The following is a 113163-nucleotide window of genomic DNA, read 5'->3' on the forward strand; positions in this document are numbered from 1 at the left end:
GGCCAAGGCCGACGTACGCTTCCGCGATCCAGGGCTGGTGCGCGGCCTGATCGTCGGCGCAATCCGCCAAGCGCTCGCCGGCGCAGGCATCCGTCCAGCGACGACAGGCACGCAAGCGATGATGGGGGCATTCCGGCCGGGAGCTGCCAGCTACGGCCATCCTGGCCCTGCCAATGGCCACCGCGCCTATAATCCGGATTTTCGTGCGGCAGCGTCATCTGGCTTCGATGCGATGCGTTCGCCTTATCGGCCACTCGATCCAGGCTTTGGCGAGCAACAGCAGGCGAGTTTCGACGCTGGCCCGCTGCACAGCGCCGACACACGAGCAGGACAGACGGAAGTTGTGCAATCCCTGCTGCAGACCGAACTCGGCGCGGCTCGAGCCCAGGTGCATGAAAACTACATCGTCGCCCAGACCAGCGACTCGCTTGTTATCGTCGACCAGCACGCCGCCCATGAGCGGCTTGTCTACGAGGCGCTGAAGAACGCGCTGCATTCGCGCCCGATCCCCTCGCAGATGCTGTTGCTGCCCGAGATCGTCGATCTGCCTGAAGAAGATGCCGAGCGGCTGGCGCTGCATTCGGAGACGCTGTCCCGCTTTGGCCTCGGCATCGAACGTTTCGGCCCAGGAGCGGTGGCCGTGCGCGAAACCCCTGCCATGCTGGGCGAGACCGATGTCACGCAACTGGTCCGCGACCTTGCCGACGAGATCGCCGACAGCGACACGGCGGACACGCTGAAGGAAAGGCTGCATGCCATTGCCGCCACGATGGCCTGCCACGGCTCGGTCCGCTCCGGCAGAAGGCTGCGGCCGGAGGAGATGAACGCGCTGCTGCGCCAGATGGAAGCGACGCCTGGCTCGGGCACCTGCAACCACGGGCGCCCGACCTATATCGAGCTCAAGCTCGCCGACATCGAAAAGCTGTTCGGACGCAGGTAAGGCATTTTGCAGCACCGAAAAGCGGCAGCCCGGTGTCGGCGAGACCGCCGCTCTTTCTTTGACCTCAGCGCTTGAGATTGACCAGCACCACACCGGCGAGCGCCAGCGCGCCGCCAAGGATGCCGAACAGGCCAGGCGTCTCGCCAAGCCAGACGAAGCCGATCAGCACGGCCACCGGCGGCACGCAATACATGAAGTTCGAGGCGCGTGACGCCGGCAGGCGCGACAGGGCCACCGACCAGCTGGCGTAGGCGATCAGGCTCGGCACGATGCCGAGATAGATGACCGACCAGAATGGTTCGCTGCCGGCGGAAGCCATCTGGGCGAAGCCGTTCGGCAGGGCGGGGGCCAGGCAGAGCGCGCCGAGGATCATGTTCCAGGCTGCGACTGTCAGCGGCCGGTGGCGGCTGTACAGGCGCTTCTGGACGATGCTGCTCAGCGAGGTGCAGAGCGCCGACCCGAGGATCAGCAAGGCGCCGGTGTTGAAGGTAAGCCCCTGCCCTTCACCAAACGCAATGATGCCAATGCCGGCGAACGACAAGAAGGTGCCGATCCAGGCGAGGACAGGGAAGCGCTCTCCCAGCAGGATCATGGCCAGCACCGCCGTGATGATCGGATTGACGTTGATGATGAAGCTCGCAGCCCCCGCCGAGACTGATATCTCGCCATAGTTCAGCAGGACCGTGTAGAGCGCGATAAAGACGACGCCACCGAAGGCAAAGCGCCAGAGTTCGTTCAATGCCGGCAGAGCCGGACGCACGATCATCAAATAGATCGCCGACGGGACCGCCGCGATGAAAAAGCGCAGCGCGCCGAGTTCGATCGGATCGATGGCGCTCAGCCCGGCACGAATGGCCGGAAAGGACGAAGCCCAGCCGACAATGGTGACGATCACCGCAAGGATGGTTACCGCGGATGCCGCCGGCGCCGAATTCAACGTGCTTGTCTGGATGGTCATCACTCTGGCCTCAGGAAATCTGCGGAGACCCTACCAGACGCTTTCCCGAGCTGATTGACAAACGACCATTTCGAGGATCAGCTGTGAGTATGGATCACAGCTTGGAACCGATGCTGCCGCTTGAGACCCTGCGCGCCTTTCAGGCGGCGGCGCGCACCGGCAGCTTCTCGGCGGCGGCCGAAAAGCTCAACATGACGCATGGCGCCGTCAGCCGGCAGGTCGCCAAGCTGGAGAGCTGGCTTGGCCTGCGACTGTTCGAGCGCAAGGCACGCGGCGTTTCGCTGACACTGGAAGGCCAGCGCCTCCACCTCAGGACCAGCGAGGCCTTTTCGCTCATCGCCAACACGACCGACCGCTGGGTCGAGCCGCGCGGCGCTGCCGTGGTGCGGCTGAGCTCGATCCCCTCGGTCGCAGGCCTTTGGCTGATGCCGCGCCTTTCGGCACTCGAAGCCGGCGCCACGCCGTTGCGGGTGGTGCTCGACGTCGATATCCGCCAAGCCGATCTCGCCGACGAGGGCATCGATCTGTCGGTGCGCTGCGGACGAGGCAAGATTCCCGGCCGCGTGTCGGCACAGCTTTTCGAGGAATACTGCTTCCCTGTCGCCTCGCCTGATCTGGCTGCCCGGATCGGAGCCGGAAAAGCCGAACGGCTGCTGCAGTATCCACTCATCCACGATTCGGACGCGTCGAGTTGGCGCTCCTGGTTCAGCACGCATGGCCTCGACTATCGCCCTCGGCCGCAGGACCGGCGTTTCGAGGACTACAATCTGGTGCTCGACGCCGCCAGCCACGGCCTGGGCATTGCGCTGGCCCGGCCGCCGCTGACGGAAAGCCAGCTCAAGTCCGGCCGCATCGCCATTGTCGACGAACGCAGCGCGCTGAACCCGGTATCCTACTGGCTCGATCGCCCGGTGGGACGACCGCGGCCTGCGGCAGCCGAACTCGCCCGCCGCATCGGTGCGCAGGCAGGTCTTGCGCCCGAGCGGATAGAGCGGTTCCTGACAGACGACAGGTAACTTGACCTCAGCCATTTTGTGGCCCTAAAAGCCCCAATACAGCGCCGCGCGCCCTTTTGGATAAACAGCGGACGCGGTAACATTTGAACCTGTGCATGTTTCTTGCCGCAGATCGATCCCGACCTTCGGCCCTCGCACCAGGATGTTGAGCACAAGGCGATGATGAACCGTTTCGAAGGTCCCGGCGCGCGCGAAGCCCGCATCCGCTATCTCGATGGCGATTTCCAGGTGACCAGCCCCGGCTCGTTCGTGCGCTGCGCGGTAACCGCCGATTCGATCCCGCTCGACGAGCTCAAATACTGGAGCGTCGCCCGCCAGGAACCCTATCGCGATGCCGCCATTTCGCTGGCGCGCGAGATCGAAATGAATCCTGATTTGCGCAAGCGCGGCTGAACATCAGCCTGATATCTTCCGCCTCCGCCACGCGTCCAACGTCTCGTCGACTATGCGTTCGGCCGAATGCTCGATGTCGAACACCGCGTCGATCTCAAGCACATTGAGGCGTTCCAAAAACTCCGGAGACGCCGCGCCATGGCGTAGCCGCGCTGCATCCTTCGACGTCGTCACCAGTTCCAGCTCACCAGCTTGCGCCGCGGCTGCGAGATCTTCCAGCTCGTCGGGCAGGTAGAAATGATGGTCGGCGAAGGGATGCGCCAGCACCACGGTTCCACCAGCCTTGGCGACCGTATCGAAGAACTTTTCCGGATGGCCAATGCCGGCAAAGGCGAGGAAACGGCGACCGGCGAAAGCCTTCTTGCCGCGTGGGCGCGCTACCGCAGCGAACACCGGCTTGCCGGCGCGTGCCGCCTGGCGCACCACGTCATCGGCTTTCTCGCCCTCGCCCATCTTGAGGACGGCATCGGCGAATCTCAGCTGATCAATCAGCCGCGCCCGCATCGGCCCGCCCGGAATGACGTGGCCGTTGCCCAGGCCGAAACGTGAATCGACGACGATCAGCGCGTAGTCGATATGGATGCGCGCGCTCTGGAAGCCGTCGTCCATGATCAGGAAATTGCAGCCACGCTCGATCAGCAAGCGTGCGCCGGCGGCCCGATTGGCCGACACCGCAACCAAAGCGTGTTCGGCCAGCAAAAGCGGCTCGTCGCCAACATGCTTGGCGCTGTCGTGGTGTGGGTCGACGACATGCGGCTCGGCAAAGCTGCCACCATGGCCACGCGACAAGAAACCAGGCACCAGATGCATGCGCTTGGCCTGCTTGGCGAGCGCGATGGCAACAGGTGTCTTGCCGGTACCGCCAACGGTGAAGTTGCCGACGCAAAGCACCGGCGCGTTGATCTTTTCACGCCTGGCCGACTTCATGCGTCGGCCGGCGACAAAGGCATAAAGAGACGACACCGGATACAGCGCGTAGGCGCGCCAATCCGGTTTTTCCCACCAGAAAGGAGGCGCTTCGCTGGCCAGCCCTACCTCCCGCCCGCGCCCTTGAGGCGCGACTGTACGATCAGGGGATGAATGTAGGGTTCGAGCGCTTTCAGCGTCCGGGCAAGCGCACCGCGCATTTCCTCGACGGTCGCAGCACCGGCCGTCATCATGTCGTGACGAGCGACTTCGTTGCCAAGCAGGAAGTTGACCGCACCGGCCAGCATGTCGCGGTCACGCACGATCTTGGCGCCGCCGCGGTCGATGAGGCGCTGATAGGTGTCGCGGAAGTTCTGCACGTTGCGCCCGGCAAGCACGGCGGTGTCGAGCATCGCCGGTTCAAGCGGGTTCTGGCCGCCTTGCGCCGTCATCGAGCGGCCGACGAAAGCGATCTCGGTCAGGCGCAGGTAAAGCCCCATCTCGCCGATGGTGTCGCCGAGCAGGATGTCGGTATCGGCCGCGATGCGGTCGCCAGTGCTGCGGCGCGCGACATTGAGGCCCATGCCGGTCAGCTCCTCGACCAAGGCCGCGGCGCGATCGGGATGGCGCGGAACGATGATGGTCAGCAGATTGCGGTGGCGGCTACGCAGCATGGCATGCACTTCGGCCGCCATGACCTCCTCACCGTCGTGGGTCGACACGGCCGCCCAGGTCGGACGGTGGCCGATCTGGCGCTGGATGGCGTAAAGAGCGCTCTCGTCGGCCGGCGGTGGCGATGTATCTACCTTGAGATTGCCCGAGACGGTGACAGGGCGTGCGCCGAGCGCGCGAAAACGCTCGCCGTCGACCTCCGACTGCGCCACCACATGGGCCATGTTTTCGAACAGCGCCTCGGCAATGTAGGCGCGCTTCTTCCACGATTTGAACGAGCGGTCGGACAGCCGCCCATTGACCAGTATCTGCGGCACGCGGCGCGCACCGAGCTCAAGGATGGTCATCGGCCAGATTTCCGATTCGGCGATGATCGCCAGATCGGGTTGCCAGTGATCGAGGAAACGGCTGACCGCCGGCTTGAGGTCGAGCGGCACGTATTGATGAATGATGCGACCGCCCAGCCGTTCTTCCGCGACCTGCGCTGATGTGACCGTCCCTGTCGTCAGCACGACATGGATGCCGTAGCCGAGGATGGCTTCGATCAGCGGTACGACCGCGACAGTCTCGCCGACGCTCGCCGCATGGAACCAGATCAGCGGCCCGTCGGGCCGTTCGCGGCTCGGCACGCCATAACGCTCGCGGCGGCGGTTATGGTCCTCCTTGCCCTTCGAGGCTCGCCAGGCGACGTAGCCGCCGACCATCGGGTAGGCGGCGGCACCTGCGTAGCGATAGGCTCTGAGAAAGGCGCGCGCCCAGCGTTCGCTCATTTCCCACCATCCACCAGGCGATAAGCCTGCTCGGTAGCATGATCGATGGCGGCGGTGAGTTCCTGGCGCTTGCGCTCCATTTCCGCGTCGTCGGCGTCGGCTGGAACCTCGATCAGAGGGGCGACGAAGATCGCGCCGCGGCCGAACGGAAGATTGATGGTGGTCTTGTCCCAGCTGCTTTCCAGCACCTTGCGGCGGCTGGTGGCAATCGCCGCCGGCGCGATCGGGCGACCGGAAAGGCGCGCCAGAAGCACGATGCCCATGCCAGCGTCGCGCGGCTTGCCATGCGGAATGTCAGCGATCATGCAGACGTTCTTGCCGGCATCGAGCGCCTTTTTCAGGGCGATCAGCGCCGTTGCGCCACCTTTTTCGAGCTTGCTCTTGGTTTCGCGGCCGCCAGAGCCACGCACCGCCTCGATACCGAACTTGTTGATGACAAGCGCATTGAGCTCGGCATCGGCGCTGCGCGACACCATGGCGACCAGGCCACGCTCGCTCGGATAGAGCGCCGGCGCCAGCAGATGCTGGCCATGCCAAAGGCCCACGATCAGCGGTTCGCTGTCGGCGTAGCTGCCCCCGGCCAGTTCGTAGGAACCCTTGACCAATGGATTGGTCAGCTTGATGAAGCGCATCGCTCCGGCAAACAGGCTCGCCACCGCACCCTTGGCAAAGCGCGACTTGGCAAGCGGCTCGCGAATGCGGCGCCAGAACGTCTTCGACGCCGGCTGCTTGACGCGCTTCTTCTTCGCCGCGGGCCTCACGGCCGACGACGCCATGCGGGGTTGCTCCATCAGTTCTGACCGGCAGCCTTTGTGTCCGGCTCAAGCAACCGATGCAGGTGGACGACGAAATAGCGCATATGGGCGTTGTCCACGCTCGCTTGCGCCTTCGCCTTCCAGGCCAGCTCGGCCGACTTGTAGTCGGGATAGATGCCAACCATGTCGAGCGCGTCGAGATCGCGGAACTCGGTTCCGCCGAGCTTGGTCAGCTCGCCACCAAACACCAGATGCAGGAGCTGCTTTTTTCCGTTTTCTTCGGACATCTGTTTCCTTGATTCATCATCTCGGGGCTCGCCTGATCTAGACCAAAGCGAGCCGTTTTGGAACACTTGGTAAAATCATCAACCGTCGTGGCTGGCAATCACCCCGGCCATGACGTCGAGCACCGCGCCGCTGCCGGCCATCAGCGCACCATGAACGATGTTCCTGCCAGCAAAAGCGAGCAGCCCACCATCCCGGTCGAGCAGCTTGCCGCCCGCCTCGGTCAGTATAAGCTCGGCCGCGGCGATGTCCCAGTCATGCGCGTTCGGCTTGACGAAGGTTGCATCGAGCGAACCGTTGGCGATCATCGCCACGCGATAGGCAAGGGAGGGGATATAGGCCTCGCGATCGAGCCTGCCCTGCCATTCCACCGGCATCCTGTCGATCATCGGCTTGGGACCGGCAATGCGGATGCGTTGGCCAGCGTCGCGCACGCTGATCGGCTCACCGTTGAGAAAGGCGCCACCGCCAGCAACGGCCCAATAGGTCTCTTCGCGCGCCGGGCATTCGAGCACGCCGGCAAGCGAGCGGCCGTCTTCGACGACAGCGACGCTGACGCACCATGCCGTGCGCCCTTCGACAAAACCACGCGTGCCATCGATCGGATCGACGACGAAGGTGCGACGTGCGCTAAGCCGGTCGAGATTGTCGGCTGTTTCTTCCGACAGCCAGCCATAATCAGGCCGAGCCGCCATCAACGTTTCGCGCAGATAATGGTCGGCGGCGTAGTCGGCCTCGCTGACCGGCGAATTGCCACTCTTGAGCCAGACTTCCGGGTTTTGCCTGAAGTAGCCCATGGCGATGCGCCCGGCCTCGGCCGCCGCGGCGCGCAGCAGTTCGAGTTCGGCCTTGAGATCGGCTTTGTCGATGTTGTCAGTCGCCGGCAAGGGTCATGCCTTCGATCAGAAGCGTCGGTGCGGCGGTGCCAAAATTGCGGTCGAGGTCGCTCGCCGGCACCATGCGCAGGAACATGTCCTTGAGGTTGGAGGCAATCGTCACCTCCGACACCGCCCAGGCGATTTCGCCGTTCTCGATCCAGAAGCCCGATGCGCCGCGGCTGTATTCACCCGTCACCATGTCGACGCCCTGGCCGAACACCTCGGTGACATAGAAGCCGCGCTTCAGCGACCGGATGATGTCGTCAGGCGATCTGTCGCCCGGTTCGATGGCGAAATTGGTCGAGGACGGCGATACCGAAGAGCCGCCACGCGCGCCGCGGCCGTTGGTGACGAGGCCGAGCTCGCGCGCCGCCGACGTCGACAGGAACCAATGGTTGAGCACGCCCTTGTCGACCATCTTGAGCGTCGCACCCTCGATGCCCTCGCCATCGAAGGGGCGCGAGGCCTGGCCGCGCCGCTTCAACGGCTCGTCGATGGCGGTGATGGCGGCGGAGGCCACCTGCTTGCCCATCATGTCGCGCAGGAAGCTGGTCTTGCGGGCAACCGACGCACCATTGATGGCACCGGCGAGGTGGCCGGCAATGCCGCGCGCGACGCGCGGATCAAAAACCACGTCGACGGGTCCGGTTGCCGCCTTGCGCGCGTTGAGCCGCTTGACCGCACGTTCGCCGGCCTTGCGCCCGATTTCGTCAGCCGCATCGAGGTCGGCGAAGTGAATGCGCGAGGAAAAATCATAGTCGCGCTCCATCGACGTGCCCTCGCCGGCAATCACGCTGGCAGAACGCGAGAAGCGCGATCCGACATAATGGCCGACGAAGCCGTGCGACGTCGCAAGCACCAGACCGCCAAGACCGGCGGCAGCACCTGCGCCCGCGGAATTGGTCACGCCCTTGACGGCCAGTGCCGCCTCTTCGGCGGCGAGCGCGTCTTCCTTCAGCCGTTCGGCTGATACGACGGTGTTATCGAACAGATCGAGGTCGCGCGGCGTTTGCGTCAGCAGCGACGCATCGGCAAGACCCTGGTAGGGATCCTCGGGCGAAACCCTGGCCATTGCGACCGCACGCTCGGCCAACACCTTAGGATCTGAAGCGGCGGTCGCGGAGACGCTGGCGACCCGCTGGCCGACAAAAACCCTGAGCGACATGTCCTCGCTCTCGGAGGCCTCCGTTGCCTCAACCTTGCCGAGGCGCACCGAAACGCTTGTCGAGCGGCCGCGCACCGCAACCGCATCGGCGGCATCGGCGCCGGCCTTCTTTGCCGCCTCTACGAGGCTCGCCACCCTGTCGGCCAGTTTCGCGGCGTCGTTGGTATCGTTCATTGGCATGTTCCGATTGTTGACCGCCCGTTGGTCGCGGCCCGTACCACCCCATCTATTGTCCCCAACCCGCTTGTGCAATGGGCGGGTGCATGGTCAAACGACCCTGTTGAGGCGCTTCGCCGTCGAAATCTTTGGGAAATCGCATGTCCACACAGGCCCCGGCGGCGGCACCGGCAAAATTCACCACCGGTTCGACCATGCGCCATGTCGTGGTGATGACCGGCACCGGCTCGGTCGGCCTGATCGCCATCTTCATCGTCGACGCGCTCAACCTGTTCTACATTTCCCTGCTCGGCATCGAGGAACTGGCCGCGGCCATCGGCTTTGCCTCGACGCTGCTGTTCTTCACGCTTTCGATCTCGATCGGCTTCACCATCGCCTGCGGTGCGCTCGTGGCGCGCTGCCTCGGCCGTGGCCAGCGCGAGGAAGCCAGGCACATGGGCGGCGCATCGATGGTGTTCATGGGTGTCGCCACGCTTTTGATGACACTAGCCGCCTTGCCATTCCTGCGCCCGCTGCTGTCGCTGCTCGGCGCCACCGGCGCCACGCTCGACCTGTCGACGCGGTTCCTGCAGATCGTGCTGCCATCGTTTCCGATCATGGCGCTCGGCATGTGCACGACTGGCATCCTGCGCGGCGTCGGCGATGCTCGGCGTGCCATGTATGTGACACTCGGCAGCGGCATCGCTGCGGCTATTCTCGATCCGATCCTGATCTTCGGCTTCGACCTCGGGCTCGATGGCGCGGCGATCTCGACCGTGCTGACGCGCTTCGTCATGCTGGCCATCGGGCTGCACGGTGCCCATGTCGTGCACAGACTGATCAAGATCCCTGACCTCAGCGGAATGCGCGAGGCTGTCCGTCCATTCTTCGCGATCGGCGTGCCGGCGATGCTGACCCAGGTCGCTACCCCGGTTGGCAATGCCTATGTCACCATCGAAATGGCCGCCTTTGGCGACCAGGCAGTAGCCGGCTGGGCGATCATCGGCCGTCTGGTACCGGTCGCCTTCGGTGTCATCTTCGCGCTGTCAGGCGCGGTCGGGCCGATCCTCGGGCAGAACTACGGCGCCCGCAAATTCGAGCGCCTGACAACGACGATGCGCGACAGCCTGCTGTTCACCATCGTCTATGTGCTGGCTGTCTGGGTGCTGCTGGCGATCTTCGCCAACCCGATCGCCAGTGCCTTCGGGGCCGAGGGCATCGCGCGCGAGCTGATCGTGTTCTTCTGCCACTTCGCCGCCGGCAGCTTCTTGTTCAATGGCGCGATCTTCGTCTCAAGTGCCGCCTTCAACAATCTTGGCTACCCGACCTATTCGACCGTGTTCAACTGGGGCCGTTCAACGCTCGGCGTCATCCCCTTCGTCTGGATTGGCGCGCATTATTTTGGCGCCATCGGCGTCATCGCCGGCTGGGGCCTGGGGGCGGTCGTGTTCGGTGTCGTCTCGATGTTTGTCTGTTTCCGCGTCGTCAACGCGATTGCGCGCGAACCGCAGCATCAGGACGAGCCGGTGCTCGCGCCCCCTCCGGCAGCGCAGTCGCCCTTCTCCACCGGCAAGGCATCGACCCTGCAATAGGCGGGAAACGTCGACCCGCCTGGGTTACTGAAGGATCTCGTCCACGGCGCGCTTGAGCTCGTCCTTGATCGCAACCGTCTCGGCCATCACCTGGTCGATCTTGAGGAAATCAAGCGCTCTGAAGCGCGACACTGGCGGCCTGAGGAAGATGTCGGGCGGATTCTGACCAAGCTTGTTGGCGATGATCGACTGCATCATCAGCTGGCTGGCACCGAACATCAGATCTATGGAGTTCGGCTGCTTGCGCCCGTTTTCGAACGGCGCGCCGACGACGTCGATGGCGATGGTGTAGTCGGCCAGGCCCTCGAGCAGGTCGAACGGCACCGGATTATAGATGCCGCCGTCGATGTAGAGTGTATTGCCACGCGTCACAGGTTTGAACACCGCCGGGATAGCCGCCGACGCGGCAAGGGCTGAAAACAGCTCGCCCTCCTCGAACACCTTCAGGCAATGGCCATAATAGTCGGTTGCCGTCACCTTCAGCGGTAGCTTCAGTTCCTCGAACGTCGCCGGCACGCCCTCGGGCAAAAACGCCTTGAGGATACGCTCGACATTGAACTGGGTGACCCTGATGCCGCTTTCGACCATCTCCGCAAGCGTGCCCGGCCGGGCACGCCACATGCGGCTTGCCACTTCACCCGGCCGGCCGAGAACGGCACGGGAATGCTCGTGGATTTCCTTGCCGGTCAGGCCGGCGGCCATGCCAGCGCCCATGACCGCGCCAATGGAGGAGCCAGCGACCGCCACCGGCTTGATGCCAAGCTCGTCCAGCGCCTCGATGACATGGATATGGGCAAGGCCGCGTGCGCCGCCGCCGCCAAGTGCCAGTGCGAAGGTGGCGCTGATCCCTTGCTCGCTTCGACAAATTTCGGACCCAGGATCATGATCGCCGGTTCGACCGACAAAAGCTTGCGCGCCGCTGCCTTGACGTCGTCGAGCTTGACCGCGTTGATCAGGTCGATGCGCCTCTGCATGTAATCGATGCCGAGCTTGTCGGTCTGCAAATCGACCAGTGTGCCGGCGATCGCGCCAGAAGAATCGAGATTGTTGATGGCATAAGCGCCCAGCATGTATTTCTTGGCCGCGTCGAGTTCGGCTTCGGAAGGGCCCTCCTTCGCCATCTTGCGGATCACATCGCGGATGACGCCAAGTGTTTCTGCTGCCCGGTCCGAACGCGTCGCCGTGCCGATGATCAGCGACGACGAATGCTCCTGGTTGATCAGTGCCGAACTGACGCTGTAGGCGAGCCCGCGTTTTTCGCGAACCTCATCGAACAGCCGCGACGAGAAGGTGCCGCCGCCGAGGATGTGTTCCATCAGAGCAGCAGCGAGAAAGTCCGGCGCCTCGCGCGGCACGCCGGGATAGACAAGCTGCAGCGAGGTCTGCGGCAGCGGGTACTCGATGTGCATCGTCTGGCCGAGCTTCGGCTCGACACGTTCGACCGGACGCAATTCAGCCTTTTCAGGCAACTCGCCAAAAACCTGGTCCAACCGCGTCTTCAGAGCTTCGGCATCGATCGCGCCGACGACGGCGACATGGATGTTTTCGCGGGTAAAATTCGCCTTGTGGAAGGCGCGCAGGTCATCCGCCGTGATCGTGGCCAGCGATTTCTCCGTGCCCATGTCAGGTCGGGCATAAGGATGCGTGCTGTAGATCGCCTCGGCCCATTTGCGAGCCGCCTGGGTTTCGGGATCACGCGCATTGGCAACGATGCCGTTGACGATCTGCGAGCGGATGCGGTCGATCGGTGCCTGATCAAAGCGCGGCCTCTCGACGGCGAGCTTCAGCAGTTCGAACGCATCGTCCTGCCGCTCGGCCAGCATACGCATGCCACCACCGACGGCGTCATTGCCTTCGTTGAAGCCCATCTCGGCGCCGGCCTCATCGAGCTTGATCTGGAAGGCATCGCTGTCGAGATCGCCGGCACCTTCGTCGAAAAGCCCGGTCATCAGATTGGCTAGCCCTTCCTTGCCTGCAGGGTCCTGCGTGCTGCCCCCATCGAACAGGAACTTGATCGCGATGATCGGCACCGAATAGTCCTCGACCAGCCAGGCGGTGATGCCCTTGTCGGACCTGACCTCCTGGATTCGGACTTCGGCGCGGGCGGCAACAACCGCCGGCAGCACCAGAAACATCAGCGCCAGCATCAGCGTCGTCGCTGAAACGAGCACCTTGAAACGCATTGCCATGAGCATGGTCATCAAATCATTTCTCGACAGATTTCGCCGGCAGCAGATAGCCGGCAACCGAATGGTCGGGATTGAGGTATTTGGCGGCGACCGCCTTGATCTGTTCGGTCGTCACCGCGCGTATCCTGTCCGGCCATTGTTCGATGTCGGCGACGGTGCCGCCCGTCGCCAGCGTGGCGCCATAGATGTTGGCCATGCTCGCCTGGTTGTCGCGTGCGAAGATCATCGAGCGGACAAAGCGATCCTTGGCTTTTTCAAGCTCGTCGGATGTCACGCCGTTGTTGATGATGCGGCGGATTTCGACATCGACCGCCGCCTCGACCTGCTGCAACCCGGCTTCGCCACGCGGCGCGCCGTAGACGGTGAAGCTGGTGTCGTCGACCATCGTGCCCTCGAAGAAGGCGCCGGCGGAAGAAGCAATGCCGTCCTTGACCACGAGGCCCTGATAGAGCCGGCTTCGGTTGCCGCCGCCGAGGATTTCCGAAAGCAGATCGAGCGCCTCGGCTTCGCCTGGCCCAGCCGTCTGGTAGGACGGCACCACCCAGGCCTTGGAGAAGCTCGGCACGCTGACACGCTCGTCGGTCAGTTCGACGGTGCGCTTGGTGTTCTGCTCCGGCTCGGTCGGGCGGATGCGTGGCGGCAGGTCGGGACCGCGCGCGACCTTGCCATAGGTCTTTTCGGCCAGCGCCTTGACCGTCCCCGGCTCGACATCGCCGGCAACGATCAGGATCGCGTTGTTGGGCGCGTAATACTGGTTGTAGAAGGCGGTCGCGTCGACCCGGTTGAGCTTTTCGATCTCATGCATCCAGCCGATGACCGGCGTGCGATAGGGCTGGTTCTGGAACAGCGTCGCGTCGACTTCCTCGTTGAGCAAAGCGCCGGGATTGTTTTCGATGCGCGAGCGGCGCTCTTCGAGGATGACATCGCGCTCGGGTCCGATCACCGCATCGGTCAGCACCAGATTGCGCATCCGGTCGGCTTCGAAACTCATCATCGTTTCAAGCGCTGCCGGCGTAACCGTCTGGTGGTAGGCGGTGTAGTCGTATGTGGTGAAGGCGTTTTCGCTGCCGCCGATTTCGGCGACCTTCTGGCCGAACTCGCCCGCCTTGTGGTTGGTCGTGCCCTTGAACATCAGGTGCTCGAAGAAGTGGGCGATGCCTGACTTGCCGGGCATCTCGTCGGCGCTGCCGACCTTGTACCAGACCATGTGGGTTGCGATCGGCGCGCGATGATCGGGAATGACCACGACCTGCATGCCATTGTCGAGCGTAAAGCTGGTGACCGTCCAGTCGCTGCGCGGCGTCTCGGCCAGGGCCGGTGCCGCCCAGGCCAGGCCCATAGCGAATACGGCCGGCAGCGAAGCTTTCGCCCGCAAGAATCCCAAAATCATCAACAGCCTCTGTGTGTGGACGTGCCTGCCTTATAGGCTTTGGCTCAAAGTGGCGGGAAGTGAATTGTTCGTAACCTTCCGGCCCGAAAGAGGCCGAAGTCAGGCGCCGACAGCTATTCGGCTTCGATGAAGCGGATCACCGTCTCGCCATAGGAACGTTCGTCGACGATGGAAAAGCCGGGGCCCGGCTCAAAGGCCGCGGCGGCAGCCTCTTCGACGACAAACAGCGCACCCGGCGCAAGCCAACCGCCGGCACGGGCCGAGCGCAGAGCCTTCTCGCCTAGTCCCTTGCCGTAAGGCGGGTCGGCGAAGACCAGCCCAAATGGCCCAAGCGTGCCGGCATCGCCGAGACCAGTTGCGTCGCGGCGGAAGATCTTGGTCCGGCCTGTCAGGCCGAAGCTTTCGACATTGGTGCGAATGAGCCCGCGGCCTTCCGCTGATTCCTCAATGAAGACGCAATACGAGGCGCCACGCGACAGCGCCTCGATGCCGAGTGCGCCCGTGCCGGCGAAAAAGATCGAGCACGCGCGCGCCTTCGAGCCTGTCGCCGAAGCGATGGGCAAGCATGTTGAACACCGCCTCGCGGGTGCGGTCGGTGGTCGGACGGATGGCGTTGTCACGCGGCGTGGCCAAAGGCCGGCCGCGCAATTCGCCACCAACAACCCGCATCAGCCGCGATCCCGGCGCGGACCGCCCGGCCGTCCACCACGCGGGCCATCACCCTTGGGCTTGTCAAAGCGTGGCTTGTCAGAACGGGGCTTGTCAAAGCGTGGCTTGTCGCGCGGCGGCCTCGCTGCTGCTTCGGCCTTGGCCTTTTCGCTCTGCGGACGCGCGCCCGGCGCCATCCAGACATTGGCCTTGCGGGCGCCGGGGGTTTCGAAAGGCTTCTTTTCGCGATCGTCGCCCTTCTTGCCACCGAATTTCGGACGGTCGCCAAACTTTGGCTTGTCACCGAACTTAGGCTTGTCACCAAATTTTGGCTTGTCGCCGAAGCTGGGCTTGTCGCCAAACTTGGGCCGCTCGGTCGACAGGCGGCCAAGCACGTCCTCGCGGTGGCGCTCGTTGGAGCGCTTGCGGTTCTTGATCAGGCCGCCCTCGCCGATACGGCCGCGTTCGCCATCGCGCTGGAATTTCGGACGCGCCGGCTCCTCTTCACGCGGCTTTTCATGGCGGAAGGTAGGCTTGTTGGAGAAAGGCTTGACGATATCGGCGTCGAAATTGGCACCCGACTCCTCGATCAGCCGCTCGCCAAGCTGGTCGCGCAGCATCTTGCCCTTGATCTCCTGGACATGGCCTTCCGGCAGCTCGCCGAGCTGGAACGGGCCATAGGAGATACGGATCAGGCGGTTCACTTCGAGGCCGAGCGCGCCGAGGATGTTCTTGACCTCGCGGTTCTTGCCTTCACGCAGGCCGATGGTGATCCAGGCATTGCTGCCCTGCTCGCGGTCGAGCGTCGCTTCGATCGAGCCGTAGAACACGCCCTCGACGGCGATACCGTCCTTGAGGCCGTCAAGCGTCTTCTGCTCGACCTTGCCATGGACACGGACGCGGTAGCGGCGCAGCCAGCCGGTCGCCGGCAGTTCGAGCACGCGCGACAGCCCGCCATCATTGGTGAGCAGCAGCAAGCCTTCGGTGTTGATGTCGAGCCGGCCGATGGTCATCAGGCGCGGCAGCTCCTGCGGCAGCACGTCGAAGACAGTCTTGCGACCCTCGGGATCGCGGTTGGTGGTGACCACGCCCGCCGGCTTGTGGAACAGGAACAGCCGGGTGCGCTCGATCGGCGGGATTTCCATGCCGTCGAGATGAATGATGTCGTCCGGCATGACGTTGACGGCGGGCGAGGCCAGTATCTTGTTGTTGACCTTGACGCGGCCAGCAGCGATCAGTTCCTCGGCATCGCGACGCGAAGCCAAGCCTGCGCGCGCCAGGCGCTTGGCGATGCGTTCGCCCGGCTCGGGCGCATCCTCGGGCCCACGCGAACGTGGCTTGAAGCCCTCGGTCGACGGGCGGCGGTCGCCATCCGGCCTCGGACGGAACGCCCTCGCCTCGCCGCCTTCGCGCTTCTCGTAAGGCCTGCCGCCCTCAGGGCGCGGTCCCGAACGGATCGGGCGGTCACCACTTGCAGGACGTGCCTCGCCGTCGCGCGGTCGGAATTCACGCTGCGGGCGCTCGCCACCTTCGGCAGGGCGCGCACGATAAGGCTTGTCGCCGCCAAACGAACGGCCGCCTTCACGCTTTTCGTAGGGCTTGCCTTCGGGGCGCGGACCCTTGCTGAACGGGCGCTCGCCGCTTGCGGGACGCGCTTCGCCGTCGCGCGGACGGAATTCACGATGCGGGCGCTCGCCACCTTCGGCGGGACGCGGACGATAAGGCTTGTCGCCGCCAAACGAACGGCCGCCTTCGCGCTTCTCGTAGGGCTTGCCCTCGGGGCGCGGGCCCTTGTTGAAGGTACGCTCGCCGCTTGCAGGACGCGCTTCGCCGTCGCGCGGACGGAACTCGCGCTTGGGACGTTCGCCCCCCTCGGCACTTGCGGCGGGACGCGCACGATGGGGCTTGTCGCTACCAAAGGAGCGGCCGCCTTCGCGTTTTTCGTAAGGCTTGCCCTCGGGACGCGGTCCCTTGTGGACCGGGCGCTCGCCACTTGCCGGACGGGCGTCGTCGCGCGGGCCGAAGTCGCGCTTGGGACGATCAGGACGATCGCCACCGCCTGCACCAGCAGGACGCGGTGCGTACGGCTTCTTGGCAAATGGCTTGCCAGCACCTTCGGTGCGCGGCTTGCCGAATTTCTTCGCGCCGCCATCGCGGCCGCCTGCGCCAGCCGGCTTGGAGCCGCCCTTGCGGGGGAATTTCTTACGATCGTCGTCCATAGTGGCCTTTGCCCTTTTCGGCGGCTAGATAACAGGAAGCTCGGGGGTTAGCGAGGGGTAACAGGATGGTTGAGGCGTGAAACGGCCCGATTACATGGCATTGGCCTTTGCGGAGGCGGAAGCTGCGGCCGAACGCGGCGAAGTGCCGATCGGCGCGATCATCGTCCGCGGCAGCGAAATCGTCGCGCGCGCCGGTAATCGTACCCGCGAATTGAACGACGTCACAGCCCACGCCGAAGTGCTGGCGATCCGCGAGGCGTCGGAGAAATTCGGCTCCGAACGGCTCACCGGCCACGATCTCTATGTCACGCTGGAACCTTGCACCATGTGCGCCGCCGCCATTTCGTTCGCACGGCTGAGGCGGCTTTACTTCGGCGCTGTCGACGACAAGGGCGGCGCGGTGGTCAGCGGCGTGCGTTTCTTCGCCGCGCCAACCTGCCATCACACGCCGGACGTCTACCCGGGGATAGGCGAAACGCGCGCGGCCGAAATACTGAAAGGCTTCTTCAAGGACCGTCGCGACCTCTAACGGGCTTTGCGCCCTGACGGACGCAAAGCGTTGGTCGCGCCGTATTCAACGCTGGATCAGAACGGCCACCAGTTGCTGCCCTTCTTGGCAAGCTTCTTCTTGCGGCGTTCTTTCTTGATCTCGTCTTCACCGAGTTCGTCCTGCGCTGCGGACGCAGCCGCCTCGCGATACACCAGCGGCGGCTCGCTCAGATATTTGCGGCTCGTGGCATTGCCCTGCTTGCTCTCGCGCAAGCGGCGCTCGATCTCGATCTTGCGCTGGGCCGGTGTCCACTTGCTCATGTCAGGGCCGTTCAGCGACGACATGTCGTTGACGACCTGGGGTTCGAAATTGGGATTGTCGCGGTTCTTGGTGGCATCGTCGCGGATACGGGCGCGGCGCGCCTCGGGCGATTCGGGCCAGTCGGCACTTGCGGTGGTGACAATGTTGTCCTGCGGTGCAGGCAGCGCTGCCACTTGGCCGGTCTTCGGCTTCACCAGCTCGGGACGCGGCTTGTAGTCGATGCTGTTGGTCTTCGGCTTCAACGACAGGATGTTGGTGATGTCGCCAGCGAGCTGGGTCGTCGCCGTCTTGTCGGTGCCGTAGGTAGGCGCGCTCATGCAGCCCGTAAGCGCCAGGCCGGAAACGGCGAGCGACGCAAGCAAAGCCCCGCGCGCGCTGATGCGGTCCGTCATGCCAGTAATTTTCACTCGAACGCCTCTCGCTAGATGCCGGCCTTGAGCCGGGTCCCGGTCCGTATGCTCATCCGACGGAATTCCGGCGACAATTTGTCTGCCGAAGTTTCGCGCTTTTACATTAATGGCCCGTCAAGGGCAACGACCGGCCGGAGATGTCCGCCGGTCGTTGCATTTCAGCACCTGTTAGAACCGGCCTAGCGCCTTCAATTCGTGCAGTGCCGCAGCATCGCGCGCCGACACGTCGGCAAAGGCCGCGTCCGAGCCGACGTCGCTTGTGTAGCGCCAGGAGCGCGCGCACTTGACCAGCCCACGGCCTTCCGCCTTCTCGACGACCACGGCCACGCCCGGAACTTCGCGCAATGCGAAAGAATCGACCGGGATGTCTTCGTGCGAGATGACAAGGTCGCTGGTGATGCTGATCTCGGCCAGGTCGATGCCCGACAGGGCTTCTTCGAGCACCGCATCGGTCATGTAGACCACGGGAACCGCTTCAAGCGACGAGCCGATTGTCTTCTTGGCCCGCTCCAGCTCCAGGGCACCAGTGACAACGCTGCGGACCTGGCGGATCTTGCGCCACTTCTCGGCCAGCGCTTCGTCGCGCCAGGCCGCTGGCACGTCGGGGAACTGCTCGAGATGCACCGACTCAGCCTGCGGATTACGTTCCAGCCACGCCTCTTCGGTAGTGAAGGGCAGCATCGGCGCCAGCCACTTGACCAGACAGTTGAACAGCTCGCGCACGACATGAACAGCCGCCTTGCGGCGGATGCTCGACGGCGCGTCGCAGTAGAGCACGTCCTTGCGGATGTCGAAGTAGAAGGCCGAAAGCTCGACAACCATGAAGTCGATCAGCGCGCGGGTGATGCGCTTGAACTCGAACTCGTCATAACCCTTGCGCACCAGCGCATCGAGTTCGGCAAGCCGGTGCAGCATCAGCCGCTCCAGCTCCGGCATCTCCGCCAGCGCAACTTCCTCGCCATCGTCATGAGCGAGCGTGCCAAGCATCCAGCGGATGGTGTTGCGCAGCTTGCGGTAGGCGTCGATGTTGGTCTGCAGCACGTTCTTGCCGAGGCGCTGGTCTTCCCAATAGTCTGTTGTCATCACCCACAGGCGCAGGATATCAGCGCCCGACTGCTTCATGACGTCTTGCGGCACGACCGTGTTGCCGAGCGACTTCGACATCTTGCGGCCTTCCTCGTCCATGGTGAAACCATGGGTGACAACCGCCTTGTAGGGCGCACGGCCGCGCGTGCCGCAGCTTTCGAGCAGCGACGAATGGAACCAGCCGCGATGCTGGTCGGAGCCTTCGAGATAGACGTCGGCCGGCCATTTCAGGTCGGGGCGATCTTCGAGCGTAAAGGCGTGCGTGGAACCCGAGTCGAACCAGACGTCGAGAATGTCCATCACCTGCGTCCACGCCTCGTTGGCGCGCGAACCGAGGAAGCGCTCACGCGCGCCTTGGGCGAACCAGGCGTCGGCACCCTCCTTTTCGAAAGCCTCGACGATACGGGCATTGACCGCCTCGTCTTTCAGCACGTTGCCGTCGGCATCGGCGAAGATGGCGATCGGCACGCCCCAGGCGCGCTGGCGCGACAGCACCCAGTCAGGGCGCTCCTCGATCATCGAGCGCAGGCGCGTCTGGCCGGCAGCAGGAACGAAGCGAGTGTCGTCGATGGCCTGCAGCGCGCGGCTGCGCAGCGTCGTGCCGTCGCCAAGCTGCTTGTCCATGTAGACGAACCACTGTGGTGTGTTGCGGAAGATCACCGGCTTCTTCGAGCGCCAGCTATGCGGATAGCTGTGCTTGAGACGGCCGCGCGCAAACAGCGCGTTGCACTTGATCAGTTCCTCGATGACGGCCTTATTGGCGTCGCCCTTCTTGCCGTGGTCATCGATGACGCGTGCAGCGCCGCCCTCTCGATCAGGACCGAAACCTGGCGCGTCCTTGGTGAAGAAGCCAGCGTCGTCGACGGTGAATGGCAGGCGTGTTTCGATGCCGCGCTTTTCAAGATCTGCCGCCGCGTCCATCCAGGCATCGAAGTCCTCGCGGCCGTGGCCAGGCGCGGTATGCACGAAGCCAGTGCCGGCATCGTCGGTGACATGATCGCCGGCAAGCATCGGCACGGGGAATTCGTAGCCACCGCCAACACCTTCGAGCGGATGCGAAAGCACAAGCTTTCCAAGCTCTTCGCCAGCGATGCTACGGATCCGATTCAGCGTCACCTTGGCCTTGACAGCCGCCTCTTCAGCCAGCGCATCGGCGAAGATCAGCTTCTCGCCGGGCTGCGGTCCGAAGTCGTTCTCCGCAGCTGTAACCTCGTAGAGGCCATAGGCAACGCGCGTCGAATAGGCGACGGCGCGGTTACCGGGTATTGTCCACGGTGTAGTCGTCCAGATGACGACATGGGCGCTCCAGAGATCCTCCGGCGTCCGATCGGGGTGAAATTCGATCTTGCCGCCGTCTCTAACCACATGCTGAGGATCCACCGGGAACTTCACCCAGATCGTGTCGCTCTCGTAGTCCTGGTATTCGACCTCGGCCTCGGCGAGCGCCGTGCGTTCGACAACCGACCACATCACCGGCTTGGAACCGCGGTAGAGCTGGCCCGAATTGGCGAACTTCAGCAGCTCGCCGGCGATACGCGCCTCGGCGTGGAAGTTCATCGTCGTATAGGGATTGTCGAAGTCGCCGACGACGCCGAGCCGCTGGAACTCCTCGCCCTGGACCTTGATCCAGCCGGCAGCGAACTCACGACATTCCTTGCGGAACTCGTTGATCTCGACCTCGTCCTTGTTCTTGCCGGCGGCGCGGTACTTTTCCTCGATCTTCCATTCGATCGGCAGGCCGTGGCAGTCCCAGCCGGGCACATAGTTGGAGTCATAGCCGCGCATCTGGAACGAGCGGGTGATGACGTCCTTGAGGATCTTGTTCAGCGCGTGGCCGATGTGGATGTTGCCGTTTGCATAGGGCGGGCCGTCATGCAGCACATACTTCTCGCGGCCGGCGGCCGTTTCGCGGAGACGCTTGTAGAGGTCCATCTTCTGCCAGCGGGCAACCGTCACCGGCTCCTTCTCGGGCAGGCCGGCGCGCATCGGAAACTCCGTCTGCGGCAGGTAGAGGGTCTTGGAATAGTCGATCTTTTCGGACGTATCTGTCATTTGTCTTGCCATCTTGCCCGGCAAAGCTGCCACGGGCGTTCAACTGTCATGATCTGGAAAAGGCGCCGTGCAGCGCGCAGGCAAATAGTCCCGGACTTGCGGACAGCCTCAGGCCACCCGGAAGGCCGGGCCCGTAATTCGTATCGCAGTCGCGAAGACGGGCGCGAAAAATCTCATGGCCGCGCTTTTAGCGGAGCCGGAGCGCGGAATAAAGCGCCTAATTCGCTAGATATCAAAGGTTGAAGTCGAAGCGGTAGCTGGTCGACACGCCGACCGTCAGCTGGTCGCGCGAGCCGCGCTCCTTGACGATCGTCGAATCCGCCGCCGACCCCATCAGCCTGGAGTACTCGGTGAACAGGCTCGCCGTGACGTTGTCGGTCGCCTTCCAGGTGACCGCGCCGCCGACGCCGGCCGAGCGCATGCCGCCGCTTGGATTGTACTGGCTGATGCCGGAGGCCGCGGCTTCCTGCGCGCTGACGCCGTAATAGGTGTCGAAATAGTCGTCGGAAGCGAAGGAGACGCGCGGGCCGCCTGAAACCCTGATCTCGGGCGTGACGTCGTGGAAGGCATCGACGGCGATATCGGCGACGATGCCGCTATGGGCGCGAATGCCGTGCCGGACCTCGGCGCGGGCGCGCATCCAGTCGGTCGGATAGAATTCGAAGAAGCCGCCGATTTCGCCGCCCCAGCGGATGTCGTGCAGGCCCTGCAGCTCGTGTTCAGCGTCGCGGCCGAAGATGATCTTGCCGTTCAAGCCGGCGCGCACGCCGCCATCGTCGATCAGCGCCAGCGAGATATTGTCGTTGCGCGAGGAAAAGCGAACGTCATTGCCGGCCTTGCCGAGAGAAATGATCGGCTGGGCGCTGAACAGGTATTTCTTGGAACCCTCGAAGCGGGGCGCGACCATGCCGGTGGCGCCGAGCGTCAGATACCAGTCGCCGGAGAGAAAGCCGAATGCGCCTTCGCCGGCCATCGCCGGTCCGCTGACCAAAGCAAGCGTGGAAACCGCTGCCGAAATACGACCGAAAGACTTCATCACAACCCCGCGTACGCTACGAACCCAATCGCCAGGACCATTGGGTTTGACGCAAACAACGTAAAATTTGAATTAAATTCGCCATTTGCAACAAACGTTTATTTCTCCCCTAGCGTACCCGCCACTGGACCGACTCACCTGCCAAGGCTAGCCTCCAGACTGGGCACAATGCCACCTTTTGATGAGAACTGATCATTTTGAGGAGTCCGGCTTGATGACTATTTCCGACCAGATGCCGCAGGGCACGCTTGCAGAAATGCGCTCCAAATGGGGCTGGTTCGTCGCGCTCGGCGTGCTTGTGCTCGCTCTCGGCATCATCGCCGCCGGCAATCTCATGATTGGTGCGGCAGCATCAGTGCTCATTGTCGGCACGATGATGATCGTTGCCGGCGTGATCGAGATCTTTCATGCCTTCGGCGTCAAGAGCTGGGGTAGCTTCTTCTGGTGGCTGCTCAGCGGCATCCTATATGTCGTCGCCGGATATCTGGCCTTCGCAAACCCGTTGCTGACCACTGCGGTCCTGACGCTTTTGCTGGCGGTCAGCCTGATCGCGTCAGGCCTGCTACGCGTCTGGATCGGCTTCACCAGCAAGGGGCTGCAAGGCTGGGGCTGGGTCGTGGCGGCCGGCATCATCACCGTGCTGGCAGGCCTCGTCATCGCGATGGGCTGGCCAACAAACAGCCTGAAGATCCTCGGCATTTTCCTTGCCGTGGACCTGATCTTCCAGGGCATCACCTACATCGCGTTCGGCTTCGGCCTGCGCAAGGCCGCCTAAAAGGCGATCGCCTGATCAAGTTCGGAGAGAGGGCGCACGCCTTGGAGCAGCGCCCTCGCCTCGGCTTCGTCCTGCTTCATCTGCACCACAAGCGCATCGAGGCCTTCGAACTTCACTTCACCCCTGAGGTAGCCGAACAACGACACCGAAGCGACTTCGCCATAGAGGTCGCCGGAAAAATCGAAGACGAAGGTTTCGAGCAGCGGCGCACCATTGTCGTTGACTGTCGGGCGCCGGCCAAAACTTGCCACCCCGTCATGCAACGAACCGTCGGCGCGGCGGAAGCGGACGGCATAAATGCCCTCCTTCAGACCGGTCTCGGACGAGAGGCACATATTGGCGGTCGGAAATCCCAGCGTGCGGCCAAGCTGCGCGCCACCGACCACTTCAGCTTCGACGGTGTAGCGATAGCCAAGCAATCCAGCCGCTTCTGCTGCCTCGCCCTTGGACAGCAGTTCGCGGATACGGCTCGACGAAATGATCTCTGCGCCTTCGTCGCGGAAGGCATCGACCGGCGTCACGCCGAAGCCATGACGTTTGCCTGCTTCCATCAGGAAAGCCGGGCCGCCCTGCCGGTTCTTGCCGAAATGGAAGTCGAAGCCGGTCACCACGTGGCTGATGCCCAGCCGCTCCTCCAGAATGGACGTGACAAAATCCTCGGCCGAAAGGCTGGCGAACTCGCGCGTGAACGGCCTTTCGACAACGCCGGCAAAACCGAGCGCCTCGATCAGCCGCGCCTTGACCGGCGGCGGTGTCAGCACAAACAGCGGAACGTCAGGCCGAAACACCTTTCGCGGATGCGGCTCGAAGGTCAGCACAAGTGCTGCCACGCCCCGTCGACGCGCCTCTTCCAGCGCGCGCTCGAGTACTGCCTGGTGGCCGCGATGGATGCCATCAAAATTGCCGATGGCGACGACGCCACCGCGCAACCACGCCGGCACCGGCTCTTCCCCCGAAATGCGAAGAAAGCTCTGTTTCATCGTCACGTCTACCGAAGCCTTGGGATAGTCGCCACTGGCGAATAGCCGTGCTTGTCGAGGAATGCCGCCAGCATGTCGGGGTCGGGCGCATGCGGTTCGCCATAGTCGCGTGCATGAATGCCGCCGGAGACATAGAGGACGTCGATGCCGTTGTCGGCCGCACCCTTGACGTCGGTGAACATGCCGTCGCCGATGGCCAACGCTTCCGCAAGCTTGACCTCGCGGCCGAGCACCTCCCCCGCTGCCGCCAATGCCGCCTCGTAAATTGGCCGGTGCGGCTTGCCCGACACCAGCGTGCGCCCGCCAAGCTGGCCATAGTCGCGCGCCAGAGCACCGGCACACCAGATCAGTTCGTGGCCGCGTTCGACAACGATATCGGGATTGGCACAGATGAACGGCAGGTTGCGGGCGCGCAGACGGCGCAGCATCTCGGCATAATCGTCGGGTGTTTCGGTCTCGTCGTCGAAAAGTCCGGTGCAAACCACAACGGAGGCCTCGAATTCCTCGACAAGATCGACGTCGAGACCGTCATAGATCGGAAAATCGCGATCGGGGCCGATGTGGAAGACACGGCGCGGTCCCGAGCGGATCAGGTCGCGCGTGACATCGCCTGAAGTCACGACCCGATCCCAGGCGGTTTCAGGCACGCCAAGGGTTGCCAGCTGAGCGATGACGCCGGCGCGCGGACGCGGCGCGTTGGTGATCAGAACGACGGCGACGCCCTTCTCGCGTGCCGCCTTGAGGGCTGCAGCCGCTTCCGGGAAGGCGTCGACGCCGTTGTGGATGACGCCCCAGACATCGCAAAGCAATGCCTGATAGCGGCCGGTAAGCGCTTCGAGCGACGCGATTGATTGCGGCAAGCCTGCCATTGTCTGTCCTTCGATCGGTCCCAACGGGAGACTTTGGCTGAGCCGCCAAGCAGCCCGGAATTATCCGAACCGGCTCGTCCTGTCACCAGCTTTCGCGGGGACCAGCTGCATCGCAAAATCGAGTTCGGACACCTGCTGGCAACCGCACGGTAAACAATCGCCTAACCGCAAGCTACGATTTCTCGGTAGATTAGGAACCGCAAATTTAATGATTGTGTGCGACTTTGCCTCGGTAGAGCTCAGGGGCCCCCTTCCATGATCCGGAAATTCCTGCAGGACAGGCGCGGTAGCTATGCAATCCTCACGGTCGCCGCGATGGTTCCGATCATGGGCGCCTTGGCACTTGCCATCGACTATTCGGAGATGTCGCGCCAGCGTGAGATCACCCGAAACGCACTCGATGCGGCCGGCATAGCAACAGCCCGGCGGATCATCGAAGGCGCAACAGACGATCAGCTCAAAATTTATGCGAACGACTTCTTCAAGGCCAATCTCGGTCCGGTGAAACCGTCGAACACGACCCTCACGGTTACGCTTCCCAACAGCATCTCTGGTGGCGGCACGCTGAAGCTGGAGGCCAATCTCAAATACGATCCCTACTTCGTTCCGGTCGCCGCCGCCTTGCTCGGCAAGGGCAGCGGGTCGAACCAGATGGATTTCGCGGTAAGGTCCGAAGTCCGCCTGAAGAACACGCTCGAAGTCGCACTCGTTCTCGATAATTCGGGCTCGATGAGCGAAAACGGGTCTGGCACCGGCCAGAAACGCATCGACCTCTTGAAGTCTGCGTCAAAGCAGCTTGTCGAAACACTTGCAGCGCAAGCCGCACAGATGAAGCAGATCGACAAGCCAGTGCAATTCGGGCTCGTGCCGTTCTCGGCTTCTGTAAACGTCGGTCCGAAAAATGACGACGAGCCATGGATGGACTTGGACGGCCGCTCGCCTGTTCACCACGAAAATTTCGACTGGTCTCAGATGACCGCGGCAAATGCCCCTTCGATCGGCAACAGATATGCCGAGCTATCTGGCGGCATCTGGCGAAAACGCGGCGCAGGCTGGGGCGACACCATGGACATGCCGCTGACACGGTTCAGTCTCTATCAGGATATGACGGTCCAGTCTGACCGCGAGCGTGTCGAAGGCAGCAGGCACTACGTCTGCTACAAGAAAAAGAAGAACAGCGACAAATGCGAGTCCGGCGCCTACGAGTACGACTACACCTATACGTACAGCCAGTTCTCCAGCTGGCAGGGATGCGTTGAGGCGAGGCCGGCGCCCTACAACAATAATGACGCCCCAGCTGTTACGACCAATCCCGCGACACTGTTTGTACCCATGTTCGCGCCGGACGAGGCCAGACATCTTTGGCGGCTGGACATCGATGGCGATGGCGACATTGATGACAATAGCAGCGACCTGAACTCAGACAGCTTCGGTTACTCGAACAGCTGGTGGGCCGACTGGGACAATTCCACCGCAGGCGTCCGCCAGCGGGACATGCGCAAGTATTTCCGTATCAAGCCTTATGGCTCCGCAAGTCCGGGATCGGGCGACGGCCCCAGTGCGGGCTGTTCAACAAATCCCATTACGCCGCTCATCGATGTCAGCAAGTCCGAAGGCAAGGAAGAGATCAAGACTGCAATCGACGCGATGGCACCCACCGGCAACACCAACGTTCCCGAGGGCACCGCATGGGGCTGGCGCGTGGTTTCCAGTGTCGCGCCCTTCACCGAAGGCCGCGCAGATGGCGAAAAGGGCAACGACAAGGTCGTTATTGTTCTGACCGATGGCGCCAACACTTATGGCGACCTTGGCAGCACGGATGACGCAGGCAACAAGTCGACCTACGCCGCCTATGGCTACGCCGGCAAAGGCTACGATGGCGGCAGTACGAGCCGTATCTTCATGGACACCAGCAGTTCCGTCGGCAAATCCACCTACACTGGCGACAACTATCAGGCGGCCATGGACGAGCACATGCAGAAGGTGTGCGCGAACGCCAAAGGCCCAAATGCGCGCAAGGTAACAGGCGAAGGCAACGACAACGTCATCGTCATGACGGTGTCGCTCGACTTGAGCGAATCCTATTCGGACGAAAAGAAGGCGATCGCCGCACTCAAGAACTGCGCCTCCTATTCGCGCAGCACCGTCGGCAAGAAGCTTTACTGGAACGCCACAGGCGCCAACCTGATGCAGGTGTTCAAGGAAATCGCCGACGAGCTGTCGAACCTGCGCATCGTCAGCTGACGACAGTCGCGGAGAAATGAAAAGGCGCCCTCCTCGCGGACGGCGCCTTTTTCATTCTCAATCCAAATGCGCTGCCGGGGCACCGCCTGTCACCTGCACTTTTGGCTTGCGCAACAGCAGCGCCAGCGGGATCGCGCAGAGGGAGACAATCATCATCAGCTTGAAGTCGTCGATGTAGGAGATCATCAGCGACTGGATGTTGACCAGCCCGTCGATCTGCGACAGCGCAGCCGGGTTGCCGGCAACCGCGCCAGGTGACAGCGCCATGAGGTTGGGGTTGAACGGCGTGATGTTCGTCGACAGCTCGGCGTGGTTGATCTGGACATTGCGGGTCAACAGCACGGTGACGATCGAAATACCGATCGACGAACCGATGTTGCGGACCAAGCTGAACAGGCTCGCCGCATCGGTCCGGTGCTGCGGCGCCAGTGTCGCGAACGCCACGGTCGACAGCGGCACGAACACAAGACCCAGCCCTAGCCCTTGCACAACGCCGGTCGAGACGATCAGGAAAGCGTCCATCTGCGGCGTGAAGCCGGTCATGTAGTAGAGCGAGATCGCCGTCAGCAGCAGCCCGGCGACAACCAGATAGCGGTTGTCAACCAGCCGCACCAAGCGCCCGACGAGCAGCATCGAGATCATCGTGCCAACGCCGCGCGGTGCCATCACCAGTCCGGTGGTGATGGTCGGATAGCCATAGATGCGCGCCAGCATCGGCGGCAGCAGCGCCAGGCTGGCCAGCAGGATCACGCCGATGACGAAGATGAACACCAGCCCGGTGACGAAGTTGCGGTCGGTGAAGATCTTGGGGTCGAGGAAGGTGTTCTGCGACATCGCCATATGGACGGCAAAGACCCAGAAGCCGGTGATGGCGAGCCCCAGTTCGATCCAGATCTCGACGGCCGAGAACCAGTCGACCTCGCCGCCGCGGTCAAGCATCAGCTGGAGTGCACCGACGCCGAGCGACAGCATGGCAAAGCCGAAGAAATCGAAGCCGCGCAAGCGCTTGACGATAGCCGGCAGATAGGCGGCCGAGCCCAGGAAAGCGACGATACCGACAGGCAGGTTGATGAAGAACACCCATCGCCAGTTGAAGCTCTCGGTCAGCCAACCGCCGAGGGTCGGGCCGATGATCGGGCCAACCATGATGCCGGCACCCCACATCGCCATGGCCTGGCCGTGGCGTTCCTTGGGGTTGATGTCGAGCAGGAAGGTCTGGCTCAGCGGCACGATCGCTGCACCGAACACGCCCTGGAGGACGCGGAACAGCACCATTGATTCCAGGCTCCAGGCCACGCCGCAGAGCATCGACATGATGGTGAAGCCGACGACGGAAACAAGAAACAGTTCCTTGCGACCGAAGCGGTCCGACATCCAGCCGGTCAGCGGCGTCATGATGGCGGCGGCAACGATGTAGGACGTCAGCACCCAGTTGATGGTGTCCTGAGAAGCACCGAGGTCGCCGACCATCGAGGGCAGCGCAACATTGGCGATGGTGGTGTCGAGCACCTGCATCACGGTCGCCAGCATGATGGCAACGGTGATCAGGCCGCGATGCGGCACGTCGGTGAGGGATTTTGCGGCTGACTGGCTCATTCGAGCAACCCTTGGGACCTGGTGGTCGTCAAGCGGCGACCGGAAAGCCGGAGACCCGGCCGCATCCTCGCGGTCGGATCAAGTCCGGAGAAAAGTGCGCGGATCAGCGGCAGTTATTCCGCCGCCACCGCGTGGCCGAAGACGCTGCCGAAGCCGCGCGACACGCCGGTGTCGATCGACACCGTGGCGCTCATGCCGGTGCGCATGGCCAACCCGCCATCCGCGGTATCGACCTTGACCCGCACCGGGATGCGCTGGGTGACCTTGACCCAGTTGCCGGTGGCGTTCTGCGCCGGCAGCAGCGAAAACTCCGCACCGGTGCCCGCACCGATCGCCTCGACCGTGCCGCGGAAAGTGCGATCCGGGTAGGTGTCGAGCACGATTTCGGCCTCCTGGCCGGGCTTCATGTGGGTCAGCTGCGTTTCCTTGAAATTCGCCTCGACCCAGGTGTCGCCGGTCTCGACGAGGCTGAACAGCGCAGTGCCGGTGCCGACGAACTGGCCAACCTTGAAGGAAGCGGCCTGCGAGACCACACCATCGGCCGGCGCGCGAACCGTCGTCTGGGCCAGGTTGAATGCGGCATTGTCGCGTGCGGCGAGCGCCGACAGCACCGTTGGGTGCTTGTCTGTCTCGATATCCGGGTTGCCGCCGAGCGCTGCCTTGGCGCTGACAATGCCCTGCATGGCAGCGCTGTGCTGCTCCTGAGCCTTGTCGAGGTCCATGCGCGCTTCATCGAGCGAAGACTTGGTGTTGACGCCCTTGTTGACCAGACCGTTGCTACGGTCGAACTGTGCCTGGGCATAATCGAGGCCGCTTGCCGCGACGCGCTCCTGGGCGACCGCCTGGCTGTAGGCGGCGCGAAGCTGCTCGACATTGAGGCGGGCTGCGGCGAGTGCCGCATCGGACTGCGCCAATGCGATCTTGTATGGCTCGGGATCAACCTCAAACAGAATGTCGCCTGATTTCACCGTCGTATTGTCGGCGACATCGACCTTGACGATGCGGCCTGCGGCTTCCGATGCGATGTTGACCTTGGCCTGGCGCAGATTGGCGTTCTCGGTTTCCTGGTAGCGGCCGCCGGTCACCCAGAAATAGCCGCCGCCAACCACCATCGCCAAAGGCAAGGCTGCCATCAGCACAAAACGGCCGCGCTTCTTCGGCGCGGGCGCAGGTGCGACCACCGCCGGCTGAAGCTGGCCTGCTGCCGGGCTCTCAATTTCGACCTTTGCGCTGTTTTCGTTCACTTTCGCCACCGCGTTCATTTCGTCGTCTCTCTCAAACAATTCACATTGGCGGGCTCACCCGCGGAAAGGTTGTCGACTATGGTGCGCAGGCCATGGACCGTGGCGAGCCGCTCTTCCGGCGAAAGCCCTGATAGCGCCCGCTCATAGACTTCGCCGGCAACAGCCTTGACCTTGGAGAAGGCCTCAAGCGCCTTGTCGGTCGGGAAGATCATGCGCACACGCCTATCGGCATTGCCTTGCCGGCGCTCGATCCAGCCGCCCTCCTCCATCCGGTCCAGCAATCGCGACACGCTGATCGGCTCGATTTCCAGAAGCTCGGCAAGACGCGCCTGCGCCACTCCCTCTTCCTTGACCAGCCTGACAAGCAGCCGCCATTGCGCCGCCGACAGCCCGAATTCGCTGCCGCGCTGCTCGAAATTGCGCCGCACCAGCCGCGCTGCGTCGTGGATCAGGAAGCCCAGCCTGTCGATGCCTTCGTTTTTCATGAGCGGCATATATTATAAGCATGCTTATCATTCAAGCGGCGTTTTTGCATGGCACGCCTGCATTCACGCCATCGTGTGCCGGCGCGGCGATTAGGCGGCTGTTAATCATGGCCGCCCATCGTCTAGGAGATCGTCACGACAACAGGATCGATCGCATGCAGTACCGGCCGCTCAACCGGCGCCATATGCTGAAAGGCATTGCGGGGCTGACCGTCATGGCGCCCTTGCCGCTTTGGGCCAATCCGATGCCCACGGTGGAAGACATCGCCTTCGATGCCGACATCCCCGTGCTTGGCGATCCCGATGGCGACGTGACGGTGGTCGAATTCACCGACTACCAGTGCCCCTACTGCAAGCTGAGTTTCATCGAACTCTCGAAGGTCATGGTGGAGGACCGCAATATCCGCCTTGTCCTGCGCGACTGGCCGATCTTCGGTGAGGTGTCGCGCAATGCCGCGCTGCTCACCTTGGCCTCAAACAGCCAGGGGCGTTATGCCGATGCGGCGCACACCCTCATGACCACCCGCGATCGCCTGACGTTCCGCAGCACCGCCGACCTGCTTGGCCAAGCCGGCGTCGATGTCGATCTCGCCCGCAGCGACCTTGACGCAAGGCAGGATTTGCTGCTCGGCGTGCTTTCACGCACCGAGGCCCAGGCGAGTGCCTTCCAACTCCAGGGCACGCCTGGCTTCCTGATCGGCAAGGCGCTCTATAAGCGCGGCATGACGGCTGACGATTTCCGCAAGGCCATCGCCCAGGCACGCGCATAAATCCCAGAAAACTGGCTGTCGTGAAGCTGTCGTTCCCTTGACAGTAAAAGGGCGACGGACTATCTCACCGACACGTTAGCACTCGCTCGAAGTGAGTGCTAACCAAGTCCGGCCAGGCCGGACCGAGGGTTCTCAACAGTTCACCGAGGAAGTTCAAATGGCAAAGTCGAAGTTCCGCCCGCTTCATGACCGCGTGGTCGTTCGCCGGGTCGAATCCGAATCCAAGACCGCCGGCGGGATCATCATCCCCGATACGGCCAAGGAAAAGCCGCAGGAAGGCGAAATCGTCGCCGTCGGCTCTGGCGCTCGCGATGAAGCCGGCAAGCTCGTCCCGCTGGACGTCAAGGCTGGTGACCGCGTGCTGTTCGGCAAGTGGTCGGGCACCGAAGTGAAGCTCAATGGCGAAGACCTTCTGATCATGAAGGAATCCGACATCATGGGCATCATCGGCTAATCGCCACCCATCCGCACCATCCAATCTGAAATTCGGGCCTTCAAGGCCCATCGAGGAGCTTAAAATGGCTGCCAAGGAAGTAAAATTCTCCCGTGACGCCCGCGAGCGCATGCTGCGCGGTGTCAACATCCTCGCCGACGCGGTGAAGGTGACCCTCGGCCCCAAGGGCCGCAACGTCGTCATCGACAAGTCGTTCGGCGCCCCGCGCATCACCAAGGACGGCGTCACCGTCGCCAAGGAAATCGAGCTTGAAGACAAGTTCGAGAACATGGGCGCGCAGATGGTCCGCGAAGTTGCTTCGAAGACCAATGACATCGCCGGCGACGGCACCACGACCGCGACCGTTCTGGCCCAGTCGATCGTTCAGGAAGGCCACAAGGCCGTTGCCGCCGGCATGAACCCGATGGACCTGAAGCGCGGCATCGATCTCGCCGTCGCTGAAGTCGTCACCCACCTCGTCAAGAGCTCGAAGAAGATCAAGACTTCGGAAGAAGTCGCTCAGGTCGGCACGATCTCGGCAAACGGCGAGTCGGAAATCGGCGCGATGATCGCTGAAGCGATGCAGAAGGTCGGCAACGAGGGTGTCATCACCGTCGAGGAAGCCAAGACCGCCGAGACCGAGCTCGAAGTCGTCGAAGGCATGCAGTTCGACCGCGGCTACCTCTCGCCCTACTTCGTCACCAACCCGGACAAGATGGTTGCCGAGCTGGAAGACGCCTACATCCTTCTCCACGAGAAAAAGCTCTCCAACCTCCAGGCCATGCTGCCGGTTCTCGAAGCCGTCGTGCAGACCTCCAAGCCGCTCGTCATCATCTCGGAAGACGTCGAAGGCGAGGCTCTGGCCACGCTCGTCGTCAACAAGCTGCGTGGCGGCCTGAAGATCGCTGCCGTCAAGGCTCCGGGCTTCGGTGATCGCCGCAAGGCCATGCTGGAAGACATCGCCATCCTGACCGGTGGCCAGGTCATCTCCGAAGACCTCGGCATCAAGCTCGAGAACGTCGGCCTCAACATGCTCGGCCGCGCCAAGAAGGTGTCGATCTCCAAGGAGAACACCACCATCGTCGACGGCGCCGGCAAGAAGGCCGAGATCCAGGGCCGCGTTGCCCAGATCAAGCAGCAGATCGAGGAAACCACCTCGGACTACGACAAGGAAAAGCTGCAGGAGCGTCTCGCCAAGCTGGCAGGCGGCGTTGCCGTCATCCGCGTCGGCGGTGCGACCGAGATCGAAGTCAAGGAAAAGAAGGACCGCGTCGACGACGCGCTGAACGCAACGCGTGCAGCCGTTGAAGAAGGCATCGTTCCTGGCGGTGGCGTGGCTCTGCTGCGTGCTTCGCTCGCTATCAAGGCGGTCGGCGCCAACTCCGACCAGCAGGCTGGCATCAACATCGTCCGTCGCGCTCTGCAGGCTCCGGCTCGCCAGATCGCTGCCAACGCTGGTGCGGAAGCCTCGATCGTTGCCGGCAAGATCCTTGAGAACAAGGGCGCGACCTTCGGTTACAACGCCCAGACCGGCGAATATGGCGACATGATCGTCATGGGTATCGTCGATCCGGTGAAGGTCGTTCGTACGGCTCTCCAGGACGCAGCCTCGGTTGCCGGCCTGCTCGTCACCACCGAAGCCATGATTGCCGAAGCTCCGAAGAAGGATTCGGGCGCTGCTGGCGGCATGCCGGGCGGGATGGGCGGCGGCATGGGCGGTATGGGCGGCATGGATTTCTAATCCAGCCACCAGGCTCAAGCTTACGGAAAGGGCGCCTTCGGGCGCCCTTTTTCATTGATTCCCCGCTCTCTTCTTTTGGGAACTGTGCGGCGGCCAGTACTCGGCACGCATGACCGAAACACCGGCGTGAGAGAACGCCGCAATACGATCTTCTGCTGCCTCGCCGTCGACGATCAACGTCGAAATGTCGCTGAGGGCGCCAACCTGGAATGGCGACACGGCACCAAGTTTGTCGTTAGTCGCAAGCACGGCCGTTTCGGCGGAGCAGGACATCAGCTGTCGCTTGATCGCTGCCTCCTCCATGTCGCCCGTTGTCAGCCCCTCGGTCGGGTGGACACCCGTGACGCCAAGGAAAAACAGATCGGCGCGCATGCGCGAAATCGCTTCGGCCGCCAGTGCCCCGACCGCCACCATCGAGTGACGGAAAAGCTTGCCGCCGATGATGACGGCGTCGACGTTCGGCTTGTCCTCCAGCGCGACCACGATTGTCGGGCTGTGGGTGATTGCCGTGAAGCGGGCGGCAACAGGCAGGTGCCTGATGATCTCAAGGTTCGACGTGCCGCCATCGAACACCACCGTCATGCCATCTCGGATCATCGACGCGCCTGCTTTCCCCAGCGCTGACTTTGCATCCATCGCCATCGTGCGGCGTTCGGCGATCGGAACCACCGTTGGCGACACCGGCATCGCCCCGCCATGCACCCGCAGCAGCAACCCTTCCGCTGCAAGTTCCCTGAGATCGCGCCTGATCGTGTCTTCCGACAACTCCAGTTCGTGGCTGAGATGCTTGGCAACGACCTGACCATCCCTGGCCAGGAGATCGAGGATCAAACGCTTGCGTTGGCTGGTGAGCACTTTGAGGGTCCGTCAGTTCCGTGATGCCACACGATATTGCACGATCATGCATGAGGCTATAATAATTTCGTGCAGATTCGTGCAATATCTGGAGATATCATGAACAACCCGCAACCTATGCTCATCCTGATCGCCGGCCCCTACCGCTCCGGCACCGGCGACGACCCGATCAAGATGGCGGAGAATCTGAACCGCCTCGAAAGTGTCGCCGTTCCGCTGTTTCGTGCTGGCCACCTGCCTGTGATCGGCGAATGGGTGGCGCTTCCGCTCGGGCGGCAGGTCGGCTCGAAGGGCGCCGGCGATCCGCTCTATGACGAATTCGCCTATCCGGTTGCCGACCGGCTGCTGCGCCATTGCGACGCCGTCCTGCGGCTGCCGGGGGCATCGAAGGGCGCGGATGAGGACGTGCGGCTCGCCAAAGAGCGCGGCCTTGCGGTCTATTTCGACCTATCGGACGTGCCCGGCATGGCCTGATGCAACCGGGCCCTGCCGGAGCCGGCTTGCGGATACCTGCGAGGGCGTCTTCGGGCGCCCTTCTTGACCCGTCAGCAAGTCGCGCCCATGAACCTGGATTGACAGCGTGCATCCGCCGGCCTAGTGAGCGCCCAGGGCATGAAGGGCCCGCCGCCCGCAGCGCAAGCACGGTAAAGCCTTCGCTATGTCAGTCGAAACCGACGCATCAGACCAATGGCAATGCGGGCCCCATTTGATCTCAGTTTGATGCGATATCGGAGACGACGAGATGAGTTCTCTCGACCCTAAAGGCACGAATGCCTTTCTGCATGCACCCCTGCCCGGCCTTTTCCTCAAGACGGCGGCACCCATCATCCTGATCATGGCCACCAACGGCCTGCTCGCCATCGTCGATGCCTATTTCCTCGGCGCCTATGTCGGGCCCGACGCGCTGGCCGCTGTGACCCTGATGTTCCCGGCCTTCATGCTGCTCGTTGCCTTGTCGACGCTGGTGGCAAGCGGCATGGCGAGCCAGCTCGCCCGCCTGCTCGGCGCCGGCGACCTCGACAAGGCGCGCGCGACGTTTCTCGATGCGCACGGCCTTGCCCTGCTCGTCTGCGCGCTGGCCATCGCAGCGTTCATGCTCGGCGGCAAGGACCTTGCCTTGCGTCTCGCCAACGGATCCCGGCCGCTTGCCGACATGGGCTACAGCTACATCTCCATCCTGATCTGGGGTGCGCCGCTGATGTTTGCGCTGTCGCTCAATGGCGACGGGCTGCGCAGCGAAGGCCGCCTCGGCGTCGTTGCCGCGGCCAATCTCTTGACGTCGGTTGCCAATGCCGCCTTGAACTACCTGCTCATCGTCGGCTTCGACTACGGCGTAACCGGCTCGGCGGTGGGCACGGTGCTGGCCCAGATGATGGCCGTCGCCTTCATCGTCGTCTACAGGCTGCGCGCCGGCACGGTGCTCCAATACGCGCGGGTTCCGTCGATGCGCTGGACGGCCGCCTGGCGCCAATTGCTGTCGCTTGGGGCACCGCAGAGCCTGAGCTTCATCGGCATCTCGCTGCTCGCCGCGACTGTCATCACTGCGACGCAGCTGTGGGAAGGCGAGGCCTATGCCTCGACCGTTGCCGCCTACGGCATCATCACCCGCATCATGACCTTTGCCTTCCTGCCGATGCTCGGGCTGAACATGGCGATGCAGACCATCGTCGGCAACAATTTCGGCGCCGGCCTGTGGCAGCGCTCGGACGCCGGCCTCAAGCTCGGCCTTGTGCTGGCGCTGGGCTATTGCGCGCTGTTCGAGGCGGCGATGCTGCTGAGCCATGGCAGCCTGGGCGCGATCTTCGTCGACGATCCGGCGACACAAGGCGAGGTCGCCCGCATCCTGCCGATGACGGTGTCGCTCTACATCCTGGCCGGACCTGTCATGATGCTGTCAGGTTACTTCCAGGCCATCGGCGATGCCCGTCGCGCCCTGCTGCTCAGCGTCGCGCGCACCTACCTGTTCGCAATCCCGCTGACCATCGGCCTGCCCTATCTCCTGGGCGAACGCGGCATCTGGCTGGCCTCGCCCATGGCCGAGTTGCTGATGGTGCTGGTGGTCTCAGCGCTGCTGTTGCACGCAAGGGCAAGAACCGGCTTCGCCTGGGGCCTGTTCCGGGCCAAAGCCGCCATGGCCTGAAACGCCGTCGAAAAAACTTCGGATTTTTTTTCGAACCGGTGGAACCTTTCTGCCGCCCGCGCATTGAGGTGCTGTCGTCGGTACCGGAAGAAGCAATTCAGACGGAACATCGAACGACGAACAGGACGCCTCCAGCACTCTCAAAGGTGCGGGAGGCGTTCTCTTTTGTGCCTTCGGCAGACCATCGCAATGCTCGGTGCACGTCGCGGCAATTCCAGCCGGCCAGCGAACCGCGAGAACGCCTGACCGTTTCAGCCGACAGGCTGCACCGATAGCGGATGAGTTCGCCCCGCCATTCTCCCACGGCAAATTTGAGCGCATCCAACTGGTCGCGAACCGCGGCGGAAAAGGTCGTGTTGGTCACCGCCTCAAGCAGGGCGCGCAGCCCAGGACCGCATATGCTTTCGCCCCAGTCGACATCATCTTCACGACCGGTATCGGCAACGATGCCGACAAGATCCGGCTGAGCGTAGCCATATTGAAACATCGCAGCAACCTGGCGCCGGAACCCTTGCGCATCCTGAACGTTGACCTGCGCACAGCCACAGGAGATGCGAAATGGTGAACAAGGATCAGGTCAAGGGCGTTGCCAAGCAGGTTGCCGGCTCCGTCAAGGAAGCGGCCGGCAAGGCCACCGGCAACAAGACGACCCAGGCCAAGGGCACGGCCGAGAAGATCGCCGGCAAGGTGCAGAAGGCCTATGGCGACACCAAGGAAAAGATCAAGAAGGCCCTTTGACCGGCAGTTCTTGAAAACAGCGAGGCGGCTTCGGCCGCCTTTTTTTATCTCCCGTTTCCGGTCCCGGGCGCCGATCCTCAAACGACATTCCAGTTGAACCGATTAGGATTCCGGCGCGCCCCAATCTCCGCTTGAAGCCGTGTGTGCAACGCGATAGGCCGATGCCCGCAACGAGATTTTTCGGAGACCTGATCGTGACAGCCCAGAAGACCAGAACCGAGACCGACACCTTCGGACCGATCGAGGTCGCTTCCGACCGCTATTGGGGTGCGCAGGCGCAGCGCTCGCTGGGCAATTTCAAGATCGGCTGGGAAAAGCAGCCGCTGTCGGTCGTGCGTGCGCTCGGCATCGTCAAGCGCGCCGCCGCCGAGGCCAACATGGCGCTCGGTCGCCTCGACCCCAAGGTCGGCAACGCGGTGGTGGAAGCCGCCCAGGAAGTCATCGACGGCAAGCTCAACGACCACTTCCCGCTGGTGGTGTGGCAGACCGGCTCGGGCACGCAGTCGAACATGAACGCCAATGAGGTCATCTCCAACCGCGCCATCGAGATGCTGGGCGGCGAGATGGGCTCGAAGAAGCCGGTCCACCCCAACGACCACGTCAATATGAGCCAGTCGTCGAACGACACCTATCCGACGGCCATGCACGTCGCCTGTGCCGAACGCATCGTCCACGACCTGCTGCCGGCGCTGAAGCACCTGCATGCCGCCCTCGACAAGAAGGCACGCGAGTTCGACCACATCATCAAGATCGGCCGCACCCACACCCAGGACGCGACGCCGCTGACGCTGGGCCAGGAATTCGGCGGCTATGCCGCGCAGGTCGCTTCGTCGATCAAGCGCATCGAGCTCACCCTGCCCGGCCTGCAGGAACTCGCCCAGGGCGGCACCGCCGTCGGCACCGGCCTGAACGCACCGGTCGGCTTCGCCGAAAAGGTCGCCGAGCAGATCGCCGCCATCACCGGCCTGCCCTTCGTCACCGCGCCCAACAAGTTCGAAGCGCTCGCCGCCCACGACTCGATGGTGTTCAGCCACGGCGCGATCAATGCCGCAGCAGCTGCGCTGTTCAAGATCGCCAACGACATCCGCTTCCTCGGTTCGGGCCCGCGCTCGGGTCTCGGCGAGCTGTCGCTGCCGGAGAACGAGCCGGGCTCGTCGATCATGCCAGGCAAGGTCAACCCGACCCAGTGCGAGGCGCTGACCCAGGTCTGCGTCCAGGTGTTCGGCAACAACGCAGCACTGACCTTTGCCGGCAGCCAGGGCCATTTCGAACTTAACGTCTACAACCCCGTCATGGCCTACAACTTCCTGCAGTCGGTGCAGCTGATGGCCGACGCGGCTGTCTCGTTCACCGACAATTGCGTCGTTGGCATCGAGGCCCGCGAAGACAACATCAAGGCGGCGCTCGACCGTTCGCTGATGCTGGTGACGGCCCTTGCGCCGACGATCGGCTACGACAACGCCGCCAAGATCGCCAAGACCGCGCACAAGAACGGCACGACGCTGCGTGACGAAGCGCTGGCGACAGGACTTGTCAGTGCCGAAGATTATGACCGGATCGTCCGCCCTGAGGACATGACCCGTCCGGGTTGATCGGCAATTTGCCTACAGTGAGAGCGCCGTGCGTCCAAATAGATGCGCGGCGCTCGAACGCAAAACCATTCCAAATGTGAACGATCTGTCGACACATTCGCACCTTTAGTGAACAGTCGAAATCCACTAGGTGTGGGGCATCGAATTTCAACGGAGCCCTACGCCCATGTCCAACGCTTCCATTGCTACTGCAAAGTCCGGCCTTAGCGCCAACGCCTCGGTCCTCACCCTTGCCGGCCGCGTGCTTTTGTCGGTCATCTTCATCCTCGCTGGCTTTGCCAAGCTGACCGCCATTTCCGGCACTGCAGCCTGGTTCGGCAGCATCGGCCTGCCGCTGCCTGAGGTAACGACCGTTGTCGTCGGCCTGGTTGAGCTGGTTGGCGGCATCGCCATCCTGGTCGGTTTCCAGACCCGCATCGCCGCGATCGTGCTCGGCCTGTTCACCCTGGCCGCTACCGCCATCGCCCACACCAACTTCGCCGATCCGAACCAGATCATGTTCCTGCAGAAGAACCTGGCGATCGCCGGCGGCCTGTTCGTGCTCGCCGCCTTCGGTGCAGGCGCCCTGTCGATCGACGGCCGCCGCCGCTAAATTTCAGAAATTCCTCCCAATAGTGGCCCGGGCTCGTCCCGGGCTTTTTTTGCGCCCTGGCCATGCCGCCGGTTCGAGACGGTGGTGACATCGAAGGTGCGCCGGTGCATCCTGCGGCGACGAGGACATGCCGATGCTCAACAGCCTGTTGCTGCTTGTCGCCAGAATTCTGATCGCCGCGCTGTTCGTGCCGGCGGGCATCAGCACGCTGTCCAACATCTCTGGCACCGCAGGCTATTTCGCCGGGCTCGGCTTTCCCTTGCCGACGATCGTCGCCCTGGGTGTCGGGCTGTTCGAACTGGCTGGCGGCTTGCTGGTGCTTGTCGGCTTCCAGTCCCGCATCGTGCCCGTCATGCTGGCCGCCTTTGCGCTCGCGGCCGGCTTCATCGGCCATTACGGCCAGGGCGGCGACGACGCGGCCATGGCCTTCATGCACCAACAGGCGCTGATGAAGGACATTGCCACCGCAGGCGGATTGCTGGCGCTATCGGTGGCGGGCGCAGGCGCGCTCTCGCTCGACCGGATCTTGCAGCGCCAGCCTATTTGACCGAAATGCTCGGCCCGCCCTCGACCGCCAGCACCAGCTTGCGGCCGGTGACCTTGGCAAGCTGCGCGAGACGTCCCGCCGGGCGCTCGCCGTAGAGCTGGCCGAACTCCGAGGGGATGAGCAGCGCAAGCACGCCTCCGCCCCTGTCTTCCCAGCGCAGCTTCGGCATCACGCCGGGCATCGAGGCCGAGAGCAGGTAGACCACGCGCATCATCGCACCGAGGATGCGGGCGCGATCGAGGTAGCGCGGCGTCGCCAGTTCCTTCAGTTCCGGCGCAAAGCTGTCATTGAAGACGCCGTCGTGGCGGAACAGATTGGCGAGCGCCAGGAAGGCGCGGCCCGGGTGATCGACGCCGATGAACGAGGCGTGCGCGATGATGTTGAGCGACTGGCGGCCACGATACTCGGGATGCGCGCGCCAGCCGATATCGGCAAGCAGGCAAGCGGCGTGGCGATAACGTGCCTCTTCCTCGGTCTCTTCGATACCGAAGGCCGCAAACGAGTTGCGCGTCCATTCGACAAGCTCGTGCGCATGGTGCACCGAGCGTGCCCGCAGCACCGCCAGTTCTTCGGCCGCCGAAATCAGCGGATCGCCGCGCTGCTCCTGTTCGTCAAGCAACGAAAACAAGAACCCCTCGCGCACGCCTAACGCCGAGACGACGATCTTCTCCGGCTTCATTGCCGTGATGATCTCCTGCAGCACCAGCGCACCATAAGGCAGCAGCGAACGGCGGTTCTTGGATACGCCTTCGATACCCTTGATCTTCTCGACTTCGCCGCGCGCCACCTGGCGCAGGAACGGCACGAGACTGACCGGATCCATCTGGTAATGATGCATCACTTCCAGCGGGTAATTGGTCGCGTTCATGTGCAGCCGGGCAAGGTTTCGCCAGGTACCGCCGACGGCATAGAAGGTCCGCCCCTGCCCGCCCTTGAGCAACTTGGCCCGCGCCAGTTCGGCCTGTGCGATCTTGGCCGCCGCCGTGGGCGAGCCCTTGGCCATGTCCTGAAGCCTGAGGCCGCCCAGCGGCAAGGTGATGCCGTCGCCGATGTCTTCGCCCCTGACATCGACAAGTTCGAGGCTGCCGCCGCCCAAATCGCCGGCAATACCGTCAGCGGGATGGAAGCCGGAGATCACGCCAAGGGCGGAATAGTGTGCCTCTTCGCGGCCGGTCAGCACCTGGATCTTGGTGCCGAGCACGTCTTCGGCGCGCTGGATGAAATCGGGACCGTTGATGGCTTCGCGGGCGGCGGCTGTCGCCAGCACATACATCTTTTCCGCGCCGGCCTGCTCGGACAGTGCGCGAAAACGGCGGAACTCCTCCATCGAGCGTGTCACGCCTTCAGGGTCGAGCTTTCCCGTCGAGACGATGCCGCGACCAAGGCCTGCCAGCATCTTTTCGTTGAACAGAAGGGTCGGCGAACGCGCCAACCCTTCATAGACAACCAGACGTATGGAATTCGAGCCGATATCGATGATCGACAGCGGTCGGCGGTCCTTGAGCCGGCCCTGCGAAAGCTGCGCCATCAGGTGGCCGCCGCCTCAGCCTTCTTGCGGCGCTTGAACTGGGCAATGCGTTTGGGCGCATGAGACTTCAGCGCGTCACCCCGTCCGGACAGGCTCGGATTGGTCATGAAATATTCCTGCGCATTGAACGGCTCTTCGCCCTCGTCCAGCGTTATCCGCCGCGAGGTTCCATCCGCCAATACTTCGAAACTTTGCTGGTTGTCCATGATGTTTCCCAGCATGACCTGGCCAAGCACCTGCTCGTGCACAGTCGAGTGCATGGCGATCGGCACCATGCATTCGACGCGGCGGTCGAGGTTGCGCGGCATCAGATCGGCAGAGCTGATATAGACGACCGCCTCGTCCGAGGGCAGGCCATGGCCATTGCCGAAGCAATAGATGCGGCTGTGCTCGAGGAACCGGCCAACGATCGACTTGACGCGGATATTTTCCGACAGCCCCGGAACCTGCGGCCTGAGACAGCAGATGCCGCGCACCACCAGGTCGATCTCGACGCCGCTGCGGCTGGCGTCATAAAGCGCGTCGATCACGTCAGGATCGACCAACGAGTTCATCTTCATCCAAATCTGCGCCGGCCGGCCCGCGCGGGCATGCTCGACCTCATCGGCGATGTGCTTGAGGATGCGGCTGCGCAACGTGTAGGGCGACAAAGCGATGCACATCTCGTCCGCCGGCTCGGCATAGCCGGTGATGAAGTTGAAGATCTGCGCCACGTCGCGCGCGATCGCCGAATCGGTGGTGAAGAAAGACAGATCGGTGTAAATGCGCGCGGTGATCGGGTGGTAGTTGCCGGTGCCGAGATGGACGTAGTTGCGCAGGCGACCATCCTCGCGGCGCACCACAAGCGACATCTTGGCGTGCGTCTTGAGTTCGAGGAAACCGAACACCACCTGCACGCCGGCGCGCTCGAGATCGCGCGCCCAGCGGATGTTGGCCTCCTCGTCGAAACGCGCCTTGAGCTCGACAAGTGCCGTTACCGACTTGCCGGCCTCGGCGGCATCGACCAAAGCGCGCACGATCGGGCTGTCGTTTGAGGTGCGGTAGAGCGTCTGCTTGATCGCCACAACTTCGGGATCGATCGCGGCCTGGCGTAGGAATTGCACGACCACGTCGAACGATTCGTAGGGGTGATGGACGACGAAGTCCTTCTCTCGGATCGCCGCGAAGCAGTCACCGCGATGATCGCGGATGCGCTCAGGGAAACGTGGGTTGAAGGGCGGGAATTTCAGGTCGTCGCGCGGGATCGAGACGATCTCGGAAATCTGGTTGATCGCCAGAGGCCCGCTTAGAATGCTGACGCGATTGGCCGACACACCGAGTTCGCCGGCGACGAAATCGCGCAGGAAGGCCGGCATCTGGCTATCGAACTCGATACGGATGACCGACCCGCGCCGGCGCCGCTTCAGCGCGGTCTCGAACAGGCGAACAAGGTCTTCGGATTCTTCCTCGACCTCGATGTCGCTGTCGCGAATGATCTGGAAGGTACCCGAGCCCTTGACCTCGTAACCGGGAAACAGCTTGCCGATGAACAGGTTGACGGTCTCTTCGATCGGGATGAAGCGCACCGAGCGCTTGCGCTCGGGCAGCCTGATGTAGCGGCGCAGCGCCACAGGCAAGCGCAGCAGTGCCGTCATCTCCTCGCCGCTCTTGCGGTGGCGCAACTGCAGGGCGATCGAAAAGCCGAGATTGGGAATGAACGGGAACGGATGCGCCGGATCGATCGACAGCGGCGTCAGCACCGGAAAGATCTGCTCCATGAAGTGGTCTTCGAGCCACTTGCGTTCGTCCTTGGTAAGGTCCGTCGCCGATATGCTCTCGATACCTTCAGCCTTGAGCAGCTCCATCAGGCTCGACAGGCTCTTTTGCTGATCTTCCTGAAGCCGCTCGACTTCATGCAGCAGCTGATCGAGCTGCTGTTCCGGCGTGCGGCCGTCGGCGCTGCGGACGGTGATGCCTTCGCGCACCTGGCCGGCAAGGCCTGCGACGCGGACCATGAAGAACTCATCGAGATTGCCGGCCGAGATCGATAGGAAGCGTACGCGTTCGAGCAGCGGATGGTTCGGGTTCTGCGACTGTTCGAGCACGCGCCTGTTGAATTGCAGCCAGGAGAACTCGCGATTGACGAAGCGATCGGGGTTGCCGTCGACAGCGCCTGCCAGTGACTTGTCGTTGACGAAATCGGTATGGACCGGCTTCAACTGATTCATATGCAAACCTTCCCCACTGCCGCGTTCCGCCGCTTATCCGGCTCAACTTATCCTCTGACAGGCAATTGCGACAGTTTCATTTCAGCATCTTGCAAACCCGTCGCTTATGATACAAACGCTCTCCAATAAGGTTCCTCTGAAGGGAAAATACCATGGCCGGCGGCTCCATCCCCCACTTCCAGAACGATGCTGGACATGCCGTGATCGAGATCGGCGTCAAGGAATTCATGTGCGTGGGCGCCAACCCGCCCTTCGACCATCCGCATGTCTTCCTCGACATGGGAGCGGACGCCGAGAAGGTCTGCCCCTACTGCTCGACGCTGTATCGCTACTCGTCCAAGCTGAAGGCCACAGAGACCCAGCCGGCAGGCTGCCTCTACGTCATCGACCGCGCAGCCTGATCCCAAAGCCGCGGTCATGCAATCGCGGCCTATCATGATCGCGGGGGCCGGCATCGCCGGGCTGACCGCGGCGCTCGCCTTTGCCAGACATGGCTTTGGCGTTCGCGTCTACGAGCGTTCGCCGGTGCTCGAAGAAGTCGGCGCCGGCCTCCAGCTCTCACCCAACGCCACCCGCATCCTCGACCGCCTCGGCGTGCTCGATCTTGTCAGTGCCTCAGCGGTACGGCCGGAAGCGGTCGTCCTGCGCGACGCGGCGAAACTCGCCGAGCGCGCACGCGTGCCACTGGGTGCTGCCGCCGAACAGCGCTGGAAAGCCCCTTACCTCGTTGCTCATCGCGCCGACCTGCAGAGCGCCATGCTCGCACGCGCGACGGAAAGCCCCCTAATCGAGATCGCGACGGGTGCGACCGTCGGCGCGGTCGAAGCGCTAGCAGATTGCGTCAGGGTCTCGGTCACGCAAGACGGCATCGACTCTCATATCGAAGCAGCTTTGTTCGTTGCTGCAGACGGTGTCTGGTCGGCCAGCCGGCGGCTGGTCGGCCCGAAGGAGAAGAGCAAGTTTTCAGGCGAACTGGCCTGGCGCACGACGCTTTCCGCCGACAGTGATGTCGGTCGACAGTTTGCGGTACTCACCTCGCCGGCGACGGTAACAACCTTCCTGCACCCGCGCTTCCATCTCGTCGCTTATCCGATCCGGGCAGGTGCTGCGATCAATCTGGTCGCCTTCACGCCAGGCAATTCGATTGCCGAACAATGGTCCGGTGAGACTGACACCGGCGCATTGAAGCGCGCCATGGGCGGTACAGCCCCTGCTCTTTCTAAGCTGATCGACGAAGCCGGACCATGGACGGTCTGGCCGCTGCATACCGTCGACCAATCCCGCCCCTGGACATCTCCAAGCGGTATTGCGCTGATCGGTGATGCCGCCCACGCCATGACACCCTTTGCCGCCCAGGGTGCGGCAATGGCAATCGAGGATGCCTACACCTTGGCAGACGCCATTGCCGAAGCCACAAGCACAGCGGAAGCGCTGGCGCGGTGGGAGACGAGCCGCAAGCCGCGCGTGCTCAAGGTGGCGCGGCGCGGCGCGCTTAACCATTTCGCCTGGCATGCCGCCGGCCCCGTGGCGCTGGCGCGCAACCTGTTCCTGAAGCTCAAATCGCCGGAAAGCCTGGCTGCCGACATGGATTGGCTCTATGGCTGGACACCGCCTGGCTGGCTCGATGAAGACCGGTTGTAGAGGCCGAGCGACCAGTTCAGCGTTGCCGGCAGCGGATTCCACCACCCGGTCTTCAGTCCAGCCTCTCTCAGTGCCGCCGCAGTCCAGGTGTTGCAGCCGGCAAGCGCGTTGAACTTGCCGTGGGCCTCGAAGAAGCCGTCGAAATCGCCATAGGCCACATTAGGTATGCGCTGCACCCCGCCCGGGCCTTGCTGAAAGCTGCGCTCGATGAATTCGAGCAGCGTGGCAAAACCTGCTTCACTGAGCTCGAAGCGGCTGATGGTAGGATTCGGCAAGGCAACCTCGCCGGCCAGATCGACGTGCATGACAGAGTTGTCGAGCGTCAGCGCCGCGAACACCGGCCCGGGCTTCAGTTCCGACCATGTCGGTGTGCCGATGTAGAACGCCTTGCTGCCCCAGCCGAACACCAGGTAGCGCGCCCCTGGCAGGTCCGCCTCGATTCCGGCATCGAGCAGGAAGCCGAACTTCGCCAGCACCCCAGCATCGATCGGCACAGCAATGTCGGTGTGGATCGGATTGGTGAATACAAGGATGTGGCGTGGCGTTGCCTCAGACCGCCCGCTACCGAAGAGCGGCCTCGGTACCAGAGTACCCAGGGCGACAGCGGCCATCGCCAGCAGGACGACAACGCCCAGTAGACGAAAAACTCTTCTCACCGGCACGCCGTCCCCAATTTCGGTGCGCTTGTTGCAACAAAAAAGCCCGGCCGTATCTCGACCGGGCTTTTGATCCTTGCGGGCCGATCTTAGTGGAGGATCTGGCTGAGGAACAGTTTCGTACGCTCGTGGCGCGGATGGTCGAAGAACTCGCTCGGCGTGTTCTCCTCGACGATCTGGCCCTGGTCCATGAAGATGACGCGGTTGGCGACCTTGCGGGCGAAACCCATCTCATGGGTCACACACAGCATGGTCATGCCCTCTTCGGCGAGGCCGACCATGGTCTCCAGCACTTCCTTGATCATCTCGGGATCGAGCGCCGAGGTCGGCTCATCGAACAGCATGATGCGCGGGTTCATGCACAGCGAACGCGCGATGGCGACGCGCTGCTGCTGGCCGCCCGAGAGCTGGCCCGGGTACTTGTTGGCCTGCTCGGGGATCTTGACCCGGCGCAGGAAGTGCATCGCCTGCTCTTCGGCCAGCTTCTTCGGCGTCTTGCGCACCCAGATCGGCGCCAGCGTGCAGTTCTCCAGGATCGTCAGATGCGGGAACAGGTTGAAGTGCTGGAACACCATGCCGACTTCGCGGCGGACCTCGTCGATCTTCTTGAGATCGTTGGTCAGTTCCTTGCCGTCGACAATGATCTTGCCCTTCTGGTGCTCTTCCAGCCGGTTGATGCAGCGGATCATCGTCGACTTGCCCGAGCCAGACGGGCCGCAGATGACGATGCGTTCGCCGCGCATGACCCTGAGGTTGATGTCCTTGAGCACATTGAACTCGCCATACCACTTGTGCATGCCGACAATGTCGATCGCCACATCCGTGTCCGAGATGTGCATCTTCGCCCGATCGACCTTGATCTCGTCGGCGCTGACTGCGTTTTCGATGGCCATGGGCCGTTCCCTTTTGTTGTTCGTTATCGTTTATGCCCGGTGTCGAGCCGGCGTTCCATATAAATAGAATAGCGCGACATGCCAAAGCAGAACATCCAAAACACCAGCGCCGCAAAGACGAGCCCTGACGACGGGGTCTGGGGCGAGGCCCAGGCCGGATCCGAGAAGTTCTGGCGCACGACGCCAAGCAGGTCGAACATCGAAATGATGTAGACGAGGCTGGTGTCCTTGAACATGCCGATGAAGGTGTTGACGATGCCGGGAATGACCAGCTTCAACGCCTGCGGAAGGATGATCAGCCCGGTCTTCTGCCAGTAGCTGAGGCCGAGCGAATCCGCCCCTTCATATTGGCCCTTGGGGATTGCCTGCAGGCCGCCGCGTACCACTTCGGCCATGTAGGCCGAGGCAAACAGCGACACGCCGATCAAGGCGCGCAGGAATTTGTCGAAGCTGACGCCTGCCGGCAAGAACAGCGGCAGCATCACACTCGCCATGAACAGCACGGTGATCAGCGGCACGCCACGCACCGTTTCGATGAAGATCACGCTGAGCATCTTCACCACAGGCATCTTGGAACGCCGTCCAAGCGCCAGGATGATGCCGAGCGGCAATGACACGACGATGCCGACAAACGACAGCGTGAGCGTCACCAGAAGCCCGCCCCACAGAGGGGTTTCGATATGCGGCAGTCCAAACATGCCCCCGAGCAGAAGGATGAAGGCAACGATCGGGAACACCACGAAAAACAGCAGGGCATTCAGCCCCTTGCGCGGCACGCGCGGGATCAGCAGCGGCACCAGCAGGGCCACGAACATGATCGCCACCAGCATGACCCGCCAGCGCTCCTCCAAGGGATAGCGGCCGAACATGAACTGGCCGAACTTGGCATGGACAAATGCCCAGCAGGCACCGGACCAGCCGTCCGGCTGGATGCCGCCCTGGGCCACGGTGGCGCAGAAGGTCCGGTCCGTTCCCGTCCACTGGGCATTCACGAATGCCCAGTTGAAGAGTGGCGGCACGATCATCGCCACGACGACGAGGCCGATGATTGTCAGCACCGAATCGAACGGGTTGGCGAACAGGTTCTTGCGGACCCAGGCCACCGGTCCGCGCTCGCGAAGCGGTGCCGGTTGCGGCAAGGCCATTTCGGTGCGGACGTAATGAAGGTCGTTTTGCGACATGTCCGCCTCCTACCTTTCCACCAGGGCCATCTTGGCATTGAACCAGTTCATGAAAGCCGACGTGATCAGGCTGAGGCCAAGATAGACGACCATCCAGATGACCACGATCTCGATCGCTTGTCCGGTCTGGTTAAGCACTGTACCGCCCACAGCCACGAGGTCCGGATAGCCGATGGCAATCGCCAGCGACGAGTTCTTGGTCAGGTTGAGAAACTGACTGGTCAGCGGCGGAATGACGATACGCATTGCCTGCGGCACCACCACCAGCCTGAGCGTATGGCCGGAACGAAGTCCGAGCGCCGAAGCGGCCTCGGTCTGTCCCTTGTTGACACCGCGGATACCGGCACGGACGATCTCGGCGATGAAGGCTGCCGTGTAGAACGACAAGGCGAGATACAGCGCCAGGAACTCCGGCTTGATCTGCAGGCCGCCGGTCAGATTGAAGGTCGACTTCTGCGGGAAATCGAAGCTGAGCGGAAAGCCGGTCGCGACAAGCGCCAGCAACGGCAAACCGATGATCAGGGCCAACGAGGTCCAGAACACAGGGAATGTCGCACCTGTCGCCATTTGCCGCTGACGGGCACGCCGGGCAACGAACCACGACATCCCGATGCCAAGCAGCAATGCCACCGGCACCAGCATCGATCCTTCGCCCCAGATCAGCTTCGGAAAATAGAAACCGCGGCTGTTGAGGAACGAACCGAATGGCAGCTCGATGCTCTCCTTTGGCAAAGGCAGCACCGAAAGCACGCCGAAATACCAGAAGAAGATGACCAGCAGCGGCGGAATGTTGCGGAAGACCTCGACATAGACGGTGCAGATCTTGCGGATGAGCCAGTTCTGCGACAGCCGGCCGATGCCGATGAGAAACCCGAGAATCGAGGCGGTGACGATGCCGGCCACAGCCACGACGACGGTATTGATCAAGCCGACAAGCAGCGCGCGTTTATAGGTCGAATCGGAATCGAAAGCGATTAGCGTGTCACTGACGTCGAAACCGGCGCGTCCGTTGAGAAAGGCAAAACCCGACGCGATGTTGGCGCGCTTCAGGTTCTCGATCGTGTTGCCGATAATCCAGTAGACGAACGCCGTCAGCGCAACGACCACGAGGATCTGGAAGAAGATGCCGCGCACCTTCGGATCGTAGAGCAGCGACGCGCGGCCGCCCCCTACGTCATGGGGTATGTCCTGCGTAGCCATCGGAAGTCCCTCGCAAAGAGTAACCGGAAGGCGGATTCGCCGCCTTCCGGGTGAGACTTCGGATCAGCGGATGGGCGGCGCGTACTGCAGTCCACCCTTGGTCCAGAGCGCATTGATGCCACGGGCGATCTTCAGCTTGCTGCCCTGGCCGACATTGCGTTCAAAGACTTCGCCGTAGTTGCCCACGGCCTTGACGATGTTGACGACCCAGTCGTTGCCGAGGCCGAGATCGGTGCCGATCTTGGTGTCAGCTTCGGTGCCGAGCACGCGCTTGACCTCGGGATTGCCCGACGCCTTCATTTCCTCGACGTTGGCCTGGGTGATGCCGAGCTCTTCGGCGGTCAGCAGCGCGAAGTAGGTCCACTTGACGATGTGGTACCACTTGTCGTCGCCCTGGCGCACGGCAGGTCCGAGCGGTTCCTTGGAGATGATCTCGGGCAGAACGACGTGATCGTCCGGCGCGCCGAGCGTCAGACGGATGCCATAGAGGCCCGACTGGTCGGTGGTGTAGACGTCGCAGCGGCCGGCGTCATAAGCGGCGTTGACCTCTTCCAGCTTCTCGAAAACGACCGGGTTGTACTCCATCTTGTTCGCCTTGAAGTAGTCGGCGAGATTGAGCTCGGTCGTGGTACCGGTCTGCACGCAAACGGCAGCGCCCGAAAGCTGCAGTGCGGAATTCACGCCCGGAAGCTTCTTGGCGTTGATCATGAAGCCCTGGCCGTCGAAATAGGTGACGCCAACGAAGTTGAGGCCGAGTGCGGTATCGCGATTGATCGTCCAGGTGGTGTTGCGCGACAGCAGGTCGATTTCGCCCGACTGAAGTGCAGTGAAGCGCTCCTTGGCGGAGAGCGGCGTGAACTTGACCTTGGTGACGTCACCGAAGACCGCCGCAGCCACCGCGCGGCAGAAGTCGGCGTCCAACCCCTCCCAGTCGCCCTTGTCGTTCGGCGAAGAGAAGCCGGCCAGACCGGTGCTGACGCCGCATTGCAAAAAGCCCTTAGCCTTGACGTCCTCAAGGGTGCCGGCAGATGCGGCGGTCGCCACCATGCCGAGCGTGGCTGCCCCGAGAATGCCTGAAATGATGTACTTCATGACCCACGAACCCTTCTGTTTTTTACAGGCTTTTTGCCTGCCTTTTTGAATTGTGAACTCAGCATCCCCTATCCGGCCCAAATCCGGATTGCGCGTCCTTGCCGGCGCGCTTTGCTGCAGTCCGGTTCACGGATGCATCGAAGGCGATAATTCTTATTAGGTCAAGCAATAAAGGCCCGGCGCAGCCGGCTGCGCCTTTAGTATTAGAAATCAGCGGGAATGATTGCTACGGCCTATGTCGCGTTCACTTCGAAGACGTTAGCCGGCGGCGCGTTTTCGTCTGCCAAAACCAGTGGCTGCAGGCAGCAGCTTTCCCGCCACCAGCCTGAAGCCAACACGGCGCACGGCAAAGAATCGCGCGGCCACAATCGTCACGACCAGGCCGAACAGGAAGCCGGCGGTGATATCGGACGGATAATGCGCTGCGGCTGGAATCCGCAAAGCGGAAAGCATCAGGCCGACGATACCGATGGGCAGCCAGTGACGCGGGAACCAGATCATCAGGATCGCCGCCACCGTGCCGATGGTCGTCGCATGGCCCGAAGGAAAGCTCGAGGAATAGCGCGTCACCACGAACGGGTCGAAATGATAGGCGCCGTATTCGCCGTAGAAGGCCGGCCGCGCGCGGCCGAAGAACAGCTTGACGATGTTGACCGCAATGCCGGTGAACGCAACCATGCCAAAGACGAAGGCGGCCTGACCGAACAGCGTCACCAGCCGGGCTTTCAGGCCATAACCGACGCCGCGCCAATCGGCGGCTGCCGTCGCGAGATAAACCAGCAGCGCGGGGATGAGATACCATTCCGACCTGCCGATATCGCTCAGCCAGGCCAGCCAGGCGGTGAAGCCGTTGCGGTTGCTGAGCATGAAGTTCATCACCGCCGAATCGACTGAGAATAACAGCGCGACAGCAACGGCGCCGCAGAGCAGCAGCAACGTCAGCCCGCGCGACCACACCGGCTGCGGCGCGGCTATTCGACGGCGCCGGATGCGACGCGAGGAAAACGCCACCGTCTCCCACAGCCGCCCGGCAAAACCCGCCGGCCAGATCTGGCCCAGCCGAACGGGCCCCTGCGGCGGTTGCACGGGTCGTGCCGTCGCATTATGGCTGGCGTCTTCACTGAAAGGGTGCGGATTCATGACTCGAGACAATGGCAGGATCAAAGGTGTCAACACACGGCTGACGCACTCCGGGCACGATCCACACGGCTTTCATGGCTTTGTCAATCCGCCGGTCGTGCACGCCTCGACAGTTCTGTTCCCCAACGCAGCGACGATGGCCGCGCGTGCTCAAAAATACACATATGGCACCCGCGGAACGCCCACCAGCGACGCCCTTTGCCACGCCATAGACGAGCTCGAAGGTTCGGCCGGCACCATCGCCGTGCCCTCGGGGCTGGCCGCGGTGACGATTCCCCTGCTCGGCTTCCTGTCGTCGGGCGACCACATCCTGATCACCGATTCCGTCTATCTGCCGACCCGCCATTTCGCCGACACCATGCTCAAGCGCCTCGGCGTCGAGGTCGACTATTACGATCCGCATGTCGGCGCAGGCATTGCGGCGCTGATCAGGCCGAACACCAAGGTGGTGTTCACCGAATCGCCGGCGTCCAACACCTTCGAGATCCAGGACATTCCGGCCATATCAAAGGCGGCACACGCCGCTGGCGCCATCGTCATGATGGACAACACCTGGGCGACGCCACTCTATTTCAAGGCGCTCGACTTCGGTGTCGACGTGACCATCCACGCCGCGACCAAATATCCGGCCGGCCATTCGGACGTGCTGAGCGGAACGGTGTCGGCCAATGCCGCCTGCTGGCCGCGACTGCACGACGCCTTCGTCACGCTCGGCTGCTGTGCCGGTCCCGACGATGTCTACCAAGTGCTGCGCGGCCTGCGCACCATGGGCGTCCGGCTTGCCCATCACCAGAAGAGCACGCTCGAGATCGCGCGCTGGCTCGAAGGCCAGCCCGGTGTCGCCCGCGTGCTGCACCCCGGCCTTGAAAGCCACCCCGACCACCAACTCTTCAAGCGCGACTTCTCCGGCTCGAGCGGCATCTTTTCCGTGGTGCTTTCAGGCGGCGGCACGCCAAAGGCGCATGCCTTCCTCGACGCGCTCGAGATCTTCGGCCTCGGCTATTCCTGGGGCGGCTACGAAAGCCTCGCCGTGCAGGTCAGCCTCGCCGACCGCAAGATCGCCAACGGTCCTTATGAAGGCCCGATCATCCGGCTGCAGATCGGCCTGGAAGACGTGGCCGACCTCAGGGAAGACATCGCCGCAGGCCTGCAGGCGGCGAATGCTTTAGGCTGATGGCGGGCATGGCGGGCAGCAGGCAAGGCTGCTCCGCCTAATCGCCGCCAGGATAACTCGTCCCGCTACCTCATATTGACAGGCAGCGTCGCCATCGCGACGTTTGCCTTGCGAACCTGGCAAGCTCTTCGGGGAGATCGACATGACTGCATCCGGCCGCCCTTCCGAAATCGCCCACTGGACCGAGCTCGAAAAGCCCGACGGTGAAACCTTCATCGGCACATCGGAGCTCAGGGGGCTCGGCGCACCGCTCGCCGTCCATTTCGGCCTCGAGCGGCTCGGCATCCACCATATCAGGCTGCCGCCGGGCCGGCGCACCTCGTTTCCGCATGCCGAAAGCCTGGAGGAAGAATTCGTCCACGTGCTCGACGGCGAACCCGACGTCTGGCTGGACGGGGTGCTGCACCGCCTGAAGCCGGGCGATTCCGTCGGCTTCCCCGCCGGCACCGGCCTGGCGCACAGCTTCCTCAACAACACCGACACCGAAGTGCGCCTCTTGGTGGTCGGCGAAGCCAACAAGGACGAGAACCGGATCGTCTATCCGGTCAACCTCGAGCGCAAGGCGATTCGCGACGACTGGTGGGACGACGCACCGCAGCGCGAGCTCGGCGATCATGACGGCTTGCCGGATCGGGTTCGCGCGGCACGGAACAAGACGTGAGGGGAGGCTGGAGCCGTCCATCTGCCGAGGCCAGCAGCTCACCGCGCAGCCAATGTCTAAGCGCTTGATATTATGGCGATCCCGACAGGATTCGAACCTGTGACCATCGGCTTAGAAGGCCGGTGCTCTATCCAGCTGAGCTACGGGACCGCTGGCCGGCCCGTGACAGGCCGGCGTGATCGTGCCTTGAGACGTCAGTGCGTCCAGGGCGTCCTGCGGTCATAACGGAAATTGTCGGAGTAGGAAATCTGCCGGCGCTTGGCTTCCTTGGGCTCCTGCACGCGGAAGGCAATGCCTTCCTTTTCGGCATAAGCGACCGCCTCTTCGCGGGTCTCGAAGGTCAGCCGGATCTGGCTCCTCATGTCGCCGGAGCTGGTGTAGCCCATCAGCGGGTCGATCTTCTTCGGCTTCTCGGCGTCGAATTCGAGCACCCAGTGCCCGGTCTTGGCTTTGCCCGACTGCATGGCGGTCTTGGCAGGGCTGAAAATTCGCGCGGACATACTTCCCTCATACGTGAGTCCGCGCCGAGCGCGGACATCCAGATGCGCCCGTCATTTACTGCGCAATCGCCCCAGCCGCAAGACGAAAGCCGGTTTTGGCTTTTTTGCCCTTGCCATGTCGAGCGGAAGCCACTAGGCACGGCGTCGAAATGTGATTTCGGAGTGTAGCGCAGTCTGGTAGCGCATCTGGTTTGGGACCAGAGGGTCGGGAGTTCGAATCTCTCCACTCCGACCATTTTTTTCTCCCCGCGGCATCGATCTGCCCCCATCTGCCCGATGGCATTTGGCGCACAATGGCATTGGCACGTTGCGCCATTCGCGTGCGATGGAACGGCTGCATGGGCCGTCGCTCAGCCCTTTCCTGCCGGCCGGCATGACACGACCGAGAGGAACCGGACCGGCAGTGTCAGCAGTTGATCGGGGCCGTGCGGGGCGGCTGCGTCGAAGAACAGGCTGTCGCCCGGCGCCATGCCGTAAAGTGCCATCCCGTGGCGCCAGGCCATCTCGCCTTCCAGTAGATAGATGAACTTCATGCCGGCATGCTGGCGCAAGGCGGGACGGTCGGCGTCATCAGTCAGGGTGACGAGACAGGGTTCGACCGACACACCTGCGGCATCAGGGACGACGTAGCCGAGCGGGCGATGACCGGCGCGCGTGCCGCAGCGCTCGGTTTGCAAACCGGCCTTCACGAACTTGGCGTCGCGCAGTTCCTCGGACGGTTTCAGCAATACGCTCAACGGCACGGCCAAGGCGCGCGACAGCTGATGCAGCGTGGTCAGCGATGCCGAGATGATCCCGTTCTCGATCTTCGACATCATGCCGAGCGACAGGCCCGCGGCGCGTGCCAGCTCGATGATGGTCATGCCATGCTTGCGCCTGCAGGCCCTGACCTCGCGGCCGATCGCCATTTCGAGCCGGTTGCCGGCAGCTCCGCGCAGCGCGTGCGGGTCCTGGTTCAACGCCTGAGCTGCGTCGGCCATGTCGCGTCCGCCGAAGTCGAGGCCTGATATTGTCATGCGCGTCACCTCCTGAAATGCCCATGTCGCCGGCCTCGTCGGGCCCCCTGTCGCCGGCATCTGTCGCCCCGTCGCAGCGACGGCCCGACCCGAAATTCCGACGCCCCCCGAAATTCCGGCAACCCGTTTGCACGTCGGCGCGACTGCAGTGGTCTGCGGACCTCCGCGACGGCGCAAGGCTGCCCGCCTCCTGTGTCCAGAACGCAAAAAGCTCCCGGCGGGGTGACCCGCGGGAGCTTTTTTGCTCTGCCATCGGCCCGCATCGGTGCGGGCGTGATGGGGTAAAGCGTCAGGGATTTAGGCGGTCATGTCAATGGGAGTCTGGGGGGGAGTTCTCGGGGTCGAGGGTGCTGCGGCGCACCGACATTCGATGCGCGACAGGCCCGGGCTGCTGGCATATCAGGTCGACCGAAGCAACTAAGAAGCGCATCAGTCCGGAGATAGCTAGGCAACGTCCACAGTCTCCTTCACCGGCAGCTTGAGCACGTCGCTGGCATTGATGATGGCGAGCGCGATCGCCTCGATGGTAGTGCGCTTGTTCATCGCCTGCTCGCGCAAGGTCTCGTAGGCGACCTGCTCCGACACCTTGTTGGTGGCCATCAGGATCTCCTTGGCCTTGTCGATGTCGCGATGCGCCTTGAGCTTGGCGGAGAGCCGCTCGACGCGGATGCGCAGCCGCTCCTCGCGCCGGTGGTTGTTGACGCTCAGAAGGATGTTGGCGAGGATTCCGAAGGTTCTGAGCGGCAGGCCGATCACCGCTTGCGCCCGCAGCCGCAGCACCTTCTCGACGATGATCGGGTTCTCATAGTCGACGATGGCGATCAGCACCGCCGGCGGATCGTCGGCGTTCCAGTTCCAGGTGATGCCGCCTTCGACGAGCGGGCGGATGAAGGCGAACACCACGTCGATGTTGGCGGGAATTTCGGCCGGCGGCGGCCAATTGGTCTGGACCTGGCAGCCGATGCGGTTGAGGTGCTGCCAAAGCTCCTCGCCCTCGCTGCTTTTGGGCTGCAGCAGCAGCACACGCAGCGAGCGTATGTCCTTGATCTGGATCGGCGCTGATCCGTCATGCGGCGCCACGTTGGGGCTACGTGATACCATTGGTCCTCATTACGGCAATGTCGTCGGTTGCAACGCCTGCCTGTGGTGTCGTTCGGTTTCTTGTTCCCATGCCCCTCGGCACGGGGTCATAGCGAATGCATGGCCAGGCGCTCCCCCATTCCTCGGGGTTGTAGCTGGCGAGATAGGGATCGGGCCGGACAGCCGTTGCCGATTTCGACAGGATCTCGAACTGGCCGTCCTCGCGCGCCCGCGCCACCCGCGGCCAGACATGGGTATGGGCATTGTCGGGGTCGATGCGGATGCGTCCTTGCGGGGCGTCGAATTCCGAGCCGAGGATGGCCGGCCTGAGCGTCTCGACATCGTCCGTGCCGGTCTTGCGCAGCGCATTGGCCACGACATGGACCTGGAAATAGGCCGCCTCCCAGCACATGTTGGTCACAGCATCGCTGCCGAACTTCTTCTTGTAGCGCTCGACGCAGCGTTCGTTCTGCAGGCCCCCGACCGACTGGAAATAGCTGGCCGAGGTGATGTGGCCGGCGCCGACATCGATGCCCATCGCCTGGATGTCGGACTCGCTGGTCGTCAGGCTGGCGATCGGCATCGCCTTCGCATCGAGGCCGGCTTCGGCGAAGGCCTGGTAGAAATGGACGATGCTTTCGCCGACGAAATTGCAGAAGATCACGTCCGGCTGCTTGCGCTTGATGTCCGCTACCAGCGGCTTGTAGGCCGAGCGCCTGGCGTCGAGCTTGAGATAGCCGCGGCCGGCCACCTCGCCGCCATGCTTGACAAGCATCTCGTTCATGATGCGGTCGGACTCGCGCGGCCAGATATAGTCGGAGCCGACCATGTAGAAGCGCTGGCCTACATGGTTGAGCAGATGTTCGCCGAGCTGGACGCTGTTCTGGTTGGGGGCGGCACCGCAATAGATGGCGTTGCGCGAATATTCGAAGCCCTCATACTGGGCGGGATAGCAGAGCAGCCCGTTGCGGTGCTCGACCGCCTTCAGCACGGCCTTGCGCGTGCTCGACATGTAGCAGCCGAAGATGATCCTGACGCCGTCCTCGACAAGCAGCCTGTTGGCCAGGCTGTGATAGGCAACCGCATCGCAGCCCGGATCGTAATGGACGGCGACAAGCTCGCGGCCGTTGATGCCGCCTGCTTCATTGACCTCGTGGATGGCAAACAGCGTCGCATTCAGCATGCTGCGTTCCATCACCGAAGTGACGCCGGTCTGGGAGAACAACACGCCGACCTTCATCGGCTCCTCGGTTCTTGTCGCCATCAATTGCCAACTCCGTCAGATTGTTCATCCGCGAACTCGACACAAAAAAAGCGCCCAGCGCGGGTAACCGCAGCAAGCGCCTTTGCTCGACTGATGGGGACATCGCTGTCCTTACGTAAACTGTGCCTGAAGCCATCTGGCCCGTCAACTCGCTTGCGCCCCGGCAAGCGACATTCGGCCAATGACATGGTTGACCCCAGTGCCGGAAACGCTGTCGGACAGTCGCAGGCGAGCCGGCAAACCGCACAGGAGGTCGCTTTGCCTGGTGTTGCGCCGACCAGATGAAATGCCGGTTGACAGAAATCGGGAAGTTGCGGATGATCATCGACATCAGGCCTGCGACGCTGCGGGCTGAGACCAGAGCAAAAAGGCTCCCGCGGGTTATCTCCGCCGGGGCCTTTTTGCGTTTTACCACCAGTGCGCTGCGCGCCCCATCTCTTCGGCTGCGCAGACAGCAACGACGCTGACAATACCCATTGCCGCCTCGAGCGACATCAGTCGCTCGCACCCCAAATTCCCTGGGATTCCGTAAGGATTCCAGACGTGCGGAGCTTTGCCAAAACGGCTCCGCCCGGCGGAAGCACAAGACAACATCAGCCTGAGGAGGAACTGGACGTGAACAAGGTAGAGACATTTGGCACTGCGGTGCGTGTGGCCTGCGATGTGGGCGGCACATTCACCGATGTGTGCATCCTGAACGAGGCTTCCGGCAAGATCCATGTCGCCAAGACGCCGACGACGCCGGACCCGATCGACGGCGTGCTCAAGGGCATCGAGGCAGGCGGCGTAGCACTTCGCGACATCATCCTGTTCTCGCATGGCACGACGCTGGCCACCAACGCGCTGATCACCCGCCGTTTCCCGCCCGCCATCATGGTCACGACCAAGGGTTTTCGCGACGTCATCGAAATCCGCCGCGGCACGCGTGACGATCTCTGGGACACCTACAAGGAAATGGCCCCGCCCTATCTGCCGCGCCGCGACCGGCTGGTGGTATCAGAGCGCATCGACTACTCGGGCAAGGTCATCGAGGGCGTCAATGAAGCCGAGGCGCGTGAACTCGCCCGCGTCATCAGGAAACGCAACGTCGACAACATCGCCGTCTGCTTCGTGAATTCCTTCGTCAATCCCGAGAACGAGCAGCGGATGCGCGACATCCTGCTCGAGGAACTGCCCGGCGTTTCGATCTCGTTGTCGAGCGACATCATGCCCGAGATCTTCGAGCATGAACGCTTCAACACCACCGTCGCCAACACCGTCCTTGGGCCGGTTGCGGGACAATATGGCGCCGAGCTCGAAAGCCGTATGCAGGCCGGTGGTTATGCCGGCGATGTGCTGCTGCTGCATTCGGGCGGTGGCGTCATGACCGCCAAGGGCGCCACCAAATTCGCGGCACGCCTCGCCGCGTCAGGTATCGCCGCCGGCGCGATCGCCAGCCGCTTTATCTCCGAACTGGCTGGATACAAGAACTCGATCAGCCTCGACATGGGTGGCACCAGCACCGACATCAGCCTTTGCTCCGACGGCCATCTCCACGTCACCAATGACTGGCATGTCGAATACGGTTATCCGATTCGCTTCCCAAGCATCGAGGTGCTGACCATCGGCGCCGGCGGCGGCTCGCTGGCCTGGCGCGACACGGCTGGTGCGCTTCGAAACGGACCGCAATCTGCCGGCTCGACACCGGGCCCGGTCTGCTACAATCAGGGTGGAACCGAGCCGACCAACTGCGACGCCAACGTGTTCCTCGGGCGCCTGGGAACCAAGCTCGCCGGCGGCAAGGTAGAGCTGGACGTCAAGCTTGCGGAAGGTGCGATCAACCGCGTCATTGCCGAGCCTTTCGGCATGGATGCGGAGCAAGCGGCACTTTCGATCCTGAAGGTCGCCAACGCCAACATGGCGGACGCCGTCCGTCTGGTGTCGCTGCGCAAGGGCTACGACCCGCGCGACTTCGCGCTGGTGGCCTTCGGCGGTGCGGGTGCCCTACATGGCGTGGCGCTGGCCCGCGACCTCTACATCCCTGTCGTGCTGATCCCGCCGAACCCTGGTGTCACGTCGGCCATGGGCTGCCTGCTTGTCGACATCACCCACGACATCACCCAGATGTACACCGACACGGTCAGCGGCATCGACATGGCCGAGCTCAACAGTGCCTTCCGCGTCCTCGAAGAAGACGGGCACGACCGCCTGCTGAGCGAGGATATCTCGCCCGAGCAGATGCTGTTCCAGCGCTACATCGACATGCGTTATCTCGGCCAGTGGCGCTCCATGTCGATCCCGGTCAGCGCCGACATCACCAACCTCAACGAGGCCGTCAGGCAGTTCCATGAAGAACATGGCCGCGAGCACAACTACTCGAGGCCCGACGCCCCGGTCGAGGTGTGCCGCATCCAGGTCAAAGCCACCGGCCTCAACCGCAAGGCGGAGCTGGCCAAGCACGAACTGCGCAACGCTCCGTTGCCTGCCCCCGTCGGCGAACGCCTGGTCCGTTTCGACGAAGCGCCGGAGCGTATCAAGACGCCGATCTACGACCGTTCGACCCTGCATGCAGGTGCGGTTGTCGTCGGCCCCGCGATCATCGACCAGCTCGACTCCACCATCGTCGTGCCGCCCGGCATCAAGGCCGAAGTGGACGAATACCTGATCATCAGGATGCACGTTCCGCAGCAGTCGTGAACGAAGCATCTATCGCCACACAAATTTGAATTGGAGATTGGAAATGGCACCGAAAAAAGATCGCCGTACGCTCGATCCAGTTACCTTCGAAGTTCTGAAGAACGCCTACGTCAACATCGTCGACCAGATGGCCGAGCAGATCCTGCGCACCTGCTACTCGTTCGTCATCTACTCCCGCGACTTCTCCTCGGCATTGTGCGACCCGACCGGGGACACGATCATGCAAGGCAGCGGTGATATCGCCGCTCACGTCGGAACACTTCACCTGACCGCCAAGGCGGTGATCAAGAAGTTCGGCAATGACGTTCATCCTGGCGATGTCTTCGTCATCAACGACGTCTACCAGGGCGGCACCCACTTCAACGACACCCGCCTGTTTGCCCCGATGTTCTACAAGGGCGAACTGCTCGGCTACGCTCAGGCCAACGGCCATTGGGCGGATGTCGGCGGCGCCGTTCCCGGCTCGTTCAACGTGAACGCACTCGATCACATGGCCGAAGGCCTGCGTATCACCCCGGTCCGGGTCTACAGCAAAGGCGTGTATCTTTCCGACGTCGCCGAGCTGATCGCCCACAACACGCGCGCGCCTAGCGACATCATCGGCGACCTCCAGGCTCAGGCGGAGGCCTGCCGCCTGGCCGAACGCGAGGTCCAGCGCCTGTGCGACAAGTACGGCGTCGACACGATCAAGAAGTCGTTCAACGAGGTCCAGGACTACGTCGAGGACATGACGCGCCAGCGCATCTCGGAGCTTCCTGACGGCACCTGGGAAACCATCGACTATATCGATGTCGATCCTGACGAGGGCGAAGGCCTCGTCCCCATCAAGGTCAAGATGACCATCGATGGCGACCACGTCCACTATGACCTGACCGGGTCACATCCCAAGACTGTCGGTTCGTTCCTGAATTGCTGCTATGGCGGCGCGTTCGCTGCCGTCGTTGCGGGAACCAAGATGCAGTCGCCCGACATTCCGATGAACTCCGGCTTCTACCGGGTGGTGACTGTCGATGCCGGCCCGCTCGGTTCGGTCGTCAATGCCGAATGGCCGACGCCGGTCGCTGGCTTCGCGTCAGGCCCGTTCGAAAAGATCATGAACGCGGTGTTTGAGCTTTGGGCGGAGGTTCTGCCGGAGCGCGCCATGGCCTGCACATTCAACCTCGACTATTTGCTGATCGGCGGACGCGACACACGTCACGAAGGCAAGCCGTACTTCATGTGGTACGACTGGATGGTCGGCGGCTGGGGTGCGCGCAACGGCCGTGACGGCTGGGCCGCCACCGGCCCGGTGTTCGGCGTCCAGCTCGGAACCCAGCCCTTCGAAGGCCAGGAACGCCTGTCGCCTGTGTTGACGACCTGCCATGAGCTGATGGTTGACTCAGGTGGTCCCGGCGAATTCCGCGGCGGCCTCGGTGTCCAGAAGGGCGGCACGCTTTACGCCTGCGAGCGCACAGTGGTTTCATACTGTTGTGACCGCGAACGCTCGATCACCTGGGGCCTGTGGGGCGGACTGCCGTCCATCCCGCACGGCGTCTGGGTCAATCCCGGCCAGGAGACGGAGCGCTACCTCGGCTCGCTGTTTTCTGGGGTGCCGCTGCAGCAGGGCGACACCGTTCAACGCCCCTCGGCTGGCGGTGGTGGCCTTGGCGATCCGCTCAAGCGCGATATCCAGAGTGTGCTCAGTGACGTGGTCGAAGGCTATGTCTCCATTGAGCGGGCCAAGAAGGACTACGGCGTCATCGTTCATGCGGTCGACATTGATCTCGACGAATACAAGATCGACGAGAACGCGACCCTGGCGGAACGGGCGCGTATCGCCAGCCATCGCAAAGAATGGCTGAACGAAGACGCCGCGAAAATCGCAGCCCTCTATCGTGACAAGAAGCTCAACATGCTCGATCTGATCCGGCAGTACGGCGTCATCGTCGACTGGGGCTCGGGCGAGCTTCTTCCCAAGACCACCGCCGAGTTCCGCGAGATGCTGAAGCGGCGGACGGTTCCCTACTGGACGGCATCGGGCCAGGCCGCCAATGCGACCCTGAAGGTCGCCTGATCAAGGGAAGGCAGCAAGCTCTCGCAGGCTTGCTGCCTTCTTCGCCAACGGGGTTTGCACGATCAGAATCAAGAAGTCTGGCAATAATCAAAAAATCTGGAGATGAACCATGTCTGGAAGTCTCGATGTCGCAGGGGAATTAGACTATTCGCAACGGCCAGTTCCACCCAGTGGCCGCATGCCCAAGCTCAATCTGACGATGGCCTTCTGGGCAATCTGCAGCGCCATGTTCTTTCTCATCATCTCGGCGACGCTCGCCGAAATCTATGGCACCGCCAACACGATCATTGGCCTGATACTGACGGTTATCTCCTATTCGGCGATCAATGCCGTGATAACCCGCTACGCAATCCGCTCGGGCCTGTCGGTGTCGCTGTTTTCCAGGCTGTTGTTCGGCCGCTACGGATCGGCGATCGCAACCTTCATCTACGCGGTCTCAAGCATCTATTACGCCGTGTTCGAAGGCTCTGTCATCGCCACCGCGGCGACATACTACTTTGAAGGCCTGACCTTCGCTGTCGCAGCCCTCATCGTCTGCATCTACAGCGTGCCGCTGATCCTCGGCAGCGTCCAGCATTGGCTCGACAAGTTCAACGGCTATCTGCTGCCGCTGTATCTTCTCGGCTTGCTTGGCACGGTGGTCTACGCCATTTCCCACTACGGCTACAGCAATGCGTGGCTTACCATGACGCCGGCGGGCGGCGCCCCGCCCTATGGCTGGATCAACGTCTTCATTGCCTTCATGGGCGTGTGGTGGATGATGATGTGCACCTTCGACTTTGCTCGCTTCGGCAAGAAGGAAGACGAGAACTACCACGCCGTCTTCAATTTCGGCCTGCCGTTCTACACGCTGACTTACTTCGTCAACGGCCTGGTTGGCATCTTCCTGGTGCAGACGATCCCGCTCGAGGGCGCGACGTCGGAAGTCTCCGTCGTCAAGGCGCTGATCGTGATGATGGGCGCTCTCGGCCTGCTGTTCGTATGGATCAGCCAGACCCGGATCAACACGACCAACTTCTATCTGTCGACGGTCAACATGCAGGCATTCTTCAGATTGGTGTTCAAGCTGGAAATGCCGAAATATGTCTGGGCGATCATCGTCGGCATCATCGTTTACTTCGTGATGCTTGCAAATATATTCCAGTACATTCTCATCGCCCTCGCCTACCAAGGGATATTTGTTGTCGCCTGGGTCGGTGTTGCCTTGGCATATATCCTGTGCGGACAACATGACGGCGCCGGCGAGGAAGGCGAACGGTCAGATGACGAATTCCCCGCCTATTATGCGCCCGGCATGGTTGCCTGGTTCAGCGCGGTGGCACTTGGCATCGGGCTCTTGCTGGTGCCTGGATGGGAGCTGCTTTCCGCCCCGGCTACGGTGATCAGCAGTTTCGTCTTGTTCTGGGGTCTTTCGGGACGCGTGAGAACGGTCGCTATCGCCTCATGAAACTCCCGGGCGCGGTCGCGTTCTCGAAAACCATCATCGAGATTCGACGGCGCCCGGACGAACGCGCGTGACGTGTAAGACAGCTGCGTTGCTTTCCAGACAATTTCTGGCACTCGCTTCGTGCGTAATTTTAGCGACCAGCCTTGACCGCCGTGCCGTCAATCCACGCCGCTTGAAATCGCCTGCCGGAGTTCCGCGTCTGATATCGGCTTGTGCAGAATACGGCTGCCGCCTGCGCTCACCTCCTTCAAACGTGACGGCGAGGTATCGCCGGTGATGATGATGGACGGCACGGCGTGGCCGAGATAGCCGCCAAGCCTCCGGATCGCCTCCAGCCCCGTCGCCCCATGCGCCAGCCGATAGTCTGATATGATCAGGTCGACCGTTGCGTCACCGCGCATGGCAGCCGCCGCATGCACCGCCTGGGCCTCCGCCGCCGATCGCCCGGCATAGACGCGGTGTCCCTCGATGGTGAGCAGTTGCTCCATCGCCTCGAGGATGTCGTTCTCGTCCTCGACGACGATGATGCCGCCGGCTGTCGCCGCTGCCCTCGCCTCGCGCTGGGGGACCGGGGCTTTCGCCGCGTGGGCTTCGGGAACCGTGATCGAAAACATCGAGCCGCGTCCGGGCGTGGATTTCAACCTCAGCGGGTGTTTCAGCAATTCGGCTGTGCGGCGAACAATGGCGAGGCCGAGCCCAAGGCCCTGCGTGCGATCCCGGGCCGGGTTCTGCAGCTGCACGAATTCCTCGAAAATCATCGCCTGCTGGTCATCAGGGATACCGGGGCCAGTATCCCAGACCTGGATCTCGACAAGATCGCCGCGCTTGCGACAGCCAAGTACGACGCCGCCCCTTTGCGTATAGCGAAAGGCGTTGGTCAGCAGGTTGTTGAGCACGCGCTTCAGCATCATCGGGTCGCTTTCGACTTTCAGGTCGCTGTCCACCACCCGCCATTTGAGGCCACGCTGTTTTGCTTCCGCGGCAAATTCCTCGCGGAAATCGCGGAACAGTTCGCGCAGCCCCACCGTTTCGCGGGCGACGGTGACAATGCCGGCATCGAGCTTGGAGATATCGAGAAGCGCGTTCAGCAGGCCGCTCAGATTGCCAATGATCGATTTGGCCCTACCGGCAAGGTCGCGGGCCTTTTCGGCGGGCACATTGCCGCGTTGCCCCAGTACGGCGACCGTCGACACGAGCAGGCTCAGCGCATGGATCGGCTGGCGCAGATCGTGGCTGGCTGCGGCCAGAAAGCGGGTCTTGGCGCGGTCGGCGGTTTGCGCCCGATCGCGCTCCTCCTGCAGGTGCTCGACCAGCCTTTCATTTTCCATACGCAGGCTGATGGTCTCGCGCAGCATTCGGTAGGTGATGCGGCAGTAGTAGAAATTGATCACGACGAGCGAGACGAGCAGGAACAGGAAGCCCGCCGAAATCGCGCTGCTGCTGGTGATGACGCGGGCTGCGACAGGCAACACCGTCGCCAGGATCGAGCCGATCAGCGCCGGCGGAAAGGCCGAAAGCGACGGCACCGTGCCGCAGACGAGGCCGGTCAGCACCACCACGGTGAAGGACAACAGAAGCGGCGCTTCCGGCAGGAAGCCGACCCACCCGAATATGCCCCACAACAATCCCGAGACCCAGGAGAAGGCGGCCGCCAGCCATGCCCATCGCATGATCGTTTGTGAATCGCGCGGCCGGCTGAAGAAGCGGCGGGAGGCAAAGACGCGCAGCGCAGTCAGCGCATAAAGCGTGCCGAGCCATCCCGCCAGCCATGGTGTGGAAATGCCGCTGCGCAAGACGTAGACGGCGGCGAGCGAAATGACGATGTTGGAAATGACCACGCCATATGAATTGCGATAGAGAAGCTCGACCAGAGCCTGGCGTATCTTGTCTTCCTGCATCCGATTCCCCTGAAGTGCCGGATGAAGATCGCACAATCTGTCCTTCCCGGGACAGTTGATCTACCGGCAATTTATTTCCCATAAGTTGGCGTTCTACCGACTCGCATCGCTTCATCATGAATGGTGACCACATGAACCGCCCTCTCACCTTCATCCTCGCCGACGACCACGCGCTGGTGCGCGAAGGGCTGAAGATGCTGATCTCGACGATGGACAACATGTCGGTGGTGGCGGAAGCAGCCGATGGTGAGGCCCTGCTGGAGCAGGTCACCAAGACGCGCGCCGACCTGTTGCTCCTCGACCTCGGCATGCCCGGAGTTGCCGGCATCCAGTTCATCTCCGACATCAGGGAGCTCGTGCCGCGGCTGAAGATCATCGTCCTGACCGCCAATATCGAGCCGCGGACGGTGCGCGCAGCACTCGAGGCGGGCGCGAGCGGCTACCTGACCAAGGACGGCGACCCCGAGGAACTCGGCGAGGCGATCGAGGCGGTCAGGAAAGGCGGAACCTACCTTGCCCGGACCGTGCGTTTCGCCGTCGGCGAGGCGTCCGGCAACGGCAGGCCGCCAGCTGTGCCCGACATCCTGTCGCCGGTGCCGCTGACCCGGCGCGAGCGCGAAATCCTCGCTTTGGTGGCGCAAGGGCTGACGGCGCGCGAAATCGCCGAACGGCTGGGCATCAGCCCGCTGACGGTGCGCAAGCACCGCGAAAACCTGATGGGCAAGCTCAATCTCCACAGTGCCGCCGAACTGACCGCCTATGCGGTTCGCCTGGGTTTGCCCACGGCCTGACGGCCGCGCGACGCCGTCTCCGCGGGCAACCCTCCGATCACGATCAGCAGTCAATATCTGCTTAACCATCAACAGATTAGCCAAGGCCGGGCGCGCTCTAAATACGGCATCTGTCGTATGTCTTCACGTCAGCGACGAGCCTACTCCTCCCAGCGATCGCATCATTGGGGAGGAGCCGACATGCCGTCGCTGGAACTGTTGTTGCCGTTTGCCTTGGCAACGCTGGCCTTCGCCTGCATGCCGGGGCCGGCCATCCTCTACATGACGGCGCAGACGGTGGCCCTCGGCCGCCGCGCCGGGCTGATGGCGGCCTTTGGCGTCCATGTCGGCTGCTACGTCCACATCTTCGCCGCGGCCATCGGCCTGACCTCGCTGATCGAGCAGGCGCCGATGCTCTTTCAGGCAATCAAGCTTACCGGTGCCGCCTATCTCGTCTGGCTCGGCCTCCAGATGTTCATGGGCTGGGGCAAATCGCACGGCGACGCTGCCAGCCCCGCCTCGCCCAGCCTCGCGTCACAAAGCCTGCGCGACAGCGTCATCGTCGAGGTCCTCAATCCGAAGACCGCTTTGTTCTTCCTGACCTTCCTGCCGCAATTCGTCGACCCGACAGCCGCCTCGCCGCTGTGGCTGCAATTCCTGCTGCTCGGCATGTTCGTCAACCTGGTGTTCTCGGCAGCCGACATTGCTGCCGTCGGCATCGCCTCGGCCACCCTTGCCCGCGTCGCATCGGGCGACGCCGGCTGGATCGTGCCCAAGGCCTGCGGCTCGATCCTGGTCGGTCTCGGCCTGGCGCTGCTCGGCCACCAGATCTGACATGACACGACGCCGATCCATGCATTTGCCCAGATCCATGCATTTGCATTAGGCCCCCTTGACTGGCAGGCGCGACACGCTACGCTGACGTCAAAATACCGGCCCCGACTGCCGGGTGGCAAACATGCCTCGTATGCCTCGCCTCCCGGCGGTGGCTGCGGGGCATTTTTGTTTTTGGGAGGAATTTTTGAAGTCGCGCATCGAAATCGGCGTGCTGTATTCGCGCTCGGGCAGCTATCAGCTGGTCGCCAATGCCTGCCATGCGGGCACCATGCGCGCCATATCTGATGTCAATGCCGATCCCGCAAGCGGCATCGAGCTGGTTGCCATCGAGCGCGACCCCGGCGGCAATATCGACCGCTACGCACCCTTGTGCGACGAGATCCTGCGCCAGAGCAGCGCGCGCCATGTCGTCGGCGCCGTCACGTCGTGGAGCCGCAAGGAGGTCATCCCGGTGCTGGAGAAGTCGGGGGCGGCATTGTGGTATGCCTGCCCCTATGAAGGCTTCGAGGCCAATGAGCATGTCGTCTACATGCATGCCTGCCCGAACCAGCATCTGGTGCCGCTGCTGGCCCATGTCGTGCCGCGCTTCGGCGCAAACGGCTTCCTGCTCGGCTCCAACTATATCTGGGGCTGGGAAACCAACCGCGTCGCGCGCGACCTGATCGCCGACGCCGGCGGCAAGGTGCTGGGCGAGCGCTATCTGCCGATCGGCGATGCCGACGTCTCCAGGCTGATCGAGGAGATCAAAGCGACACGGCCGTCCTTCATCCTCAACAATCTGATCGGCACCTCGTCCTACGCCTTCTTCGCCGCCTACGCTGAACTGGCCCGCAGCGACCCGCATTTCGCGTGGGAGAGCTGCCCGATCCTGTCCTGCAACCTGACCGAGGCCGAGCTGCCGGCGATCGGTGCTGCCGGAAGCGGCCACCTCTCGGTCGGGCCCTATTTCCGCGACGCCGCCACGGCCACGGCCCAGACGCCGGCGTCGTCCTTCGAGGCATCAGGCTATGCCTCCGTGATGGTGCTGGCCAAGGTGCTCCAGGCAAATCCCGGCGCGGGTTTCGCCGAACTGTCCACGGCGTTTGCCAAGACAAGTTTTGCCACGCCCTTCGGCACCATCGCCGTCGACCCGCAGACCCAGCATGCGACCTTGCCGGTCGAGATCGGCCGCATCTCGGGGCTCGGCTTCGAACGCGTCAGCCATATCGAGCGTGTCGCCCCCGACCCCTATCTCTCGCGTTACGACCGGGCCAAGACCTTCGGCCGCCAGCGGCTCAAGGTCGTGTCATGAGCCGGGCCGCCCATATCCCCAATCTCGGCGGCGCCAGGGCATTCGTGCTGCACCGCCCGCATGCAACCGTCAGCGCCATATCACGCCAGCTCCAGGCGATCGGCCTCGAGGTTGTCGACTGCTGGCCGGACCTGCCGGCCGAGGCGCTGGCCGCCGATTTCGTGTTCTTCGACGTCGATCTCGGCTTCGACCAGCAGTTTCCGTGGGCGCGGGGTGCTGCGCCGATGCCGACGATCGCGCTGATCGGCTCGGAAGCGCCGGGCCGGATCGAATGGGCGCTGTCGCACAAGGCCGATGCGCAGCTGCTGAAGCCGGTCGGCAATGCCGGCGTCTACAGCGCGCTGTTGATTGCCCGCCAGAGTTTTGCCGCGCGAAGGCAGCTGGCCGACGAGATCACAGCACTGCAGCAGCGTGTCGCCGAGCGCCAGACCATTGTCCGCGCTGTTACCGCTCTGTCGGGCCAGGACGGCGTCGACGACGAGCGCGCCTATGCGCAATTGCGCGCGCTCGCCATGAACTGGCAGGTCAGCCTCGAGGACGCCGCCCGGCGTGTCGTCGCCCTGACCGAAAAGGCCAAGACCGAGAAGGAGGCCGGCGTTGACCAGTCCCATCGCGCCTGAGATATCAGCCATCGCCGTGCCGGCCCGGCCACGCGCCGGTGTCTGGCGCCGCCTGGTCAAGCGGCCGCTGGCACTGACCGGCCTGGTGATCATCGCAATCACCGTCGCAGGTGCTGTGCTCGCGCCCTATCTCACCGGCTACGACCCCAACGAGCAGCTGTTCGACGGCCTGACGCTGGAAGGCGCGCCGCTGCCGCCCAGCGCCACCTTCTGGCTCGGCACCGACCTGCTCGGCCGGGACCTTCTGACCCGCATTCTCTACGGCGCGCGGACCTCGCTAATCATCGGCATCGTCGCCAATGGCGCAGCACTTTTGATCGGCACGCTCGTCGGCATCACCGCCGGCTATTTCCGCGGTTATGTCGGGGCGGCACTGATGCGCTTCACCGACCTGATGATGGCGTTTCCGGCGTTGCTGCTCGCCATCTGCCTGGCCGCCGTGTTCCAGCCCAGCCTGTGGATCGTCGCCATGGTAATCGCGCTGGTCAACTGGGTGCAGACAGCCCGCATCGTCTTCACCGAAACCAGCTCGCTTGCCGAACGCGAGTTCATCGACGCCGAGCGCACCATCGGCGCCGGCACCGGGCGTATCCTGTTCCGCCACATCCTGCCGCATCTTTTGCCGACCATCATCGTCTGGGGCACGCTCGGCATCTCGACGACGGTGCTCCTGGAAGCGACGCTGTCCTATCTCGGCATCGGCGTGCAGCCGCCGACGGCGTCGTGGGGCAACATCATCTTCGAGAACCAGACCTATTTCCAGGCAGCCCCCTGGCTGGTGTTCTTCCCCGGCGCCGCGATCCTGGCCCTGGCGCTCGCCTTCAATCTCGTCGGTGATGCCCTGCGCGACATTCTCGACCCGACGCAGCGAGGCCGGGCATGATCGCCTATCTCACCCGCCGACTGATCCAGGCAGCTTTGATCCTGCTCGGCGTGTCGCTGATCACCTTCGCCCTGCTCTATCTCCTGCCGGCCGATCCGGTGCGCCAGATCGCCGGCCGCAGCGCCACCCCGCAGACGGTCGAGAGCATCCGCCAGCAGCTCGGGCTCGACCAGCCTTTCGCCGTGCAATACTGGCGCTATCTGACCAACCTGCTCAGCGGCGATCTCGGCCGCTCCTACATCCAGCGTTCGGAGGTCAGCGAACTGATCGTGGCGCGCCTGCCGGCCAGCCTGCTTTTGATGGTCGGCGCCATCGTCTGCGAGCTGGTCATCGGCCTGAGCATGGGCCTGATTGCGGCAGTCAAGCGCGGCAGCGCCACCGACCAGGTGCTGATGGTCGGCTCCTTCATCGGCGTGTCGGCACCGCAATTCGTCGTCGGCCTGCTGCTGCTCTACGTCTTTGCCGTCAAGCTCGGCTGGTTTCCGATCGGCGGCTACGGCACCTTCAGCCACATGGTGCTGCCGTCGCTGACGCTCGGCATCCTCGGCGCCGGCTGGTATTCGCGCATGATGCGCTCGTCGATGATCGACGTGCTGCGCCAGGACTATATCCGCACCGCGCGCGCCAAGGGCCTGGCCCAGCGCGCCGTGCTGTTCGGCCACGCTCTGCCCAACGCCATCCTGCCTGTCATAGCCATGATCGGCATCGACATCGGCCTGTTCATGGGCGGCATCGTGGTTGTCGAAAGCGTGTTCGGCTGGCCCGGCATCGGCCAGCTCGCCTGGCAGGCGATCCAGCGCGTCGACATCCCGATCATCATGGGAGTCACGCTGGTCTCGGCCTGCGCCATCGTGCTCGGCAACCTGCTCGCCGACATCGTCGCCCCGTTCATCGATCCGCGCATCAAGCTGCGCTGATCAACGCCCGCACCACAACACTGCCAACAGACAGACAGACGACAAGCAGACAACAAAAGACAAGGGAACCTCGGATGAGACAATTGTTGACATCGACAGTCGCCGCGTCGGCGCTTTTGCTGGCGCTCGGCATGGCATCAGCCACGGCACAGGAAACGCTCGACCCTAAGGCCAAGCAGGGCGGCGCGATCACCATCACCTACAAGGACGATGTCGCCACCCTCGATCCGGCGATCGGCTATGACTGGCAGAACTGGTCGATGATCAAGAGCCTGTTCGACGGGCTGATGGATTACGAGCCCGGCACTACCAAGCTGCGGCCCGAACTGGCCGAGAGCTACGAGATCTCGCCCGACGGCAAGACCTTCACCTTCAAGCTGCGCAAGGGCGTGAAATTCCACAATGGCCGCGAGATGACGGCCGACGACGTCAAATATTCGCTCGACCGCGTCACCAACCCCAAGACCCAGAGCCCGGGCGCCGGCTTCTTCGCCTCGATCAACGGCTATGACGACGTCGCCGGCGGCAAGTCGGAAAGCCTTGCCGGCGTGACTGTCGTCGACCCCTCGACTGTCAAGATCGAGCTGTCGCGGCCCGACGCCACCTTCCTGCATGTCATGGCGATCAATTTCAGCCATGTCGTGCCGAAGGAAGAGGTCGAGAAATATAGCGCCGACTTCGGCAAGCACCCGGTTGGTACCGGCGCCTACAAGATGGCCGAATGGACGCTCGGCCAGCGCCTGGTGTTCGAGCGCAACGCCGACTACTGGCACAAGGGCCTGCCCTACATCGACAAGATCACCTTCGAGATCGGCCAGGAGCCGATTGTAGCGCTTCTGCGCCTGCAGAATGGCGAGGTCGACGTTCCGGGCGACGGCATTCCGCCGGCGAAGTTCCAGGAGGTGATGGCCGATCCCGAGCAGAAGGCGCGTGTCGTCGAAGGCGGCCAGCTGCAGACCGGCTACGTCACCATGAACACCCAGATGGCGCCGTTCGACAACGTCAAGGTGCGTCAGGCCGTCAACATGGCGATCAACAAGGACCGCATCGTCAAGCTGATCAACAACCGCGCAGTGCCGGCCAACCAGCCGCTGCCGCCGTCGATGCCCGGCTATGACAAGGCCTTTACAGGTTATGCCTTCGACGTCGACAAGGCCAAGGCGCTGCTCGGCGAGGCCGGCCATCCCGACGGCTTCGAGACCGAACTGTTCGTCATGAACACCGATCCCAACCCGCGCATCGCCCAGGCGATCCAGCAGGATCTCGCGGCGATCGGCATCAAGGCCTCGATCCAGTCGCTCGCCCAGGCAAATGTCATTGCCGCCGGCGGCGAGAAGGACGGCGCGCCGATGATCTGGTCCGGCGGCATGGCCTGGATCGCCGACTTCCCGGATCCGTCCAACTTCTACGGCCCGATCCTCGGCTGCGGCGGCGCGGTGCAGGGCGGCTGGAACTGGGCCTGGTACTGCAACAAGGACCTCGACGAAAAGGCGGCAGCGGCAGATTCGATCGTCGATCCGGCCAAGGCCGAAGAGCGCGCCAAGCTGTGGGGCGAGATCTACGCCAAGATCATGGCCGACGCGCCCTGGGCGCCTGTCTTCAACGAGCAGCGCTTCACCATGAAGTCGCCGCGCATGGGCGGCGATGACAAGCTTTATGTCGACCCGGTCCATATCCCGATCAACTACGACTATGTGTATGTGAACGATGTGCAATAACTGCAACTACACCATCCACGGACGCCATCATCACTTTGGCTGGGACAATTCGTTTGCCCCGGCCGAGCGGGTGGCGCCCGGCTCGACGATCGAGTTCGAATGCTTGGACTCGTCGGGCGGCCAGCTCAAGGCCAACAGCACCGTCGGCGACATCGCCAAGCTCGACTTCGACCAGATCAACCCGGTGACCGGGCCGATCCATGTCGAGGGCGCCGAACCGGGCGACGCGCTCAAGGTGACGATCGAGGCGTTCAAACCGTCCGGCTTCGGTTGGACGGCGAACATTCCGGGCTTCGGCCTGCTCGCCGACGACTTCAAGGAGCCGGCGCTCAACATCTGGAAATATGACGCGACCTCGCTCGAGCCGGCGCTGTTCGGCAAGAATGGCCGCGTGCCGCTGAAGCCCTTCGCCGGCACCATCGGCAACGCACCGGCCGGGATGGGGCACCACTCGGTGGTGCCGCCACGGCGCGTCGGCGGCAATCTCGACATCCGCGACCTTGCCGCCGGCACCGTGCTCTATCTGCCGGTGGAAGTGGCGGGTGCGCTGTTCTCGGTCGGCGACACGCACGCCGCGCAGGGCGACGGCGAGGTCTGCGGCACGGCGATCGAAAGCCCGATGAACGTCGTGCTCACCCTCGACCTGGTCAAGGATGCCAGGCTGAAGACGCCGCGCTTCACCACGCCGGGGCCGGTGACGCGGCATCTCGACGCCAAGGGCTACGAGGTGACGACAGGCATCGGTCCCGACCTGATGACCGGCGCCAGGGAGGCCGTCGCCCAGATGGTCGAGCTGTTGTCACGGCGTTACCAGATGGATCCCGTCGACGCCTACATGCTGGTGTCGGTGTGCGGTGACCTGCGCATCTCGGAGATCGTCGACATGCCGAACTGGGTGGTGTCGTTCTACTTCCCGCGCTGCGTGTTCGAATGAACGCTGCGACCGATCCGAAACATGCTGCCGGAGCCCCTGCCCCGGCAGCCGACAGGCCGGTGCTCGACGTCGCCGGGCTGACCATCTCCGTGCGTGGCGAAGACGGTGAACGGCCTGTCGTCTCCGACCTCTCCTTCGCGCTTTCGCGCGGCGAGACTTTGTGCATCGCCGGTGAATCCGGCTCCGGCAAGTCGATGACCTCGCTGGCGATCATGGCGCTGCTGCCGCAGCCGGCGGCACTGTTATCGGCCGGTTCGATCAGGCTCGGCGACACCGATCTCGCTCGCCTCGACGAACGCCAGATGCGCCGCATCCGCGGCAACCGCATCGCCATGATCTTCCAGGAGCCGATGACCTCGCTCAATCCGGTGCTGTCGATCGGCCGCCAACTGGTCGAGGCGATCGAAGCCCATACCGGTGTTTCCAGTGCCGAGTCGCGCCGGCTCGCCATCGAGGCGCTGACCGCGGTGCGCATCCCCGAGGCCGAAAGCCGGCTCAGGCAATATCCGCATGAACTGTCCGGCGGCATGCGCCAGCGCGTCATGATCGCCATGGCACTGGCGCTGAAGCCCGACGTGCTGATCGCCGACGAGCCGACCACAGCACTTGACGTCACCGTGCAGGGCGAAGTGCTCGAATTGTTGCGCGACCTGCAGCGCCAGCACGGCACCAGCGTCATCCTGATCACCCACGACATGGGCGTCGTCGCCGAAATGGCCGACCGCGTCATCATCATGCGCAACGGCCGCATGGTCGAGCAGGGCAAGGTCGCCGACATCTTCGAACGGCCCGAGGTCGATTACACCCGCGACCTTCTCGCCGCGGTGCCGCGCATGGGCACTGGTGCCGCGCGCCAGGCCGCGCGCGGCGAAGTCGAGGCGACGAAGCCTGCGGCGGTCGCGGTGGCGCGCGACCTCCATGTGCGCTTCGACCTGCATGGCGGGTTCTTCGGCCGGGTCAACCGCCGGGTGCATGCCGTCGAGGGTATCAGCTTTTCCATCGCCGCCAACGAGACGCTGTCGCTGGTCGGCGAATCCGGCTGCGGCAAGTCGACGACGGCGAAGGCGCTTGCCGGCCTGGTGCCCTATAGCGGCGAGCTTTCGATCGGCGGGCGCAACCTGTCCGGCCTTGGCCGCGACGCGCGCAAGGCGGTGCGCCGCGACGTGCAGATGATTTTCCAGGACCCTTACGCCTCGCTCGATCCGCGCATGCGTGTCGGCGACCTCGTCGCCGAGCCGCTGCTGATCCACGATATCGGCACGCCGCGGGAGCGCAGCGAACGGGTCGCCGCCTTGTTCGAGCGCGTCGGCCTGACGGCCGACCAGATGGAGCGCTATCCGCACGAATTTTCCGGCGGCCAACGCCAGCGCATCTGCATCGCCCGCGCTTTGGCGCTGCGGCCCAAGCTGATCATCGCCGATGAAAGCGTGTCGGCGCTCGACGTTTCGGTGCAGGCGCGCGTGCTGCATCTGTTGAAGGAGCTGCAGCGCGAATTCGGCGTCGCCTATCTGTTCATCTCGCACGACATGGCGGTGGTGGAGAACATCTCCGACCGTGTCGCCGTCATGTATCTCGGCCAGATCGTCGAGATGGGCACGCGCGACCAGATCTTCACCAATCCGCGCCATCCCTACACCAAGCGGCTGATCGAGGCGGTTCCGGTTCCCGATCCGGTCAGGCGCCGAACACGCTTCGCCCGCATGGACCGCGAAATCCCGAGCCCGGTGCGCAAGCTTGGCGACGCGCCTGAGAAGCTGGTGCTCACCGACGTCGGTGGCGGCCACCTCGTTGCCGAATCGTCAGATCGGTAAGCCTGCTGAACCCGCCGATCCCTGCCCGGCGCGGACAGCGCCGGGACGGCTGGCACATCCATTTCCTGTCGCTGCCTACGGCGCGGATTGTGGAAAGATCACGCTGATATAGGCCGTTGCGACGTTTGCGCACGGCGGCCAGCATTTGATGAATCAAAGTGTAGTGCTATCGTCCGATCAAGCATGGTTAACAAAAGCTGAATTACAGCTATGTGTTCGACCACGCCTGGGCCTGGCGGATCCGCTCGCCGGTCTGTCGCCAGGGGCGAATGACTTTGCATAACCGGTCGCGGGCCAGGGTGGGAGCGGCAACGATTGGCGGAGCTATCCGAACAATTCATCGACCAGATCTATGAGGCGTCCTTCGTCCCGGAGAAATGGCCTGTTTTGCTTGACGAACTCGCCAAGGCCGTCGACGGCATGGGCGGCTACCTCTTCACCATCAGCCGCGGCGCTTCCGCCTATGTCGCCTCCGATGCGGTGGCACCGCATGTCGAGGCCTTCATGGATGAAGGCTGGATGGCGGTGAACGGCCGGGCGACGCGCGCCGAAGCGCTTGCCTATCCCGGCTTCATCACCGACCTCGATGCCTTCAGCGAAGAGGAGCTGGAGCGCGAGCCGATCTACCGCGACTTCCTCAGGCCACGCGGCATGGGCTGGGCGGCCGGCACCCATATCCCGATCCCGACCGGCGACGTGCTGTCGTTCAACCTCGAGCGCTCCACGGCGCGCGGCCCGTTCGAGCGGCCCTATGTCGAGGCGCTCGACCGGCTGCGCCCGCATATCGCCCGCGCGGCCATGGTGGGCGCACGGATCGGCCTGGAAAAGGCGCGTGCCGGGGCGGATGCGCTGGAGGCGCTTGGCCTGCCGGCGGCGGTGCTGGGCGGACGCGGCCAGCTGCTCGCCTGCAACCGGCTGATGGACAAACTGATCCCTGACATGGTTCAGGACGGCTCGGCCCGCGCCCAGATCACCGACAAGAAAGCCGATGCGCTGCTCGAGACAGCGCTTGCAGCACTCGCCGGCGGCACCAGGCGCGGCATCGTCCAGTCGTTCCCGATCAAGGGCAATGACGGCAAGCCGTCAGGCGTGGCGCATCTCCTGCCGGTGCGCGGCTCGGCGAACGACGTGTTCAGCCGCATGAACAGCATCCTCGTCATCATGCCTTTGCCCGGCCCGGGCGCACCGCCCGTCAAGGTGCTGCAGGCGCTGTTCGACCTGACGCCGAGCGAAGCGCGCATCGCCTCGGCCCTCGCCGACGGCCGCACCATCGATGCAATCGGCCAGGATTTCGGCATCGCCCGGGAAACCGTGCGCTCGCATCTGCGCTCGATCTTCGCCAAATCGGGTGTTTCCAAGCAGTCGTCACTGGTCCGGCTGCTGCTGGGGGTGACGCTGCCGCGCGCAGGCGGATGAACAGCTGGAGCATGATCGATCCCGAAAAGCGGAAACCGGTTTCGGATAAGATCATGCGCCAGCAAGAAGTTAGAGCCGATTCCGACGCAGTCGGAATGGAACACGCTCTAGACCATAGGCTTACTCGACAATTTGCATGCGGCCTGCGCATCTGGGTTCGGGAGGAATGACAATGCCGTATCTCGACATCTACCTTGCGCAACTGACCGACCCGTTCCGCATCGGCCTGCTGATCGCATTGGTGCTGACGGCCGCCAACACCGCGCAGGCGCTCAATCGCTGGATTCCGATTGCGCTTGGCATTGTCTTCGTCGCCGTGCTGATCCCTTTCAGCATCGGTGCGAACGCCACCGTCGACGCCACGACATCCGTGCTCGTCGGCCTGCTCTCCAATGCGACCATCCTGGCCGTGCTGCTTGCAGCCAAGGCGCTCTATTCGCGCCTGGCTTGAGGGTCAAAGTTCGAATTCGCCCTGCCCGGCGTCGAGTGCACTAACGGTCTCAGCCGCCAACGCGCGGGTAATGCGGGTCTTTTGCTCGAGCGCGGCGCGGTCGAGCCGGTCGACAATGTGGATCGCGGTCGAAAGCGAGCGCTCGATGCGGCGGACCAGAAACTGCACGACATGCGGCTCGACCTCGACCTGCCGATCGGCGAACAGCTTGGTGATGACGCCGGCAAGCAGCAGGTCATCAGGCTCCTCGATCTCGACCGTCGCCGCCGCCTTCAGCCGCGAGGCAAGGTCGGGCAGCGTCACAGCCCAGGCAGCGGGAAAGCTGCGCGCGGTGAGCAGCAGATGCGATCCCGCCCCACGCACCGTGTTGATGAGGTGAAACAGCCCGTCCTGGTCGAGCTTGCCCTGATCGGCGTCGTCGATCAGCACCGGGGTCGTGCCGATTTCGCCCAGATGGGCTGTGATGTCGGAAGCGCCAAGTTGTACGGCGCCGGCATACTCGCGCCAGATCGCGGCGAGATGCGACTTGCCCGAGCCTGCAGGGCCTGCGAGCAAGACGACAGGTGCCGGCCATTCCGGCCAGCGGTCGATGAGCGACGCTGCCTGGGCATTGGCCTGCGACACGACCAGGTCGTCGCGTGTCAGTCCCGGCGAATGGCCGAGGTCGAGCGGCAACTGGCGCGGTCTTGAGGGCTCGCGCGACACTGTCATTTTTCCGGAGTCGCGCTGCTCGGCTTGCGGGCCTGGGCGCGCGGTTCAACCGCATGGCCGTGATACAGCGGCGATTCGAGGTAGCGCCCGATGGCAAAGCGCACCAGCACCGCTACTGCCGCTGCTGACGGCACGGCTACCAACAGGCCGACGAAGCCGAACATCGCGCCGAAGGCGACGAGCGCGAACATCAGCCAGACCGGGTGCAGGCCGACGCTCTTGCCGACGAGGCGCGGCTGCAGGATGTTGCCCTCGATGAACTGGCCAACGAAGAAGACGGCGGCCACTGCCACCACCATCGTCCAGTCCGGCCAGAACTGCACGAATGCCACCCCAACCGACAGCACTAGGCCAAGCAACGAGCCGACATAAGGAATGAAGCTCACAAGGCCTGCAAACAGGCCGATCAGCACGCCGAAGTTGAGGCCCGTCAGCGTCAGGCCGACGGCGTAAAGGACGCCGAGGATCAGGCACAATGTGCCTTGTCCGCGGACGAAGCCGGCAATCGCGGTGTTGATGTCGCCCGCCAGTTTCCGGACCGTCACCACGTGGTCGCGCGGCACCCAGCTGTCGACGACGGAGACCATACGGTCCCAGTCGAGCAGCATGTAGAAGGCGACGACAGGTGTGACCACGAACAGGCTGGCGATCGAAAACAGTGCGACACCCGAACTCCAGATCGACTGGAATATCGTCGTCACAAAGCCGAAACCGTTCTTGAGCAGCGAATTCAGGCCCTCGCGCAGCCCCTCCGCGTCGACACCGAAACGTTGCTCCAGCCATTGTGGATTGAAGTTGGTGATGAGCTGCTGCAGGCGTTCGAGATAGCCCGGCACCTTGGCGGCAAAGTCGGCCATCTGCGACGCCAACACGGGAATGATGATGACAAGCCCCAGAACGAGCAGCACGAGGAAGCAGACAAGGATGACGACGGTGGCCATCAGCCGCGACAGCCCGAGCTTCTGCAGTCGGTCGGCGACCGGGTCGAGGAAATACGCAAGCGCCATGCCAGCCACGAAAGGCAGCAGGATGTTGCTGAACAGATAGAGGAAAGCGGCGAACAGGAGGGCTGATATCAGCCAGAAGCGGATCTGCTTGCGGAATGCCGCCGCAGCGGCCTCTTCGGCCGCTTCGCTATCGGTTGGGAGTTTCGCCTTCGCCATAACCGCTCATGTGCCTCAGCCAAGCCACGAGATAGGCTGCCGCGGAAGCGACGGTCAAGAGGCCGGAAATGATTATCAACGCTGGCCGAACGGGGCCAAGGGCAAAGCTGAAGGCCAACTCGGCCAAGACGATTGCCGCCAGGACAATCTGCATCGCGGTATTGACCTTCGACACCATGAGCGGACGCACCTTCACCGGGTGCCCCATGATGGTCGACAACAGCACGGCGCCGACAATCAGCGCGTCGCGCGATACGGCCAGCATCACCAGCCAGAGCGGCAAATGCCCCATGATGCCGAGCACGACGAAGACGCTGACCAGCAATAGCTTGTCGGCCATCGGATCGAGATAGGCGCCAAGTTCTGAACGCTGATTGAAATGCCGCGCGATGAAACCGTCGACGCCGTCCGAAACGCCAGCAATGACAAAGCCGGCAAAGGCCCAATCCCATTGCCCCGACAACATGGCGTAGATCACGCAAGGCACGAGGATCAGCCTCATGATGGTGATCATGTTCGGAATAGTCACAACCCTCATCCCGTCCTTGTCTATCGCCGATAGTCTTTGTCTTTTCCCGATACATGGGCGAGACTTCGCACCACCGCAAGAGAAGGGCCACAATGGGAGCCCTGTCCACTGCTTTGGCAGGCTGATCGCGCAGCAATCCGGCTGTCTCGCTTGCGGGAAGCAGCCGTTCATGCGAATAGCGCGCAAAAGGCGCACGACATCAGGAATTAGCGATGAGCGAAGGCAGCAAGGGTCTCACCTACGCGCAGGCGGGCGTCGACATCGACGCCGGGAACCTGATGGTCGAGAAGATCAAGCCGCTGGTGCGTTCGACGCGCCGGCCAGGCGCGGATGGCGAGATCGGCGGCTTCGGTGGCCTGTTCGACCTCAAAGCGGCCGGTTTCACCGACCCGATCCTGGTCGCGGCCAATGACGGCGTCGGCACCAAGCTCAAGATCGCCATCGACGCCGGCAAGCACGACACGATCGGCGTCGACCTGGTTGCCATGTGCGTCAACGACATCGTCGTCCAGGGCGCCGAACCGCTTCTGTTCCTCGACTATTTTGCCACCGGCAAGCTCGACCCCAACCAGGGTGCCGACATCGTCTCCGGCATCGCCGAGGGCTGCCGCCAGGCCGGCTGCGCGCTGATTGGCGGCGAAACCGCCGAGATGCCCGGCATGTACCATGGCAACGACTACGACCTCGCCGGCTTTGCCGTTGGTGCAGCCGAGCGCGGCCAGCTTCTGCCGACCGACGACGTCGTCGAAGGCGACGTGCTGCTCGGTCTCGCCTCCTCGGGCGTGCATTCCAACGGCTACTCGCTGGTTCGCCGTGTCGTCGAAAAGTCCGGCCTCAAATGGAGCGACCGCGCGCCCTTCGCCGACGGCCCGACGCTTGCCGAAGCGCTGCTCGAGCCGACCCGCATCTACGTCAAGTCGCTGCTCAAGGCGATCCGCGAAACCCACGGCATCAAGGCGCTCGCCCACATCACCGGCGGCGGTTTCCCCGAAAACATCCCGAGGGTACTGCCCAAGGAATTCTCGGCCGAGCTCGATCTTTCCGCCATCGAAGTGCCACGTGTCTTCTCCTGGCTCGCCGCGACCGGCGGCGTCGCGCCCGAGGAAATGATGCGCACCTTCAATTGCGGCGTCGGCATGATCGCCGTTGTCGGTGCCGGCCAGGCAGCGCAGGTCGCAGCCGTGCTGCAGGAAGCTGGCGAGACCGTGACGCCGATCGGCCGCATCGTGCCGCGCCGCGACACCGGCGTCATCTATCGCGGTTCACTATCACTATGAGCATGCAGCGCAAACGCACCGTCATCCTGATCTCCGGCCGCGGTTCCAACATGGCCGCGCTGATCGATGCTGCCGACGACCCCGCCTTTCCGGCCGAGATCGTCGGCGTCATCTGCGACAAGGCCAACGCGCCGGGCATCGGCATCGCCGCAAGCCGTGGCATCTCCACCAAGGTGGTGGCACGCAGCGACCATGCCAGCAAGGATGCGCATGACGATGCCATCGACGCGGCACTCGATACATTTGGCGCCGAGATCGTCGCCCTTGCCGGCTATATGCGGCTTCTGACCACCCGTTTCGTCGAGAAGTGGCAAGGCCGGATGATCAACATTCATCCCGCGTTGCTGCCTTCCTTCAAGGGCCTCGACACCCACCAGCGTGCGCTCGACGCCGGCATCCGCGTGCATGGCTGCACCGTGCATTTCGTCACGCCGGAGATGGATGACGGCCCGATCATCGCCCAGGCTGCCGTGCCGGTGCTGATCGATGACGACGAGCCGACGCTGTCGGCCCGCGTGCTCAAATCCGAGCACCGGCTCTATCCCCTCGCCCTCAAGCTCTTTGCTGAAGGCAAGGTACGGATGGAAGGCGGCCGCACCGCTTATGCTGGCTTCCACGATGTGATCGGCCAGGACGAAATTGCCGCGCCCAACACGGCGCGCGCCGAAATCGATATCGAGCAACTGGCGCGCATCACGCCCTGAGCCGGAGACGGGCATGATACCGATACCGACGAGGCAATTGCTGCTTCTGCGCCACGCCAAATCCAGCCGGGAAGATCCGACCCTCGCCGATTTCGACCGACCGCTGGCACCGCGGGGCCAGAAAGACGCGCCGCGCATGGGCACTGAAATCGCCACGCGCGATTGGCTTCCCCATCTGGCGCTGGTTTCTCCGTCAGCACGCACCCGCGAAACCTGGCAGCTGGCTTCGGCGGACTGGCCAAAACCCTTGCCCCAGGTCGCTTTCCCCGAAATCCTTTATGGCGCCTCGGCTGACGATCTGCTCGTCCTGGCGCGGTCGGTGCCGGACAATATCGGCACGCTGCTGATGGTCGGGCACAATCCGGGTTTCGAAGACTTTGCCCGGCAACTCGCCAGCCCCGGCTCTAACGCCGAGGCACAGCGACTGGTCGAAGATAAATTCCCGCCAGCCGCGCTTGCCCGCTTCGCGTTCGAAGGTGTCTGGGGCGACCTCGGCTTCGTTGCCGCCCGCCTCACCCACTGCCTGCGTCCCAAGAATCTGGGTTGAAGTCCACGCGTCAGTTCCGGCGGCGCAACAGCGACACGAGCCAGGGTGCTGCCATGATGAGCACGGCGCCACCCAGCCACACGACGACGATCAACGGACGAAGCACGGCGCCGACAAGACCAAGCAATCCGCCGAGAATGCCGGTGGTCTGCGCGCTGTCGACGACGTCGACGACCTCCGTGCCGATGCCGGTCGCGGTCGCTGCATCCTTGCCGGTCTGCACGATTGCCCCGACATTTGTCGAGGTCCAGGCGAGAATGCCGTCGACGAGGCTGTAGCCGAGCCAGGCAAACAGCGTCCACAACACCAGCACGACGAGCGTCGCCGCAGTGCCGAACCTTGGCATCCGCGAAGGACGTTCGACTTTCGCGGAGCTCTGGCGCCCGTCCCGTCCAAAGGCGTTGCCTGGTGATCCGCGTCCGGCGGAGTTCCCGGCGCCACCCTGCCGGCCGCCTGACGTCTTGTCGCCAAGCCGATTGCCTATCGCGCCAAGGACGGCGCCGAACAGGCCGTCCCCGCTCCTGTCGCGGCCCTTGCCGTTGTGCCTGTTCCTGAAGCCGTGCTCGCCCATCGATGCTCTCCGAATCCGTTCTGCACCGAAGAATCATCGGCCGGACAAGACATAGGCACTCATATTGTTAGAGATAATAGGACATATCGCTGACAGGACAGCGTGACGCAGGCTGGATCAGTGAATGCGCTCCATCGGCGCGCAGTTTTCGCGTTCCATCTGCAATGTCGTGTGGTGCAGGTCGAATTTTTCCTGCAGACGCGCCTCGATCGCCCGGCGCACCATTTCCGTATCGGCGCCTTCGTCGAGGACCGCGTGCGCGGTCAGCGACGCCTTGCTCTGGGTGATCGCCCATAAATGCAGGTCATGCACCGACGCCACACCCGGCACTGTCGCAATGGTCTTGTTCACCTCATCGAGGTCCATGCCGGCGGGCACGCCTTCGAGCAGGATGTTGATGCACTCCTTGAGCAGCACCCAGGTGCGCGGGAAGACCATGAAGCCGATGCCGACGGCGATGACAGAATCGACCCACTGCCAGCCGGTCAGCCAGATGAGGGCGGCGCCGGCAATCACGCCAATCGAACCAAGCATATCGGCCCAGACTTCGAGATAGGCCCCCTTGACGTTGAGGCTGCCATCCTTGTGGCCGGCCAGAAGGCGCATCGAGGTCAGGTTGACCAGCAGCCCGATGACGGCGATGCCGAGCATGCCGAGCGACTGGATATCCTGCGGCTCGAACAGCCTGACATAGGCCTCGTAGAGGATGTAGAAAGCGACGGCGAGCAGCAGCAGTGCGTTGAAGGCTGCAGCCAATATCTCGAAACGGGCATAGCCGTAGGTGCGCAGCAGGTCGGCCGGACGGCGGCCGACATTGATCGCCACAAGCGCGATCGCCAGCGCCATGGAGTCGGTCAGCATGTGCGTCGCGTCGGAGATCAGCGCCAGGCTGCCGGTGACCAAACCGCCGATCACCTCCGCCACCATGAACGCGCTGGTCAGGCCGAAGGCCATCCACAAACGCGAGACCGGCGTGTTCTTGATATCGCCGTGCGAGTGGTCACCGCTCATCAGAACTCCCCGTTGATCGACTGTCAGGCGGCCGGCCGGATCCAGACCTTGTTGTCATGGACGGCCGCACCGCCATAGGGCGCCGGCGCATCGGCGCCGGTCAGCACATTGATGCCCTCGCCGCGCTCGTGATCCGAGTTCGGCCAGATGCCCTCGGCGATGACAACGCCACGCTTGATCTTGTCGAAAAGTTTGACATGCAGCACGACTTCGCCACGCGTATTGCCGATCTCCACCCGATCGCCCGTCGCAAGGCCAAGTGCCGCTGCGTCTTCGGAATGGATCAGCAGTTCCGGGCGTCCCTCCTTTTCGCGTGACACCGGGGTCTCGGCGAAGGTCGAGTTGAGGAAGTTGCGCGCCGGCGACGTTGCCAGCCGGAACGGATGCTCGGCATCTGCGACCTCGATCAGGTCGACATGGTCGGGGAATTCAGGCAGCTGGTCGACCGGCCCGAAGATGCCCATGCTGCGCGGTGGCTTGTTGGGTGCCGCACCGCCATTCCACTGCGGCTTGAAACGGAACTTGCCGTCAGGATGGCCGAACCCTTTGAGGAAATGCGCGCTGTCGAACTCCGGCTGCATGTCGGCCCACTTCTCTTCCCGGAAGGAATCGAAATCGCCGAGGCCCTTCTTCTCCAACATAACATCGATATGCTGGCGTTCGGTCAAGCCGAAGCCGGGCATATGCGACACACCAAGCCGCTTGCCGAGTTCCTCGATGACGTAATGGTTGGTGCGCGGCCCCTCCGGCGGATCGATCAGCTTGGGGCCCAGCGTGATGTGCTGGTTGCCGCCACCCTTGTAGATGTCGTCATGCTCGAGAAACATGGTTGCCGGCAGCACGACGTCGGCGAGCTTGGCCGTATCGGTCATGAACTGCTCGTGCACGCAGGTGAACAGGTCGTCGCGCATGAAGCCCTGCTTCACCAGACGCTGCTCGGGCGCGACATTCATCGGATTGGTATTCTGGATCAGCATCGCAGTGACAGGCGGGCCACCATAAAGCGCGTCCTCGGCATTGGTCAGCACCGGGCCGATGCGTGAGTGGTCGAGGTAGCGAATGTTGGGATCGCGGAACTTCGTGCCTTCCAACAGCTCGCCATTGAGCTTGAAGATGCCCGAATTGGAATGGAAGGCGCCGCCGCCCTCATACTGCCAGGCGCCTGTTACCGCCGGGATCGACAGCGCCGCATGCATGTTGACCGAGCCGTTACGCTGGCGCGAGAAACCGTAGCCGAGGCGGAAGAACGTCTTCTTGGTCGTGCCAACCAGGCGGGCGAACGCCTCGATCTCTTCGACCGACAGACCGGTGATCTGAGCCGCCCATTCCGGGGTCTTGTCGCGCAGGTGCGCTTCCAGCCCCTTCGGATCGTCGGTGTATTTTTCGAGATAAACGCGGTCGGCAAAACCTTCCTTGAACAGCACGTGCATGACCGCGCAGGCCAGTGCTGCGTCGGTGCCGGGCCTCAGCACCAGCGCCATGTCCGCCTGTTTCATCGTGGCGGTTTCATAGATGTCGACGACGACGATCTTGGCACCGCGCTCCTTGCGTGCCTTGATGGCGTGGGTCATCACATTGACCTGGGTAACGACCGCATTGGTGCCCCAGATCACGACGCAGTCGGACTTGCCGATCTCGCGTGGATCGGAGCCGCGCAGCGCGCCGGTGCCCATCACATAGCCGGTCCAGGCCAGGTTGGTGCAGATCGAGCCGAAGAAGCCGGAGTATTTCTTGGCGTGGCGCAGCCGCTCGATGCCGTCGCGCTGCACCAGCCCCATCGTACCGGCGTAGAAATAGGGCCAGACGGTCTCCGAGCCGTATTTCTCTTCCGCCGCGATGAACTTTTCCGCCACCAAGTCGAGTGCCGCCTCCCAGCTCGCTTCCCGCCAGTTGCCGTCGCCTTTCGCGCCGGCGCGGATCAGCGGCTTCAGCAGCCGGTCGGGATGGTGGACGCGGTCGGCGTAACGGGCGACCTTGGCGCAGATGACGCCGGCCGTATAGCTGTTGGATTTGGCACCATGGACACGCCCGATACGCTTGTCGTCGAGCAACTCGACTTCAAGCGCGCAGGTTGACGGGCAGTCATGCGGGCAGGCCGAGTGGCCGATCCTGATCTTGGCGTGCTGGTTCATGTCAGGGATTTACCCTACTTTGCAATGAGCTGGTAGCTTGCGCCAGGCACTGGCCTAAGCCATCCCGCCAAGTTTACCAATCGCCTCAAATCGCGCGGACACCTCGGCGAAAAAAAAGCTTCGATACCGGGCGACGTGCTCCCCGGCATCAACCGAGATGCCTTCGAGTTCAGTGTGTGCCGACCACAAGAGATAAGCGAGCCGATAGATTCTGCGCGGTTCATGGCCAGCTTCAGTTTGCCGAAGCAGCCCCAATGCACGTTCCGCCGCTACGATGTCGAAGCTGCGAAAGCGCAATTGATGGAAAAAGCCATCAGGAGAAACAAACTCCTGCTCGAGTGCCGCGAGAGCGTCCATGTATCTCCTACTCCGCGACACCTTCCTCGTATTCCGCCGACATCGCGAGCCATTTTTCCTCGTGACCGTTGAGCTGGGCTCCGAGCTGAGAGCGCTCCTTGGCCAGCTGCGTCGCCGTTGTGGGATCCTTTTCGTACAGCTTCGGATCGGCGAGCTGATCCTCGATGCCGTCGATGCGCTTGCGGATGCGGTCCATCAGCGCTTCGGTGGCGCGGATCTCCTTGGCCAGCGGCTCCATCGCCGCGCGGCGGGCCGCTGCCTCGCGACGCTTGTCGGCTTTCGATGCCTTGTCGGCTTCGCGCTTTTCACGCCGGTCGCCGGAAACGCCAGTCACCAGAGCCTTGTAGTCCTCGAGATCGCCGTCATACGGGTTGACGGTCCCGTCCTTGACCAGCCACAGCCGGTCAGCCGTCGCCTCGAGCAGGTGGCGGTCGTGCGAAATCAGGATCACCGCGCCGGGGAAATCGTTGAGCGCCATGATCAGCGCCTCGCGGCTGTCGATATCCAGGTGGTTGGTCGGCTCGTCGAGGATGAACAGGTTCGGCCCGTCAAACGCCGACAATCCCATCAGCAGCCGGGCCTTTTCGCCGCCCGAAAGATCCTTGGCGGCGGTGTTCATCTTCTCGGTCGGAAGGCCGAACTGAGCGACGCGGGCACGCACCTTCGACTCAGGCGCATCCGGCATCAGCCGGCGCACGTGCTCGTAGGCGTTTTCGTCCGGTCGCAGATCGTCGAGCTGATGCTGGGCGAAGATCGCAACCTTGAGCCCCGGTGCAATCGTCACCGAACCCGTCTCGGCCTTCAGCCGTCCGGCCAGAAGCTTGGCGAAGGTCGACTTGCCGTTGCCGTTGGCGCCCAGAAGCGCGATGCGGTCGTCGGCGTCGATGCGCAGCGTCATCTTCTTGAGGATCGGCTTGTCGGCCTGGTAGCCGACATTGACGCGATCAAGTGCGACGATCGGTGAAGCAACCGTCTTCACCGGCTCTGGGAAGCTGAACGGACGCACATTGTCTTCCATCAGCGCCGCGATCGGCTTCATCTTCTCCAGCGCCTTGATGCGCGACTGCGCCTGGCGGGCCTTCGAGGCCTTGGCGCGGAAGCGGTCGACGAAGGACTGCAGGTGCTTGCGCGCTGCCTCCTGCTTGACGCGGCCCTTTTCCTGCAGCTCACGCTGCTCGGCGAACTGACGTTCGAACTGATCATAACCGCCGCGCCAGAAGGTCATCTTCTTCTGGTCGAGATGGACGATCGAATTGACCGCACGGTTGAGCAAGTCGCGGTCGTGGCTGATCAGGAGAACCGTGTGCGGATACTTCGAGACGTAGTTCTCGAGCCACAACGTGCCTTCGAGATCGAGATAGTTGGTCGGCTCGTCGAGCAGCAGAAGGTCGGGCTCGGAAAACAGCACGGCCGCCAATGCCACGCGCATGCGCCAGCCGCCCGAAAAGGACGAGGCCGGCCGCTTCTGCGCCTCGTCGTCAAAACCGAGGCCGGCGAGGATGGTGGCTGCGCGGGACTCGGCCGAATGCGCGTCGATGTCGGCAAGGCGGATGTGGATCTCGGCGATGCGATGTGGGTCGGTGGCTGTATGCTCCTCGGCGAGAAGGGCCGCGCGCTCGACATCGGCCTTGAGCACGATGTCGATCAGCGGCTCCTCGGTACCAGGTGCTTCCTGCGCAACCTGGCCGATGCGGGTGTTCTTGGGCAGGCTGATGCTGCCGCTTTCAGAACTGAAGTCGCCGGTGATCGCCTTGAACAGCGTTGTCTTGCCAGTGCCGTTGCGGCCGACAAGGCCAGCCTTGGTGCCGGCAGGCAGGGTCAGCGACGCGTGGTCGAGGAGAAGACGTCCGGCAATGCGGAGGGAGAGATCATTGATGATGAGCATGGCGTGGCGGTTTTGGCGGAGAGTTGCGGCAATGGCAAGGGCGCGCAGTACCTATCAGGCACAACGCGGGGTCGAAACGCGACTGACGCACTGCTTTCAGGCGAAGGCCGGCCCGTACGCACGGTGCAGCGCCTCCTCGGCGATCTCGCCGCTCGTGCCCATCGCTTGACCGTTTAGCGAAGCCGGAGGTGGCGAGGCATAGCCAATGGCAAACAGCACCGCGCTACCGGCAGCCAGGATAGCAAAGAGCATGAACATGCCCTGCCCGCCAAATGCTCCAAGTGCCAGCCCACCGGCCAATGGGCCGACAAAGTTGCCGACCGAACTCAGCGAATGGGCGCCGAAATAGGCACCTCGATTGTTGTCGTTGGAGATCTTGTCGACCAGCACATACTCGGCCGGCACGACAAGCACCTCTCCGATGGTGAACAACACCATGAAGCCGATCAGCATGGTCGCGTCGGTGGAGATTGCGAAGCCGAGCTCGCCGCCGAGGAACAACACGCAGCCTAGCACCATCGCCCGCATCGGCCCGATCTTTTCGATCGCCAGGCGGGCGGGTGCGGTGGCAAGCACCACCACCGCCGCATTGGTCGTCACCAGCCAGGCAAATATTTTCATGCCGTCGGCAAGATTGGTGGTGAGGTATTGCGACAGCGTCACCGACCACTGACCGTAGACAGCCATCAGCAGCGTGCCGCCGCCAACGTAAAACAGCAGCCGGCGGTCGCGCAGAGCAGTGCTCAGCCGGCGAAATCCCGGCGCCTGCGCTGCCGCTGTGCGTCCGGCGCTGTTGGCCAGCGCTGCCGGGATGACAGCAAAGATGGCCGCGGCAAAGACAAAATGGACGATGCCGGCGATGACGAACGGCAATGGCGAATTGGCACCGATGGCAAGGCCGATCATCGGGCCGACGGCCCAACCGGCGTTGATCATCAGGTAGCGCCACGAAAACATCTTGAGTCGCAGCTTTTCGGGAGCGGCATCGCTCATCAACGCGCGCGAGACCGGCTCGTAGACCGCAGCAGAAACCGACGACACGATGTGCGCCAGGGCGAAGGCCGCGACCGATTGCGCCAGGCCCAGGCCGACAAGGCCGAGGCCGGCAAACAGCAGCGCCGTAACCAGAACCACGCGACGGCCGATGCGATCGGAGATCGTTCCGGCAAACGGGCTGACGGCAGCGCCGAGCAAAGGCCCCGCGCCGATCAAGACGCCGATCATTGCCGGGCTCAGTCCGAAATCCTGCTGCAGGCGAATTGCAAGGAACGTCAGGCTCATGCCTCGGGCGATCGCCACCATGCCGGAGCCGGCGATCAGCAGCAGCACGATCGCCTGGCCGGTCTTTTCGCCATAAGCTCGCAATGAAATTCCCCCGATGCCCGAAAGACGATCACCGACGTTACTTGCCGATCGTCAGTATCGGCATCGTTTGGCCGAGTTGAATGCCAAAGGCAAGGCAAACCGCCTCGCCCAGCAGCGTAGATCTGATGATCCAGACATCTCATGACAGATGCCCTCACTGCCCGCTGGAATCAAAACGGCCCGCAGATCGCGGGCCGTCTGAAATCTCTCTTCTCGCGCCTCAGCGGCTGGCAGTGCGCAACAGCTTGCACAGTTCGCGCAGGTCGCTTTCGAACGCCATCGGGTTCGACAGCACCATCTTGCAGCGCTTGACGTATGCGGCGACCTGAGCTTGCGACATCCCGCCGATGACGCCTGGATTGATGCCGGGTCCGCCGGGGCCACCAGGACCACCGGGCCCGCCAGGGCCTCCCGGTCCGCCAGGGCCACCAATTCCGGGACCACCGATGTTGATGCCGATGTCGGCGAGCGTGTTGCCGGCGAGCCCGACATTGGCCTTCACGCCAGCTAACCCGTTGTTGCCTCCAACATTGGCGCTGGCATTGCCCGTCAGCCCGGTGCTGCCGCCCACGGTGGCCTTCGCCTTGGCATCCGCGAGGCCTTTGCTTCCGCCAACACCAGCGTTCACATCCGCATTGATGCCACTAGAACCACCAACGCTGGCGTTGACATTTGCGCCCGCGACCCCTGAGTTGCCGCCGGAACCTAGGCCTACGTCCGCACTGACGCCGCCAGGCCCGCCCGCGGTAGCGCCGATGCCGCCTGAATCGAGCGAAACTCCGAGGCCATTGCTGCGGTTGCCGATGTCCAGGGCGCTGGCTGGCACGCAGAGCGCCGCGAAAACGATACCACCCGCCAGTGTCTTGGCTATTGCCTTCGATATACTAGTCATGGATGTCTCCCTGTGGTTGCCGAATGCAGCACCCAGCCATTGAGACTGGATGCTCTTGCAGTCACGCTTTCACCCGGCAATAAGTTTCACCTATCACGCAATGATCATGATCTTTTTTACTTACAGATCAGAACTACGCCACATGAAGGCTTAAACAATTGAATCCTTTGGTATTATTTTATGAGAACATAAATGTTTATTCTATTTTAAGCGAATGCTCTACCGTCTTCCGTCCGCTGGAAGTAGATGAGATCGAGAGTTACGGATGGGCGCCCGAGCACTGTCAGGATCATGTGCGCCTGCCCACGATGATGCGTCTGGTGGTTGAACAAGTGCGTCAGCGCCGGCGCCAGACGCTGCGAGATCGTGCGCATGTCGGTGACGGTCATGTAAGTGAACCGACCCGCGAACGCCTTGTCGGCGAGCGAACCGACCCACTGTACGATCCGTTTGTCCTCGGCCTGTCGAGATGCCCGCAATTTGTTGAAATCACTGTGGATCACGGCGTCCAATGCGGAAGGCGCATCGCCCTCGCCGGTAAAACGCTTAAGCCAGACACGGTCGGCAACCAGCAGATGATTAAGGGTGCCGTTCATCGACTTGAAGAAGGCACCGGTGTCGCGATTGTACTCGGCATCATCGAGATCGGCGGCGGCTTCATAGATCCGCTCGTTGGCCCATTGATTATATGCGGCCAACATCATGAAATGCTGTTTCATCCCATATCCTTCGGTGCTTCGAAAATCATCGCCTCTTACTACAGCCCATCAGGAACAACAGCCAATGACCATTGTCCTTTACGATCTCGTCGGCAGCGATACGACGCGCCCGTTCAGCCCGCATTGCTGGAAGGTGGCAATGGCATTGGCGCACAAGCGGCTGGACTATCGCACGATGCCGACCCGCTTCCTCGAAGTAGCTGATATCGAAGGCGGCGCCTCGAAAACCGTTCCGGTCATCCGCGACGGCGGCACGGTGGTGCCGGACTCCTTCGCCATCGCGCTCCATCTGGAACAGGCCTATCCGGATCGTCCATCGCTATTTGCAGGTGCCGGCGGCGAAGCCCATGCCCGCTTCATAGAACGATGGTCGCAGTTGACCATCCATCCCTATCTCGGCGTCGCGGCACTGACGGCCCTTCACCGCATGCAGGATGAGGCCAACGCCGCCTATTTCCGCCAGAGCCGGGAGGCGCGTTATGGCAAGCCGCTGGAGGACGTGAGTGCCGTGCGTGATGCCGGGCTCAGCGCTTTCAGGGCATCGCTGGAGCCGCTGCGCAGCATGCTCACCTATCAGCCATGGATCGGTGGCACGGCTCCGTTGTTTGCCGACTACATCGTGTTCGGGGCCTTCCAGTGGGCCCGTATCGCCACGCCCTACACGCTGCTCGACGACACGGACCCCGTTGCCGAATGGTTCGGTCGCTGCCTTGACCTGCACAACGGCCTGGGGCGGCGCGTGGCAGCGGCGGCCTAGCCCCTTGGCAATGCGGCGGGCGGCCTGTATAGAGCCCGCCACACTGCAAATCCCAGAGATCACAAGGACCAGACATGGCGATCGAACGCACATTTTCGATGATCAAGCCGGACGCGACCCGGCGCAACCTGACCGGCGCCATCACCAAGATGCTCGAAGACGCCGGCCTGCGCGTCGTTGCGTCGAAGCGCGTGTGGATGAGCCGCCGCGAGGCCGAAGGCTTCTACGCCGTGCACAAGGAACGCCCCTTCTTCGGCGAGCTGGTCGAGTTCATGTCGTCGGCTCCGACGATCGTACAGGTCCTCGAAGGCGAGAACGCGATTGCCAAGAACCGCGAAGTGATGGGTGCCACCAACCCGGCAAACGCTGCCGAAGGTACCATCCGCAAGGTTCACGCGCTGTCGATCGGCGAAAACTCGGTGCATGGCTCGGACGCGCCCGAGACCGCTGCCGAGGAGATCGCATACTGGTTCTCGGGCACTGAAGTCGTCGGCTGATCCAGCCGGCGAACAGCTGCTATCAAGCCGCTGATCCAGAATTCAAAAAGCCGGGGCTCGCGCTCCGGCTTTTCTTTGGTCTTCGGCAATCGGCCTCAGCTGTCAGCTAAGCATTCCAAAGGCTTGACGCCAGTTCTGGGGAAACTGATTCAATCAACCTCCGGCCGCAAACCTGACGATATCCTTACCGGCCTTGTCGGCCAGCACCAGCTTGCCGTCCGCAATCCGGAAGGTGGAAGCGCGGCCAAGCGCATCGTGGAATTTGTGCTCCTGGTCCATGGCCGCCTGCTCGCAGGCCATTTCGGTCGAGGCTATCTGGCCGAATACGATCGTGCTGCCGTCGACCTTGGCGCTGCCTGAAAAACCGTTGCAGCCGCCGCGGCCAGAGGCCCTGCCGTCCTTGCCGATGCGCAGGGTCGACTTCACCTTCTCATCCACGCCAGCGCCATCGATATCCTCGGCCACCCAGTCGCGGTCAAATATCGTGGCGTCCCCGGCTGCGTCCGCCTGACGAACCATCTTCACCTGTATTGTCTGCGGCCCGGCCGTCAGCGGATCGAGCGCATGGCGCACATCATTGATGAACCAGAGCTGGCCGTCGACACTGATGCTCGCCTGCAAGGCGTAGGTCATGTTGGTTTTGATCACAGTGGGGTCGAACGGGATGGCGAACTTGATCGGCACCTGGCCGGCCGGATCTATGTTCTGCTCGCCGAGGATCTTGGCCGGCGCGTCCATAAGCGAGACGTCGGCAAGCTTGACCGACAGCACGGCGTTCGGCGGCAGCGCGATGCGCTCGCGATAAAGCACTTCGCCCGTGACGAGGGTTTCGTCTGCCGTCGCCAGCGCTGGAACGGCGAGCATACCGACCAGCAACGGCGTTATGCCAAACATGAAGAACTCCGCGAGCTTACCAAGCAAGGCCGCCTCCTGATTTGGTTGTTGCCAAGACAGCGCACGGCAACAAGCCGTCCGCTTCGACTGAAGTTACCGGGGAATAAGGTGGTTCCGTCGCCGCAGACACACATCGCAGCCGCCATCGATCAGGACTTCGCCCAGCGGGCGGCGGCGGCTTCGTCGCTTTCCTTGGCATCGACCCAGCCGCCCTCGCTGCCGTCGAGGCGGTGTTCCTTCTTCCAGAACGGCGCGCGCGACTTGAGATAGTCCATCAGGAAGCTTGCCGCTTCGAAGGCGGCCTGCCTGTGCCTGGACGCGGCGACGACCAGCACGATGTTTTCGCCCGGCTTGATCTTGCCGAAGCGGTGGATGGCGGTGATGCCGGCCAGCGGCCAGCGTGCCAGCGCCTCGTTGGCGATGCGCGTGATCTCGGCTTCGGCCATACCAGGATAATGTTCGAGTTCGAGGGCAGCGAGGCTGCCGGCCTCGTCGCGGCAGAGACCGGTAAAGGTAACGACGGCGCCGACATCCGCCCTGCCCTGCGTCAGCAGCGCGATCTCGGCGGCAACGTCGAAATCGGCGGCCTGGATGCGCACCATAGGCACGACAGCGACGGTCATCGGTCAGCCGCCGGTCATCGGCGGAAAACAGCGCGATCTCGCGCGCACCACCAATCAGCTCGCGGTGATCGACGTGTTCCTGGTTGATTGCGACGCGGATCACTTCTGGGTGCTGCAGCGCGCTTTCGAACTCCTCGCCACGCGACTTGAGCCACAGCAGCAGGTCCCTCACCGTCTTCACCTCGACAGGCAGATCGACGTCTTCCTCGGCCTTGCCAATTCGCTCGCGCACCCAGGCGAAATAGATGAGCTTGGTCATGGTCTCACTCGTCCATGATGTGCTTCAGGCCGGCACGGAAATAGTCATAGCCGGTATAGAGCGTCACAAGAGCAGCGATCCACAGCAGCACGAGGCCGACCTGGGTGGTCAGCGGGAAGATCTTGTCGCCGGCCGGACCAGCAAGCAGGAAGGCAATCGCCACCATCTGGATCGTCGTCTTCCACTTGGCGAGCTGGGTCACCGGCACGCTGACCTTCAGCGCGGCAAGGTACTCGCGCAAACCTGAAACCAGGATCTCGCGGCACAGGATGATGATCGCCGCCCACAGCGACCAGCCGGCGATGCCGCCACGATGATCGGTATCGGCGGCAAGCAGCAGCAGGCAGGTGGCCACCAGAAGCTTGTCGGCGATGGGATCGAGCATCCTGCCGATGTTCGAGGTCTGCTGCCAGGCGCGCGCCAGATAGCCATCGAGGTAGTCGGTGAGACTTGCCAGCACGAAGATTGCCAGCGCGCTCCAGCGGGCAAAGTCGCTCGACTTCAACGTGCCTTCGAGGAAGAAGCACAACACGACAAGCGGCACAGCCAAGATACGCGCGTAAGTCAGCATGTTGGGCAGGTTGAATGCGCGCTGGGCCATGGTCTCTTATGCTCTTTCGTCTGCCGTAGTGAAATCAGAAGCGGGGGCGGAGGGTCAACTGCCTATCGATAGCCCAGGCGGACGCCGGACGACAATTATCGTTGATCACCCATTATCGTGAAAATGGTTGTAAACAAGGCGCGCGATGGATTCCGAGATGCCTTCGACGGCCATCAGATCGTCGACAGCCGCCCGGCTTACTGCCTTGGCGGTGCCGAAAGCCAAAAGCAGTGCGCGCTTGCGGCTCGGCCCGATGCCGCCGATCTCGTCGAGCGGGTTCTTGACCATCTCCTTCTTGCGCCGTGCCCGGTGCGAGCCAATGGCAAAGCGGTGTGCTTCGTCGCGCAGACGCTGGACGAAATAGAGCACCGGGTCGCGCACCGGCAGCGAGAACGAACCCTTGCCCCTGACGAAGAAGCGCTCGCGTCCGGCTTCGCGGTCCTGGCCCTTGGCGACGCCGATCGCAACGACGCGATCCTCGATTCCGAGCTCTCCAAGCATGGCACGCACGGCCGTCATCTGGCCCTGGCCGCCGTCGATCAGGATAACATCGGGCCAGGCCGGAAACGCGCCGGCATCCTCGACCTCTTCCGCCTCAGGCTGGTCGCCGCCATGCTCCTTGAGCAGGCGCGAAAACCTGCGGGTCATCACTTCGCGCATCATGCCGAAGTCGTCGCCAGGGGTGATGTCGGTCGAGCGGATGTTGAACTTGCGGTACTGGTTCTTGACGAAACCTTCCGGCCCCGCGACCACCATGCCGCCGACGGCGTTGGTGCCCATGATGTGCGAGTTGTCGTAGACCTCGATACGCACCGGCGGCTTTTCCAGCCCGAAGGTTTGGGCGAACCCGTCAAGCAGGCGCGCCTGCGTCGACGTCTCGGCCAGCCTGCGGCCGAGCGCCTCGCGAGCGTTCTGCACCGCGTGGTCGACAATGTCCTTCTTCTCGCCACGCTGCGGCACCGAGATCGCCACCTTGTGCCCGGCGCGGGTGGAAAGTGCCTCGGCCAGCAGTTCCTGCTCCTCGACCGGATGCGACAGCAGGATCGCCCGCGGACAAGGCTTGTCGTCGTAGAACTGGGCCAGGAACGAGCCGAGCACTTCGGCAGCTTCCAGCGACGAGTCGGCCTTGGGGAAATAGGCGCGGTTGCCCCAGTTCTGGCCGGTGCGGAAGAAAAACACCTGGATGCCGGTCTGCCCACCTTCCTGATGGATGGCGAAAACGTCGGCCTCGTCGATTGTCTGCGGGTTGATGCCCTGATGGCTCTGCACATGCGACAGCGCCGCGAGCCGGTCGCGATAGACGGCGGCGCGCTCGAAATCGAGCTCCTCGGCGGCGTGCTGCATCTGGCCCGAAATCTCGGTCTTCACCTTCTGGCTGCGGCCAGAGAGGAAATCCTTCGCCTCGCCGACGAGTTCGGCATAGCCCTCGGGCGAAATCTCGCCGGTGCAAGGGGCCGCACAGCGCTTGATCTGGAACAGCAGGCACGGCCGCGTGCGGTTTTCGAAAAACGAATCCGTGCAACTGCGCAACAGAAACGCGCGCTGCAGCGAATTGATCGTCCGGCCGACCGCCTGCGCCGACGCAAACGGCCCGAAATAGTCGCCGCCCTTGCGCGAGCGCGCGCCGCGATGCTTGTAGATGCCAGGTGCGGCGTGATCGCTTGTCAGCATGATGTAAGGAAACGACTTGTCGTCGCGCATCAAGACGTTGAAGCGCGGCCGCAAGCGCTTGATCAGATTTGCTTCAAGCAGCAGCGCCTCGATCTCGGTGCGGGTGACGACGAACTCCATCGTCGCGGTCTCGCGCACCATCTTGCCGATGCGATTGGTGTGAAAGCGCCCTTGCGCGTAGTTGGTGACACGCTTCTTGAGGCTGCGCGCCTTGCCGACATAAAGCACGTCACCGGCGGCGTTCATCATGCGATAGACGCCCGGTGCATTGGGCAGGCGCTTGACCAGTGTCTGGATCACCTCGGCGCCGACCATGCCGTCGGCGTCGCCGGCATGAGCCGTCCAGTCGATCGCGGTAAACGGAAGATCCGGGCCGCTGGGCACAACGATCTCATCCACCGTCTCGTCGTCGTCGAGGTCGATGTCGGGCATGTCTTCGGCAGCCTTGCCGCCTTTTCCGGGGCTCGGCTTGGTATCGGCCTGGCGAGGACTCATTCCACCATGCCTGTCACGTCCGGCGTCTGCCAGGCAAGATGCTGGCCGCCATCGAGTGCAATCATCTGGCCCGTCACCGACCGCGCCTGCCAGAGATAGCGGATCGTCGCGCCGAACTCCGTCAGTGCCGGCCCGTGTTTCAGGATCAGGCCGTCAAGCTGGGCGCCGAAAGCGGCGGCGTCCTGGCGTGAACTTGGCAGCGTCGGGCCTGGGCCGATGGCATTGACGCGGATGCGCGGCGCCAGCGCCTGCGCCATTGTCCTGGTCGCCGCCCACAGCGCCGCCTTCGACAACGAATAGGAGAAATACTGCGGCGTCGGCTTGAGCACGCGCTGGTCGATCATGTTGACGATGAGGCCTTCGGCATTTTCGGGCAGTGCTGCCGCAAAGTTCTTGGCGAGCAGTGCCGGCGCCTTCACATGCAGTGCAAAATGCCGGTCCCAGACCTCCCAGTCGAAATCGGTCACCGAATCGACCTCGAAGACGGACGCATTGTTGACGAGCAGCGAGATCGGCCCGAGCGCGGCCGTGGCATCGGCGACCAATGCATCCACCGCCGCCATATCGGCGAGGTCGGCCTGGACGACGACGGCCCTTCCGCCGCCGGTATTGATGGTGGCGGCGAGATCATCGGCGGCCTTGCGCGCGTGATTGCAATGGATAGCGACACCAAAGCCATGCGCGGCAAGGTCTTCGACGATCGCGCGGCCGATGCGCTTGGCCCCACCCGTCACCAGCACGTTGCCTGCCATGTCAGCCATCCAGTCGTCCTCTCGTGCTATCCGCCAGCTTCCGCAAAGGCAGGCTTCGGCTACCTCTTGGTAACCTATGTAAAAAGCCGTTCATCGATCTGGCGGCAATGTGGCGAAAGCCAGCGATACCGCCCGAAAACCTGCCCGCGAAGCAGGCCGGCATGCGAGATATAGAACGCCCAACCCCTTGTACCAAGCGGCTTCAGGCAAATGGACGGCAAAGCTCCTGACAAGGCTGTTGCACGCATGCAACGTCACGCTTCAGCCTCATTTGCGCCGGGCAATCACCCAACTTCAGGTTCGGTTCAGCCGCATTTCGCCACGACATTCGGAACTGTTCGGCGCCCAGCCCGTTTCTCCCCCCGGACGGGCTAGGGGCGCCAGTTAAAAAAGAGCCAGTGTCTAGTTGGCTTAAGGAGTAAAACAATGACTGCCATTCTCAAGCACGCTCGTCCGCTTGCCGCGGCGTTCGGCCTGATCGCCCTGGCTTCGATGCCTGCATTCGCTGCCGACGTCGTCATGGAAGAGCCGCCGGCACCTGCTGCTCCGATGGAACAGCCGCCGCTCAACACCTGGTCGGGCCCTTATGCCGGTGTGACCATCGGTTACGGCTTCAGCGGTGAAGCCGACGCTGCTGGCAACAAGATCGGCACCAGCGGTTTCCTCGGCGGTGCTTTCGCTGGTTACAACTACCAGATGGAAAACTTCGTCATCGGCGCTGAAGGCGACCTCGGCTACAGCGGCGTGGAAGGCGACAACGCCGGCACTTCGGTGAAGAACGGCTTCGAAGGCTCGCTACGTGCCCGTCTCGGCTACGTCGTGACCCCTGACATCCTGCTCTATGCCACCGCCGGTGGCGCTGGCGCGCAGGTCAAGGCGACGCAGGGCGGCATCGAAGACAAGAACACCATGCTCGGCTGGACCGCTGGCGTCGGCACCGACGTCAAGCTCACCGAGTCGGTCTTTGGCCGCGTCGAGTACCGCTACACCGACCTCGGCAGCGACACCTTCTCGCTGGGCGCAGGCAACACCGAAATCTCGAACAAGGATCACCGCATCCAGTTCGGCGTCGGTATGAAGTTCTGATCCTAGCGATCAGCACAAACGAAAAAGCCGGGCTCGCGCCCGGCTTTTTTGTGCTTGGTTTTGCGCCGCTCGAATCTAACCACGTGCCCTGATGCTGTCGCTGAGGCGACGGATCGCCCCGAACAGGCTCTTGCGCACGAAGAGCTGGTCTCCGTGGTTTGGCGGGCGCCTGACTTCGATGAAACCATTCTGGCGCAGGAAACGGCGCAATTCCGGTTGCAGCACCCCGCCGTCGTAGAAGCGCTGCAAAGAGACTTCGACGATCACAGCCTTGGCCTGAGCAAGCAAAGACGTTGCGCCCTTCAGAACCATCAATTCAGCCCCCTGCACGTCAGCGGCCAAAAGATCCACATTCTGGAAGCCATTGATCATCGCGATGTGATCGAGTGTGTCGGTCCCAATCTCTTCGGAACCTCCGGTTTCGCCTACATGCGGCCAAGTCTCCCTGAAAAGCGCAGTGGCAGCGAAGATGGAACTGGACGCGCCCTCATTGCTGAACTGACGAAGCACGACCTCCTCTCCAGCCGTGTCGGAGGCAAACGCATTTACCGCTACGTGACGAGCATTGCTTCCGGTTGGTTTTGCCAGGCGTTCAACCAGTTCGTCATAAACCTTCGTCGAGGCCTCAACCCATAGCACATCGGTCAAGCCCAGTGCCTCGTAGGCATCACGCTCCTCACCATAGTGGGCTCCGACGTGAATGGCTGTCTTTATTCCAAGACGGTCACACAATCCTTCGCGCAGAAGCACAAGCGGATCTCGTGGCCGCTCGAGAAAACCTAACTGCCCAAGCAACTGTCGGAACATTCTTATCCTGACTTTCGTGGCTAGAGGACGTCATTTCGCCAGCCTTATTGGCCCATTAGACGAGACATCGAAGATTGGAAACAGCGTTGTTGAAGCTGATATGCGCGAGCATGATTCCCCGTCACCGCGTCCAGGTCTTCCGATTGTTTCGAAACGCCATAACCTGACATCCTCGCTCTTTCGAAGTTGATTTCAAATGTCACCGCTGCCACTAAGCGGCATGATTTGCAGCAGGCTTGCCCAACACCAATGAAACGGCAGATTGTCAGCAGGATATATGGTGGCTTGGGGAACCAGCTGTTCCAGTTTGCCATGGGCCGCGCCATGGCGATCCGCAGTCAAAGTTCTCTGCTGCTCGACAAGCGCTACTTCGACAGCGCACCGACAGTCACCTTCCGGCTGGGCCATTTCAACATTGGGCAGGCTGTCACTTCCGGAAGGCTCCCACCGGAACGAAAGGAAGGCCGGCTGCGCTATCTTCTATGGCGTAGTCTTGGGCTTCCGCCACATCGTGTGAGGGAAAGCGCCCTCAGCTTCGACGCCGCCATGCTTGCACCGCGCACCAACGTCTGGCTCGACGGCTACTGGCAATCGGAACGCTATTTTGCCGATTGCAGCGAAACGATCCACAACGACTTCCGAATTGTCACGCCCCCGAGCCAGGAAAATGCCAACCACCTGGCTGAAATCGCTGCGTGCCCCGCGATCTCGCTTCACGTGAGGCGCGGCGACTATCTGCTGCCGCAGAACCAGGCGCTGTTTGCCGCCTGCTCGAAGCAATATTACACCAAGGCCGTTGATCTGATGGCGTCGAAGATGACGGAGGAGCCGGTCATCTACGTCTTTTCCGACGACCCCGACTGGGCCCGCGACAACCTTGCGTTTCCATTCGAAAAACGTGTCATCGGCCACAATGGCCGCAGCGCGGATTATGAGGACATGCGCCTGATGAGTGCATGCCGCAATCATATCATCGCCAACTCCAGCTTTTCCTGGTGGGGTGCCTGGCTCAATCCCTCGCCCGACAAGATCGTCATCGGACCGGCGTCCTGGTTTGCCGACCCTTCGGTCAGCAATCCGGATATTCTTCCAGAGCGCTGGCTGCCTCTGTCCAACCAGGCTTGAGCGAAATCAGTTCAAGCCTGGTTGAGACAGGAAGCGGTCAGCCTTGGCCGATCAATGCCTTCAGTTCCGGGAACTTCTCGTCGAAACGGGCGGCCCAGCGCTTGAGGCGCGGACGGCCCTTGTCCCACTTGCCGGCGAAGCGAAGCTCCGTGTAGGCGATCGTGGCGCGCAGCGCGATCTGGCCCGTCGTGATCGACTTCGGCAACTTCGGTGGATTGGCATTGAGCAGGTCGAGCGCGCGCTCGGCCTTCGCCCATTGCTTGTCGAGCCAGGGCTGGTGCACCAGTTCCTCCGGGCGCGAGCGGCGCTCATAGACGATGGCGAGCAGGCAGTCGCAGATGCCGTCGGCGATGGCCTCCAGCCGTTCCGCCTCCAGCCGTTTTTCGGCATTGCGCGGGAACAGCTTGTTACCGGACAAACGGTTCAGATACTGGGTGATGACACGGCTGTCGTAGATGCCGTCGCCCTCGTCGGTGATCCACACCGGGATCTTGCCAAGCGGATTGGCATCGGTCAGTAGAGCCGGCTGTGCCGTGGTGTCGACGACAACCGATTCAAAGGCGATGCCGGCATAGGTCGCGGCCATGCGCGCCTTCGCGCTGTACGGTGAGGTCGAGGAATAGAGAAGCTTCGGCATGATGGGGTCCTGTTTCGACCGCGAACCATATGCGGCGCATTGGCTTGCCGCAACGCGTCCGGCAGCCGAAATCAGCGGCCACGCACCGGCGGCATCACCACCTTGTCGAGCCGGCAGCTGCGCCGGTCGATCTCGGGACAGGCGCGAAAGCCAAGATCCTTGGTCATGCAGATGCGCACCTCGCGCAGATAGCGCCGGTCGCAGGTCACGGCGACCGAATCGGCAGGCATGACGGGGTTGGACTGCAGGAAGGCACGCTCGGCCTGATCAGGTGCCAAGGTGCGATAGGCATCGAGGCGATTGAACTCGGCCGGAATCTCGATCTTCTGCCGTGCCGCGCGCAGCACCTTGAAATAATCATCCTGGCTGAGCCCGGTGCAGGTGCCATGCTTGCGCCATTGGTGGCGAATCAGGCCGGCCGACGGCATCAGGTCGTAGAGGCCGCGCAGCTTGTCGTTGGAAACATCGCTATTGTCAGTCGGGCAATTTTCGGGATAGCCGCGCTCATATTGCGGCCACAGGCCATGAACGACAAAGGCGTAAGGCCTGCCGGCACGGCACTGCTGGCCGTTGGCCTGTTCGCCCTCGGCCTCGCAATAGCTCGGCGACCATGACAGGGACAGCACGTAAAAGTCGAAGCCCTCGCCACGCGGCACCGCCGCCTCGGTCGCAGGAGCTGGCGTGGTTTTACTCGACTTGTCTTCGGATGGCGCACAAGCGGCAAGCGCGAACAACGCGGCAGCCGCGAATGCCCGAGCCCACATTCTCTTGGGAAGTCCGGCCTGTCTCAGCGCAGGACGCGGCAGCGTCCGTTGTAGACGTACCAGCGGTCGAAACCGGAGACGCAGAACTCGACATTATTGCCGATCGAAGCAAAGCCCATGCCTTCCTCGATCAGGTACCAGATGTCGCGGTCGGCACCGTCGGACAGAACCACGGTCGCGCCGCAATAGCGGCGGCCGATCGGATGGCTCTCATCCGCCGGCTCGTAACGGTGTTCGTGGATGCGCTGGAAATCGGTGATGGCGACCTGCGGCAGGTTCGGCACGTGGCGGACCTGGTAGCTGAAGCGGCTGGTGATGCGGTTGAGTACGGCCGCATTGCCGCAAATGCCGGGGTCGGAATAGTCGCTGCCGACCGAAAGGTCGGCTGCCTGCGCAGAGCCTACGCCCAGTCCGACCGTTCCAAGGCCAATCATTGCGGCAAAGATGGTGCTGGCGACGCAACTCATGGTTCCCACTCCAAAGCTTCTGCATCCCAGTTTGCGGTTTCGCCGCGCTCCGGTCAAGAAGCCGCTGCTTCGCCGGCCAGCCACTCGACCGACCAACGCGCGCCGGGTCCTTCGGCAAGCAACTTGCCGAGCGCCGGCAACATGACCTGGAGTTCACCTTCCAGTTGGAAAGGCGGATTGACCACTACCATGCCGGTACCGTCGAGCCTGGGTTCGGACGAAGGCTGGCGGATGTAGAACTCGATGTCCATGATCTTGGGAATGCCGGCATCCGCAAGCTCGTCGCGGAATGCTGCCACCGCCTTGCGGTCCTTGACCGGGTACCACAGGGCGAAGATGCCGCCCGGCCAGCGCCGGTGCGCTTTCTTCAGCCCCTCGACCAGCCGATCGAACTCACCGCCGATCTCGAAGGGCGGGTCGACCAGTACCAGCCCGCGCTTTTCCTTGGGCGGCAAGTGCGCACCCAGTGCCAGCCAGCCGTCGAGCTCGATGACGCGGGTCTGGAAATCGCCTTCGAACTGCGCGGCCAGCGTCTTCGCATCCTCGGGGTGCAGTTCGATCGCCGACAGGCGATCCTGCTTGCGCAGCAAATGCCTCGTGATGACAGGCGAACCGGGGTAGTGTTCGATGCCGCCGTCAGCGTTGACGGCACGAACGGCATCAAGATACGGCGCGAGCAACCCGGCTGCATCGGCCGGCAGGGCCGCATCGATCAGACGGCCGACGCCGTCATGCCACTCGCCTGTCTTGCGCGCCTGTTCCGAGGACAGGTCGTAGAGGCCGATCCCGGCATGGGTGTCGATGACGCGGAACGCCTTGTCCTTGCGCTTGAGATACTCGACTAGCCGGGCAAGCACGGCGTGTTTGACCACATCGGCGAAATTCCCGGCATGATAGACGTGGCGATAGTTCACGACTGGCTATCCCTGCCCCGGCCCCAACGCGGCGGCGGCGGTTGCGAATTCGGGTTTTGAGGGTTGCCGCCGCCGCGGCGTAGCGACAGCACCAGGCCGATAAAGCCCACTGCCATCAGCGAAAGCCCGATTGGCTGGGCACGCGCGTCCGCCTCGCCGCCGCCTGAGCGCAAGATCAGATCGACGCTCTGGATCTGGACGTTGTCGGCATCGCCCTGCTCGATGACGAAGCGATAGGTCCCCGGCTGCACGTCGCGGATCAGCCCGGCATCGTCGCGGAAGATCGGGTCGGGCAGCTGCGGGCTGCGCTCGCGCGGGGTGGTGTCATAGAAGTTCAGCGCTTCGGCCAGGACCGTTTCGCCGCGCGTCGAGGCCGTGATGGTCAAAACCGCACTCGCCGGCTTTACCACCGGCGGCGCCAGCGTGGTCAGGTCGACAAGCACCCGCACCGGCGCGTCGGCCGCCACCAGGGCAATCTCGACCGGGCGATAGCCACTGGTGCGATCATAAGCGCGGTAGGTGCCGATCTCGCGTCCGGTGAAATTGGTCGTCGCCCAAGGGTAGACGATGCCGAGACCGGTGCCACCGAGCAAGATGAGAAGAAACAGGAACCGCATGGCGCTCGACACTTTGTGGCCGCCAAAGGGAAAGCAGCCGGTGGACGGAAACGTCTCCCCTACTAAGGCTTTTGGCCCGTGCCGGAAAGTGCAGCGCCAGGGTTGCCCGCAACTTCGCGTTCCATCGCGTCGAGCAGCATGTCGAGACCGATGTCGAAGGTCTTGTCGAACTCGGCCACGGTGAAGAATGGGCCGGCCGCCGCGACATTGGGAAAGTCGCGCCGCAATTGCGCGTCATCGACCGTCGTCACCGCCGACGCACCTTTGGCGTAACCTGCCGTCTCATCGAGGATCGCGCCCATCAGATAGTAGCCGGCCGCCCGGAAAAGCCGTGCCGCGCGCTCCTTGCCGAAGCCGCCATCCTCGAACACGCCGAGCACGCCGTCGAGCCATTGCAGGCACTTCGGCGAATTCATGCGATAGGTGACGAGAAAGGGCGCAAAGGCCGGATGCGCACGCCCCACCGCCCGGAAGTCGCCCATCACCACCCGCGCCCGCTGCCGCCAGGGCAGCTCGCGCGGCGGGATCTCCAGTTCACCGACCAGCCTTTCCACCAGCGCCTCGAACAGATGCGCCTGCGAGGCATAGTGATGGTAGATGCTCATCGCCTCGCAACCGAGCGCCTGGGCCAGCTTGCGCATCGAAAAGCCGGCCAGGCCCTCGCGCTCGATGACCTCGAAAGCGGCCCTCTCGATCATGTCGCGCGACAGCTTTGCTCGCTTTTTGTTGATCGCTCTGTCCATCCGCTCGCCTTGACAACTTACACTGTAAGGATCATCAATTTCCGCACCTTACACCGTAAGGGAAAAATGATCCAGAGGAGGAAGTCATGCCCGCATATGACGCATACACCTTCGCCTCGTTCCGCCGCTCGATGACGGTCCTGGCCGGTGCCGCAGCCCTCACCATCCCGCTTGCCATCATGCCGCTGCCGGCTTTTGCCGACGACTACGACGCCACCATCCAGGACATCCAGAAGACTATGGGCGGCGTGCCGAGCTTCATCTCGCAGTTCCCCAAGGCCGGCTTGCCCGGCGCATGGTCGGAGCTCAAGAACATCGAACTCAGCGACAAGACCGCGCTGCCGCCGAAGACCAAGGCGCTGATCTCGCTCGCGGTGGCAGCGCAGATCCCGTGCAGCTACTGCATCTGGGCCGATACGCAAAGCGCCAAACAGGCGGGTGCCACCGACCAGGAAATCCAGGAAGCCGTCGCCATGGCGGCGCTGACGCGCCACTGGAGCACCATCTTCAACGGCATGCAGGTCGATTTCGAGACCTTCAAGAAGGATCTTGGCGGCGAGATGAGCGCCGCCAAATAGAAGCGGACAGAGGTGCGGCTCGTGCAAGCCGCGCCTCTAGGCCTTGCGCTCCCAGCGCCGGTCGGGCGTCTGCTGCCAGTAGGTGACGGCATGTCCGGCCGCCTTCATCGTCTTCCAGTGTTCGCGTGCGCCTTCGAGCTGTGCCGCATCGTGGCCATCGAACAAGAAGACGGCACGCTGATAGCGCGCGATGTCGGGCGGCGATGCGCCGTCGACAAGGAAGCGGATTTCGGCGGCGTTCGGATTGCCCTCGCTGATCGTCAGCACCACCGGCTGGTCCTCAGCGTGGGCTTCGCGGTCGCTGCCATGGGCAAGGAACGAATCGTCGCGGAAGCTCCATAGATGCGCATCCAGCGCATCGCGGCGCTCTTCGGTGCCGGTCTGAACCACGGCCTTCCAGCCGCGCTGCAGGCTGCGTTCGAGCAGCCCCGGCAACGCATCCTCCAGCGTCGATTCGGTCAGGTGGTAAAAAAGGACTTCGGCCATCGGGCAATGCTATGCCCCAATTCCACTCGGTGGTGAAGCGTAGAGGCGTCCGCCGCGCCGGATAAGCCCCGGCACGGCGGATTATCCGGCCTTACCCTTCGTAGTGATCGCGCACCAGCCTATCGAGCAAGCGCACGCCGTAACCCGAACCCCAGGACTGGTTGATCTCGTTGGTCGGCGAGCCCATAGCGGTGCCGGCGATGTCGAGATGCGCCCAGGGCGTTTCCTTGACGAAGCGCTGCAGGAACTGCGCAGCGGTGATCGAGCCGCCGTAGCGGCCGCCAATGTTCTTCATATCGGCATTCTTGGAATCGATCAGCTTGTCGTATTCCGAGCCGAGCGGCATGCGCCACAGCTTCTCCTGCGTCGCCGTGCCCGATGCGGTCAGACGCTCGGCAAGCTCGTCATTGTTGGAGAACAGGCCGGCGTGGCTCTGGCCAAGCGCTACCATGATGGCGCCGGTCAGTGTCGCCAAATTGACCATGAACTTCGGCTCGAAACGCTGATTGCAATACCAGAGCGCATCGGCGAGCACGAGGCGGCCTTCAGCGTCGGTGTTCAGCACTTCGATCGTCTGGCCCGACATCGAGGTGACGATGTCACCGGGACGCTGGGCGTTGCCGTCGACCATATTCTCGACTAGGCCGATGATGCCGACCACGTTGACTTTGGCCTTGCGCGCAGCAAGCGTGTGCATCAGGCCTGTCACGGCAGCCGCGCCGCCCATGTCGCCCTTCATGTCTTCCATGCCGGCGGCCGGCTTGATCGACACGCCACCCGAATCGAAGACCACGCCCTTGCCAACGAAGGCCACCGGCTTGTCCTTGGCCTTGCCGCCGTTCCACTGCATCACCGCCAGGCGCGGCGGACGCACCGAACCCTGGGCAACGCCGAGCAGCGACCCCATGCCGAGCTTCTTCATTTCCTTCTCGGTCAAGATCTCGACCTTGACGCCGAGCTTTTCGAGCTCCTTGGCCTGGGCTGCGAATTCGACCGGGCCAAGCACGTTGGCCGGCTCGTTGACGAGATCGCGGGCGAGCACCACGCCACCGACAATGGCTTCGGCATCAGCAAAGGCCTTCTTGGCCGCAGCCGGATCGGCGCAGTGAATGGTGATCTTGGCCGGCTTCTTGTCGTCAGCCTTGCTGTCGCCATTGTCCTTCTTGGTCTTGTATTTGTCGAAGTTGTAGCTCCTGAGCAGGATGCCTGCGGCAACGCCCGCCGCGGCCGCGCCATCGACTTTCACGCCTGGAATATCGAGGATCACGGCCACTTCGGTCGCCTTGCGCAGTTGCGCGGCAACCACACCGCCGAGCTTCAGCCAGGCATATTCGTCAAGTGCCGAGGTCTTGCCGGCGCCGATGGCGACAAGCCGGTCGGCCGCAGTGCCTTCGGGAGCCAGGACTTCGACCACGCCGCCGAACTTGCCGCTGAAGTCAGCTACCGGGAAAGCACGATCGAGCGCCTTGGCCGGATCGTTGGCACGCGCCGCATCGCTCAGCCCGCCATCGTCGGCGGAGAAGACCACGATGCTGCCTTTTTTCGGCGTGCCCGGCTTGGCGAAACTGATCGACGGCTTAGAAGTCATGATATCCTGCTTTCGGATCCCGTTCAGATGGTGCGCGACATTTCGTCGTTTTCACAAATTTGGCAAGCCTCCCGTCATCTAGGCCAGCTATGGCGAAAGATGAAAAGTGGCGGGAAACCTTACGTTAACCACCTCTGTTCGGCGTTTCTTAGCCATTAGCGTCGAGACTCCGAAGCGCGGGAGACAGTGTTGGCGACGTGACGGGCAGTTGTGCCGGCTTGCCTTGGACTATACCTTAGACACCCACCGGCCATGCGACATCCTGTCGGCCGGCCAAGTCGGAAACACGGAATCCTGGTCATCGATGAAGGTTGTTGAGCGCTACATTCTGCGTCGTGCGTTCGTGGTTTTCATCGCGGCGTTGACGTGGACATTGGCGATCGTCTGGACCACCCAGGTCCTCGGACGCATCGATCTTGTCACCGACAGCGGCCAGTCGGCCCTGACCTTCTTCGAGGTCGCGGCCCTCATTCTGCCGACGGTCATCCCTATCGTCGTGCCGTTTGCCGTCATCATCGCGGTGGCGTTGACGCTGAGCACGATGAATAGCGATTCCGAGCTGGTGATCCTCAACGCTGCCGGGGCCTCGCGGCTCACGGTCATTCGGCCGATCCTCATCCTGGCGATCGGCGCCAGCCTGTTTTCCTTCGTCATCGACAATGTCGCCAACCCGATGGCGCGCCAGCGCAACCGCGAACTGATCGCCACGTCGCGCGCTGATCTGTTGTCGCTGATCATCCAGGAAGGCACGTTCCGCAAGGTCGACGAAGGCCTGTTCGTGCAGGTCGGCGAACGACTTCCCAATGGCGGACTGGGCGGCATCTTCGTTGCCGATTCGCGCGAGCCCAATGTCGACCTCGTTTACTACGCCAAGGACGGCTCGTTCATCGAACGCAACAAGAAGCAGATGCTGGTGATGAATGAAGGCGTCATTCACCGCAAGGCGCCCGGCGGCGAAGTGTCGGTGATCAGCTTCGACTCCTATGCCTTTGATCTCAGTGAGTTTTCTGCTGCAGCCAACGAAGTCACCATGCAGCCGAAGGACCGCTCGACATCCTATCTGATGCAGCCGCAACACGGCGACAAGTTCTACCAGCGCAACCCGCGCCTGTTCGACGCCGAGCTCAACCGCCGCTTCTCCGACTGGCTCTATTCGATTGCCTTCGCCTTCATCGCGCTTGCGGTCGCCGGCGATGCGCGCTCGCACCGCGAAGCGCGCATTCATCCGCTGGTGACGACGGTGACGATCGCGCTGTTCTTCCGCTGGCTCGGCTTCTTCGCCAACAGCAAGGCAGAGGCTGCGGCCTGGATCGGCTATGTCGTCTACGCTATTCCCATCGGCGCGTCGCTGTTCGCCCTGTGGTTCATCCGCAATCACCGCACCATGGAATTGCCTGTCTCGGTCGCCGACCGCATGGCGGCGTGGGCAGCGCGGATTCGCGACAGCTTCACGGCAATCCGCCAGCGCCTTACCGGCCGCGCTTCCGGCCAGAGAGCAGCATGATGGGCTGGACGCTTGGCCGCTACTTCCTTGTCCGCTACGCCGTCATCACGACGTGGTTCTTCATCGGCATCTACGCCCTGATCTTCATCATCGACGTCACCGAATTCTCGAGCAATGTCGGCGGCCTGCCGGGCTTCAAGTTTTCGATCGCCATGACGGTTTCAGCGCTTCGCGTGCCGATGATCATGCAGCAGACCGTACCGTTCGTGGCCCTGTTCAGCGCCATGGCGACGCTGGTCTCTCTCAACCGGCGCTATGAACTGGTCATTGCGCGCGCCGCGGGCATCTCGGCCTGGCAGTTCCTGCTGCCGTGCTGCATCGGCGCACTACTGTTCGGCCTGGTCACGGTCGGCATCCTCAACCCGATCGCCGCCTACGGCTTCTCACACTCGGAGACGATCGAATCCGAGCTGCGCTCGCGCCAGTCCAATTCGGTTTCGGCGTTCTCGGCGCCCTGGCTGCGCCAGAAGGCCGACGGCACCGAAGTCATCATCGGCGCCCGGGCCGTACTCAACCAGGGTCTTGAGCTCTCGGACGCGGTGTTTTTCATCTTCGATGCCAACGGCGACATGGTCGAGCGCAAGGACGCGGAACGCGCCTATCTCCGCGACGGCCACTGGGAACTGGTCAACGTCCGCAGTATGAAGGGCAGCGAGAATTTCACCTCCCAGCCCATCGATCAGGTGCCGACAAATCTGAAGCCTGAATTCGTCCAGGAACGGCTGGCGCGACCGGAAACAATTCCGTTCTTCGAGCTGCCTTCCAAGATCGAAGTCGCGCGTTCCTTCGGCCTCCGGGCCAACGCATTCGCCATGCAATTTCATTCACTTGTCGCCCTGCCCTTCCTTTTGGTTGCAATGACGCTCATTGCTGCAACAGTGTCGATGCGATTTGCACGTATGGGACAGTCTGCAACGATGATTCTGGGTGGCGTCGTCGCCGGCTTTCTGCTTTATGTCGTTTCGGTTCTGGTCAAAGCATTTGGCAATGCGGGATTCGTGCCGACTTATATTGCGGCGTGGTTTCCAGTTGTCGTCGCAATGTTTTTCGGGGTGACTTTCCTGCTCTACAAAGAGGACGGTTAGGTGAGGGGCGCAATGGCCAACCGCAGGGCCCACAGGGCAGGCCTTTTCGGTGCGACTGCGCTCGCGTGCGTTCTTGCATGCGCGCTGCCGACAGCGCCTGCATTCGCACAGACAGTTGCCGACCTCGCACCCAGCGTGCCCGAGGGCGCGCAGATGCTGCTCGAGGCCGACACGCTCGTCTATGACAACGACGCCAGCACCGTCACTGCGGTGGGCGGCGTGCAGATCGACTATGCCGGCAACCGTCTCGTTGCCCAGCGCGTCACCTATGACCGCAAGACGTCGCGGCTGGTCGCCAGCGGCAATGTCGAAGTCGTCAATTCAGACGGCACCAAGATCTTCTCGCAAGAGATCGACATCACCGACGACTTCGCCGACGGCTTCGTCAACACGCTGCGCCTGGAGACCGTCGACAAGACCTATTTCGCCGCCGAAAGCGCCAAGCGCGAGGGCGGCTTCCTGACGACGTTCAACAATGGCGTCTACACCGCCTGCGAACCGTGCGAGCAGAAGCCCGACAAGGCGCCGATCTGGCGCGTCAAGGCGCAGAAGATCATCTGGAACGGCCAGAAGAAGACGGTGCGGTTCGAGAACTCGAATTTCGAGTTCTTCGGCTTCCCCATCGCCTTCCTGCCGGCGTTCGAGATTGCCGACCCGACGGTGAAGCGCAAGAGCGGCTTCCTGATGCCCGGCGTCAGCTACAAGAGCGAGCTCGGCGTCGGCGTTTCGATCCCGTACTACTTCGCGCTCTCGCCGACCTATGATCTCACTGTCAAGGGCACCGGTTACACCCGCCAGGGCTTCCTCGGCGAGGCCGAATGGCGCCAGCGCTTCAACAATGGCGAATACAGCCTGAAGATGGCCGGCATCTACCAGATGAACCCGGACAAATTCGACGCCAATACCGTCGATCGCGGGCCGGCCGGCGACGAAAACAAGCTGCGCGGCATGGTCGGCACAAAGGGTCATTTCGACCTCAATCCGCGCTGGGCCTTTGGCTGGAACATCCTTGCCCAGACCGACAAGAATTTTTCACGCACCTACGGCATCAACGGCTTCTCCGACAGCACGCACCGCTCGGAGGTCTATCTGACCGGCCTCAACGACCGGAACTACTTCGACCTGCGCGCGATGCGCTTCCAGGTCCAGGAAGAAGCGCTCGACAGCGACCCGAATGCCCGCGCCGACAAGCAGCCCTGGGTGCTGCCGTCGCTCGACTATGCCTACATTCCCGACACGCCGCTGGCCGGAGGCGAACTCTCGTTCGACCTCAACGCGCGCGTCATCCAGCGTTCGGACCTCGACACTACGGTGTATGATCCTACGCTCTCACCCACGGTCCACGGCATCGAAGGTACATCAAGCCGCATCACCGCCGAAGCCGAGTGGAAACGGACGATCATCACAGATGGCGGCCTGCTCGTCACGCCGCTGCTCGCCTTCCGCGCCGACGGCAGTTATGTCGATGCGTCGGCCGCCTCGCTTACCGCCATCAACGACATGGCAAACGATTCGCGGATCAACGTCGCGGATGACGTGCGCTCGTCGCTGTTCCGCTACATGGCCACCCTTGGCCTCGAGCTGCGTTGGCCGGTGCTGTTTTCGTCGACAAGCTCGACCCATGTGCTCGAACCGATGGCCCAGATCTTTGCCCGCCCGAGCGAAAGCCACATCAGCGCCCTCGGCATCCCCAACGAAGACGCCCAGAGCTTTGTCTTCGACGCGGCCTCGCTGTTCGAGCGCGACAAGTTCTCCGGCTATGATCGCATGGAAGGCGGCACGCGCGCCAATCTCGGCCTGCGCTATTCCGGCAGCTTCAACAATGGCTGGACCACCAACGCGCTGGTCGGCCAGTCGTATCACCTGGCCGGCGACAACTCGTTTGCCGCACCCGATCTCGTCAATGCCGGCGCCTATTCCGGCCTTGAGACCGATACGTCCGACTATGTAGCCTTGGCCGGCATTGCCAGCCCCAACGGCTTCTCGGCATCGGTCAGCGGCCGTTTCGACGAGCGCACCTTCGACGTTCGCCGCGCTGAAATGAAGATTGGCCTCGACGCCCGGCCGATCGCGGTTTCGGCACGCTACGCCTTCATCGAAGCACAGCCGCTCTACGGCTTTGCAACTGATCGTCACGAAGTCACGCTCGGCGCCACCGCTCGTTTCAACGACGAATGGCGGGTCTTCGGCTCCGGCACCTACGACATCAAGGGCGATCTGCTCGTCAAGAATGGCCTCGGCTTCGCCTATGATGACGAATGCTTCACCTACATGATGTCCTACGCCGAAAGCCGCGATCACAATAAACCTGACGACGTCTCGCGCACAGTGGGCTTCAACATCTCGTTCCGTACGCTGGGCGACTTCGGCAACGCGACGAGCAGCTTCTAAAGAAGCGACGGAACGGCGGCGGGGGCGGCCTGACATCGTTTTGCCGCATAACGCGGCCAATGACGGGGCAACACGTATCCGGGCACTGCCCGGATCTGGGGTTTGAACGGGACTTAATTCTATGCGGAAGCACCTCTTTTCAGCAGGCCTCGCCCTGCTCGTGGCGGCGACGTCGCTTTCGATCACCGCCTACGCGCCTCCGGCTCAGGCCAGTGAAATCAAGTACATCGTCAATGACGTGCCGATCACCAGCTACGACATCCAGCGCCGTGCGGCTTTCCTCAAGCTGCAGAAGCGCAAGGGCGATGCCGGCCAGGAAATGATCGAGCAGACGTTGCGCGTGGCGGAGATGAAGCGGCTCAACATCCGCATCTCCGACAAGCAGGTCGATGACGCCTATGCGCGCTTCGCCGGCTCCAACAAGCTCAAGCCCGCGCAGATGGACCAGATCCTCGGGCAGGCCGGTGTAACCAGCAGCCATTTCAAGGACTATATTCGCGCCCAGATGGGCTGGAACCAGGCGCTTGGCGCCCGCTTCCGCTCTGCCGATGGCGGCGGTGGCTCGAGCGAACAGGACGCCGTGCGCCGCATGCTTCAGCAAGGCGGCGCCAAGCCGAGTGCGACTGAATATATGCTGCAGCAGGTGATCTTCGTCGTGCCTGCATCCGAGCGTGGTTCGATCGCCAAGCGCAAGCGCGAAGCGGATGCCATGCGCGGCCGCTTCAATGGCTGCGAACAGACGCGCGATTTTGCCAAGGGCCTGCTCGACGTCACCGTGCGCGACCTCGGCCGGGTCATCGCCCCGCAGTTGCCGCCCGAATGGGCAGAGGAGATCAAGAAGCTCAAGGTCGGAGGCGCGACACCGGTGCGCGAAACCGATCGCGGCGTCGAGTTCATCGGCGTCTGCAGCTCGCGCGAGGTCTCCGACGACAAGGTCGCCCAGATGGTCTTCCAGGCCGAGGGTGCAGGCAAGCAGGGCGACGCAAAGGCCGACGAGCTCAACAAGAAGTACATCGAAGAGCTGCGGGCCAAGGCTCGCATCGTCACCCGCTAGGCCGTGGCTGCCCATAGCGTGC

General features: G+C 63.0%; 106 protein-coding genes, 2 tRNA genes and 2 pseudogenes (2 of these 110 running past the window's edge). 48 read left to right on the forward strand and 62 right to left on the reverse strand.

Translation table 11 applies throughout. The features are described 5' to 3' along the window. A protein-coding gene (mutL, locus tag ACHMW7_RS20720) for a DNA mismatch repair endonuclease MutL (protein WP_395447368.1) crosses the window boundary here: on the forward strand, positions 1–940 show its 3' portion. 905 nt of this gene lie to the left of the window's left edge; only the last 940 of its 1845 coding nucleotides appear in the window; the start codon falls outside the window, past its left edge; the stop codon is at positions 938–940. Positions 941–1004: 64 nt separating this feature from the next. Here the strand turns inward: mutL and ACHMW7_RS20725 are convergent, their stop codons facing one another. Beyond that, entirely contained in the window at positions 1005–1898 is an 894-nt protein-coding gene (locus ACHMW7_RS20725) for a DMT family transporter (RefSeq protein WP_395447369.1), read from the reverse strand. A gap of 110 nt (positions 1899–2008) precedes the next feature. Between ACHMW7_RS20725 and ACHMW7_RS20730 the strand changes: the two genes are divergently transcribed. Together ACHMW7_RS20730 and ACHMW7_RS20735 are read left to right on the forward strand one after the other, a co-directional pair. Then, entirely contained in the window at positions 2009–2914 is a 906-nt protein-coding gene (locus tag ACHMW7_RS20730; protein WP_395451389.1) for a LysR family transcriptional regulator, read from the forward strand. 159 nt (positions 2915–3073) lie between these two features. Next, positions 3074–3307 (forward strand): DUF2093 domain-containing protein, encoded by a 234-nt coding sequence (locus ACHMW7_RS20735; RefSeq protein ID WP_395451390.1) that lies wholly within the window; start codon positions 3074–3076, stop codon positions 3305–3307. A gap of 3 nt (positions 3308–3310) precedes the next feature. Here ACHMW7_RS20735 and lpxK read toward each other — a convergent pair whose 3' ends face one another. The 6 genes from lpxK to ACHMW7_RS20765 all read right to left on the reverse strand — a co-directional run bounded on the left by lpxK (position 3311) and on the right by ACHMW7_RS20765 (position 8912). Beyond that, positions 3311–4336 (reverse strand): tetraacyldisaccharide 4'-kinase, encoded by a 1026-nt coding sequence (gene lpxK, locus ACHMW7_RS20740; RefSeq protein ID WP_395451391.1) that lies wholly within the window; start codon positions 4334–4336, stop codon positions 3311–3313. 2 nt (positions 4337–4338) lie between these two features. Then, positions 4339–5655: a lipid IV(A) 3-deoxy-D-manno-octulosonic acid transferase gene (waaA, locus tag ACHMW7_RS20745; RefSeq protein WP_395447370.1), complete on the reverse strand. Its 1317-nt coding sequence runs from the start codon at positions 5653–5655 to the stop codon at positions 4339–4341. Next, the gene (locus tag ACHMW7_RS20750; protein ID WP_395447371.1) at positions 5652–6446 is read right to left on the reverse strand and encodes a lysophospholipid acyltransferase family protein; all 795 of its coding nucleotides are present in this window, start codon (positions 6444–6446) and stop codon (positions 5652–5654) included. The genes waaA and ACHMW7_RS20750 overlap by 4 nt, the downstream gene beginning before the upstream one ends. Then, positions 6446–6697, reverse strand: coding sequence for a DUF4170 domain-containing protein (locus ACHMW7_RS20755; protein WP_067963345.1), 252 nt, complete (start codon positions 6695–6697; stop codon positions 6446–6448). The genes ACHMW7_RS20750 and ACHMW7_RS20755 overlap by 1 nt, the downstream gene beginning before the upstream one ends. A 78-nt stretch (positions 6698–6775) precedes the next feature. After that, entirely contained in the window at positions 6776–7582 is an 807-nt protein-coding gene (locus ACHMW7_RS20760; protein WP_395447372.1) for a 3'(2'),5'-bisphosphate nucleotidase CysQ, read from the reverse strand. Then, a complete protein-coding gene (locus ACHMW7_RS20765; RefSeq protein ID WP_395447373.1) occupies positions 7569–8912 on the reverse strand; it encodes a TldD/PmbA family protein in 1344 nt (447 codons plus the stop codon). Before ACHMW7_RS20765 ends, ACHMW7_RS20760 begins: the two co-directional genes overlap by 14 nt. 143 nt (positions 8913–9055) lie before the next feature. Between ACHMW7_RS20765 and ACHMW7_RS20770 the strand changes: the two genes are divergently transcribed. After that, on the forward strand, positions 9056–10486 hold the full coding sequence (locus ACHMW7_RS20770) for an MATE family efflux transporter (protein WP_395447374.1): 1431 nt from the start codon (positions 9056–9058) through the stop codon (positions 10484–10486). Positions 10487–10510: 24 nt separating this feature from the next. Here the strand turns inward: ACHMW7_RS20770 and ACHMW7_RS20775 are convergent, their stop codons facing one another. The 5 genes and pseudogenes from ACHMW7_RS20775 to ACHMW7_RS20795 form a co-directional block, all read right to left on the reverse strand. Continuing rightward, complete coding sequence (locus ACHMW7_RS20775; RefSeq protein WP_395451392.1) at positions 10511–11275, reverse strand: patatin-like phospholipase family protein; 765 nt, start codon at positions 11273–11275, stop codon at positions 10511–10513. Then, positions 11173–12687, reverse strand: a complete 1515-nt coding sequence (locus ACHMW7_RS20780; protein WP_395447375.1) for a M16 family metallopeptidase — start codon at positions 12685–12687, stop codon at positions 11173–11175. Before ACHMW7_RS20780 ends, ACHMW7_RS20775 begins: the two co-directional genes overlap by 103 nt. 4 nt (positions 12688–12691) lie before the next feature. Next, entirely contained in the window at positions 12692–14014 is a 1323-nt protein-coding gene (locus ACHMW7_RS20785) for a M16 family metallopeptidase (RefSeq protein WP_395451393.1), read from the reverse strand. A gap of 164 nt (positions 14015–14178) precedes the next feature. Then, positions 14179–14734: pseudogene (gene rsmD, locus ACHMW7_RS20790) on the reverse strand (16S rRNA (guanine(966)-N(2))-methyltransferase RsmD). Beyond that, entirely contained in the window at positions 14734–16932 is a 2199-nt protein-coding gene (locus tag ACHMW7_RS20795) for a pseudouridine synthase (protein WP_395447376.1), read from the reverse strand. Before ACHMW7_RS20795 ends, rsmD begins: the two are co-directional and overlap by 1 nt. A 76-nt stretch (positions 16933–17008) precedes the next feature. On the opposite strand from ACHMW7_RS20795, the gene ACHMW7_RS20800 reads away from it, so the two are divergent. Next, positions 17009–17461 (forward strand): nucleoside deaminase, encoded by a 453-nt coding sequence (locus ACHMW7_RS20800; RefSeq protein WP_395447377.1) that lies wholly within the window; start codon positions 17009–17011, stop codon positions 17459–17461. A 56-nt stretch (positions 17462–17517) separates the two neighbouring features. Here the strand turns inward: ACHMW7_RS20800 and ACHMW7_RS20805 are convergent, their stop codons facing one another. From ACHMW7_RS20805 to ACHMW7_RS20815, 3 genes are all read right to left on the reverse strand, one after another. Next, a complete protein-coding gene (locus ACHMW7_RS20805) occupies positions 17518–18135 on the reverse strand; it encodes a hypothetical protein (RefSeq protein WP_395447378.1) in 618 nt (205 codons plus the stop codon). A gap of 186 nt (positions 18136–18321) precedes the next feature. Beyond that, positions 18322–21291, reverse strand: coding sequence for an isoleucine--tRNA ligase (ileS, locus tag ACHMW7_RS20810; RefSeq protein ID WP_395447379.1), 2970 nt, complete (start codon positions 21289–21291; stop codon positions 18322–18324). Between the two features lie 232 nt (positions 21292–21523). Then, positions 21524–22327 carry a MipA/OmpV family protein gene (locus ACHMW7_RS20815; RefSeq protein ID WP_395447380.1) on the reverse strand — a complete coding sequence of 268 codons (804 nt, stop codon included), beginning with the start codon at positions 22325–22327 and terminating at the stop codon, positions 21524–21526. A gap of 214 nt (positions 22328–22541) precedes the next feature. Between ACHMW7_RS20815 and ACHMW7_RS20820 the strand changes: the two genes are divergently transcribed. Continuing rightward, entirely contained in the window at positions 22542–23102 is a 561-nt protein-coding gene (locus tag ACHMW7_RS20820) for an HdeD family acid-resistance protein (protein ID WP_395447381.1), read from the forward strand. On the opposite strand, the gene ACHMW7_RS20825 is transcribed toward ACHMW7_RS20820, so the two are convergent. Together ACHMW7_RS20825 and ACHMW7_RS20830 are read right to left on the reverse strand one after the other, a co-directional pair. Next, positions 23099–24082, reverse strand: a complete 984-nt coding sequence (locus ACHMW7_RS20825; protein ID WP_395447382.1) for a bifunctional riboflavin kinase/FAD synthetase — start codon at positions 24080–24082, stop codon at positions 23099–23101. The genes ACHMW7_RS20820 and ACHMW7_RS20825 overlap by 4 nt on opposite strands. Positions 24083–24090: 8 nt before the next feature. Further along, on the reverse strand, positions 24091–24951 hold the full coding sequence (locus tag ACHMW7_RS20830; protein WP_395447383.1) for a TIGR01459 family HAD-type hydrolase: 861 nt from the start codon (positions 24949–24951) through the stop codon (positions 24091–24093). 255 nt (positions 24952–25206) lie between these two features. Between ACHMW7_RS20830 and ACHMW7_RS20835 the strand changes: the two genes are divergently transcribed. After that, a complete protein-coding gene (locus ACHMW7_RS20835) occupies positions 25207–27195 on the forward strand; it encodes a pilus assembly protein TadG-related protein (RefSeq protein ID WP_395447384.1) in 1989 nt (662 codons plus the stop codon). A gap of 57 nt (positions 27196–27252) precedes the next feature. Here ACHMW7_RS20835 and ACHMW7_RS20840 read toward each other — a convergent pair whose 3' ends face one another. From ACHMW7_RS20840 to ACHMW7_RS20850, 3 genes are all read right to left on the reverse strand, one after another. Further along, positions 27253–28791 (reverse strand): DHA2 family efflux MFS transporter permease subunit, encoded by a 1539-nt coding sequence (locus ACHMW7_RS20840; protein ID WP_395447385.1) that lies wholly within the window; start codon positions 28789–28791, stop codon positions 27253–27255. Positions 28792–28904: 113 nt separating this feature from the next. Then, positions 28905–30053, reverse strand: a complete 1149-nt coding sequence (locus tag ACHMW7_RS20845; protein ID WP_395447386.1) for an HlyD family secretion protein — start codon at positions 30051–30053, stop codon at positions 28905–28907. Beyond that, on the reverse strand, positions 30050–30520 hold the full coding sequence (locus tag ACHMW7_RS20850) for a MarR family winged helix-turn-helix transcriptional regulator (protein ID WP_395451394.1): 471 nt from the start codon (positions 30518–30520) through the stop codon (positions 30050–30052). Before ACHMW7_RS20850 ends, ACHMW7_RS20845 begins: the two co-directional genes overlap by 4 nt. Before the next feature lie 155 nt (positions 30521–30675). On the opposite strand from ACHMW7_RS20850, the gene ACHMW7_RS20855 reads away from it, so the two are divergent. The 3 genes from ACHMW7_RS20855 (at position 30676) to groL (ending at position 33464) form a co-directional block, all read left to right on the forward strand. Further along, a complete protein-coding gene (locus tag ACHMW7_RS20855; protein WP_395447387.1) occupies positions 30676–31290 on the forward strand; it encodes a DsbA family protein in 615 nt (204 codons plus the stop codon). 157 nt (positions 31291–31447) lie between these two features. After that, the gene (gene groES, locus ACHMW7_RS20860; protein WP_018427182.1) at positions 31448–31744 is read left to right on the forward strand and encodes a co-chaperone GroES; all 297 of its coding nucleotides are present in this window, start codon (positions 31448–31450) and stop codon (positions 31742–31744) included. Between the two features lie 64 nt (positions 31745–31808). Continuing rightward, positions 31809–33464, forward strand: coding sequence for a chaperonin GroEL (gene groL, locus ACHMW7_RS20865; RefSeq protein WP_395447388.1), 1656 nt, complete (start codon positions 31809–31811; stop codon positions 33462–33464). A gap of 51 nt (positions 33465–33515) precedes the next feature. Here the strand turns inward: groL and ACHMW7_RS20870 are convergent, their stop codons facing one another. Beyond that, on the reverse strand, positions 33516–34319 hold the full coding sequence (locus ACHMW7_RS20870; RefSeq protein ID WP_395447389.1) for a DeoR/GlpR family DNA-binding transcription regulator: 804 nt from the start codon (positions 34317–34319) through the stop codon (positions 33516–33518). Between the two features lie 117 nt (positions 34320–34436). Between ACHMW7_RS20870 and ACHMW7_RS20875 the strand changes: the two genes are divergently transcribed. Beyond that, positions 34437–34793: a DUF4406 domain-containing protein gene (locus ACHMW7_RS20875; protein ID WP_395451395.1), complete on the forward strand. Its 357-nt coding sequence runs from the start codon at positions 34437–34439 to the stop codon at positions 34791–34793. Between the two features lie 268 nt (positions 34794–35061). Further along, a complete protein-coding gene (locus tag ACHMW7_RS20880; protein WP_395447390.1) occupies positions 35062–36459 on the forward strand; it encodes an MATE family efflux transporter in 1398 nt (465 codons plus the stop codon). Between the two features lie 97 nt (positions 36460–36556). On the opposite strand, the gene ACHMW7_RS20885 is transcribed toward ACHMW7_RS20880, so the two are convergent. Continuing rightward, entirely contained in the window at positions 36557–36946 is a 390-nt protein-coding gene (locus tag ACHMW7_RS20885; RefSeq protein WP_395447391.1) for a hypothetical protein, read from the reverse strand. Positions 36947–37017: 71 nt separating this feature from the next. On the opposite strand from ACHMW7_RS20885, the gene ACHMW7_RS20890 reads away from it, so the two are divergent. The 4 genes from ACHMW7_RS20890 to ACHMW7_RS20905 all read left to right on the forward strand — a co-directional run bounded on the left by ACHMW7_RS20890 (position 37018) and on the right by ACHMW7_RS20905 (position 39928). Then, positions 37018–37197: a CsbD family protein gene (locus ACHMW7_RS20890; RefSeq protein WP_067963408.1), complete on the forward strand. Its 180-nt coding sequence runs from the start codon at positions 37018–37020 to the stop codon at positions 37195–37197. Positions 37198–37391: 194 nt separating this feature from the next. After that, entirely contained in the window at positions 37392–38789 is a 1398-nt protein-coding gene (gene fumC / locus ACHMW7_RS20895; protein WP_395447392.1) for a class II fumarate hydratase, read from the forward strand. A gap of 166 nt (positions 38790–38955) precedes the next feature. Further along, entirely contained in the window at positions 38956–39381 is a 426-nt protein-coding gene (locus tag ACHMW7_RS20900; protein WP_395447393.1) for a DoxX family protein, read from the forward strand. 133 nt (positions 39382–39514) lie between these two features. After that, a complete protein-coding gene (locus ACHMW7_RS20905) occupies positions 39515–39928 on the forward strand; it encodes a DoxX family protein (protein ID WP_395451396.1) in 414 nt (137 codons plus the stop codon). Here ACHMW7_RS20905 and ppx read toward each other — a convergent pair. After that, positions 39921–41456 (reverse strand): exopolyphosphatase, encoded by a 1536-nt coding sequence (gene ppx / locus ACHMW7_RS20910; protein ID WP_395447394.1) that lies wholly within the window; start codon positions 41454–41456, stop codon positions 39921–39923. The two genes, ACHMW7_RS20905 and ppx, sit on opposite strands and share 8 nt — an antisense overlap. Next, complete coding sequence (locus tag ACHMW7_RS20915) at positions 41456–43663, reverse strand: RNA degradosome polyphosphate kinase (protein WP_395447395.1); 2208 nt, start codon at positions 43661–43663, stop codon at positions 41456–41458. The genes ppx and ACHMW7_RS20915 overlap by 1 nt, the downstream gene beginning before the upstream one ends. 152 nt (positions 43664–43815) lie before the next feature. Here ACHMW7_RS20915 and ACHMW7_RS20920 point away from each other — a divergent pair, with 152 nt between their 5' ends. Together ACHMW7_RS20920 and ACHMW7_RS20925 are read left to right on the forward strand one after the other, a co-directional pair. Then, positions 43816–44064 (forward strand): zinc-finger domain-containing protein, encoded by a 249-nt coding sequence (locus ACHMW7_RS20920; RefSeq protein WP_395447396.1) that lies wholly within the window; start codon positions 43816–43818, stop codon positions 44062–44064. Positions 44065–44098: 34 nt separating this feature from the next. After that, a complete protein-coding gene (locus ACHMW7_RS20925; protein WP_395447397.1) occupies positions 44099–45304 on the forward strand; it encodes an FAD-dependent monooxygenase in 1206 nt (401 codons plus the stop codon). On the opposite strand, the gene ACHMW7_RS20930 is transcribed toward ACHMW7_RS20925, so the two are convergent. The 6 genes from ACHMW7_RS20930 to ACHMW7_RS20955 all read right to left on the reverse strand — a co-directional run bounded on the left by ACHMW7_RS20930 (position 45259) and on the right by ACHMW7_RS20955 (position 51412). Beyond that, on the reverse strand, positions 45259–45960 hold the full coding sequence (locus ACHMW7_RS20930) for a TIGR02117 family protein (RefSeq protein ID WP_395447398.1): 702 nt from the start codon (positions 45958–45960) through the stop codon (positions 45259–45261). The two genes, ACHMW7_RS20925 and ACHMW7_RS20930, sit on opposite strands and share 46 nt — an antisense overlap. An 89-nt stretch (positions 45961–46049) precedes the next feature. Continuing rightward, positions 46050–46853: an amino acid ABC transporter ATP-binding protein gene (locus tag ACHMW7_RS20935; RefSeq protein ID WP_395447399.1), complete on the reverse strand. Its 804-nt coding sequence runs from the start codon at positions 46851–46853 to the stop codon at positions 46050–46052. 23 nt (positions 46854–46876) lie between these two features. Continuing rightward, positions 46877–48034 (reverse strand): amino acid ABC transporter permease, encoded by a 1158-nt coding sequence (locus ACHMW7_RS20940; RefSeq protein ID WP_395447400.1) that lies wholly within the window; start codon positions 48032–48034, stop codon positions 46877–46879. A gap of 9 nt (positions 48035–48043) precedes the next feature. Next, on the reverse strand, positions 48044–49234 hold the full coding sequence (locus ACHMW7_RS20945; RefSeq protein ID WP_395447401.1) for an amino acid ABC transporter permease: 1191 nt from the start codon (positions 49232–49234) through the stop codon (positions 48044–48046). A gap of 63 nt (positions 49235–49297) precedes the next feature. After that, positions 49298–50326, reverse strand: coding sequence for an amino acid ABC transporter substrate-binding protein (locus tag ACHMW7_RS20950; protein ID WP_395447402.1), 1029 nt, complete (start codon positions 50324–50326; stop codon positions 49298–49300). 258 nt (positions 50327–50584) lie between these two features. Further along, positions 50585–51412, reverse strand: a complete 828-nt coding sequence (locus ACHMW7_RS20955; protein ID WP_395447403.1) for a phosphatase PAP2 family protein — start codon at positions 51410–51412, stop codon at positions 50585–50587. A 52-nt stretch (positions 51413–51464) separates the two neighbouring features. Between ACHMW7_RS20955 and ACHMW7_RS20960 the strand changes: the two genes are divergently transcribed. Continuing rightward, a complete protein-coding gene (locus tag ACHMW7_RS20960) occupies positions 51465–52640 on the forward strand; it encodes a cystathionine beta-lyase (protein ID WP_395447404.1) in 1176 nt (391 codons plus the stop codon). Positions 52641–52782: 142 nt separating this feature from the next. Beyond that, the gene (locus ACHMW7_RS20965) at positions 52783–53301 is read left to right on the forward strand and encodes a cupin domain-containing protein (RefSeq protein WP_395447405.1); all 519 of its coding nucleotides are present in this window, start codon (positions 52783–52785) and stop codon (positions 53299–53301) included. A 73-nt stretch (positions 53302–53374) separates the two neighbouring features. On the opposite strand, the gene ACHMW7_RS20970 is transcribed toward ACHMW7_RS20965, so the two are convergent. Together ACHMW7_RS20970 and ACHMW7_RS20975 are read right to left on the reverse strand one after the other, a co-directional pair. Continuing rightward, a tRNA-Arg gene (locus tag ACHMW7_RS20970) sits at positions 53375–53451 on the reverse strand. Positions 53452–53495: 44 nt separating this feature from the next. Next, complete coding sequence (locus ACHMW7_RS20975; protein ID WP_395447406.1) at positions 53496–53801, reverse strand: ETC complex I subunit; 306 nt, start codon at positions 53799–53801, stop codon at positions 53496–53498. A gap of 158 nt (positions 53802–53959) precedes the next feature. Here ACHMW7_RS20975 and ACHMW7_RS20980 point away from each other — a divergent pair. Continuing rightward, a tRNA-Pro gene (locus ACHMW7_RS20980) sits at positions 53960–54036 on the forward strand. Between the two features lie 115 nt (positions 54037–54151). Here ACHMW7_RS20980 and ACHMW7_RS20985 read toward each other — a convergent pair. The 3 genes from ACHMW7_RS20985 to ACHMW7_RS20995 all read right to left on the reverse strand — a co-directional run bounded on the left by ACHMW7_RS20985 (position 54152) and on the right by ACHMW7_RS20995 (position 57161). Continuing rightward, complete coding sequence (locus ACHMW7_RS20985) at positions 54152–54817, reverse strand: helix-turn-helix domain-containing protein (protein WP_395447407.1); 666 nt, start codon at positions 54815–54817, stop codon at positions 54152–54154. 444 nt (positions 54818–55261) lie between these two features. Next, the gene (locus tag ACHMW7_RS20990; RefSeq protein WP_395447408.1) at positions 55262–55918 is read right to left on the reverse strand and encodes an ANTAR domain-containing response regulator; all 657 of its coding nucleotides are present in this window, start codon (positions 55916–55918) and stop codon (positions 55262–55264) included. Beyond that, positions 55905–57161 (reverse strand): transporter substrate-binding domain-containing protein, encoded by a 1257-nt coding sequence (locus ACHMW7_RS20995; RefSeq protein WP_395447409.1) that lies wholly within the window; start codon positions 57159–57161, stop codon positions 55905–55907. The genes ACHMW7_RS20990 and ACHMW7_RS20995 overlap by 14 nt, the downstream gene beginning before the upstream one ends. 615 nt (positions 57162–57776) lie before the next feature. Between ACHMW7_RS20995 and ACHMW7_RS21000 the strand changes: the two genes are divergently transcribed. From ACHMW7_RS21000 to ACHMW7_RS21010, 3 genes are all read left to right on the forward strand, one after another. Next, positions 57777–59837: a hydantoinase/oxoprolinase family protein gene (locus ACHMW7_RS21000; RefSeq protein ID WP_395447410.1), complete on the forward strand. Its 2061-nt coding sequence runs from the start codon at positions 57777–57779 to the stop codon at positions 59835–59837. 43 nt (positions 59838–59880) lie between these two features. Continuing rightward, a complete protein-coding gene (locus ACHMW7_RS21005) occupies positions 59881–61890 on the forward strand; it encodes a hydantoinase B/oxoprolinase family protein (RefSeq protein ID WP_395447411.1) in 2010 nt (669 codons plus the stop codon). A 109-nt stretch (positions 61891–61999) separates the two neighbouring features. Further along, positions 62000–63337, forward strand: coding sequence for a purine-cytosine permease family protein (locus ACHMW7_RS21010; RefSeq protein WP_395447412.1), 1338 nt, complete (start codon positions 62000–62002; stop codon positions 63335–63337). Positions 63338–63495: 158 nt separating this feature from the next. On the opposite strand, the gene ACHMW7_RS21015 is transcribed toward ACHMW7_RS21010, so the two are convergent. Then, a complete protein-coding gene (locus ACHMW7_RS21015; protein WP_395447413.1) occupies positions 63496–65235 on the reverse strand; it encodes an ATP-binding protein in 1740 nt (579 codons plus the stop codon). A gap of 131 nt (positions 65236–65366) precedes the next feature. Between ACHMW7_RS21015 and ACHMW7_RS21020 the strand changes: the two genes are divergently transcribed. The 11 genes from ACHMW7_RS21020 (at position 65367) to ACHMW7_RS21070 (ending at position 76883) form a co-directional block, all read left to right on the forward strand. Continuing rightward, the gene (locus ACHMW7_RS21020; protein ID WP_395447414.1) at positions 65367–66026 is read left to right on the forward strand and encodes a response regulator; all 660 of its coding nucleotides are present in this window, start codon (positions 65367–65369) and stop codon (positions 66024–66026) included. Between the two features lie 180 nt (positions 66027–66206). After that, complete coding sequence (locus ACHMW7_RS21025) at positions 66207–66839, forward strand: LysE family translocator (RefSeq protein ID WP_395447415.1); 633 nt, start codon at positions 66207–66209, stop codon at positions 66837–66839. 187 nt (positions 66840–67026) lie between these two features. Then, on the forward strand, positions 67027–68133 hold the full coding sequence (locus ACHMW7_RS21030; protein ID WP_395447416.1) for a transporter substrate-binding protein: 1107 nt from the start codon (positions 67027–67029) through the stop codon (positions 68131–68133). Next, positions 68130–68753 (forward strand): ANTAR domain-containing response regulator, encoded by a 624-nt coding sequence (locus ACHMW7_RS21035; protein WP_395447417.1) that lies wholly within the window; start codon positions 68130–68132, stop codon positions 68751–68753. Before ACHMW7_RS21030 ends, ACHMW7_RS21035 begins: the two co-directional genes overlap by 4 nt. Further along, positions 68731–69636, forward strand: coding sequence for an ABC transporter permease (locus ACHMW7_RS21040; RefSeq protein WP_395447418.1), 906 nt, complete (start codon positions 68731–68733; stop codon positions 69634–69636). Before ACHMW7_RS21035 ends, ACHMW7_RS21040 begins: the two co-directional genes overlap by 23 nt. Continuing rightward, entirely contained in the window at positions 69633–70553 is a 921-nt protein-coding gene (locus tag ACHMW7_RS21045; protein WP_395447419.1) for an ABC transporter permease, read from the forward strand. The genes ACHMW7_RS21040 and ACHMW7_RS21045 overlap by 4 nt, the downstream gene beginning before the upstream one ends. A 74-nt stretch (positions 70554–70627) precedes the next feature. Continuing rightward, positions 70628–72271: an ABC transporter substrate-binding protein gene (locus ACHMW7_RS21050; RefSeq protein WP_395447420.1), complete on the forward strand. Its 1644-nt coding sequence runs from the start codon at positions 70628–70630 to the stop codon at positions 72269–72271. Continuing rightward, a complete protein-coding gene (locus ACHMW7_RS21055) occupies positions 72261–73205 on the forward strand; it encodes an acetamidase/formamidase family protein (RefSeq protein WP_395447421.1) in 945 nt (314 codons plus the stop codon). The genes ACHMW7_RS21050 and ACHMW7_RS21055 overlap by 11 nt, the downstream gene beginning before the upstream one ends. Next, the gene (locus ACHMW7_RS21060) at positions 73202–75016 is read left to right on the forward strand and encodes an ABC transporter ATP-binding protein (RefSeq protein WP_395447422.1); all 1815 of its coding nucleotides are present in this window, start codon (positions 73202–73204) and stop codon (positions 75014–75016) included. The genes ACHMW7_RS21055 and ACHMW7_RS21060 overlap by 4 nt, the downstream gene beginning before the upstream one ends. A 315-nt stretch (positions 75017–75331) precedes the next feature. After that, complete coding sequence (locus ACHMW7_RS21065) at positions 75332–76432, forward strand: helix-turn-helix transcriptional regulator (RefSeq protein WP_395447423.1); 1101 nt, start codon at positions 75332–75334, stop codon at positions 76430–76432. A 172-nt stretch (positions 76433–76604) separates the two neighbouring features. Beyond that, complete coding sequence (locus ACHMW7_RS21070) at positions 76605–76883, forward strand: hypothetical protein (protein ID WP_395447424.1); 279 nt, start codon at positions 76605–76607, stop codon at positions 76881–76883. A 3-nt stretch (positions 76884–76886) separates the two neighbouring features. Here ACHMW7_RS21070 and hdaA read toward each other — a convergent pair whose 3' ends face one another. The 3 genes from hdaA to ACHMW7_RS21085 are packed head-to-tail and all read right to left on the reverse strand — an operon-like array spanning position 76887 to position 79286. Next, the gene (gene hdaA, locus ACHMW7_RS21075; protein ID WP_395447425.1) at positions 76887–77594 is read right to left on the reverse strand and encodes a DnaA regulatory inactivator HdaA; all 708 of its coding nucleotides are present in this window, start codon (positions 77592–77594) and stop codon (positions 76887–76889) included. Then, positions 77591–78757 (reverse strand): AI-2E family transporter, encoded by a 1167-nt coding sequence (locus tag ACHMW7_RS21080; protein ID WP_395447426.1) that lies wholly within the window; start codon positions 78755–78757, stop codon positions 77591–77593. Before ACHMW7_RS21080 ends, hdaA begins: the two co-directional genes overlap by 4 nt. Next, positions 78729–79286, reverse strand: coding sequence for a CDP-alcohol phosphatidyltransferase family protein (locus ACHMW7_RS21085; protein ID WP_395447427.1), 558 nt, complete (start codon positions 79284–79286; stop codon positions 78729–78731). The genes ACHMW7_RS21080 and ACHMW7_RS21085 overlap by 29 nt, the downstream gene beginning before the upstream one ends. Positions 79287–79498: 212 nt before the next feature. On the opposite strand from ACHMW7_RS21085, the gene purM reads away from it, so the two are divergent. Genes purM through ACHMW7_RS21100 form a run of 3 tightly spaced genes read left to right on the forward strand, consistent with a single transcriptional unit; the run spans position 79499 to position 81814 of the window. Beyond that, positions 79499–80563 carry a phosphoribosylformylglycinamidine cyclo-ligase gene (purM, locus tag ACHMW7_RS21090; protein ID WP_395447428.1) on the forward strand — a complete coding sequence of 355 codons (1065 nt, stop codon included), beginning with the start codon at positions 79499–79501 and terminating at the stop codon, positions 80561–80563. Beyond that, positions 80560–81267 (forward strand): phosphoribosylglycinamide formyltransferase, encoded by a 708-nt coding sequence (gene purN, locus ACHMW7_RS21095; protein WP_395447429.1) that lies wholly within the window; start codon positions 80560–80562, stop codon positions 81265–81267. The genes purM and purN overlap by 4 nt, the downstream gene beginning before the upstream one ends. 13 nt (positions 81268–81280) lie before the next feature. Further along, positions 81281–81814, forward strand: coding sequence for a SixA phosphatase family protein (locus ACHMW7_RS21100; protein ID WP_395447430.1), 534 nt, complete (start codon positions 81281–81283; stop codon positions 81812–81814). A 10-nt stretch (positions 81815–81824) separates the two neighbouring features. On the opposite strand, the gene ACHMW7_RS21105 is transcribed toward ACHMW7_RS21100, so the two are convergent. The 8 genes from ACHMW7_RS21105 to ACHMW7_RS21140 form a co-directional block, all read right to left on the reverse strand. Next, positions 81825–82385 carry a hypothetical protein gene (locus tag ACHMW7_RS21105; protein WP_395447431.1) on the reverse strand — a complete coding sequence of 187 codons (561 nt, stop codon included), beginning with the start codon at positions 82383–82385 and terminating at the stop codon, positions 81825–81827. Between the two features lie 117 nt (positions 82386–82502). Next, positions 82503–83396, reverse strand: coding sequence for a cation diffusion facilitator family transporter (locus tag ACHMW7_RS21110; protein ID WP_395447432.1), 894 nt, complete (start codon positions 83394–83396; stop codon positions 82503–82505). A 23-nt stretch (positions 83397–83419) separates the two neighbouring features. Then, the gene (locus ACHMW7_RS21115; protein WP_395447433.1) at positions 83420–85528 is read right to left on the reverse strand and encodes a molybdopterin-dependent oxidoreductase; all 2109 of its coding nucleotides are present in this window, start codon (positions 85526–85528) and stop codon (positions 83420–83422) included. Positions 85529–85582: 54 nt separating this feature from the next. After that, positions 85583–85885 carry a hypothetical protein gene (locus ACHMW7_RS21120; protein WP_395447434.1) on the reverse strand — a complete coding sequence of 101 codons (303 nt, stop codon included), beginning with the start codon at positions 85883–85885 and terminating at the stop codon, positions 85583–85585. 7 nt (positions 85886–85892) lie between these two features. Beyond that, a complete protein-coding gene (locus ACHMW7_RS21125) occupies positions 85893–87770 on the reverse strand; it encodes an ABC-F family ATP-binding cassette domain-containing protein (RefSeq protein ID WP_395447435.1) in 1878 nt (625 codons plus the stop codon). A 96-nt stretch (positions 87771–87866) separates the two neighbouring features. After that, positions 87867–89135, reverse strand: coding sequence for an MFS transporter (locus ACHMW7_RS21130; protein WP_395447436.1), 1269 nt, complete (start codon positions 89133–89135; stop codon positions 87867–87869). Between the two features lie 220 nt (positions 89136–89355). Then, positions 89356–90027, reverse strand: coding sequence for a hypothetical protein (locus ACHMW7_RS21135; protein ID WP_395447437.1), 672 nt, complete (start codon positions 90025–90027; stop codon positions 89356–89358). A gap of 206 nt (positions 90028–90233) precedes the next feature. Then, positions 90234–90746, reverse strand: coding sequence for a DinB family protein (locus ACHMW7_RS21140; RefSeq protein WP_395447438.1), 513 nt, complete (start codon positions 90744–90746; stop codon positions 90234–90236). A 64-nt stretch (positions 90747–90810) separates the two neighbouring features. On the opposite strand from ACHMW7_RS21140, the gene ACHMW7_RS21145 reads away from it, so the two are divergent. Continuing rightward, on the forward strand, positions 90811–91503 hold the full coding sequence (locus ACHMW7_RS21145) for a glutathione S-transferase family protein (protein WP_395447439.1): 693 nt from the start codon (positions 90811–90813) through the stop codon (positions 91501–91503). Positions 91504–91577: 74 nt separating this feature from the next. Further along, entirely contained in the window at positions 91578–92000 is a 423-nt protein-coding gene (ndk, locus tag ACHMW7_RS21150; RefSeq protein WP_018427138.1) for a nucleoside-diphosphate kinase, read from the forward strand. Between the two features lie 153 nt (positions 92001–92153). Here the strand turns inward: ndk and ACHMW7_RS21155 are convergent, their stop codons facing one another. The 6 genes and pseudogenes from ACHMW7_RS21155 to ACHMW7_RS21180 all read right to left on the reverse strand — a co-directional run bounded on the left by ACHMW7_RS21155 (position 92154) and on the right by ACHMW7_RS21180 (position 97304). After that, positions 92154–92921, reverse strand: coding sequence for a YbaY family lipoprotein (locus tag ACHMW7_RS21155; RefSeq protein WP_395447440.1), 768 nt, complete (start codon positions 92919–92921; stop codon positions 92154–92156). Positions 92922–93043: 122 nt separating this feature from the next. Beyond that, positions 93044–93517, reverse strand: coding sequence for a molybdenum cofactor biosynthesis protein MoaE (locus ACHMW7_RS21160; RefSeq protein ID WP_395447441.1), 474 nt, complete (start codon positions 93515–93517; stop codon positions 93044–93046). A gap of 3 nt (positions 93518–93520) precedes the next feature. Beyond that, a pseudogene (gene moaD / locus ACHMW7_RS21165) lies at positions 93521–93776 on the reverse strand (molybdopterin converting factor subunit 1). Between the two features lie 4 nt (positions 93777–93780). Further along, positions 93781–94377, reverse strand: a complete 597-nt coding sequence (gene pgsA, locus ACHMW7_RS21170; protein ID WP_395447442.1) for a CDP-diacylglycerol--glycerol-3-phosphate 3-phosphatidyltransferase — start codon at positions 94375–94377, stop codon at positions 93781–93783. A gap of 105 nt (positions 94378–94482) precedes the next feature. Next, positions 94483–96543, reverse strand: a complete 2061-nt coding sequence (gene uvrC, locus ACHMW7_RS21175; RefSeq protein WP_395447443.1) for an excinuclease ABC subunit UvrC — start codon at positions 96541–96543, stop codon at positions 94483–94485. Then, the gene (locus ACHMW7_RS21180; RefSeq protein WP_395447444.1) at positions 96540–97304 is read right to left on the reverse strand and encodes an SDR family oxidoreductase; all 765 of its coding nucleotides are present in this window, start codon (positions 97302–97304) and stop codon (positions 96540–96542) included. Before ACHMW7_RS21180 ends, uvrC begins: the two co-directional genes overlap by 4 nt. A gap of 417 nt (positions 97305–97721) precedes the next feature. On the opposite strand from ACHMW7_RS21180, the gene ACHMW7_RS21185 reads away from it, so the two are divergent. Continuing rightward, positions 97722–98381 (forward strand): outer membrane protein, encoded by a 660-nt coding sequence (locus ACHMW7_RS21185; protein ID WP_395447445.1) that lies wholly within the window; start codon positions 97722–97724, stop codon positions 98379–98381. A 75-nt stretch (positions 98382–98456) separates the two neighbouring features. Here ACHMW7_RS21185 and ACHMW7_RS21190 read toward each other — a convergent pair whose 3' ends face one another. Further along, a complete protein-coding gene (locus ACHMW7_RS21190; protein WP_395447446.1) occupies positions 98457–99188 on the reverse strand; it encodes an FkbM family methyltransferase in 732 nt (243 codons plus the stop codon). A 186-nt stretch (positions 99189–99374) separates the two neighbouring features. Here ACHMW7_RS21190 and ACHMW7_RS21195 point away from each other — a divergent pair, with 186 nt between their 5' ends. After that, on the forward strand, positions 99375–100313 hold the full coding sequence (locus ACHMW7_RS21195; protein ID WP_395447447.1) for an alpha-1,2-fucosyltransferase: 939 nt from the start codon (positions 99375–99377) through the stop codon (positions 100311–100313). Between the two features lie 37 nt (positions 100314–100350). Here the strand turns inward: ACHMW7_RS21195 and ACHMW7_RS21200 are convergent, their stop codons facing one another. From ACHMW7_RS21200 to ACHMW7_RS21225, 6 genes are all read right to left on the reverse strand, one after another. Further along, the gene (locus ACHMW7_RS21200; RefSeq protein WP_395447448.1) at positions 100351–100950 is read right to left on the reverse strand and encodes a glutathione S-transferase family protein; all 600 of its coding nucleotides are present in this window, start codon (positions 100948–100950) and stop codon (positions 100351–100353) included. Positions 100951–101021: 71 nt separating this feature from the next. Next, positions 101022–101714: a ribonuclease gene (locus ACHMW7_RS21205; RefSeq protein WP_395447449.1), complete on the reverse strand. Its 693-nt coding sequence runs from the start codon at positions 101712–101714 to the stop codon at positions 101022–101024. Between the two features lie 23 nt (positions 101715–101737). Further along, entirely contained in the window at positions 101738–102181 is a 444-nt protein-coding gene (locus tag ACHMW7_RS21210) for a hypothetical protein (RefSeq protein WP_395447450.1), read from the reverse strand. Positions 102182–102234: 53 nt separating this feature from the next. Next, entirely contained in the window at positions 102235–103095 is an 861-nt protein-coding gene (locus tag ACHMW7_RS21215; protein WP_395447451.1) for a 23S rRNA (adenine(2030)-N(6))-methyltransferase RlmJ, read from the reverse strand. Next, the gene (locus ACHMW7_RS21220) at positions 103092–103712 is read right to left on the reverse strand and encodes a hypothetical protein (RefSeq protein ID WP_395451397.1); all 621 of its coding nucleotides are present in this window, start codon (positions 103710–103712) and stop codon (positions 103092–103094) included. Before ACHMW7_RS21220 ends, ACHMW7_RS21215 begins: the two co-directional genes overlap by 4 nt. A gap of 62 nt (positions 103713–103774) precedes the next feature. Next, complete coding sequence (locus ACHMW7_RS21225; RefSeq protein WP_395447452.1) at positions 103775–104455, reverse strand: TetR/AcrR family transcriptional regulator; 681 nt, start codon at positions 104453–104455, stop codon at positions 103775–103777. An 86-nt stretch (positions 104456–104541) separates the two neighbouring features. On the opposite strand from ACHMW7_RS21225, the gene ACHMW7_RS21230 reads away from it, so the two are divergent. Continuing rightward, a complete protein-coding gene (locus tag ACHMW7_RS21230; RefSeq protein WP_395447453.1) occupies positions 104542–105033 on the forward strand; it encodes a carboxymuconolactone decarboxylase family protein in 492 nt (163 codons plus the stop codon). A gap of 36 nt (positions 105034–105069) precedes the next feature. Here ACHMW7_RS21230 and ACHMW7_RS21235 read toward each other — a convergent pair whose 3' ends face one another. Both ACHMW7_RS21235 and ACHMW7_RS21240 read right to left on the reverse strand, forming a co-directional pair. Further along, positions 105070–105519 carry a DNA polymerase III subunit chi gene (locus ACHMW7_RS21235; protein WP_395447454.1) on the reverse strand — a complete coding sequence of 150 codons (450 nt, stop codon included), beginning with the start codon at positions 105517–105519 and terminating at the stop codon, positions 105070–105072. Between the two features lie 91 nt (positions 105520–105610). Beyond that, complete coding sequence (locus tag ACHMW7_RS21240; RefSeq protein WP_395447455.1) at positions 105611–107107, reverse strand: leucyl aminopeptidase; 1497 nt, start codon at positions 107105–107107, stop codon at positions 105611–105613. Positions 107108–107411: 304 nt separating this feature from the next. Here ACHMW7_RS21240 and lptF point away from each other — a divergent pair, with 304 nt between their 5' ends. The 5 genes from lptF to pdxA form a co-directional block, all read left to right on the forward strand. After that, complete coding sequence (gene lptF / locus ACHMW7_RS21245) at positions 107412–108611, forward strand: LPS export ABC transporter permease LptF (RefSeq protein WP_395447456.1); 1200 nt, start codon at positions 107412–107414, stop codon at positions 108609–108611. Next, the gene (gene lptG, locus ACHMW7_RS21250; RefSeq protein WP_395447457.1) at positions 108608–109696 is read left to right on the forward strand and encodes an LPS export ABC transporter permease LptG; all 1089 of its coding nucleotides are present in this window, start codon (positions 108608–108610) and stop codon (positions 109694–109696) included. The genes lptF and lptG overlap by 4 nt, the downstream gene beginning before the upstream one ends. A gap of 12 nt (positions 109697–109708) precedes the next feature. Next, a complete protein-coding gene (locus tag ACHMW7_RS21255; protein ID WP_395447458.1) occupies positions 109709–112087 on the forward strand; it encodes an LPS-assembly protein LptD in 2379 nt (792 codons plus the stop codon). A 121-nt stretch (positions 112088–112208) separates the two neighbouring features. Then, on the forward strand, positions 112209–113141 hold the full coding sequence (locus tag ACHMW7_RS21260) for a SurA N-terminal domain-containing protein (protein WP_395447459.1): 933 nt from the start codon (positions 112209–112211) through the stop codon (positions 113139–113141). Positions 113142–113144: 3 nt separating this feature from the next. Next, positions 113145–113163, forward strand: partial view of a 4-hydroxythreonine-4-phosphate dehydrogenase PdxA gene (gene pdxA / locus ACHMW7_RS21265; protein ID WP_395447460.1) — the start only. 1001 nt of this gene lie beyond the right edge of the window; the window shows 19 of its 1020 coding nt (coding positions 1–19); it begins with the start codon at positions 113145–113147; its stop codon lies beyond the right edge, outside the window.

The organism is Aminobacter sp. UC22_36, assembly GCF_044056035.1.
In the GTDB taxonomy this organism is placed as follows: Bacteria; Pseudomonadota; Alphaproteobacteria; order Rhizobiales; family Rhizobiaceae; genus Aminobacter.

Excerpts from the sequence above, each read along its gene's own strand:
- ACHMW7_RS20725 (WP_395447369.1), bottom strand. The coding sequence starts at position 1,898 with ATGACCATCCAGACAAGCACGTTGAATTCGGCGCCGGCGGCATCCGCG.
- ACHMW7_RS20730 (WP_395451389.1), top strand. The coding sequence starts at position 2,009 with ATGCTGCCGCTTGAGACCCTGCGCGCCTTTCAGGCGGCGGCGCGCACC.
- ACHMW7_RS20735 (WP_395451390.1), top strand. The coding sequence starts at position 3,074 with ATGATGAACCGTTTCGAAGGTCCCGGCGCGCGCGAAGCCCGCATCCGC.
- waaA (WP_395447370.1), bottom strand. The coding sequence starts at position 5,655 with ATGAGCGAACGCTGGGCGCGCGCCTTTCTCAGAGCCTATCGCTACGCA.
- ACHMW7_RS20750 (WP_395447371.1), bottom strand. The coding sequence starts at position 6,446 with ATGGAGCAACCCCGCATGGCGTCGTCGGCCGTGAGGCCCGCGGCGAAG.
- ACHMW7_RS20755 (WP_067963345.1), bottom strand. The coding sequence starts at position 6,697 with ATGTCCGAAGAAAACGGAAAAAAGCAGCTCCTGCATCTGGTGTTTGGT.
- ACHMW7_RS20765 (WP_395447373.1), bottom strand. The coding sequence starts at position 8,912 with ATGAACGATACCAACGACGCCGCGAAACTGGCCGACAGGGTGGCGAGC.
- ACHMW7_RS20770 (WP_395447374.1), top strand. The coding sequence starts at position 9,056 with ATGTCCACACAGGCCCCGGCGGCGGCACCGGCAAAATTCACCACCGGT.
- ACHMW7_RS20780 (WP_395447375.1), bottom strand. The coding sequence starts at position 12,687 with ATGACCATGCTCATGGCAATGCGTTTCAAGGTGCTCGTTTCAGCGACG.
- ACHMW7_RS20785 (WP_395451393.1), bottom strand. The coding sequence starts at position 14,014 with ATGGGCCTGGCCTGGGCGGCACCGGCCCTGGCCGAGACGCCGCGCAGC.
- ACHMW7_RS20795 (WP_395447376.1), bottom strand. The coding sequence starts at position 16,932 with ATGGACGACGATCGTAAGAAATTCCCCCGCAAGGGCGGCTCCAAGCCG.
- ACHMW7_RS20805 (WP_395447378.1), bottom strand. The coding sequence starts at position 18,135 with ATGACGGACCGCATCAGCGCGCGCGGGGCTTTGCTTGCGTCGCTCGCC.
- ileS (WP_395447379.1), bottom strand. The coding sequence starts at position 21,291 with ATGACAGATACGTCCGAAAAGATCGACTATTCCAAGACCCTCTACCTG.
- ACHMW7_RS20815 (WP_395447380.1), bottom strand. The coding sequence starts at position 22,327 with ATGAAGTCTTTCGGTCGTATTTCGGCAGCGGTTTCCACGCTTGCTTTG.
- ACHMW7_RS20820 (WP_395447381.1), top strand. The coding sequence starts at position 22,542 with ATGACTATTTCCGACCAGATGCCGCAGGGCACGCTTGCAGAAATGCGC.
- ACHMW7_RS20825 (WP_395447382.1), bottom strand. The coding sequence starts at position 24,082 with ATGAAACAGAGCTTTCTTCGCATTTCGGGGGAAGAGCCGGTGCCGGCG.
- ACHMW7_RS20830 (WP_395447383.1), bottom strand. The coding sequence starts at position 24,951 with ATGGCAGGCTTGCCGCAATCAATCGCGTCGCTCGAAGCGCTTACCGGC.
- ACHMW7_RS20835 (WP_395447384.1), top strand. The coding sequence starts at position 25,207 with ATGATCCGGAAATTCCTGCAGGACAGGCGCGGTAGCTATGCAATCCTC.
- ACHMW7_RS20840 (WP_395447385.1), bottom strand. The coding sequence starts at position 28,791 with ATGAGCCAGTCAGCCGCAAAATCCCTCACCGACGTGCCGCATCGCGGC.
- ACHMW7_RS20845 (WP_395447386.1), bottom strand. The coding sequence starts at position 30,053 with ATGAACGCGGTGGCGAAAGTGAACGAAAACAGCGCAAAGGTCGAAATT.
- ACHMW7_RS20850 (WP_395451394.1), bottom strand. The coding sequence starts at position 30,520 with ATGAAAAACGAAGGCATCGACAGGCTGGGCTTCCTGATCCACGACGCA.
- ACHMW7_RS20855 (WP_395447387.1), top strand. The coding sequence starts at position 30,676 with ATGCAGTACCGGCCGCTCAACCGGCGCCATATGCTGAAAGGCATTGCG.
- groES (WP_018427182.1), top strand. The coding sequence starts at position 31,448 with ATGGCAAAGTCGAAGTTCCGCCCGCTTCATGACCGCGTGGTCGTTCGC.
- groL (WP_395447388.1), top strand. The coding sequence starts at position 31,809 with ATGGCTGCCAAGGAAGTAAAATTCTCCCGTGACGCCCGCGAGCGCATG.
- ACHMW7_RS20875 (WP_395451395.1), top strand. The coding sequence starts at position 34,437 with ATGCTCATCCTGATCGCCGGCCCCTACCGCTCCGGCACCGGCGACGAC.
- ACHMW7_RS20880 (WP_395447390.1), top strand. The coding sequence starts at position 35,062 with ATGAGTTCTCTCGACCCTAAAGGCACGAATGCCTTTCTGCATGCACCC.
- ACHMW7_RS20885 (WP_395447391.1), bottom strand. The coding sequence starts at position 36,946 with ATGTTTCAATATGGCTACGCTCAGCCGGATCTTGTCGGCATCGTTGCC.
- ACHMW7_RS20890 (WP_067963408.1), top strand. The coding sequence starts at position 37,018 with ATGGTGAACAAGGATCAGGTCAAGGGCGTTGCCAAGCAGGTTGCCGGC.
- ACHMW7_RS20900 (WP_395447393.1), top strand. The coding sequence starts at position 38,956 with ATGTCCAACGCTTCCATTGCTACTGCAAAGTCCGGCCTTAGCGCCAAC.
- ACHMW7_RS20905 (WP_395451396.1), top strand. The coding sequence starts at position 39,515 with ATGCTCAACAGCCTGTTGCTGCTTGTCGCCAGAATTCTGATCGCCGCG.
- ppx (WP_395447394.1), bottom strand. The coding sequence starts at position 41,456 with ATGGCGCAGCTTTCGCAGGGCCGGCTCAAGGACCGCCGACCGCTGTCG.
- ACHMW7_RS20915 (WP_395447395.1), bottom strand. The coding sequence starts at position 43,663 with ATGAATCAGTTGAAGCCGGTCCATACCGATTTCGTCAACGACAAGTCA.
- ACHMW7_RS20920 (WP_395447396.1), top strand. The coding sequence starts at position 43,816 with ATGGCCGGCGGCTCCATCCCCCACTTCCAGAACGATGCTGGACATGCC.
- ACHMW7_RS20925 (WP_395447397.1), top strand. The coding sequence starts at position 44,099 with ATGATCGCGGGGGCCGGCATCGCCGGGCTGACCGCGGCGCTCGCCTTT.
- ACHMW7_RS20935 (WP_395447399.1), bottom strand. The coding sequence starts at position 46,853 with ATGGCCATCGAAAACGCAGTCAGCGCCGACGAGATCAAGGTCGATCGG.
- ACHMW7_RS20940 (WP_395447400.1), bottom strand. The coding sequence starts at position 48,034 with ATGTCGCAAAACGACCTTCATTACGTCCGCACCGAAATGGCCTTGCCG.
- ACHMW7_RS20945 (WP_395447401.1), bottom strand. The coding sequence starts at position 49,234 with ATGGCTACGCAGGACATACCCCATGACGTAGGGGGCGGCCGCGCGTCG.
- ACHMW7_RS20950 (WP_395447402.1), bottom strand. The coding sequence starts at position 50,326 with ATGAAGTACATCATTTCAGGCATTCTCGGGGCAGCCACGCTCGGCATG.
- ACHMW7_RS20960 (WP_395447404.1), top strand. The coding sequence starts at position 51,465 with ATGACTCGAGACAATGGCAGGATCAAAGGTGTCAACACACGGCTGACG.
- ACHMW7_RS20965 (WP_395447405.1), top strand. The coding sequence starts at position 52,783 with ATGACTGCATCCGGCCGCCCTTCCGAAATCGCCCACTGGACCGAGCTC.
- ACHMW7_RS20975 (WP_395447406.1), bottom strand. The coding sequence starts at position 53,801 with ATGTCCGCGCGAATTTTCAGCCCTGCCAAGACCGCCATGCAGTCGGGC.
- ACHMW7_RS20985 (WP_395447407.1), bottom strand. The coding sequence starts at position 54,817 with ATGACAATATCAGGCCTCGACTTCGGCGGACGCGACATGGCCGACGCA.
- ACHMW7_RS20990 (WP_395447408.1), bottom strand. The coding sequence starts at position 55,918 with ATGGTATCACGTAGCCCCAACGTGGCGCCGCATGACGGATCAGCGCCG.
- ACHMW7_RS20995 (WP_395447409.1), bottom strand. The coding sequence starts at position 57,161 with ATGGCGACAAGAACCGAGGAGCCGATGAAGGTCGGCGTGTTGTTCTCC.
- ACHMW7_RS21005 (WP_395447411.1), top strand. The coding sequence starts at position 59,881 with ATGGCACCGAAAAAAGATCGCCGTACGCTCGATCCAGTTACCTTCGAA.
- ACHMW7_RS21010 (WP_395447412.1), top strand. The coding sequence starts at position 62,000 with ATGTCTGGAAGTCTCGATGTCGCAGGGGAATTAGACTATTCGCAACGG.
- ACHMW7_RS21015 (WP_395447413.1), bottom strand. The coding sequence starts at position 65,235 with ATGCAGGAAGACAAGATACGCCAGGCTCTGGTCGAGCTTCTCTATCGC.
- ACHMW7_RS21020 (WP_395447414.1), top strand. The coding sequence starts at position 65,367 with ATGAACCGCCCTCTCACCTTCATCCTCGCCGACGACCACGCGCTGGTG.
- ACHMW7_RS21025 (WP_395447415.1), top strand. The coding sequence starts at position 66,207 with ATGCCGTCGCTGGAACTGTTGTTGCCGTTTGCCTTGGCAACGCTGGCC.
- ACHMW7_RS21035 (WP_395447417.1), top strand. The coding sequence starts at position 68,130 with ATGAGCCGGGCCGCCCATATCCCCAATCTCGGCGGCGCCAGGGCATTC.
- ACHMW7_RS21045 (WP_395447419.1), top strand. The coding sequence starts at position 69,633 with ATGATCGCCTATCTCACCCGCCGACTGATCCAGGCAGCTTTGATCCTG.
- ACHMW7_RS21050 (WP_395447420.1), top strand. The coding sequence starts at position 70,628 with ATGAGACAATTGTTGACATCGACAGTCGCCGCGTCGGCGCTTTTGCTG.
- ACHMW7_RS21055 (WP_395447421.1), top strand. The coding sequence starts at position 72,261 with ATGTGCAATAACTGCAACTACACCATCCACGGACGCCATCATCACTTT.
- ACHMW7_RS21060 (WP_395447422.1), top strand. The coding sequence starts at position 73,202 with ATGAACGCTGCGACCGATCCGAAACATGCTGCCGGAGCCCCTGCCCCG.
- ACHMW7_RS21070 (WP_395447424.1), top strand. The coding sequence starts at position 76,605 with ATGCCGTATCTCGACATCTACCTTGCGCAACTGACCGACCCGTTCCGC.
- hdaA (WP_395447425.1), bottom strand. The coding sequence starts at position 77,594 with ATGACAGTGTCGCGCGAGCCCTCAAGACCGCGCCAGTTGCCGCTCGAC.
- ACHMW7_RS21080 (WP_395447426.1), bottom strand. The coding sequence starts at position 78,757 with ATGGCGAAGGCGAAACTCCCAACCGATAGCGAAGCGGCCGAAGAGGCC.
- purM (WP_395447428.1), top strand. The coding sequence starts at position 79,499 with ATGAGCGAAGGCAGCAAGGGTCTCACCTACGCGCAGGCGGGCGTCGAC.
- purN (WP_395447429.1), top strand. The coding sequence starts at position 80,560 with ATGAGCATGCAGCGCAAACGCACCGTCATCCTGATCTCCGGCCGCGGT.
- ACHMW7_RS21100 (WP_395447430.1), top strand. The coding sequence starts at position 81,281 with ATGATACCGATACCGACGAGGCAATTGCTGCTTCTGCGCCACGCCAAA.
- ACHMW7_RS21105 (WP_395447431.1), bottom strand. The coding sequence starts at position 82,385 with ATGGGCGAGCACGGCTTCAGGAACAGGCACAACGGCAAGGGCCGCGAC.
- ACHMW7_RS21110 (WP_395447432.1), bottom strand. The coding sequence starts at position 83,396 with ATGAGCGGTGACCACTCGCACGGCGATATCAAGAACACGCCGGTCTCG.
- ACHMW7_RS21115 (WP_395447433.1), bottom strand. The coding sequence starts at position 85,528 with ATGAACCAGCACGCCAAGATCAGGATCGGCCACTCGGCCTGCCCGCAT.
- ACHMW7_RS21120 (WP_395447434.1), bottom strand. The coding sequence starts at position 85,885 with ATGGACGCTCTCGCGGCACTCGAGCAGGAGTTTGTTTCTCCTGATGGC.
- ACHMW7_RS21125 (WP_395447435.1), bottom strand. The coding sequence starts at position 87,770 with ATGCTCATCATCAATGATCTCTCCCTCCGCATTGCCGGACGTCTTCTC.
- ACHMW7_RS21135 (WP_395447437.1), bottom strand. The coding sequence starts at position 90,027 with ATGACTAGTATATCGAAGGCAATAGCCAAGACACTGGCGGGTGGTATC.
- ACHMW7_RS21140 (WP_395447438.1), bottom strand. The coding sequence starts at position 90,746 with ATGAAACAGCATTTCATGATGTTGGCCGCATATAATCAATGGGCCAAC.
- ACHMW7_RS21145 (WP_395447439.1), top strand. The coding sequence starts at position 90,811 with ATGACCATTGTCCTTTACGATCTCGTCGGCAGCGATACGACGCGCCCG.
- ndk (WP_018427138.1), top strand. The coding sequence starts at position 91,578 with ATGGCGATCGAACGCACATTTTCGATGATCAAGCCGGACGCGACCCGG.
- ACHMW7_RS21160 (WP_395447441.1), bottom strand. The coding sequence starts at position 93,517 with ATGACCGTCGCTGTCGTGCCTATGGTGCGCATCCAGGCCGCCGATTTC.
- pgsA (WP_395447442.1), bottom strand. The coding sequence starts at position 94,377 with ATGGCCCAGCGCGCATTCAACCTGCCCAACATGCTGACTTACGCGCGT.
- uvrC (WP_395447443.1), bottom strand. The coding sequence starts at position 96,543 with ATGAGTCCTCGCCAGGCCGATACCAAGCCGAGCCCCGGAAAAGGCGGC.
- ACHMW7_RS21180 (WP_395447444.1), bottom strand. The coding sequence starts at position 97,304 with ATGGCTGACATGGCAGGCAACGTGCTGGTGACGGGTGGGGCCAAGCGC.
- ACHMW7_RS21185 (WP_395447445.1), top strand. The coding sequence starts at position 97,722 with ATGACTGCCATTCTCAAGCACGCTCGTCCGCTTGCCGCGGCGTTCGGC.
- ACHMW7_RS21190 (WP_395447446.1), bottom strand. The coding sequence starts at position 99,188 with ATGTTCCGACAGTTGCTTGGGCAGTTAGGTTTTCTCGAGCGGCCACGA.
- ACHMW7_RS21200 (WP_395447448.1), bottom strand. The coding sequence starts at position 100,950 with ATGCCGAAGCTTCTCTATTCCTCGACCTCACCGTACAGCGCGAAGGCG.
- ACHMW7_RS21205 (WP_395447449.1), bottom strand. The coding sequence starts at position 101,714 with ATGTGGGCTCGGGCATTCGCGGCTGCCGCGTTGTTCGCGCTTGCCGCT.
- ACHMW7_RS21210 (WP_395447450.1), bottom strand. The coding sequence starts at position 102,181 with ATGAGTTGCGTCGCCAGCACCATCTTTGCCGCAATGATTGGCCTTGGA.
- ACHMW7_RS21220 (WP_395451397.1), bottom strand. The coding sequence starts at position 103,712 with ATGCGGTTCCTGTTTCTTCTCATCTTGCTCGGTGGCACCGGTCTCGGC.
- ACHMW7_RS21225 (WP_395447452.1), bottom strand. The coding sequence starts at position 104,455 with ATGGACAGAGCGATCAACAAAAAGCGAGCAAAGCTGTCGCGCGACATG.
- ACHMW7_RS21230 (WP_395447453.1), top strand. The coding sequence starts at position 104,542 with ATGCCCGCATATGACGCATACACCTTCGCCTCGTTCCGCCGCTCGATG.
- ACHMW7_RS21235 (WP_395447454.1), bottom strand. The coding sequence starts at position 105,519 with ATGGCCGAAGTCCTTTTTTACCACCTGACCGAATCGACGCTGGAGGAT.
- ACHMW7_RS21240 (WP_395447455.1), bottom strand. The coding sequence starts at position 107,107 with ATGACTTCTAAGCCGTCGATCAGTTTCGCCAAGCCGGGCACGCCGAAA.
- lptF (WP_395447456.1), top strand. The coding sequence starts at position 107,412 with ATGAAGGTTGTTGAGCGCTACATTCTGCGTCGTGCGTTCGTGGTTTTC.
- lptG (WP_395447457.1), top strand. The coding sequence starts at position 108,608 with ATGATGGGCTGGACGCTTGGCCGCTACTTCCTTGTCCGCTACGCCGTC.
- ACHMW7_RS21255 (WP_395447458.1), top strand. The coding sequence starts at position 109,709 with ATGGCCAACCGCAGGGCCCACAGGGCAGGCCTTTTCGGTGCGACTGCG.
- ACHMW7_RS21260 (WP_395447459.1), top strand. The coding sequence starts at position 112,209 with ATGCGGAAGCACCTCTTTTCAGCAGGCCTCGCCCTGCTCGTGGCGGCG.